The 110,941-nt window shown below is 67.1% G+C and carries 95 protein-coding genes, 2 tRNA genes and 1 other RNA gene; 49 read left to right on the forward strand and 49 right to left on the reverse strand.

Features of this window, described 5'->3' with window-relative positions:
• The 4 genes from NS1_RS30690 to NS1_RS30705 form a co-directional block, all read left to right on the forward strand.
• The coding region (locus tag NS1_RS30690) for an AMP-binding enzyme (RefSeq protein ID WP_157125484.1) at positions 1–676 on the forward strand (676 nt) is incomplete at its 5' end.
• A gap of 147 nt (positions 677–823) precedes the next feature.
• Complete coding sequence (nhaA, locus tag NS1_RS30695; protein WP_062990133.1) at positions 824–2,053, forward strand: Na+/H+ antiporter NhaA; 1,230 nt, start codon at positions 824–826, stop codon at positions 2,051–2,053.
• Positions 2,050–2,577: a phage holin family protein gene (locus NS1_RS30700; RefSeq protein WP_062990135.1), complete on the forward strand. Its 528-nt coding sequence runs from the start codon at positions 2,050–2,052 to the stop codon at positions 2,575–2,577. The genes nhaA and NS1_RS30700 overlap by 4 nt, the downstream gene beginning before the upstream one ends.
• 55 nt (positions 2,578–2,632) lie before the next feature.
• Entirely contained in the window at positions 2,633–3,619 is a 987-nt protein-coding gene (locus NS1_RS30705; protein WP_062990137.1) for an alpha/beta fold hydrolase, read from the forward strand.
• Between the two features lie 149 nt (positions 3,620–3,768).
• On the opposite strand, the gene NS1_RS30710 is transcribed toward NS1_RS30705, so the two are convergent.
• Genes NS1_RS30710 through nth form a run of 4 tightly spaced genes read right to left on the reverse strand, consistent with a single transcriptional unit; the run spans position 3,769 to position 7,133 of the window.
• The gene (locus NS1_RS30710; protein ID WP_062990138.1) at positions 3,769–4,962 is read right to left on the reverse strand and encodes a MarP family serine protease; all 1,194 of its coding nucleotides are present in this window, start codon (positions 4,960–4,962) and stop codon (positions 3,769–3,771) included.
• Positions 4,959–5,687: an NUDIX hydrolase gene (locus tag NS1_RS30715; RefSeq protein ID WP_255284760.1), complete on the reverse strand. Its 729-nt coding sequence runs from the start codon at positions 5,685–5,687 to the stop codon at positions 4,959–4,961. Before NS1_RS30715 ends, NS1_RS30710 begins: the two co-directional genes overlap by 4 nt.
• 40 nt (positions 5,688–5,727) lie before the next feature.
• Positions 5,728–6,378 carry a TlpA family protein disulfide reductase gene (locus tag NS1_RS30720; protein WP_255284761.1) on the reverse strand — a complete coding sequence of 217 codons (651 nt, stop codon included), beginning with the start codon at positions 6,376–6,378 and terminating at the stop codon, positions 5,728–5,730.
• Positions 6,375–7,133, reverse strand: a complete 759-nt coding sequence (gene nth, locus NS1_RS30725; RefSeq protein WP_056822715.1) for an endonuclease III — start codon at positions 7,131–7,133, stop codon at positions 6,375–6,377. The genes NS1_RS30720 and nth overlap by 4 nt, the downstream gene beginning before the upstream one ends.
• A 182-nt stretch (positions 7,134–7,315) precedes the next feature.
• Between nth and NS1_RS30730 the strand changes: the two genes are divergently transcribed.
• Positions 7,316–7,543, forward strand: a complete 228-nt coding sequence (locus tag NS1_RS30730) for a hypothetical protein (protein ID WP_082843785.1) — start codon at positions 7,316–7,318, stop codon at positions 7,541–7,543.
• 145 nt (positions 7,544–7,688) lie between these two features.
• On the forward strand, positions 7,689–8,363 hold the full coding sequence (locus NS1_RS30735) for a Crp/Fnr family transcriptional regulator (RefSeq protein ID WP_040703546.1): 675 nt from the start codon (positions 7,689–7,691) through the stop codon (positions 8,361–8,363).
• Positions 8,364–8,532: 169 nt separating this feature from the next.
• On the opposite strand, the gene NS1_RS30740 is transcribed toward NS1_RS30735, so the two are convergent.
• Genes NS1_RS30740 through sp36 form a run of 3 tightly spaced genes read right to left on the reverse strand, consistent with a single transcriptional unit; the run spans position 8,533 to position 9,962 of the window.
• Complete coding sequence (locus tag NS1_RS30740; protein ID WP_062990140.1) at positions 8,533–9,327, reverse strand: MBL fold metallo-hydrolase; 795 nt, start codon at positions 9,325–9,327, stop codon at positions 8,533–8,535.
• Between the two features lie 9 nt (positions 9,328–9,336).
• Complete coding sequence (locus NS1_RS30745; protein ID WP_056821924.1) at positions 9,337–9,798, reverse strand: RidA family protein; 462 nt, start codon at positions 9,796–9,798, stop codon at positions 9,337–9,339.
• A gap of 2 nt (positions 9,799–9,800) precedes the next feature.
• The gene (gene sp36, locus NS1_RS40425) at positions 9,801–9,962 is read right to left on the reverse strand and encodes a Sp36 family protein (RefSeq protein ID WP_101464811.1); all 162 of its coding nucleotides are present in this window, start codon (positions 9,960–9,962) and stop codon (positions 9,801–9,803) included.
• Positions 9,963–10,021: 59 nt separating this feature from the next.
• Here sp36 and bagA point away from each other — a divergent pair, with 59 nt between their 5' ends.
• Positions 10,022–11,059 carry an ATPase BagA gene (gene bagA / locus NS1_RS30750; protein ID WP_062990142.1) on the forward strand — a complete coding sequence of 346 codons (1,038 nt, stop codon included), beginning with the start codon at positions 10,022–10,024 and terminating at the stop codon, positions 11,057–11,059.
• The gene (bagB, locus tag NS1_RS30755) at positions 11,056–12,189 is read left to right on the forward strand and encodes an ATPase BagB (protein WP_062990143.1); all 1,134 of its coding nucleotides are present in this window, start codon (positions 11,056–11,058) and stop codon (positions 12,187–12,189) included. Before bagA ends, bagB begins: the two co-directional genes overlap by 4 nt.
• Before the next feature lie 113 nt (positions 12,190–12,302).
• Here bagB and NS1_RS30760 read toward each other — a convergent pair whose 3' ends face one another.
• Positions 12,303–12,626 carry a WhiB family transcriptional regulator gene (locus NS1_RS30760; RefSeq protein WP_056821932.1) on the reverse strand — a complete coding sequence of 108 codons (324 nt, stop codon included), beginning with the start codon at positions 12,624–12,626 and terminating at the stop codon, positions 12,303–12,305.
• A 372-nt stretch (positions 12,627–12,998) separates the two neighbouring features.
• Here NS1_RS30760 and NS1_RS30765 point away from each other — a divergent pair, with 372 nt between their 5' ends.
• Positions 12,999–15,377, forward strand: a complete 2,379-nt coding sequence (locus tag NS1_RS30765) for a penicillin-binding protein (RefSeq protein WP_084504668.1) — start codon at positions 12,999–13,001, stop codon at positions 15,375–15,377.
• A gap of 48 nt (positions 15,378–15,425) precedes the next feature.
• Here NS1_RS30765 and NS1_RS30770 read toward each other — a convergent pair whose 3' ends face one another.
• Entirely contained in the window at positions 15,426–15,890 is a 465-nt protein-coding gene (locus NS1_RS30770) for a GatB/YqeY domain-containing protein (RefSeq protein ID WP_062990145.1), read from the reverse strand.
• A 122-nt stretch (positions 15,891–16,012) separates the two neighbouring features.
• Between NS1_RS30770 and NS1_RS30775 the strand changes: the two genes are divergently transcribed.
• The 6 genes from NS1_RS30775 (at position 16,013) to atzF (ending at position 22,480) form a co-directional block, all read left to right on the forward strand.
• Positions 16,013–16,975 (forward strand): metallophosphoesterase, encoded by a 963-nt coding sequence (locus NS1_RS30775; protein ID WP_056821935.1) that lies wholly within the window; start codon positions 16,013–16,015, stop codon positions 16,973–16,975.
• Between the two features lie 10 nt (positions 16,976–16,985).
• Positions 16,986–18,539: a DUF8017 domain-containing protein gene (locus NS1_RS40430; RefSeq protein WP_157125485.1), complete on the forward strand. Its 1,554-nt coding sequence runs from the start codon at positions 16,986–16,988 to the stop codon at positions 18,537–18,539.
• A gap of 67 nt (positions 18,540–18,606) precedes the next feature.
• A tRNA-Pro gene (locus NS1_RS30785) sits at positions 18,607–18,680 on the forward strand.
• 224 nt (positions 18,681–18,904) lie between these two features.
• Positions 18,905–19,612, forward strand: coding sequence for a YrhK family protein (locus tag NS1_RS30790; RefSeq protein WP_157125486.1), 708 nt, complete (start codon positions 18,905–18,907; stop codon positions 19,610–19,612).
• Between the two features lie 439 nt (positions 19,613–20,051).
• A complete protein-coding gene (locus NS1_RS30795; RefSeq protein WP_062990149.1) occupies positions 20,052–20,756 on the forward strand; it encodes a GntR family transcriptional regulator in 705 nt (234 codons plus the stop codon).
• 26 nt (positions 20,757–20,782) lie between these two features.
• Positions 20,783–22,480, forward strand: coding sequence for an allophanate hydrolase (gene atzF, locus NS1_RS30800; protein WP_062990151.1), 1,698 nt, complete (start codon positions 20,783–20,785; stop codon positions 22,478–22,480).
• On the opposite strand, the gene NS1_RS30805 is transcribed toward atzF, so the two are convergent.
• Positions 22,437–23,105, reverse strand: coding sequence for an arsenate reductase ArsC (locus NS1_RS30805; protein ID WP_062990153.1), 669 nt, complete (start codon positions 23,103–23,105; stop codon positions 22,437–22,439). The genes atzF and NS1_RS30805 overlap by 44 nt on opposite strands.
• Positions 23,106–23,833: 728 nt before the next feature.
• Here NS1_RS30805 and NS1_RS30810 point away from each other — a divergent pair.
• Positions 23,834–25,072, forward strand: coding sequence for an APC family permease (locus NS1_RS30810; protein WP_062990259.1), 1,239 nt, complete (start codon positions 23,834–23,836; stop codon positions 25,070–25,072).
• 75 nt (positions 25,073–25,147) lie between these two features.
• Positions 25,148–26,500 (forward strand): serine hydrolase domain-containing protein, encoded by a 1,353-nt coding sequence (locus tag NS1_RS30815; RefSeq protein WP_063816321.1) that lies wholly within the window; start codon positions 25,148–25,150, stop codon positions 26,498–26,500.
• Here the strand turns inward: NS1_RS30815 and NS1_RS30820 are convergent.
• Complete coding sequence (locus tag NS1_RS30820; protein WP_062990155.1) at positions 26,490–26,900, reverse strand: nuclear transport factor 2 family protein; 411 nt, start codon at positions 26,898–26,900, stop codon at positions 26,490–26,492. The two genes, NS1_RS30815 and NS1_RS30820, sit on opposite strands and share 11 nt — an antisense overlap.
• Before the next feature lie 90 nt (positions 26,901–26,990).
• Here NS1_RS30820 and NS1_RS30825 point away from each other — a divergent pair, with 90 nt between their 5' ends.
• Positions 26,991–27,542 carry a TetR/AcrR family transcriptional regulator gene (locus tag NS1_RS30825; RefSeq protein ID WP_062990157.1) on the forward strand — a complete coding sequence of 184 codons (552 nt, stop codon included), beginning with the start codon at positions 26,991–26,993 and terminating at the stop codon, positions 27,540–27,542.
• A gap of 54 nt (positions 27,543–27,596) precedes the next feature.
• On the opposite strand, the gene NS1_RS30830 is transcribed toward NS1_RS30825, so the two are convergent.
• From NS1_RS30830 to NS1_RS30840, 3 genes are all read right to left on the reverse strand, one after another.
• Positions 27,597–28,631, reverse strand: coding sequence for an aspartate-semialdehyde dehydrogenase (locus NS1_RS30830; RefSeq protein ID WP_056821949.1), 1,035 nt, complete (start codon positions 28,629–28,631; stop codon positions 27,597–27,599).
• A gap of 3 nt (positions 28,632–28,634) precedes the next feature.
• Positions 28,635–29,900: an aspartate kinase gene (locus NS1_RS30835; RefSeq protein WP_056821952.1), complete on the reverse strand. Its 1,266-nt coding sequence runs from the start codon at positions 29,898–29,900 to the stop codon at positions 28,635–28,637.
• Between the two features lie 135 nt (positions 29,901–30,035).
• Positions 30,036–30,611, reverse strand: coding sequence for a dihydrofolate reductase family protein (locus NS1_RS30840; RefSeq protein WP_062990159.1), 576 nt, complete (start codon positions 30,609–30,611; stop codon positions 30,036–30,038).
• A 71-nt stretch (positions 30,612–30,682) separates the two neighbouring features.
• Here NS1_RS30840 and NS1_RS30845 point away from each other — a divergent pair, with 71 nt between their 5' ends.
• The 3 genes from NS1_RS30845 to NS1_RS30855 all read left to right on the forward strand — a co-directional run bounded on the left by NS1_RS30845 (position 30,683) and on the right by NS1_RS30855 (position 33,080).
• Complete coding sequence (locus tag NS1_RS30845) at positions 30,683–31,255, forward strand: TetR/AcrR family transcriptional regulator (RefSeq protein WP_255284762.1); 573 nt, start codon at positions 30,683–30,685, stop codon at positions 31,253–31,255.
• Between the two features lie 98 nt (positions 31,256–31,353).
• Positions 31,354–31,812, forward strand: coding sequence for an SRPBCC family protein (locus tag NS1_RS30850; RefSeq protein ID WP_056821960.1), 459 nt, complete (start codon positions 31,354–31,356; stop codon positions 31,810–31,812).
• A 65-nt stretch (positions 31,813–31,877) separates the two neighbouring features.
• Positions 31,878–33,080, forward strand: coding sequence for a low temperature requirement protein A (locus tag NS1_RS30855; protein ID WP_062990163.1), 1,203 nt, complete (start codon positions 31,878–31,880; stop codon positions 33,078–33,080).
• Here NS1_RS30855 and NS1_RS30860 read toward each other — a convergent pair.
• The 3 genes from NS1_RS30860 to NS1_RS30870 form a co-directional block, all read right to left on the reverse strand.
• Entirely contained in the window at positions 33,067–33,900 is an 834-nt protein-coding gene (locus NS1_RS30860; protein ID WP_062990165.1) for a hypothetical protein, read from the reverse strand. The two genes, NS1_RS30855 and NS1_RS30860, sit on opposite strands and share 14 nt — an antisense overlap.
• 117 nt (positions 33,901–34,017) lie before the next feature.
• Entirely contained in the window at positions 34,018–35,628 is a 1,611-nt protein-coding gene (locus NS1_RS30865; RefSeq protein WP_084504675.1) for a GMC oxidoreductase, read from the reverse strand.
• A gap of 118 nt (positions 35,629–35,746) precedes the next feature.
• Positions 35,747–36,514: a sulfite exporter TauE/SafE family protein gene (locus tag NS1_RS30870; RefSeq protein ID WP_062990169.1), complete on the reverse strand. Its 768-nt coding sequence runs from the start codon at positions 36,512–36,514 to the stop codon at positions 35,747–35,749.
• A 298-nt stretch (positions 36,515–36,812) separates the two neighbouring features.
• On the opposite strand from NS1_RS30870, the gene leuA reads away from it, so the two are divergent.
• Positions 36,813–38,609: a 2-isopropylmalate synthase gene (leuA, locus tag NS1_RS30875; protein WP_056821969.1), complete on the forward strand. Its 1,797-nt coding sequence runs from the start codon at positions 36,813–36,815 to the stop codon at positions 38,607–38,609.
• Positions 38,610–39,181: 572 nt separating this feature from the next.
• Positions 39,182–40,648, forward strand: coding sequence for a MinD/ParA family ATP-binding protein (locus tag NS1_RS30880; protein WP_373864377.1), 1,467 nt, complete (start codon positions 39,182–39,184; stop codon positions 40,646–40,648).
• Positions 40,649–40,678: 30 nt separating this feature from the next.
• Here the strand turns inward: NS1_RS30880 and NS1_RS30885 are convergent, their stop codons facing one another.
• On the reverse strand, positions 40,679–41,578 hold the full coding sequence (locus NS1_RS30885) for a LysR family transcriptional regulator (RefSeq protein ID WP_062990171.1): 900 nt from the start codon (positions 41,576–41,578) through the stop codon (positions 40,679–40,681).
• A gap of 71 nt (positions 41,579–41,649) precedes the next feature.
• Between NS1_RS30885 and NS1_RS30890 the strand changes: the two genes are divergently transcribed.
• From NS1_RS30890 to NS1_RS30905, 4 genes are all read left to right on the forward strand, one after another.
• Complete coding sequence (locus NS1_RS30890) at positions 41,650–42,576, forward strand: EamA family transporter (protein WP_062990173.1); 927 nt, start codon at positions 41,650–41,652, stop codon at positions 42,574–42,576.
• A gap of 186 nt (positions 42,577–42,762) precedes the next feature.
• Positions 42,763–44,517: a hydroxysqualene dehydroxylase gene (locus NS1_RS30895; RefSeq protein ID WP_062990175.1), complete on the forward strand. Its 1,755-nt coding sequence runs from the start codon at positions 42,763–42,765 to the stop codon at positions 44,515–44,517.
• Between the two features lie 63 nt (positions 44,518–44,580).
• The gene (locus tag NS1_RS30900; protein WP_062990177.1) at positions 44,581–45,816 is read left to right on the forward strand and encodes a MurT ligase domain-containing protein; all 1,236 of its coding nucleotides are present in this window, start codon (positions 44,581–44,583) and stop codon (positions 45,814–45,816) included.
• Positions 45,813–46,529, forward strand: a complete 717-nt coding sequence (locus tag NS1_RS30905) for a type 1 glutamine amidotransferase (protein ID WP_062990179.1) — start codon at positions 45,813–45,815, stop codon at positions 46,527–46,529. Before NS1_RS30900 ends, NS1_RS30905 begins: the two co-directional genes overlap by 4 nt.
• 1 nt (position 46,530) lies before the next feature.
• Here NS1_RS30905 and NS1_RS30910 read toward each other — a convergent pair whose 3' ends face one another.
• The 6 genes from NS1_RS30910 to NS1_RS41940 form a co-directional block, all read right to left on the reverse strand.
• The gene (locus tag NS1_RS30910) at positions 46,531–46,719 is read right to left on the reverse strand and encodes a type II toxin-antitoxin system VapC family toxin (RefSeq protein ID WP_218019990.1); all 189 of its coding nucleotides are present in this window, start codon (positions 46,717–46,719) and stop codon (positions 46,531–46,533) included.
• 12 nt (positions 46,720–46,731) lie between these two features.
• On the reverse strand, positions 46,732–47,613 hold the full coding sequence (locus tag NS1_RS30915; protein ID WP_062990181.1) for a bile acid:sodium symporter family protein: 882 nt from the start codon (positions 47,611–47,613) through the stop codon (positions 46,732–46,734).
• Between the two features lie 118 nt (positions 47,614–47,731).
• Positions 47,732–48,799 (reverse strand): zinc-binding metallopeptidase family protein, encoded by a 1,068-nt coding sequence (locus tag NS1_RS30920; RefSeq protein WP_062990183.1) that lies wholly within the window; start codon positions 48,797–48,799, stop codon positions 47,732–47,734.
• 3 nt (positions 48,800–48,802) lie between these two features.
• Positions 48,803–49,699, reverse strand: coding sequence for a transglutaminase family protein (locus NS1_RS30925; protein WP_062990186.1), 897 nt, complete (start codon positions 49,697–49,699; stop codon positions 48,803–48,805).
• Positions 49,696–52,821 (reverse strand): circularly permuted type 2 ATP-grasp protein, encoded by a 3,126-nt coding sequence (locus NS1_RS30930; protein WP_062990188.1) that lies wholly within the window; start codon positions 52,819–52,821, stop codon positions 49,696–49,698. The genes NS1_RS30925 and NS1_RS30930 overlap by 4 nt, the downstream gene beginning before the upstream one ends.
• Before the next feature lie 41 nt (positions 52,822–52,862).
• Positions 52,863–56,963 (reverse strand): transglutaminase family protein, encoded by a 4,101-nt coding sequence (locus NS1_RS41940; protein ID WP_062990190.1) that lies wholly within the window; start codon positions 56,961–56,963, stop codon positions 52,863–52,865.
• Positions 56,964–57,094: 131 nt separating this feature from the next.
• On the opposite strand from NS1_RS41940, the gene NS1_RS30940 reads away from it, so the two are divergent.
• Positions 57,095–57,736 (forward strand): hypothetical protein, encoded by a 642-nt coding sequence (locus tag NS1_RS30940; protein ID WP_062990192.1) that lies wholly within the window; start codon positions 57,095–57,097, stop codon positions 57,734–57,736.
• A gap of 12 nt (positions 57,737–57,748) precedes the next feature.
• Here NS1_RS30940 and recR read toward each other — a convergent pair whose 3' ends face one another.
• Positions 57,749–58,357: a recombination mediator RecR gene (gene recR / locus NS1_RS30945; RefSeq protein ID WP_056822003.1), complete on the reverse strand. Its 609-nt coding sequence runs from the start codon at positions 58,355–58,357 to the stop codon at positions 57,749–57,751.
• Entirely contained in the window at positions 58,357–58,701 is a 345-nt protein-coding gene (locus tag NS1_RS30950) for a YbaB/EbfC family nucleoid-associated protein (RefSeq protein WP_082843781.1), read from the reverse strand. The genes recR and NS1_RS30950 overlap by 1 nt, the downstream gene beginning before the upstream one ends.
• A 271-nt stretch (positions 58,702–58,972) precedes the next feature.
• Between NS1_RS30950 and NS1_RS30955 the strand changes: the two genes are divergently transcribed.
• From NS1_RS30955 to NS1_RS30965, 3 genes are read left to right on the forward strand one after another with little or no spacing between them, the layout of a single operon-like run.
• Positions 58,973–59,548: a hypothetical protein gene (locus tag NS1_RS30955; RefSeq protein ID WP_062990194.1), complete on the forward strand. Its 576-nt coding sequence runs from the start codon at positions 58,973–58,975 to the stop codon at positions 59,546–59,548.
• 44 nt (positions 59,549–59,592) lie between these two features.
• On the forward strand, positions 59,593–60,420 hold the full coding sequence (locus NS1_RS30960) for a MerR family transcriptional regulator (protein WP_062990196.1): 828 nt from the start codon (positions 59,593–59,595) through the stop codon (positions 60,418–60,420).
• On the forward strand, positions 60,420–60,770 hold the full coding sequence (locus NS1_RS30965; RefSeq protein WP_056822010.1) for a VOC family protein: 351 nt from the start codon (positions 60,420–60,422) through the stop codon (positions 60,768–60,770). Before NS1_RS30960 ends, NS1_RS30965 begins: the two co-directional genes overlap by 1 nt.
• A 14-nt stretch (positions 60,771–60,784) precedes the next feature.
• Here NS1_RS30965 and NS1_RS30970 read toward each other — a convergent pair whose 3' ends face one another.
• The gene (locus tag NS1_RS30970; RefSeq protein ID WP_056822013.1) at positions 60,785–61,219 is read right to left on the reverse strand and encodes an SRPBCC family protein; all 435 of its coding nucleotides are present in this window, start codon (positions 61,217–61,219) and stop codon (positions 60,785–60,787) included.
• Between the two features lie 179 nt (positions 61,220–61,398).
• On the opposite strand from NS1_RS30970, the gene NS1_RS30975 reads away from it, so the two are divergent.
• Together NS1_RS30975 and NS1_RS30980 are read left to right on the forward strand one after the other, a co-directional pair.
• Positions 61,399–62,841 carry an FAD-binding oxidoreductase gene (locus tag NS1_RS30975; protein ID WP_084504669.1) on the forward strand — a complete coding sequence of 481 codons (1,443 nt, stop codon included), beginning with the start codon at positions 61,399–61,401 and terminating at the stop codon, positions 62,839–62,841.
• Positions 62,838–64,154 carry a class I SAM-dependent methyltransferase gene (locus NS1_RS30980; RefSeq protein ID WP_062990200.1) on the forward strand — a complete coding sequence of 439 codons (1,317 nt, stop codon included), beginning with the start codon at positions 62,838–62,840 and terminating at the stop codon, positions 64,152–64,154. The genes NS1_RS30975 and NS1_RS30980 overlap by 4 nt, the downstream gene beginning before the upstream one ends.
• A gap of 122 nt (positions 64,155–64,276) precedes the next feature.
• Here NS1_RS30980 and NS1_RS30985 read toward each other — a convergent pair whose 3' ends face one another.
• Together NS1_RS30985 and NS1_RS30990 are read right to left on the reverse strand one after the other, a co-directional pair.
• Complete coding sequence (locus NS1_RS30985) at positions 64,277–67,813, reverse strand: serine/threonine-protein kinase (protein ID WP_062990202.1); 3,537 nt, start codon at positions 67,811–67,813, stop codon at positions 64,277–64,279.
• A gap of 149 nt (positions 67,814–67,962) precedes the next feature.
• Entirely contained in the window at positions 67,963–69,048 is a 1,086-nt protein-coding gene (locus tag NS1_RS30990) for an esterase-like activity of phytase family protein (RefSeq protein WP_062990204.1), read from the reverse strand.
• A gap of 214 nt (positions 69,049–69,262) precedes the next feature.
• On the opposite strand from NS1_RS30990, the gene NS1_RS30995 reads away from it, so the two are divergent.
• Positions 69,263–69,610: a cupin domain-containing protein gene (locus tag NS1_RS30995; RefSeq protein ID WP_255284763.1), complete on the forward strand. Its 348-nt coding sequence runs from the start codon at positions 69,263–69,265 to the stop codon at positions 69,608–69,610.
• 68 nt (positions 69,611–69,678) lie between these two features.
• Here the strand turns inward: NS1_RS30995 and NS1_RS31000 are convergent, their stop codons facing one another.
• The 3 genes from NS1_RS31000 to NS1_RS31010 form a co-directional block, all read right to left on the reverse strand.
• Positions 69,679–71,835, reverse strand: a complete 2,157-nt coding sequence (locus tag NS1_RS31000; protein ID WP_062990208.1) for a 3-hydroxyacyl-CoA dehydrogenase NAD-binding domain-containing protein — start codon at positions 71,833–71,835, stop codon at positions 69,679–69,681.
• Between the two features lie 37 nt (positions 71,836–71,872).
• Positions 71,873–73,087: an acetyl-CoA C-acetyltransferase gene (locus tag NS1_RS31005; RefSeq protein WP_056822029.1), complete on the reverse strand. Its 1,215-nt coding sequence runs from the start codon at positions 73,085–73,087 to the stop codon at positions 71,873–71,875.
• A 189-nt stretch (positions 73,088–73,276) separates the two neighbouring features.
• Positions 73,277–75,934, reverse strand: coding sequence for a DNA polymerase III subunit gamma and tau (locus NS1_RS31010; RefSeq protein WP_062990210.1), 2,658 nt, complete (start codon positions 75,932–75,934; stop codon positions 73,277–73,279).
• A gap of 445 nt (positions 75,935–76,379) precedes the next feature.
• On the opposite strand from NS1_RS31010, the gene NS1_RS31015 reads away from it, so the two are divergent.
• Positions 76,380–77,204: a hypothetical protein gene (locus NS1_RS31015; RefSeq protein ID WP_062990264.1), complete on the forward strand. Its 825-nt coding sequence runs from the start codon at positions 76,380–76,382 to the stop codon at positions 77,202–77,204.
• Positions 77,205–77,290: 86 nt separating this feature from the next.
• Complete coding sequence (locus tag NS1_RS31020) at positions 77,291–78,568, forward strand: ammonium transporter (protein WP_084504678.1); 1,278 nt, start codon at positions 77,291–77,293, stop codon at positions 78,566–78,568.
• Here NS1_RS31020 and NS1_RS41945 read toward each other — a convergent pair.
• The gene (locus tag NS1_RS41945) at positions 78,565–79,698 is read right to left on the reverse strand and encodes a neutral zinc metallopeptidase (RefSeq protein ID WP_255284764.1); all 1,134 of its coding nucleotides are present in this window, start codon (positions 79,696–79,698) and stop codon (positions 78,565–78,567) included. The genes NS1_RS31020 and NS1_RS41945 overlap by 4 nt on opposite strands.
• 3 nt (positions 79,699–79,701) lie before the next feature.
• The gene (locus NS1_RS31030; RefSeq protein WP_062990214.1) at positions 79,702–80,613 is read right to left on the reverse strand and encodes a neutral zinc metallopeptidase; all 912 of its coding nucleotides are present in this window, start codon (positions 80,611–80,613) and stop codon (positions 79,702–79,704) included.
• A 279-nt stretch (positions 80,614–80,892) separates the two neighbouring features.
• Here NS1_RS31030 and NS1_RS31035 point away from each other — a divergent pair, with 279 nt between their 5' ends.
• A complete protein-coding gene (locus tag NS1_RS31035; RefSeq protein WP_062990216.1) occupies positions 80,893–82,515 on the forward strand; it encodes a DUF2207 family protein in 1,623 nt (540 codons plus the stop codon).
• A 65-nt stretch (positions 82,516–82,580) separates the two neighbouring features.
• Here NS1_RS31035 and NS1_RS31040 read toward each other — a convergent pair whose 3' ends face one another.
• From NS1_RS31040 to NS1_RS31050, 3 genes are all read right to left on the reverse strand, one after another.
• A complete protein-coding gene (locus NS1_RS31040) occupies positions 82,581–83,861 on the reverse strand; it encodes an ROK family transcriptional regulator (RefSeq protein ID WP_062990218.1) in 1,281 nt (426 codons plus the stop codon).
• A 366-nt stretch (positions 83,862–84,227) separates the two neighbouring features.
• On the reverse strand, positions 84,228–84,938 hold the full coding sequence (locus NS1_RS31045; protein ID WP_062990221.1) for a DUF8020 domain-containing protein: 711 nt from the start codon (positions 84,936–84,938) through the stop codon (positions 84,228–84,230).
• 105 nt (positions 84,939–85,043) lie between these two features.
• Positions 85,044–85,622, reverse strand: a complete 579-nt coding sequence (locus NS1_RS31050) for an HhH-GPD-type base excision DNA repair protein (RefSeq protein ID WP_062990223.1) — start codon at positions 85,620–85,622, stop codon at positions 85,044–85,046.
• Positions 85,623–85,662: 40 nt separating this feature from the next.
• Here NS1_RS31050 and NS1_RS31055 point away from each other — a divergent pair, with 40 nt between their 5' ends.
• On the forward strand, positions 85,663–86,505 hold the full coding sequence (locus tag NS1_RS31055) for a methyltransferase domain-containing protein (protein WP_373864376.1): 843 nt from the start codon (positions 85,663–85,665) through the stop codon (positions 86,503–86,505).
• Positions 86,506–86,519: 14 nt separating this feature from the next.
• Here NS1_RS31055 and NS1_RS31060 read toward each other — a convergent pair whose 3' ends face one another.
• The 3 genes from NS1_RS31060 to NS1_RS31070 form a co-directional block, all read right to left on the reverse strand.
• Entirely contained in the window at positions 86,520–87,806 is a 1,287-nt protein-coding gene (locus NS1_RS31060; RefSeq protein ID WP_062990227.1) for an aspartate aminotransferase type Ic, read from the reverse strand.
• Positions 87,807–87,976: 170 nt separating this feature from the next.
• Positions 87,977–88,071, reverse strand: an RNA gene (ffs, locus tag NS1_RS31065) — signal recognition particle sRNA small type.
• A gap of 26 nt (positions 88,072–88,097) precedes the next feature.
• Positions 88,098–88,670: a TetR/AcrR family transcriptional regulator gene (locus NS1_RS31070; RefSeq protein WP_062990268.1), complete on the reverse strand. Its 573-nt coding sequence runs from the start codon at positions 88,668–88,670 to the stop codon at positions 88,098–88,100.
• Between the two features lie 153 nt (positions 88,671–88,823).
• On the opposite strand from NS1_RS31070, the gene NS1_RS31075 reads away from it, so the two are divergent.
• The 3 genes from NS1_RS31075 (at position 88,824) to NS1_RS31085 (ending at position 90,657) form a co-directional block, all read left to right on the forward strand.
• Positions 88,824–89,813 carry a hypothetical protein gene (locus NS1_RS31075; protein WP_062990229.1) on the forward strand — a complete coding sequence of 330 codons (990 nt, stop codon included), beginning with the start codon at positions 88,824–88,826 and terminating at the stop codon, positions 89,811–89,813.
• Positions 89,814–89,880: 67 nt separating this feature from the next.
• A tRNA-Ser gene (locus NS1_RS31080) sits at positions 89,881–89,965 on the forward strand.
• Positions 89,966–90,228: 263 nt separating this feature from the next.
• Positions 90,229–90,657, forward strand: a complete 429-nt coding sequence (locus NS1_RS31085) for a DUF5994 family protein (RefSeq protein ID WP_056822051.1) — start codon at positions 90,229–90,231, stop codon at positions 90,655–90,657.
• 21 nt (positions 90,658–90,678) lie between these two features.
• Here NS1_RS31085 and NS1_RS31090 read toward each other — a convergent pair whose 3' ends face one another.
• On the reverse strand, positions 90,679–92,130 hold the full coding sequence (locus NS1_RS31090) for a threonine/serine exporter family protein (protein ID WP_082843790.1): 1,452 nt from the start codon (positions 92,128–92,130) through the stop codon (positions 90,679–90,681).
• 348 nt (positions 92,131–92,478) lie between these two features.
• Here NS1_RS31090 and NS1_RS31095 point away from each other — a divergent pair, with 348 nt between their 5' ends.
• The gene (locus NS1_RS31095; RefSeq protein ID WP_062990231.1) at positions 92,479–93,123 is read left to right on the forward strand and encodes a helix-turn-helix domain-containing protein; all 645 of its coding nucleotides are present in this window, start codon (positions 92,479–92,481) and stop codon (positions 93,121–93,123) included.
• A 266-nt stretch (positions 93,124–93,389) separates the two neighbouring features.
• A complete protein-coding gene (locus NS1_RS41950) occupies positions 93,390–93,872 on the forward strand; it encodes a helix-turn-helix domain-containing protein (protein ID WP_084504671.1) in 483 nt (160 codons plus the stop codon).
• Positions 93,873–93,882: 10 nt separating this feature from the next.
• Here the strand turns inward: NS1_RS41950 and NS1_RS31105 are convergent, their stop codons facing one another.
• Together NS1_RS31105 and NS1_RS31110 are read right to left on the reverse strand one after the other, a co-directional pair.
• Positions 93,883–95,313, reverse strand: a complete 1,431-nt coding sequence (locus NS1_RS31105; protein ID WP_062990235.1) for a WS/DGAT/MGAT family O-acyltransferase — start codon at positions 95,311–95,313, stop codon at positions 93,883–93,885.
• 96 nt (positions 95,314–95,409) lie between these two features.
• The gene (locus tag NS1_RS31110) at positions 95,410–95,619 is read right to left on the reverse strand and encodes a DUF397 domain-containing protein (RefSeq protein ID WP_056822060.1); all 210 of its coding nucleotides are present in this window, start codon (positions 95,617–95,619) and stop codon (positions 95,410–95,412) included.
• 422 nt (positions 95,620–96,041) lie between these two features.
• On the opposite strand from NS1_RS31110, the gene NS1_RS31115 reads away from it, so the two are divergent.
• The 3 genes from NS1_RS31115 to NS1_RS31125 are packed head-to-tail and all read left to right on the forward strand — an operon-like array spanning position 96,042 to position 98,225.
• The gene (locus NS1_RS31115) at positions 96,042–96,527 is read left to right on the forward strand and encodes a DUF309 domain-containing protein (protein WP_056822063.1); all 486 of its coding nucleotides are present in this window, start codon (positions 96,042–96,044) and stop codon (positions 96,525–96,527) included.
• Between the two features lie 9 nt (positions 96,528–96,536).
• Entirely contained in the window at positions 96,537–97,457 is a 921-nt protein-coding gene (gluQRS, locus tag NS1_RS31120; protein ID WP_062990237.1) for a tRNA glutamyl-Q(34) synthetase GluQRS, read from the forward strand.
• Between the two features lie 45 nt (positions 97,458–97,502).
• Positions 97,503–98,225 (forward strand): RDD family protein, encoded by a 723-nt coding sequence (locus NS1_RS31125; RefSeq protein WP_062990239.1) that lies wholly within the window; start codon positions 97,503–97,505, stop codon positions 98,223–98,225.
• A 70-nt stretch (positions 98,226–98,295) separates the two neighbouring features.
• Here NS1_RS31125 and NS1_RS31130 read toward each other — a convergent pair whose 3' ends face one another.
• Positions 98,296–98,889: a DUF4190 domain-containing protein gene (locus NS1_RS31130; RefSeq protein ID WP_062990241.1), complete on the reverse strand. Its 594-nt coding sequence runs from the start codon at positions 98,887–98,889 to the stop codon at positions 98,296–98,298.
• A 202-nt stretch (positions 98,890–99,091) separates the two neighbouring features.
• On the opposite strand from NS1_RS31130, the gene NS1_RS31135 reads away from it, so the two are divergent.
• Positions 99,092–99,865 (forward strand): queuosine precursor transporter, encoded by a 774-nt coding sequence (locus NS1_RS31135; RefSeq protein ID WP_056822071.1) that lies wholly within the window; start codon positions 99,092–99,094, stop codon positions 99,863–99,865.
• 36 nt (positions 99,866–99,901) lie between these two features.
• Here NS1_RS31135 and tgt read toward each other — a convergent pair whose 3' ends face one another.
• The 5 genes from tgt to NS1_RS31160 form a co-directional block, all read right to left on the reverse strand.
• A complete protein-coding gene (tgt, locus tag NS1_RS31140; RefSeq protein WP_062990243.1) occupies positions 99,902–101,155 on the reverse strand; it encodes a tRNA guanosine(34) transglycosylase Tgt in 1,254 nt (417 codons plus the stop codon).
• A 32-nt stretch (positions 101,156–101,187) separates the two neighbouring features.
• Positions 101,188–103,092 carry an ABC transporter ATP-binding protein gene (locus NS1_RS31145; RefSeq protein WP_062990245.1) on the reverse strand — a complete coding sequence of 635 codons (1,905 nt, stop codon included), beginning with the start codon at positions 103,090–103,092 and terminating at the stop codon, positions 101,188–101,190.
• Complete coding sequence (locus NS1_RS31150) at positions 103,089–104,822, reverse strand: ABC transporter ATP-binding protein (protein WP_062990247.1); 1,734 nt, start codon at positions 104,820–104,822, stop codon at positions 103,089–103,091. The genes NS1_RS31145 and NS1_RS31150 overlap by 4 nt, the downstream gene beginning before the upstream one ends.
• Positions 104,823–104,905: 83 nt before the next feature.
• A complete protein-coding gene (locus NS1_RS31155) occupies positions 104,906–105,382 on the reverse strand; it encodes an RrF2 family transcriptional regulator (protein WP_056822080.1) in 477 nt (158 codons plus the stop codon).
• An 83-nt stretch (positions 105,383–105,465) separates the two neighbouring features.
• A complete protein-coding gene (locus tag NS1_RS31160) occupies positions 105,466–106,062 on the reverse strand; it encodes a TetR/AcrR family transcriptional regulator (RefSeq protein WP_056822082.1) in 597 nt (198 codons plus the stop codon).
• Between the two features lie 201 nt (positions 106,063–106,263).
• Here NS1_RS31160 and NS1_RS31165 point away from each other — a divergent pair, with 201 nt between their 5' ends.
• On the forward strand, positions 106,264–108,558 hold the full coding sequence (locus NS1_RS31165; protein WP_062990249.1) for an MMPL family transporter: 2,295 nt from the start codon (positions 106,264–106,266) through the stop codon (positions 108,556–108,558).
• Between the two features lie 177 nt (positions 108,559–108,735).
• A partial coding sequence (locus NS1_RS31170) for an MMPL family transporter (protein WP_062990251.1) occupies positions 108,736–110,941 on the forward strand: 2,206 nt, incomplete at its 3' end.

Consider the following 110,941-nt stretch of genomic DNA (forward strand, 5'->3'; position numbering starts at 1 on the left):
GGGTGTCACCGCGACCAAGCCCGGCGCGGCGATGGGTCCGTTGCCCGGGATCTCCGCGACGGTTGTCGACGAAGAGGGCAAGCCGGTGCAGCTCGGAGAAACCGAGGCCAACGGATACCTCGTGCTCGACAAGCCGTGGCCGTCGATGCTGCGTGGCATCTGGGGCGACATGGATCGCTACCGCGCCACCTACTGGGAGCGCTACGCCGAGCAGGGGTGGTACTTCGCGGGCGACGGCGCCAAGCTCGACGCCGACGGTGACCTGTGGGTGCTCGGCCGGGTCGACGACGTCATGAACGTCTCCGGGCATCGCATCTCCACCGCCGAGGTCGAGTCCGCGCTGGTGGGGCATCCGGCCGTCGCCGAGGCCGCGGTGGTCGGCGCCACGGACGCGACCACCGGGCAGGGGATCGTCGCGTTCGCCATCCTCACCGGTGAGGCGGCGGGATCGGCGGGGCCCGAGCTCGTCGCCGAGCTGAAGGCGCAGGTGTCCAAGGAGATCAGCCCCATCGCCAGGCCGCGTGAGATCCACATCGTGCCGGAGCTGCCCAAGACTCGCAGCGGCAAGATCATGCGCAGGCTCCTGCGCGATGTGGCCGAGGGACGCGAGCTCGGCGACACCTCGACGCTGGTCGATCCGGGCGTTTTCGAGGCCATTCGTACCGAGAGCAAATGACGTGCACCCGGCCGGCGACACCCGATGCCACCGGCCGGGTCCGTTAGGATCACGTCAAGGTGTGCCGGGAAGTCTGGTCGGCATGCGGTCGTGAATCGAGTTGATGAGCGCCCGCAGCTCAGTCGACCCCCGCCGGAAGGCTTGCCCTTGATCACGCGCGTTCGCTCGGAACTCACCCGCTATCTCCGCACCGAGACGGTCGGCGGTGCGCTACTTCTCGTGGCCGCCGCGGTGGCCCTGATCTGGGTGAACTCGCCGTGGGGCGCGAGCTATCAGACGATGATCGACACCCAGCTCGACATTTCCGCGCTGCACCTCGACCTCACCCTGGCCGACTGGTCCAAAGACGGGTTGCTCGCGATCTTCTTCTTCGTCGCCGGGCTCGAGCTCAAACGCGAGTTCGCCGTCGGTGAGCTGGCCGACCCGAAACGGGCCGCGCTGCCGATCATCGCCGCGGTGGGCGGTGTGATCACCCCGGCCGTGATCGCGCTGGCGGTGGGCCACGGCGTGCCCGGCATGGACAAGGGCTGGGCAATTCCCGTCGCCACCGATATCGCCTTCGCCCTCGCGATCCTCGCGATGACCGGTTCGCGGATTCCCGCCAGCGCGCGGGTGTTCCTGCTGAGCCTGGCCGTGGTCGACGACCTGCTCGCCATCGTTCTCATCGCGGTGCTGTTCACCGCCTCGCTGTCGCTGCTGTGGTTGGCCGCCGCCATCGCCTGCTGCGGCGCGTGGGCGCTGGCCCAGAAGCTGCGACTGCACACGCCGCTGTTCTATATTCCGGTCGCGCTGGTGTGCTGGTACTCGCTGCACGAGGCGGGCATCCATCCGACGCTGGCCGGTGTCGCGCTGGGGCTGCTCACCAGGGTCCGCAAGGATCCCGGCGAGAAAACCGCGCCCGCGACGCATCTCGAGCATGTGGTGCAACCGATCTCGGCCGGGTTCTGTGTACCGGTGTTCGCACTGTTCGCCTCCGGTGTGCCACTCAACAGCGCGGTGTTCGGATCGCTGTTCACCGACCGGCTCTCCCTGGCGATCATCCTCGGGCTGTTGCTCGGCAAAACGATCGGGATCTTCGGTGTGAGCTGGGTAGTTATCAAGCTCGGCTGGGCGAAACGTCCAGGCGGACTGGAGTATCGCGACATGTTCGCCCTGTCGGTACTCGGTGCGATCGGGTTCACCGTTAGCCTTCTCGTGGCGGAACTCGCGCTCGCCGACGTCGGCACCGATGCAGTCGATCTTGCCAAGGCCGCCGTTCTGGTGACCTCGATGGCAGCATCGCTGATCGGATCGGCGCTACTGTTGCGCCGAGGACGTGTGCACCAGGCGCGCCGCGATGCAGACCAGTTACCACAGGGAGAAGGGTCGACGAAGTGAGTTACACCCAAGGCGGAAATGACGGTCGGACGGTCACTTCGATCCCGTTGACCGACGCCAATCCGCCCGGATCGGCGAGCATCGGCAGCCTCGTGCGCGATGCCACCGAGCAGATGTCGACACTGGTTCGCGCCGAGGTGGCGCTGGCCAAGGCCGAGGTCACCGGTGAGATCAAGAAGGGCCTCACCGGCAGCGTCTTCTTCATCCTCGCGCTGACAGTGCTGCTGTTCAGCTCGTTCTTTTTCTTCTTCTTCCTCGCCGAGCTGCTCGACATGTGGCTGTGGCGCTGGGCCGCGTTCCTGATCGTGTTCCTGCTGATGGTGCTCACCACCGTCTTGCTGGCATTGCTGGGGTGGCTCAAGGTACGGAATGTGCGCGCACCGGAGAAGACGATCGGCTCGCTCAAGCAGGCCGCCGAGGTGCTGCCCGCGGCGTTCACCCACCGCGACGCGGCCGACGCGCATGCGGCCCTCGGATCTCGCGGTGCGGGCGCCACTTCGCTGGACAAGTCGAGCAACCGATGACGCGCCGGGCGGGCCCGGTCGCAACAGCCGGACCCGCCCACTAGGCTCGATCGGCGTGTCGGCTAACTCATTCCCGGATCCCTCCAGCGTCCGTTTCGACGGACCGTGGACCCACCGGGACGTGCACGCCAACGGAATCAGATTCCATGTCGTCGAAGCCGACGGTACGGACCGCTCCGAGGCGCCCCTGGTGCTGCTTCTGCACGGTTTCGCCGACTTCTGGTGGTCGTGGCGGCATCAGCTCACCGCACTCGCCGACCACGGGTACCGCACTGTCGCGGTGGACCTGCGCGGCTACGGCGACACCGACAAACCACCGCGCGGCTACGACGGGTGGACCCTCGCCGGTGACATCGCCGGACTGATCCGGGCACTCGGACACACCGAGGCCACGCTCGTCGGACACGCTGAAGGCGGACTGGTCTGCTGGGCCACCGCGGTGCTGCATCCGCGACTGGTCCGCTCGATCGCACTGGTCAGCTCGCCGCATCCCGCCGCGCTGAAGAGCGCTGTCCTGCGCGATCCGGCGCAACGTGCGACCTGGTTACCCGATTTCCTGCGGTATCAGCTGCCGCGCTATCCCGAGAACCTGCTCACCCGGCGTGGTGGAGCAGAGGTCGAACGGCTGCTGCACGATCGGGTCGGTGAGCCCTGGTCGCGCAGTGCGGAATTCGTCGAGACCGCGTCGCGGATGCGCCATGCCATCCGGATTCCGGGGGCAGCGCACAGTGCACTGGAATATCAGCGCTGGGCCTTTCGCAGTCAGTGGCGGCCCGACGGTAAGCGGTTCATGGCCACGATGCGCACGCCGATCGACATTCCGGTACTGATGTTGCGCGGCGAGCACGATCGGTATCTGCTCGACGCCACGTTCCAGCGCGGTGAGGTGTGGTCTCCCCATCGGACGCTGGTGTCGATTCCCGATGCCGGGCATTACGCGCATCAGGAGAATCCGGGCAGGGTCAACGAGGTGCTGACGACGCGCTGGCGGGAACAGAACGGTGTGAACGGGTCGCCCCACGACGACCTGGTCTCTCCGTAATTCGGAGCGCTGGCGCGCTCGAGCGGGGCCCTTCGGGCCCCCGATCTTCCCTCCCTACGGGTACTCCTTCGTCGCACCCTTCGGTCAGTCCAGATCGGGGCGGGCCCCTTTGGGTAGAGACATACGGGGTGAACCTGGCCCGGGGGTGATCAGGTCAGGACGCAGGCGCCGGTGTTCACCGGGGCGCTGCTCGGGGCTGCTGCTTTCAGTTCTGAGGAGACTTCGTTCAGGGTGAGCACGTAGCCCGTGTCGTCGTCGGTGACGGCCGCGCCGAAGACCACGCCGAGCAGTTGTCCCTCGGCGTCGACCAGTGGTCCGCCCGAGTTGCCGGCCCGGACCTGGCCGCGGACGGTGTACACCTCACGCTCGACGGTGCCGTCGCGGTGGATGGTCGGGCCGGTGAGGTCGAGGGTCTCGCGCACGCGAGCGGCGCTGGCCGTGTACGGCCCGCCACCGGGGTAACCGAGCACGATCGCGCTCTCGCCCGAAGTCGCCGGCTCGGGGGCCTGTTTCAGGACCGGAGCGGTGAGCCCCGGTACCGCGAGGACCGCGATGTCCTTGGACGGGTCGAACAGCACCACGGTGGCGTCGAGCGCGCCACGGGCGGTATCGACCGACACGGTGTTGGTGCCGGCGACGACGTGCGCGTTGGTCATCACACGTTCCGGCGCGACGATGAAGCCCGAACCCTCCAGCGCCCGCTGGCAACTCGGTGCCGTGCCGCGGATGCGCAGCACGCTCTGCTGCAACGAGGCCGCCACCGGGCTCGCCAGTACGGACGGATCCGGTGGTTCGACGGCGGCGATCGGCGCGCGGCCGAACGGGCCGATCACATCGGGCAGACCGGATGTGTCGAGCAGCCTGGAGAATTCGTTGGGTACCTTGCGCAGCCAGTCCGGCGCGACGGAGTTGACGTCGGCGAGCACCTTCGACCCGTTGATCGCGGCGGCGACCGCAGGTTGGGACGCGGTAGCCAGCGGCAACGCGAGCAGCCAGGCCGCGACCAGCACGGTCACCGCCTGCAACATCGCACCGACGACGCTGTCCACACTGCGCGCGACCGGCTGACGGATGCTGGTGCGCGCGGCCCGGCCGAGCACCATGCCCGCGACCTCGCCCACGATCACCAGCAGCACGATCAGCAGGATGCCGCCGAGTACCCGACTGCGGCCCTCACTGAGGTGTTTGAGGATGTGCGGTGCGATCAGAATGCCCGCGACCGCGCCCAGCGCGACGCCGAAGAACGCCAGCGCCGACGCCACCGCGCCTTGCCGCCAGCCGGTGGACGCCGCGACCAACGCGATCAATACCACCGCGATATCGAGCCATACCGAGGCGCTCACAGGGTCATTCCGACCGCAGCCAGCGAGCTCTCCAGGTCACGCACGTCGCCCCGATCCCAGCTTCTTTCCCACCCAGCGGATTTGATGATGCCGGCGAGGATACCGCCGGTGAGTCCCCACACCAGCATGCCGTCGACCTGGAACGCGGGGCTCTGGTAGCCGAGACTGCCACGCACCATGAATCTGTGTGCTGGATCGAGCAATTCGGCGAGCGGCACACGCACGACACGCTCGGTTTCGCCCTGATCGACGACGCGGACCGCGCTGGGTGCCCGCCAATAGCCGAGTACCGGAGTGACATCGAATTTCGACGGCGGCACGAACAGTTTCGGCAGCAGCGCGAACGGATCGACACCCGAGGGGTCGAGACCGGTTTCCTCGGCTGCCTCGCGCAGCGCGGTGCCGACCGGGCCTCCGTCGCCGGGATCCTCGGCGCCGCCGGGGAACGCGATCTGGCCGCGGTGCTGGCGCATCGTCGAGGCACGCTGGGTGAGCAGGACGTCGGCGTCGGCGGGCACGCCGCCGGGAGCCGACTCGTCGGCGTCGGGCGAGCCGCCGAACAGCACGAGGACGGCGGCCTGACGTGGTTTGCCGGTGATCGACATGGCCCGGCGCAGTGCACGGGAGGTAGCGAGCGTGTCGTCGGCATCGGGGCCGCCGGTTCTGATCGCGGTGCGCAACCAGGGGGGAATGCCGGAATCGTCGAGCCTCGCTACATCGTTCACGCCATCGCCTTCGATCCGCACGCCACCATTACGTCTTCTGTCATACCGTTACACCGAGCTTCGCGGCTACCGTATCCGCGATGTCGGCCACGTCGGCAAAGGTACGCACCTCCACACTCGCGATGGTGCCATCGGCCCGCACCAGTACCGAAACGGGCAGGACCGCGGGCGCACCCACCGCGCTGCGCACCGCGGCCTGCGGATCCTCGACACCGGGCAGGGTGATGCCGAGCCCGCTCAGCCGCGACAGTGCCTTCGCCTCGTCGGGATCGCTGTGCACGGTCATGACCGTGAGTTCCGAACCTGCCCGCTGCGCGAATTCCTGCAGGTGGGGCAGCTCGATGGCGCAGGGGCCACACCAGTAGGCCCACAGATTGAGCAGCGCGGGCTTTCCGGCAAGGGCAGCCGCGAGATCGACGGGGTTCCCATCGGCCAGACAGCTCAGCGTGAGACCGACCAAGGGACCCGACCCGGTCGCCGTCGCGGTCGCCGGTGCCGGGCACGGCGCCGACCCCGCCGCTGCTCGTTCCTCGGCCGACACGCCCGACGTCTGTCGCGATGTCTGCGAAACGGTGCCCGCGGTCTCGGCGCCCTCACGCGGCCACAGCGCGACCGTGGCCGCCGCGACCAAGATCACCGCGGCGAGCACCCAGCGCAACACGGGCCGCCGCAGCAGCGAGGGTTCGCTCACAGGCCGACCATATTCAGCAGGTGTTCGCGCTCGGGCCCCTTCACCAACTCCGCGGCCACCGCAGGGTCGGTCGGGCCGAGCCCGAACGAGGGGCAGTCGGCAGCGAGCACACACGCGCCACAGGCCGGTTTGCGCGCATGGCACACCCGGCGCCCCTGGAAGATCACCCGGTGCGAGAGCATCGTCCAGTCCTTGCGCTCGAACAGCGCGCCGACCGCGTGCTCGACCTTGACCGGATCTTCTTCGTCGGTCCACTTCCAGCGGCGCACCAACCGCCCGAAGTGGGTGTCGACGGTGATGCCCGGAACATCGAACGCGTTGCCGAGGATGACGTTGGCGGTCTTGCGCCCGATGCCGGGCAATTTCACCAATTCGTCCAGAGTGTGAGGCAACTCACCGTCGTATTTTTCGATCAGCGCCTGGCCGAGGCCGATCAGTGAACTGGTCTTGTTCCGGTAGAAGCCGGTGGGCCTGATGTATTCCTCCAGCTCCACCCGGTTGGCCTGCGCGTAGTCGTAAGCGCTGCGGTACTTCGCGAACAGGGCCGGAGTGGTGAGGTTGACCCGGACGTCGGTGCACTGGGCGGACAGGATCGTCGCGACGGCCAGTTCCAACGGAGTGGTGAAGTCGAGCTCGCAGTGCGCGTCGGGAAACGCCTCGGCGAGCGTGCGGTTCATCCGACGTGCGCGGCGAACGAGTCCGATCCGCGTTTCCGCAGCTATCGCACGGTTCTTACGCTTGCGGGCGGCGGTGATGCCGGTGGGCGCGGCGGCCGTTTCCACGGCCGGATCGGCATCGCCCGCGGCGGCGGGGGCAGGGGAAACAGGCACTGCTTCACCATACGGAACCACTACGACAACATTGCCCGGCCAGTTTGCCCGCTGTGTTCCATCTGAGACCTGGACCGTGTTTACTGCCAGTCATGCAAGGACTCGCTGTGGTGCTCTTCCCAGTGCTGTTGATGCTGTTCGCGCTGGGGATGGAGCGGGTCGAGAATCGGCTCCGAAAGCTTCTCGAACCCGACGAAGAGGTTCAGCAGTACCTGGACAACGCAAGCAACGCCGAAGTGAAAGAGCTGACGAAGCTCGGCCTGCCCGCCGCCGTGGCGCGCGTGCGCAAGCGCCGTTCCCGCACCTCCGAATTGGATGTGGCCCGGGCAAGCTGACCGATAGATAAACGATCGATTCTCAACGCGCAATCCACTCTTTACGTGGTGTCTGTCACTGCGGTGCCGGAATGCCGCGTAGACTGCGCGGTTGGTCGATTCGCTCGACCAGGTTCGCAAGCCATATCCCATAAGGAGCACATTCGTGGACGAGGCCCTCGCCAGAGCAGGCATCTTCCAAGGCGTCGAGCCCACCGCGGTGGCCGCGCTCGCCAAGCAGCTGCAGCCGGTAGATTTTCCGCGCGGCCACGTCATCTTCAACGAGGGCGAACCCGGCGATCGGCTGTACATCATCACGACGGGCAAGGTGAAGATCGGCCGACGGTCCCCGGACGGCAGGGAGAACCTGCTGACCATCATGGGTCCGTCCGACATGTTCGGTGAACTGTCGATCTTCGACCCGGGCCCGCGTACCTCGACCGCAACCACGGTCACCGAGGTCCGTGCCGTGACGATGGATCGCGACGCTCTCAAGTCGTGGATCGATCAGCGCCCCGAGATCGCTGAGCAGCTGCTGCGCGTGCTGGCACGACGCCTTCGCCGCACCAACAACAACCTCGCCGACCTGATCTTCACCGACGTGCCAGGTCGCGTCGCCAAGGCGCTGCTGCAGCTCGCACAGCGTTTCGGCACCCAGGAAGCGGGCGCGCTGCGCGTGACCCACGACCTGACCCAGGAGGAGATCGCCCAGCTGGTCGGTGCTTCCCGGGAAACCGTCAACAAGGCGCTCGCCGACTTCGCTCATCGCGGGTGGCTGCGGCTCGAGGGCAAGAGCGTGCTGATCTCGGATTCCGAGCGTCTGGCACGTCGCGCTCGCTGACGTTCGAACACAAGGCCGTTCCGGTACGACGGGACCGCGTCTGCGTGTGGGCTGTGAGGAGAGGGCCTCGTCCACACCAGCGCGGTTTTGTCGTGCCGGGACGTCTGCGTTGTCGCCGTGACACGACTCGATCGCCGAGCGAGCACGCGCGTCGGCGATCGAGTCGGTATCAGTTCTGTTCGGCCCGCAGATATTCCAGCTGCGCCTGCACGGAACTGCGTGCGGCGGGCCACAGCCGTTTGTCCACCTCGGCGTACACCTTGCGGACCACCGCCAGGGCGCCCGCGTCGGAACCGAGCTCCACCAGCGCGGCCCGCACCTGATCGAGCCGCTCACGCCGGTGGTCGAGGTAGTACTGCACCACCGGCACCGCATCGGGATGATCGGGCCCGTGCGCAGGCAGCAATGCCTTGCCCTCGCCCAGCTCACGGAGCTTTTCCAGCGACGCGAGGAAGTTCGCCAGCGCACCCGGCGCGGATTCGAGCACGGTGGTGCCACGGCCGAGGACCGTGTCACCGGTGAGCACCGCGTCGTCGAGCAGCAGACTCACCGAATCGGTGGTGTGTCCCGCCGTGCCGAGCACCGTGATCCCCATACCGGCGACCTCGATGACCTCGCCGTCGGCCAACGGCACGACCGCACCGCGCAGGTACGCCGGATCCACCGAACGCACCGGCGTCCCGGTGGCCTTCACCAGGTGATCGATACCGCCGGTGTGATCGTGATGGTGATGGGTGATCAGGGTCAGCGCGATCCGGCCGCCGGTGGCCTCGACGATGGCGGCGGTGTGTTTCTTGTCCTTCGGTCCCGGATCGACGACCACGTAGGAGTCGCTGTCCGGGCCGCGCAGCAGCCAGGTGTTGGTTCCGTCGAGCGTCATCTGACCTGGGTTGTCGGCCAGAAGTACCGATGCTGTCGGGGTGACCTGCCTGACCTGGCCGTACGCGGGATGTTCTGCTGCCATGACGGCTACCTATCCGACCTCGACGATCAATTCCACCTCGACGGGCGTGTTCTTGGGCAGTTCCGAGACGCCGACCGCCGAGCGCGCGTGCACGCCCGCCTCGCCGAACACCTCACCGAGGAACTCCGACGCGCCGTTGATCACGATCGGCTGATCGCCGAATCCCGGCGCCGAGGCAACGAATCCGACGACCTTCACGACCCGCACCACCTGGTCGAGTCCGACCAGATCGTGCACGGCGGCGAGCGCGTTCAACGCGCACAGCCGAGCTGCTTCCTTGGCCTGCTCCACATCCACCTCGGCCCCGACCTTGCCGACCGCCGACAATTCACCGTCGACGAAGGGCAACTGGCCGGAGGTGTACACCAGCGAACCGGTGCGCACAGCGGGGATGTAGGCCGCGACAGGAGCGGCGACTGGCGGCAGCGTGACACCGAGCCGGTCGAGCGCGTCCTTCCACGCGGTGGCCACGGCTACTTCTGCCGCTTCAGGTAGGCGACGTGCTGTTCTCCGGTCGGTCCTGGCAGCACCGAAACCAGCTCCCAGCCGTCGGACCCCCACTGGTCGAGGATCTGCTTTGTCGCGTGCGTCAACAGCGGCACGGTCGCGTACTCCCACAGGGTGACTTCACTCATGGTGTGAGTTTAGGGCTCACCCCGAACGCCTGGGAGAAACGGGTTATAGGCTCGGCGACGTGGGAGCACCAACAGTAGAGCCGGTTTCATCGGTTCCCGAACCGTCGACCGGATGGCCACAGCGCGCGGCCAAGGCCCGCTTGCACTACGTGACCGGCAAGGGAGGCACCGGCAAGTCGACCGTTTCGGCCGCACTCGCACTCGCGCTCGCCGCGGGGGGACGCAAAGTGCTGCTGGTCGAGGTCGAGAGTCGCCAGTCCATCGCGCAACTCTTCGACCGGCCACCGTTGCCGCCCACCGAGACCCTGATCGCCAGCGCCGACGGCGGTGGCGAGGTGACGGCGCTGGCCCTGGACATCGAGTACGCGTTCCTCGAATACCTCGACATGTTCTACAACCTCGGCTTCGCGGGGCGGGCGATGCGCCGGATGGGCGCCATCGAGTTCGTCACCACCATCGCGCCAGGTCTGCGCGATGTGATCCTCACCGGCAAGATCAAAGAATGCGTGGTGCGGGTCGGCAAGGACGGCAAGCCCGCCTATGACGACATCGTCGTCGACGCGCCGCCGACCGGCCGGATCGCCGGGTTCCTCGACGTCACCACGGCCATGGCCGAGATCGCCAAGGGCGGCCCGATCGCCTCGCAGGCCGAGGGCGTGTCCAAGCTGCTGCACTCCGATCAGACGATGATCCACCTGGTGACGCTGCTCGAGGCGCTGCCGGTGCAGGAGACCGCCGACGCGATCGCCGAACTCACCGCCGACGATCTGCGGATCGGCACGGTGATCGTCAACCGGGCGGCCACTGCCGAACTCACCCCGGCCCAGCGCGACGCGGTCGTGGCGGGCGAACTCGACACCACCGCCATCGCCGCCGGCCTGGCGAAGGCCGGCATCACCCTGTCCGAATCCGACTTCGACGGCCTGATCGCCGAAACAGTCGACCACGCGACGGTGCTCACGGCACAGAACGTGAGTGCCGCCGAACTGGCGCAGATCGATGTCCCCCAGCTGTCGCTGCCCGCCCTCGGCGACGGCATCGACCTGGGCGGCCTCTACGAACTGGCCGAACAGCTATCCGCGCAGGGAGTCCGATGAGCGAGCACGTTTCCACCCCGCCCTTATTGGACGTTTCGAAGATCATCGCCGATCCGAACGCCAAGGTGATCGTGTGCTGCGGGTCCGGCGGGGTCGGCAAGACCACCACCGCGGCCTCGATCGCGCTGTGCGCGGCGGAATCGGGTCGCAAGGTGGTGGTGCTGACCATCGATCCGGCGCGCAGGCTGGCGCAGTCGCTCGGCGTGGCCGAGCTGGACAACAACCCCCAGCGCGTGGAACTCGGTCCCGAGGTGCCCGGCGAGCTGCACGCGATGATGCTGAACATGCGCCGCACCTTCGACGACATGGTGCTCGAGCACACCAGCACGGACAAGGCCGAGCAGATCTTCGCCAATCCGATCTATCAGACGGTGGCGTCCTCGTTCGGCGGCACACAGGAATACATGGCGATGGAGAAGCTCGGCCAGCTGGCCGCGCGCAAGGAGTGGGACCTGATCGTTGTCGACACTCCCCCCTCGCGCAACGCGCTGGATTTCCTCGACGCGCCCAAACGGCTCGGCACCTTCCTCAACGGCAAGATGATCCGGTTGATCATGGCACCGGGGCGCGGTGTCGGCCGGATCGTCACCGGGGCGATGAGCCTGGCGATGCGTGGAGTCTCGACCATCGTCGGTGGGCAGATGCTCAAGGACGCCTCGACGTTCCTGCAGTCGCTGGAATCGCTGTTCGGTGGGTTCCAGGATCGGGCCGAGCGCACCTTCGCGATGCTGTCCAAGCCGGGCACCCATTTCCTGGTGGTCGCCGCGCCGGAGCCGGACGCGCTGCGCGAGGCGTCGTTCTTCGTCGACCGGCTGTCGACCGAGAAGATGCCGCTGGCCGGTCTGGTCCTGAACCGGACCCATCCCGCGCTGTCGGAGCTGTCCGGTGATCACGCGCTGACCGCGGCGGACCAGCTGGCCGATTCCGACCCGCTGATCGCCTCGGTGCTGCGCATCCACGCCGATCGTGTGTCGACGGCAGCACGGGAGCGGCGGCTGCTGCATCGGTTCACCGGAGCGCATCCGCACGTGGAAATCGTCTCCGTGACGGCGCTGCCCTTCGAGGTCTCGGACCTCGAAGCGTTGCGCGCGGTAGGCGATCAACTGACAGGTACTCCGGCTTCGGCCTGACTGATTCAGACAAATCCGCTATAGCTGACAATCCGGTAACACTCACGAACGGCGCCGATTCCGCAAACCATGCGGTCTCGGCGCCGTATGTGATAGCGGCCCGGTCTCGTCGGCTAGATGGCCACCTGGTGTTGCCGCTGGGCGTTGAAGAACTCCGCCCACGACGTCACGTCCGGATGCTGTTTGAGCAGCGCACGCCGCTGTCGCTCGGTCATCCCGCCCCACACTCCGAACTCGACCCGATTGTCGAGCGCATCGGCGCCGCACTGCATCAGCACCGGGCAGTGCCGGCAGATCGTTGCCGCCTTGCGCTGCGCCGCACCGCGAACGAACAGCTGATCAGGGTCCACTTCCTTGCATCGCGCCTGGGCAACCCAAGCGATCCTTGCCTCGGCCTGCTCTACATCCAGTCGAGCGATGGGGGTTGTGATGTGCATTTGATGTGCCCCTTTGCAGTCCGAACACCGTTGTGCGGCGCTCCAGAATCGCGAGCGCGGATCACAGCAACCCAACTACCGCTGCGGCCCGCACCACATTCCACTTTGAGTGTTAGCTCTATCACACTGGGTTCTCAATCTAGGTAAAGGTATGGCGGTTACGCAAGACCGCCCCCCGATTTTTTGGTACGGGCGTCCATTCAAATCGGGCCAGAACCGCGCAGTAGTGCTGATCACCGGCGTGGCCGGTCGCGACACGCCGATGTGATCATTTTGTTGACACGCCCGAGCAACCCCCCTGGCACCGCCCGGACATTCCCCGTCGAGCAGCACAGCCGTGAACCTCACCACCCCACCCTCTAGTCTGGGATCGTGCCGATCACTCAAACGCTCGCGAGGCTGGCCGGCAGCTGCGCGCTGGCCGCCGTGCTTGTCGCTGGGCTGTTGTTCCCCATGGCCGGTGGGTTCGGATTCATCTCCAACCGCGCCGCCGATGCCGTCGACAATGTCTCAGCCGAACTGGTGGAGGGCACCGTCCCCGCCGTTTCGACCATGGTCGACGCGAACGGGTCGCCCCTGGCGTGGCTCTACGAGCAACGCCGCTTCGAGGTGCCGAGCGATCGCATCTCCAACAACATGAAGCTGGCGATCGTGTCCATCGAGGACAAGCGCTTCGCCGACCACAAGGGCGTGGACTGGCAGGGCACGCTGCGCGCGTTCCTCACCAACACCTCCTCGGGTGCGGTGCAGCAGGGCGCGTCGACCCTGGACCAGCAGTACGTGAAGAACTTCAACCTGCTCGTGGTCGCCAAGACCGATGCCGAGCGCCGCGCCGCGATCGAGACGACACCGGCGCGCAAGCTGCGCGAGATCCGGATGGCGCTCACGCTGGACCGCGAGCTGTCCAAGGACGAGATCCTCACCCGATATCTGAACCTGGTGCCCTTCGGCAACGGCTCCTACGGCATCCAGGACGCCGCCCAGACCTACTTCGGCGTCGACGCGTCCGAGCTCACCATCACCCAGTCGGCGATGCTGGCGGGCATGGTGCAGTCCAGCTCCAAGCTGAACCCCTACACCAACGTCGCCGGCGTCACCGACCGCCGCAACACCGTGCTCGACACGCTGATTCAGAACATCCCGCACCGCGCCGAGGAGTTCCGCAAGGCCAAGGCCGAACCGCTCGGCGTGCTGTCCGAGCCCAAGGGTCTGCCGCGCGGCTGCATCTCCGCCAACGACAAGGGCTTCTTCTGCGACTACGCGCTGCAGTACCTGGCCGAGGCCGGGATCAGCCGCGAGCAGATCGACAAGGGCGGCTACCTGATCAAGACCACGCTCGATCCGGTGCTGCAGGAATCGGTGAAGCGTTCGGTGAACGAGCAGGCCAAACCCGACCTCGACAACATCGCCGAGGTCATGTCGGTGGTCGCGCCCGGTCAGGATTCGCACCCCGTTCTCGCGATGGCCTCCAGCCGCACGTACGGCCTCAACCGCGACGCCAACGAGACGCTGCTCGGCCAGCCGTACTCGATGGCCGGTGACGGCGCGGGCTCGATCTTCAAGCTGTTCACCACCGCCGCCGCGATGGAGAAGGGCCTCGGTATCGCCGCCCAGGTGGATGTTCCGGGCACCTACGCGGCCAGGGGCATGGGCTACTCGAACTCGCCGGGTTGCCCGGCCGACTCGTGGTGTGTCAAGAACGCGGGCAACTACCCGGGGTCGATGTCGGTGACCGACGCGCTCGCGACCTCGCCCAACACCGCCTTCGTGAAGATGATCCAGGACGTCGGCGTCGCCTCGGCGGTGGACATGGCCGTGCGCCTGGGCATGCGGTCCTACACCGATCCCGGCACCTCGGGGCACGGCAACGCGAGCCTGGCCGACCACATCAAGAACAACAACATGGGCTCGTTCACCCTCGGCCCGTTCGCGATCAACCCGCTAGAACTGTCGAATGTGGCCGCCACGCTCGGCTCCGGCGGCAAGTGGTGCCCGCCCTCGCCGATCAAGGAAGTCGTCGACCGCAGCGGCAAGGCCGTTCCGCTCACCCAGCAGGCCTGCGAGCAGGTGGTGGACCCGGGTCTGGCCAATACCCTCGCCAACGCGATGAGCAAGGACGACGTCAGCGGTACCGCCGCGGGCGCGGCACGTGCCGCCGGGTGGGCAGCGCCGATGTCGGGCAAGACGGGTACCACCGAGAGCCACCGTTCCTCGGCGTTCCTCGGGTTCACCAACGCGCTGGCATCGTCGGTCTACGTCTACGGCGACAGCCCGACCCCCGGCGAGATCTGCTCGTTCCCGCTGCGCAACTGTGGCGCCAGTGACGCCTCCGGCCTGTTCGGCGGTAACGAACCGGCCCGCACCTGGTTCAACGCCATCAAACCGTTGATGGACCGATTCCCGCCGCCGGGGCTGCCGCCGGTGGACGACAAGTACGTCCGTGGCGCGAACAACTCCCAGGTCCCCGATGTCGCGGGCAAGTCGCAGGGCGAGGCCACCTCGATCCTGTCCGGTGCCGGCTTCCAGGTCTCCGCGGTGACGGGAGCAGGCTCGCAGCCCAAGGGCACGGTGATGGGCAGTTCGCCGAACGGCTCGGCCATTCCGGGCTCGGTGGTCACGATCTACATCAGTGACGGGACCGTGCGGGTGCCCGCGCCGACGACTCCCCCGCCCGCCGCGCCCGCACCGGCGATTCCGGGGCTGCCGCAGATTCCGCGACTGCCACCGATCCCCATCCCGGTGCCGCGCTAGTCACACGACAAAGGCCGCCGTCCGATTCGGACGGCGGCCTTCACGTTTTCAGAGCCTGGCTTTGACCGCGGCGGACAGTCGCGAACCGTCGGCCTTGCCGTCGGCGAGCGCGGTGGCGGCCTTCATGACCTGGCCCATCTGCTTCATCCTCGGGCGCTCACCGATTTGCTCGGCGACCTCGGCGATCGCGGTATCGGCGATCTGCGCCACCTCGGCGTCGTCGAGCTGAGTCGGCAGGTACTCCTCGATGATCTGTTCCTCGGCGCGCTCGTTCGCGGCCAGTTCACCGCGACCGTTCTGCTCGTAGATCACGGCCGCTTCGTTGCGCTTCTTCGCTTCCTTCTGCAACAGCGATACGACATCGGCATCGGAGAGTTCGTGCGCCTCCGTACCGGAGACCTCGGAAGTCTGGATAGCGGCGAGCAGCATCCGCAGGGTCGCGAGACGCAGTTTGTCCTTGGCTTTCATCGCGGTGGTCATATCCGCGCGCAGCTTGGCTTTCAGTTCCGACATGCGGTTTACCGTAGTCGTTCGCTGTGTGGAGTCCCATCACATTTTCGTCGCGACGGAAATTCCAGACCGTTTGTGCGGAAACACACGCGCCGATCCGGGAGGGGGTCGCCTATGCTGGGCAAATGCCCGTTATCTCGACGTCCGCTGTCCGCCGAACCGCGTTGGGAGCCGCAGGGGCCGCCGTCGCAGGCATCGGCTACGCCACGCTGATCGAACGGAACGCGTTCGTCCTGCGCGAAGCCACGATGCCGGTGCTCGCGCCCGGTTCGCCGACGTTGCGCATTCTGCACGTCAGCGACTTGCACATGATGCCGGGCCAGCAGCTCAAACAACAGTGGCTGCGCGAACTCGACCGCCTCGAACCCGACCTGGTCGTGAATACCGGCGACAATCTTTCCCATCCCAAGGCCGTGCCCGCCGTGGTGCAATCCCTCGGTGCGCTGCTGGCTCGACCGGGCTTGTTCGTGTTCGGTTCGAATGACTATTTCGCGCCGGTGCCGAAGAATCCGCTGAAGTATTTCAAGAAAGATCACCGTCGCGTCTACGGCGATCCGCTGCCGTGGAAGGACCTGCGCGCGGCGTTCACCGAACGCGGCTGGCTCGATCTGACCCACACCCGGCGCGACCTCGAGGTGGCGGGCATCCGCATCGCCAGCGCCGGTGTCGACGACCCGCACCTGCAGCGCGACCGCTACGACACCGTCGCGGGCGCACCGAACCAGTTGGCCCAGCTCAGCATCGGTGTCACGCACTCTCCCGAGCCGCGTGTGCTCGATCGCTTCGCCGAAGACGGCTACGACCTGGTGCTGGCCGGTCACACCCACGGTGGGCAGCTCGTCGTTCCCGGTTACGGCGCGCTGGTCACCAACTGCGGCATCGACAAGTCGCGCGTGAAGGGCGCCTCCCAGTGGGGCGCGCACACCCAGCTGCACGTCTCGGCGGGCATCGGAACCTCCCCGTGGGCGCCCTACCGTTTCTGCTGCCGCCCCGAAGCCACGCTGCTGACATTGGTCGGCTCCCAGCCCAAGCGGCCCTCCGCCGATACCGGCTTCGGCATTTCCACCTCGGAGGCCGTAGCCCGCTAGGGTCGCGACCGTGAGCAGTGGATCCGACGACAGGCGCGACGACCCGACCGTATTCGGCGGCCCCGGCGCACCGAACCAGCCCGATCAGCAGTGGCAGCGGCCCGGTTCGCCGGATCCGGCTGCGGAACAGCCGAATCCGGGTACGCCTGACCCCACCGCGGTCTGGACGCCGGGCAGCACCGGCCTTCCCCCGACCCTGCGGTGGGACGGTTCCGGCCCGCCACCCGGGCTCCCCGAACCGACGCAATGGGCACCGGCGGGTCCACAGGATTGGCAGGATTCCGGTAGCCCTGCCGCGGGACAGCAGGTTCCGCAGCCAGGACAGGCCGATCCCACCCAGCTGCGTCAGCCGGCACCCTGGCCAGGCGCGAATCCGCCTGTGGGTCAGCCGGGTTCGAGTCAGCCGTGGCAGCCCGGTATGAATCCGGCTGCCGGACAGCCTGGCCAGCAGTGGCATCCCGGGGGCCCGCAGCTGAGCGGCCCGGTCGGTGCCAATTTTCCAGGCGGACAACCTGGTTCGAATCAGCAGTGGCAGCCGGGCATGAATCCGCCTGCCGGACAACAACCTCCGGGCCAGTGGGGCGCGCCCGTACCTCCTACTCAGCAGTGGGGCGCGCCCGCCGGTGGTGGACAGCAACAATGGGGTGCAGGCGGTCCGGTGAATCCGCCCGGTCAGCAGCAGTGGGGCGCACCGAGTTGGCAGCAGCAGGCGCCGCAGCACCAATACGGTGAAATCCCCCCGCTCGATCACCGTGGCGTCCAGTCCTACGGCCAGCCCTTCCCGCCCGAGCAGAAATCCGGCAAGAAGGCGGTGATCTGGGCCGCGGCAGGCGTGGCGGCGCTGCTCCTGGTCGGCGGCACGATCACCGCGGTCGTACTGACCCGAGGCGACGACGCACCGAACACCACCGCGGGCGCCACCCCGTCGATGGTCAGCGCTCTGTCCACCACCCCGGGACCGTCCTCCTCGAGCAAGCCCAAACCCAGCACGACCACCCCCGCCCCCTCGGGCGCCGCGTCGAACCGTAAACCTCTCATCGACGGCTACCAGGTCGTCGCCTCCCCCGACCGTGGCGCCGCCTACGACGTCCCGGCGGGCTGGAAGGTCGCCACCGAAACCACCATCGGCGGCGTCGGCGAGCCCCCCGGCGATTCGGTGGTCGGCAAGGGCTACGCCTCCGACGGCCGCGACTACTGCCCCAACTCCACCCGCACCATGTCGCTGCTCACCGGCTCCAAGAACGCCGACAACGCCGCAGCGGGCGCCGAACTCGGCACCAAGGCCGCCCCCCTCGCGTACCAGGGCTCCAAAGGAACTCCCGGCCCCGCCCAGCCCTTGAAGTCGATCGACGGCCGAACCGAGGGCATGTTCACCGAGACCACCGGCACCGTCCCCGCCCCCAAACCCGGCTGCGCCGCCACCTACTCCGTCTACACCTACGCCTTCAAAGGCGCCAAGGACGGCAGCTTCGTCATGGTCATGATCGCCGACACCGGCGTCCCCGGCGCCATCGACGCCGCAGAAGCCAAGCGCATCTTCAGCACCATCAGATCCCTCGACTAGTCCCCACCTGACCAGCCAATTTAACGTTTCCCGACCCCGCGTTGTAAGCTACTTCAGGTTCGCCTCACGGGGTGTGGCGCAGCTTGGTAGCGCGCTTCGTTCGGGACGAAGAGGTCGCAGGTTCAAATCCTGTCACCCCGACGTGTTGGTTGAGACACAAAAGAACCCCTGACCTGGGATTCCTGGGTCAGGGGTTCTTTGCTATCCGCCCTCGGCTGCCGGGTGGGTCGCAGTCAGTACGCAGCGCGTTTCCGAGGGGTCTGTGTACGTATCGGGAGTGAGCGCCGCCGACCATTCCAGAAGTCGCGCCCTGCGTCATGCCGCGCATATGACGTTCACGCCGCCGCCGGTCGTACGCTCGGATCATGACGCCAGAGCGCCGGGTGCGCCTACGCCGTGAAGCGTGGGGATTCGCGATCGGATCTGTGTTCTTCGCCGTCGGAGCGGTGCCGTTCTACGCCGACGCCGTGGGCGCCGTCGTCACCAATACGACGTTCTTCGTCGGGGCGATCTTCTTCACGCTGGCGGCGTTCATCCAGCTGGCGCTCAGCGGTCGGCGCCCAGCTCGCCGAGGCTCCGATCGCGCGGTTCGGTCTGATTGGTGGGCAGCCGTGGTGCAGTTCGTCGGGACGCTGTTCTTCAACCTCAGCACGAGTGCGGCGCTCATCAGCGTGGTGAACGAGAACGCGCGCGTCGGATCGGGCTGGCGCCCGGACGCCCGGGGATCGGTCTGCTTCCTGGTGGCCAGTGCGCTCGCGGTCGTCGCGACGACCGAGCGGGACCGCCTGTGGGATCCGAGAGCGCGGACGTGGCGCTGTACCTGGCTGAACATGGTGGGATCGGTGTTCTTCGGGGTGTCCGCGATCGGGGCGTACGTTGTCCCGAACACTTCCGATTTCGTCAGCCAGCTGTGGGCGAACCTCGGAACCTTCCTCGGCGCACTGTGCTTCTTAGCGGCGGCGCTGCTGAGCCGGCGCGACATCCCCGCGGGCTACGGGTCGGCCCCCAGCGTCTGGACCTGGACGAATTCCAGACTTTTCGCCCATGTGCGACGGCGAGGTCCTCGTCGGTGAAGATCCGCGAGGGAGCGCCCGCGTTGGTCGCAGGTTCAGATCCTGTCATCCCGACGTGCCGGCCGAGACGCAGAAGAGCCCCTGACCAGTTCACCGGCCAGGGGCTCTTCGCTCGTCTGTGGGGGCTTGCGGTCGAGGGGGTTCGGCCAGCAGATGGTGAGGGCCGTGAGGGAGAGCAAGCCGAGGATGAGGGCCAGAATGGTGGGGCACATGGGGGTCGCCCTTCCGGGATGAGCGGAGGTGGGAGCACGGCGGTGGGCTCGTGGTTCGAGTGTGGCCGCATCCATGGCAAGTGGGGTTGCCTGCGTGTTCGGGGTTGGTTGAGAAGTTCTCCCCACGCCAGGCTCTGCGTGGTGAGGTCGCTGGTGTGAGCAAGGGATAACCTGGCGCTTACTTTCTGTCACTTGATAGAAATTAGCGGTCGATAGCGTATACACCCATGTCGACAAGGGTGGATGCACCGCGCGATGGCTCGGGAAGGCCGTTACGCGACGTCGTTTACACGACGTTGCGGGGGGAGTTGATGAACGGCGACATCCGGTTCGGGGAGCGACTCACCGAGCCGAAGCTGTCGACCAGATTCGGGATCTCGCGCACCCCGGTTCGGGAGGCGCTCACGATGCTCTGCTCGGACGGGCTGTTGCAGCGGGAGGAGTTCGGGTTCAGTCCGGTGCGGCCGAGTGTGTCGCGGATTCGCGACCTCTACGAACTGCGGCTGACCCTGGAACTGGGCGGGATGACGCGGGTGCGAGCGGATCCGCGGATTACCCACGACACCGCGCTGCTGCGTGCCGAGCGGCAGAAATGGCTGACGCTGCAGGCCGACCCGCCCGCCCAGGAGCCTGGTTTCGTCGTGGTCGACGAGGAGTTCCATGTCGCGCTGCTGACCGCCGCGGGCAATGCCGAGATGGTGCGCGCCCTGGTGGCGGTGAACTCCCGGATCCGGCATGTGCGCATGTACGACTTCATGATCAACAACCGCATCGAGACCACGATCAGCGAGCATCTCGGCATCCTCGACGCCGTTCTAGCCGGTGACCTCACGCTGGCTCAGCAGCTCTTGCACACCCACATCGGCGATTCGCTGGATGTGGTGCTCGAGCGGATCTCGCGTGCCGTCGCCGCCATGTCTCTCAGCGAGTAGAGCCCGTAGGAATCAGAGGAGCGTCAATGTCTGTAACCCCGACCGCGCGGGTCGCCGCCGCCTACGCACGGATCGCCGAGGTGGATCGGCCGGAGGTCTGGATCACGCTGCGTTCGCAGGAGGTGCTGACGACCGAAGCCGTCGAGCTGGAACGCCGGGTCGCGGCGGGCGAGAAGCTCCCGCTGGCAGGTCTGCTCCTCGCGGTGAAGGACAACGTCGATGTGGCGGGTTTACCCACCACCGCCGCCTGCCCCGAATTCGGCTATGAGGCCACCGAAACCGCCGCCGCTGTGCAGCGGCTGGTCGCGGCGGGAGCACTGGTCCTCGGCAAGACCAACCTCGACCAGTTCGCCACCGGTCTCGTCGGCACTCGTAGCCCCTACGGCGCCGTCCGCAACGCACTGCACCCCGAATTGATCTCGGGCGGTTCGAGCTCCGGCTCGGCGGCGGCTGTCGCGCTCGGCATCGCCGACCTCGCCATCGGCACCGATACGGCGGGCTCGGGCCGCGTGCCCGCCGCGCTGCACGGAATCGTCGGCATCAAGGCCACCCTCGGCGTGATCCCCACCCATGGCGTCGTCGCCGCCTGCGCCGACTACGACGCGGTCACCATCTTCGCCGCCGAATTGGACCTGGCGGTCACCGCCACAAAGGCGATGGCGGGCAAGGATTCTCGAGACCCGCGCAGCCGCGAATGGCCCGCCGACATCCGGCTCTCGGCATCCGCCGAACCCGAGATCGCCATCCCCCGACCCGAAGACCTCGAACCGCTGAGCCCGGCCTACCGCACCGCCTTCACCGAAACCGTCGCCGCCCTGTGTGATCAGGGCCTGCGCGTCACCGAGATCGACATCTCGCCACTTCTGGACGCGGCCCGCCTGCTCTACGACGGCGCGATTGTCGCCGAGCGATATGCGGCGGTCGGCGAGTTCGTCGACAAGGGCGCTCCGGGTCTCGACGACACCGTCGCCGGAATAATCAGCGCCGCAAAGGAACTCGACGCACACTCCTTCGCCGACGACCTGGACACCCTGGCCCGCGCACGCACCACCGCGACAACACTGCTCGCCGGCTTCGACGGTCTGCTGCTCCCCACCACCACCGAACACCCCTCGATCGCCGAAGTCGAAGCCGACCCTCTCGCGATCAACCGCCGCCTCGGCACCTACACGAACTTCTGCAACCTGCTCGACTTCGCCGCCGTCGCGGTCCCCGGCAAACCCACCGCCGACGGTCTCCCGTTCGGCGTGACGGTCGTGGTCCCCGCCTTCGCCGACCAACTCGCCGTCGACCTCGCCGCCCGCATCACCGGCACCCCGGCGCCGCTTCTCGTGGAAACCGGTGTGCCCCTTGCTGTCTTCGGGGCCCACCTGCGCGGCCAACCCCTGCACTGGCAACTCGAACAGCTGGGCGCGCGCTTCGCGGACGAGATCACGACCACCGACGCCTACCGCCTCACCGCCCTCGACACCACGCCGTCCAAACCTGGTCTGGTCCGCCACGGTGACGGACAGGGCGCACCGATCCTCGGCGAACTGTTCCTGGTCTCCCCCGCGGGCCTCGGCCGATTCCTCGCCGAACTACCGCCACCGATGGCACTGACCAGCATCGAACTGTCGGATGGCCGCGCGGTGGTCGGTTTCGCCTGCAGCTACGACGCCGCCGTCGCAGCCACCGACATCACCCGGTTCGGGAGTTGGGTGGCGTATCTACGGGATCGGTGACGTCGATGCCGAGCTCGGCGAGCAGGCCCGTCACGCGATGACCGATGTCGTCGCGGATGGGCCGCACCAGCTCGGCATCGAGCCCGGCCGGATCCTCGATGATCCACTCCTCGTAGCGCACCCCCGGCACCAGCGGACAGGTATCCCCGCAGCCCATCGTGACGATCACGTCGGCGGCGCGGATGATCTCGTCGGTCCACGGCTTCGGATACTCGCGCGAGATATCGACGCCCACCTCCGCCATCACCGCCACCGCGGCCGGATTGAGCTGCCCGCCCGGCACCGACCCGCCCGACCAGGCCACCGCCCGCCCCAGCGCCAAATCTTCGAAGAAGCCGAGGGCCATCTGCGACCGGCCCGCGTTGTGGGTACACAGGAACAGCACCGTGGGGCGCGGCCGGGCCACCTTGCCTTCGATCTTGGCCAGCGCCTGCAACCGTTGCCGCCCGAATCGCTCGGCCAGCAGCGGCAAGTACATAGTCACCGTCGCGCGAGCGGCGAAGTTCTCATAGGAGGTATGCAGGAAACGATGGATCGTCTCCAGCTCGAACATCGTCGCGAATTCTTCGCGTAGCCGCGCCTCGGCACGGTCGAGCGCGTCGGAGTGCTCGGCAATATCGACCACTCCCCAACACTTACCCGAATTCGAGCCATACGCAAACGCCCGGGCCGATCAACCCCTCGACCGACCGGCCCGGCACGCGTACTCGCCGACACAACGTGGAACATCCTCGGCCCAGCCCGTCGGTGTGGTTACCGTCGGCAGTGCGTCTTCAGCGTCTGGAAGAGCCACCTTCTGGTCTGCACCGCCGGGTCCGACCGATCACCCCTCGAGACCGATCGGACCCGGTTGTTCCGGTGTCTGAAGCAACAATGCGGTGTCGGTCTCTAGAGCTTCTTAAGAACAACTTGTCGGCGAAGGCGGGTTGTCGGCGATGATGGATGTACCGACGCAAGGAGATCGACTATGGAAACCGCGATCGTCTGGTTGCTGGCATGCCTGCTGTACTGGTTCAGCAACTTCTGACCCCTGTCATCGACCACTGGAGAGCCCGGAACCAAGCCCGCGCCCGCCTATGAGATGAGGCGTAGCGCGGGTCACATCGAGCCGCCGGAATAGTTCACCGGCAGCCGCGGTTGGACACACTGTCGACGTCCGAACAGCCCCGGGCCTCACCCCTTTGTCGCTACGAGCGACCACCCGCCGAGAGGCGCTTGTGGGGCGTCGACACCCTGACGGGCCGTCCTCGAGGTGGCCCATCGACTCGAACGCCGCCAGGTCACCCTCATCGACCTGGCGGCGTTTGTCGTCTCCGGGTCGCGGGTCCCGCACCCATGCTCGAGGATGGGTCTATGACTTCGGATGGGCAGTTGCGGCGGGGGCTGGGCTTGGGGGATTCGGTGGTCGTGGGGTTGGGGGCGATGGTGGGGGCCGGGGTTTTCGCGGCGTTGGGGCCCGCGGCGGGGGTGGGCGGGTCTTGGTTGTTGGTGGCCTTGGGGGTGGCCGCGGTGATCGCCTATTGCAATGCGATGTCTTCGGCGCGGCTGGCTGCGTTGTATCCGGTGTCCGGGGGGACGTATGTGTACGGGCGGGAGCGGCTCGGGGCGTTCTGGGGGTATGTGGCGGGGTGGGGGTTCGTGGTGGGGAAGACGGCGTCGTGTGCGGCGATGGCATTGACGGTGGGGAGCTACGCGTGGCCGGGGCAGGCGCACGCGGTGGCGGTGGGGGCCGTGATGGTGGTGACGGGGATCAACTATGTGGGGGTGCAGAAGTCGGCATCGGCTTCGCGGGTAATCGTGGCGGTGGTGTTGACCGTGCTGCTGGCGGTCGTCGTGGTGGGCGTGGGCGGGAATCATTCGGGGGCAGCGGTGCTCGACAAGGAGATCGGGCCGTACGGGGTGTTGCAGGCGGCGGGGCTGTTGTTCTTCGCCTTCGCGGGGTATGCGCGGATCGCCACGCTCGGCGAAGAGGTGCGTGAGCCGAAGCGGACGATTCCGCGGGCGATCATGCTCGCGCTGGCGGTGGCCTTGGCGGTGTACGCGCTCGTGGCGGTGGCCGCGTTGCTGACGTTGGGGTCGGGTGGCCTTGCGGCGGCGCGTGATCCGCTCGCGCAGGTCGTCGAGGCGGCGGGGGCGGGTTGGCTGACGCCAGTGGTGCGGATCGGTGCGGTGCTGGCGGCGGCGGGTTCGCTGATGGCGTTGATCCTCGGGGTCTCGCGGACCTCGCTGGCGATGGCGCGTGACGGCCATCTGCCCCAGAGCCTGGCCCGGATCCATCCGAAGTACGCCGTCCCGCATCGAGCCGAACTGGCGGTGGGTGTGGTGGTCGCGGTGCTCGCGGCGACGATGGATCTGCGGGCGGCGATCGGGTTCTCGTCGTTCGCGGTGCTCGCGTACTACCTCATCGCCAATCTGTCGGCGGCCACCCTGACCGCCGCGGAGGGAAGGCCGCAGCGTTGGGTACCGGTGCTCGGCGCGGTGGGATGTGTGGTGGTCGGGTTCGCCTTGCCGATCGGGTCGGTGCTGTCTGGGCTCGGGGTGCTCGCGATCGGTGCGGGGGTGTACGGGATTCGCCGAGTTACGAGGAGGTGAATATGCCTGTGATCAGTGGGTTCTACGGCCACGCTATACGGGTTACGGTGCGTGACAAGGGCTACCCTCGGCCGCATGCGGCCCATCACGAGCGTTTTCGCAGGAACGATCGCTACGGTGCTGGCCTCGGCGAGCCTATTCGCCGTCCCGGCCCACGCCGCGCCGAGCACGACCTGTGAGGTGACGTCGGCTCGCGAGCTGGAACGCGCCCAACCCGAACAGGTCGGGCTCGATTCGGCGAAACTCGAAGCGGCACTGCAGTTCGCCGCCACTCGCAACCGGCTCAACGTCCAGATTTTCCGGCACAACTGTCTCGTCGGTGAAGGGCTGCGCAACGACGAGACCGGCAATACGCCGTGGAACATCTGGAGCGTCACCAAATCGGTGGTGTCGATGCTGGCCGGAATCGCTTCCGACGAAGGCAAAATCGATATCGCCGCCCCTATCGATCGCTATCTGCCGCCCGGCCTCGGCGATGCGGTACACCGGTCGATCACCGTCGAGAACCTGCTCACCGAATCCTCGGGCATGCAGGTCGGAGTGCTGTCGGAGGGCGTCACCGCGGTGATCCCGATCGACCCGCACTCGGCGGTGCAGGCGCTGTCGGTGCAGTTGACCAACCCGCCCGGCACCACGTTCAGCTACAGCCAGCGCAATGTGGACCTGCTGTCCTACGTGATCGAACTGGCCGTCGGCGAACCGCTGCAGCAGTTCGCGCAGCGCGAATTGTTCGACCCGCTCGGCATTCCGCGCAGCGACTACTACTGGGCCAGTGACCGATCCGGCCACACCTACGGCTACGCCCACCTCATGCTGCCGCCCAACGACCTGTCCAAGATCGGACTGCTCGTCGCGAACGACGGCCGCTGGGGCGCCGACCGCGTGGTCTCCTCGGACTATCTGCGCAAAGCCCGCACACCGTCGAAGGCGAACAGCTGCTACGGCTATCTGTTCTGGCTCGGCGCCGATTGCAGCGAATCCCCCGACTTCATGCCCCCGGACAGCTATTTCATGTCCGGGCTCGGCCTGCAGAACGTCTTCTTCCTGCCGAGCCTCGACCTGACGGTGATGTGGACCGGCCCCTTCGGCAACCAGACCGCCTACGGCCCGAGCGGCATCCTCGCCCACGCCGAAGAACTGCCCCACGAGTTCTTCCGCCGCCTGTTCGCCGCCTTCACCGACACCCAGGCGCCGGTCGCCGAACCCTATGTGGAGCCCCCGCTCGAGTTCGACGCGGCCAAACTCATCGACGCCAACATCCTGCTGGCCGTCTTCGGTATCGGCCCCGGCGCCTACCCCGGCTGCACCGTCTTCAACTGCCTCAACCAACCGCTGGCCGCCCCCTTCGCCAGCATCCCACCGGGCTGCGCCATCCTGGCGTGCGTCGGCAACGACCCGCGCACCCCGGGGATCCGAACTATCCGTTGAGCGCGGCCGCCTGGAAACGGGCCGAATCCATGTAGTCGCGGAACAGCACCACCTCGCCGTCGCGCACCTGGATCACGTTGACCGACGACCGGACCCTGGTGCGCTCCGCGCCCGGCCGAGTTACCTCAACCTCGTTTTCGACAACAACGATCTCAGGATCGTCGGTGGCGTAGATCCGCGGGTGGATGGCGTGCAACCGGACGGCCGACGTCGCGGTCCAGCGCTGTTCGAGGGCTGCGTGAATCGCCGCCCTGCCCTCGATGCGGGTCGGTACGCCGGGCGGGGCGAACGGCATCTCGAAGGCGGCGTCGGTGGCGAATCCGGCGGTGAAAGCCGCCGCATCGCGGCTGGGCAGCACGGCCAGTAGCCGTTCGACGAGTTGGACCGGGCTCTCGGGCATCAGGCACCTCACCAATAAGCGGAACGATGACCCCGCTTACTATCCGGAACGTTCGCCCCGTTTGTCAAGACCTCGCCTAGACTGAGACCCGTGTCCGACGACCCACGCCCACTGCGCGCCGACGCCCGCCGCAATCGGGAGCTCGTGCTGAGCGCGGCGCAGGAAGCCTTTGCCAGCGAGGGCATTTCGGTTCCCCTCGACGAGATCGCCCGGCGGGCCGGTGTCGGCGCCGGTACGGTCTATCGGCATTTCCCGAGCAAAGAAGCGCTCTTCACAGCCGCGATCATCGATCGCGTCGAACGCGCGGTGGCGTACGCCCGCGAACTCACCATCGCCGACGACGCAGGCGTCGCCTTCTTCGAATTCCTCGCCTTCATGGCGCGCGAGAACGGCGTGAAACGCGACCTCGCCGATGCCGTCGGATCGGATCGGCTCGCCGCCCTCGGCGCGTCGGCGGATCTGTCCGGGGCGATCGGCACATTGCTCGCGCGGGCACAGCGCACCGGCGCGATCCGTCCCGACATCGACGTCGACGACCTGATGCTCATCCTGAAAGCAGGGTTCAACGCCACCCGCGATGCGGACGAACGCAGACGCCGACTCGCCTTCTCGGTGATACTCGACGGCCTGCGCCGGACGTGAAACGCAGCAGACCGGGCCACCTGCAGTGGTGACCCGGTCCGATCGCGTGCTCGGTCAGCGGTTCTCGAGCAGAACTTCCGCGATCTGAATCGTGTTGAGGGCAGCGCCCTTTCGCAGGTTGTCGCCCGAGATGAACAGTGCGAGACCGCGACCGCTGGGCACACCCGGATCCTGGCGGATGCGGCCGACGAGCGAGTCGTCCTGGCCCGCGGCGGCCAGCGGGGTGGGCACGTCGACCAGACGCACGCCCGCCGCCTTGGCCAGCAGTTCCTGAGCCTGCTGCACCGAAATCGGTTCGGCGAATTCGGCATTGATCGACAGCGAGTGCCCGGTGAAGACCGGAACGCGCACGCAGGTGCCGCTCACCAGCAGGTCGGGCAGGCCGAGGATCTTGCGGCTCTCGTTGCGCAGCTTCTGGTCTTCGTCGGTCTCGAAGGAGCCGTCGTCGACCAGGGCGCCGGCCAGCGGGATCACGTTGAAACCGATCGGCGCGACGTACTTGTTCGGCGCGGGGAACTCCACGGCCGAACCGTCGTGCACCAGCTTCTCCGCATCGGCGGCCACCGCGCGGATCTGCGAGGCGAGCTCCTCCACACCGGCCAGCCCGCTACCCGAAACTGCCTGGTAGCTCGACACGATCAGGCGCTGCAAACCGGCCACATCGTGCAGCGGCTTGAGCACCGGCATCGCGGCCATGGTGGTGCAGTTCGGGTTGGCGATGATGCCCTTGGGCAGGTTGCGAGTGGCCTCGGGGTTGACCTCCGACACCACCAGCGGCACATCGGGGTCCTTGCGCCAGGCCGAGGAATTGTCGATCACGGTGACGCCTGCCGCGGCGAAGCGCGGGGCCTGCACACGCGACATGGTGGCGCCTGCCGAGAACAGCGCGATGTCCAGACCCGAGGGATCAGCGGTCTCGGTGTCCTCGACGACGATCTCGCCGCCGCGCCACGGCAGCGTCTTGCCCGCGGACCGAGCCGAGGCGAAGAACCGAACCTCGTCGGCCGGGAAGTTGCGCTCTTCGAGCAGCTTGCGCATGACCGTGCCGACCTGACCGGTCGCACCGACGACACCTACACGTACACCCATTACCTAACGCCCCGTTCCGCCGTGGACGACAGCTGCCTCTTCGCCGCCGAGATCGAATGCCTTGTGCAACACCTGCACCGCTTCATCCAGTTCGGTGTCGCGCACCAGCACCGAGATCCGGATCTCCGAGGTGGAGATCAGGTCGATGTTGACGCCCGCGTTGGCCAGCGCCTCACAGAAGGTGGCGGTGACGCCCGGGTGCGACTTCATCCCGGCGCCGACCAGGGAAACCTTGCCGATGTGATCGTCGGAGAGGATCTCGGCGAAGCCGATCTCGGCCTGACGCTCGGTGAGCTTCTGCACCGCGCGGACCAGGTCGGTCTTGGGGCAGGTGAAGGTGATGTCGGTCTTGCCCGTGTCGACCTTGGAGATGTTCTGCAGCACCATGTCGATGTTGATCTCGGCGTCGGCCACCGCGCGGAACACCTTGGCCGCGTAGCCCGGCTCGTCCGGTAGGGCGACGACGGTCACCTTGGCTTCGCTGCGGTCGTGCGCGACGCCGGTCAGGATTGCCTGCTCCACGGGAATGTCCTCCATCGATCCGAAAACAGTGGTGCCGATCTTGTCGGTGTAGGACGACCGAACATGAACGGGAACGTTGTAGCGGCGCGCGTACTCTACGCAGCGCAGCATGAGCACCTTCGAGCCGCAGGCCGCCATCTCGAGCATCTCCTCGTAGGAGATGTTGTCGAGCTTCTGGGCGTCGGGCACGATGCGCGGGTCGGCGGAGAAGATGCCGTCGACGTCGGTGTAGATCTCGCAGACATCGGCTTTCAACGCCGCGGCCAGCGCGACGGCGGTGGTGTCGGAACCGCCGCGGCCCAGCGTGGTGACGTCCTTGCTGTCCTGGCTCACGCCCTGGAAGCCGGCCACCAGCACGATCTGGCCCTCGGCGAGCGCCTCCTGCAGACGGCCGGGGGTCACGTCGATGATCTTGGCGTTGCCGTGCGCGCCGGTGGTGATCACGCCCGCCTGCGAACCGGTGAACGAGCGAGCCTCGGCACCGAGAGTATGAATAGCCATGGCCACCAAGGCATTCGAGATGCGCTCGCCCGAGGTGAGTAGCATGTCCATCTCGCGAGCAGGCGGCGACGGGGCCACCTGCTCCGCGAGATCGAGCAACTCATCGGTCGTGTCGCCCATGGCAGAGCACACGACAACCACGTCGTGCCCCTGCTTCTTGGTCTCCACGATCCGTTCAGCGACGCGCCGGATCCGCTCGGCGGTAGCCACCGAGGATCCTCCGTACTTCTGAACTACGAGAGCCACAGCAGGTCCTTCACGATCGAGTGTCAGATTGGTATCAGCGACCAAGAGTACCGGGCCCCGGCCACCGGTTTTGCTGCTACCTGCCCTGCCTGTGGAAAACGACACAGGCTTGTCACCTGTGGATAACCGCCGGATTCAGCTCCGATCGAACCAGGTGACCTGCGCGCCGCTGTCGAATTCCTTGCGTCGGGTCGGAGCGAAAAGTGTCGGTTTGAAGACGCCGGTGAAGGCGGGAATGCCCTCGCCAGCGATGACCGGGTAGGTCTTGACTATCAGCTGATCGATCTCGTCGAGGAGCTGCCCCGCGAGCTTCCCGCCGCCGCACAGCCAGATGTCGAGACCTTCCTGCTGCTTGAGCTCGCGCACCAGCTCGACCGGATCGCCGTCGACGATCTCGATGTTGGGGGCGTCGACCGGGCCGAGCGAGGAGGAGAAGACGTACTGCTTCATGTGGACGAAAGGGCTGAGGATGCCTGCGTCGTAGGCGGCCGCGTAAGTGCCGCGACCCATGAGCATGGTGTCCCAGTTCTTGTTCGGCGTATCGACGTCGATGCCGAAATGCGGGCGGAGGTGGACCGGGATCGCCTCGGGAAATTCGCCGTTGAGCCAGCCCGAGTATTCCGGCGGGGTCGGGTAGAACTCGAATTCACCGCCGGGACCTGCGATGTAGCCGTCGAGGGAGACGCCGATGTAGTAGACAAGCTTTCGCATGGTTACCGCCTCAGTTGTTGTACTATGCTTGAAGTGGTTTCAAGGTAGTACTACAGATGGAGTGGTGTCAAGTGCGTACCAACCCCGAACGACGACAAGCTCTCCTCGACGCGGCCATCGAGGTCCTCGCCGACGAAGGCGCCCGCGGCCTCACTTTCCGCGCGGTGGACAAACAGGCGGCGGTCCCCGCGGGCACGGCGTCGAACTACTTCGCCAATCGCGACGAGCTCCTGACGCAGGCGGGTGTGCGCTTCTACGAGGTGGTGCAGCCGAGCGAGGAGACGATGGCACTGGTCAGTGATGGGCCGAAGGACATCGACAACATCACCACGCTGATGAAAGAGGTGGTCGGACGCATCGAATCGCATCGCAAGGCCTATCTCGCGCTGCTGGAACTCCGCCTCGAGGCCACCCGGCGTCCCGAGCTCCGCACGGTGCTCACCGAACGCGTCCGCGCCGACATCGATTTCAACGTACGCAATCATCTGGCATCCGGCATGCCAGGCGACGCGGAGTCGGTACTACTGCTCTACCTGGCGCTCAACTGGCTCATCGTCGAACACCTCACGCTGCCCGGAATCTTCACCGAGCAACAGAGCATGGCGCTGATCGAAACGGCCGTCGAGCGTGTGATACGCACCTGACCCGGTCATTTGTCCAGACCATAGACGTGTTGACGATCACTAGTACGACTGTGCACAATCGGGCGCGAAAGCAGCGGGGGTTCGGAGGATAGACACAGATGCGCTCGAAGATCGACATCCGATTCACCGTTGACGCCGAGATCGACCAAGTGATGGACGCACTACTGGCCGTTGACCTGATGTCGGAGTGGTCGACCTCGCTCAGTGATGTCCGGGTGGGCCCGCGCGATGCCGACGGCAGGCCGCGCCGGGTCTTCGCCACCGCCCACTTCATGGGAAACTCCGACGCCCAGGTGCTCGAGTACACCTGGGAGCAGTACCGGTCGTCGTGGCAGGTGGTCGACAGCAGTCGCGGTTCCAAGGGCGGGGGCTGGATCGAGCTGCTCGAGACTCCCGAGGGTACCGAGGTCGACTACCACGTGGAGCTCTCACTTCCGCTGCCCATTCCGGGCATCCTGTTCAACCGCACACTGCGCAAGCTGCACGACGAGACGGTCGCGAACTTCATCGACTTCGCCGAGCGATATCCCGAGATCGGGGGCTACGTGGCCGGCTGATTGCGCCGTCTGCGAAACCATCGTCGCCGCGCGCGGATCGGGACCTCGGGTGCGAACATTGACGCATGATCGGAAATCGACGGGTCCGGTTCCGTCCGGTCACCGCGGACAGCTCGGTGACCCAGCTCGAATTGTTCTTCGACCTGGTGATCGTCTTCGCCTTCACCATGGTCACCGACCTGGCGGCAGAAGAGACAACGGCGGCGAACATGCTGCGGGCCACGCTGGTCCTCGCCCTGATGTGGTGGCTGTGGATCGCCTACTCGTGGCTGGGCAATGTGGTGCGCGCCGACGAGGGCATCGCGCGGGTGGGCATCTTCGTCGCGATGGGCGGTGCGTTCATCGCCGCGCTCACCATTCCCGAGGCGTTCACCGATCTGCCCGGCGGCTGGTTCGGTCCGCTGGTCTTCGCCATCGCCTACCTGGTGGTGCGGCTGGTGCACGTCGCCATCTTCTGGGCGGTCAGCGCCGAGGACTCCCAGCTACGCGGGCAATTGCTGCGCTGGGCGCTCGGTTCGATCACCGTCGGCACCACGCTGCTGGTGATCGCCGCGATGACCTCGGGCCTCACCCAGATCCTGCTGTGGATCGCCGCGATCGTCGGCGACATGGTGTGGACCTTCGTCGCGGGCACCGACTGGCGGCTCAATTCGGCCAAGCACTTCGCCGAACGCTACGGGCTGATCGTCATCGTGGCGCTGGGCGAATCGATCGTCTCGATCGGGATCGGGGTGGCCGGACTGCCGATCTCGTGGCCGATCGCGCTCGGCTCGATGCTCGGGCTCGCGGTCTCGGGTCTGCTGTGGTGGCTCTACTTCGACGTCGCCGCGCTCTCGATCGAACACAGTTTGGCCCATGCCAAGGGTGCCGAGCAGATCAAGATCGCGCAGAACAGCTACACCTACTGGCATTTTCCGATGATCGTCGGCGTGATCGCGCTCTCGCTCGGGTTGAAGAAGGTGCTGTACTACGTGGGCGACTCCTCGCACCACAAGCTCACCGACCCGCTCTACGGCATCCCGCTCGGTGCGCTCTACACGGGACCGGCGCTGTTCATCCTCGGCGTCGTCGTGGCGAAATACTATGCCTCGAAATCGGTGTCGATCGCGCGCGTGGTCACCGTGGTCCTACTGCTCGCGCTGATCCCGGCCGCCGCGCACCTGCCCGCGCTCGCCTCGCTCGCCGTGCTGTGCACCGTGCTGGCCGCGCTGGTGATCTTCGAGACCCTGCGCTTCGCGCAGCCGCGTGACCAGATCAGGCACGCTTGATCTGACCGATGTGGTGGCGCACGCTGTGCTCGGCGGGCGTCGCCCCACGGTGTGAGGGCGGCACCGTCACCCCGGCTCGCACGGCGTCGTTGATCTGGTCGAGGTTCTCGCGCAGCATGTCGGCGACGAGTTCGTCGGTGCGCGGGTCGTCGAGCAGCTGACGCAGCATGCGGTACACCGTGTCGGCGACGAGCCGGATGATGTCGTCGTGGAACGGGACGTAGCGCAGCTTGCCGGTCTGCGGGTCGTTCTTGATCAGGTCCATGATCAGCTGATCGACCTCGGCGTGGTTCTCCTCGAGCGCGGCGGCGATGTTCTGGGTGTAGTGGCCCGCGCGCAGGACCTTGGAGACCTCGTCGAGGATCGCGATCGTCATCGGACGCTTGATGACGTCGACGATCGTCCCGACGAACCGGTTGACGATCGTCGCGGTGACCCGCTCCCCCAGCGCCCGGTCGGCGACCCGGCCCAGCCGGATCAAGATCACCACGATTCGCAACAGCCGGAACCCGCGGAACAGCGGGGTGGTCACCGGGATCATGCCGAGGACCTCGTACCAGTAGATGAACGGGAACGACCACGGCCAGCCCGCCCGGCGCCAGCGCCACAGGAACTCGACCAGGAAGATCGCGCAGATCGACGTGTCTACGACGACGATCGCGTGGTAGGTCGGCCCGCTGACCTGGAAGAAGGTGATCCACACGACCAGCACCACCGAGATGATGGCGAGGATCAGCATGGAGATGTCGGTGCGCAGGCTGGGCGTCTTCGAGCGCACGTCCGGCAGGGCCTCGACCCGTTCGATCCCCGGTGAAGCCACTGTTGCTCCTGAATATCTGGCGGTCGGCGCCGCGTAGGTCGGCCTTGACATCACTGCCCACGCTAATTGGTGGACCGGCGCCGCGAGGGGAGTTGCGGACGCCGGTCGGTGGCGTGTTCAGCCGCGCAGGACGGCCTCGATATTGCGTTCTGCCAGTGCGGTGATGGTCAAAGACGGGTTGACGGTCGCGGTGCTGCCGGGGATCGCGGCACCGTCCATCACGTAGAGGCCGGGGTGCCCGTGAACGCGACCGAAGGCGTCGGTGGCCTTGCCGAGGACCGCGCCGCCGAGCGGGTGCGCGGTGAACTGGGCGTTGGCGTCGTAACCGAGCGCGCCGTATTCGGCGACCGCGCCCGCGCGGTCGGCGATCCGGTGATCGACGACGCGCGCCGCCGCGGCGACCGCGTGCTGCGTGGCCGTCGGCCAGTTCAGGCCGACGCCGCCCGTCGCGGCGTGATAGCCGAAGCGAGCGCGGGTCGGATCGAGGACCATGCCGAGCGAGGCCAGCGCGCCGGTCTCGAACGGGATGCCGGGGATGTACCAGTTCTCCAGAGTGACCGGCACGTTGGAGTAGTCGTGGATCCGGCTGGCGCTCGGCACACCTTGGCCCTGGCCCGCGATGGCGCTCGCGCCGCGGGCCAGCACCACGTCACCGTTGGTGCCGAAGCCGTCGCCGATGTGTTCGTTGAGGTTGGGCAGCGTGCCGGTGGCTTGGGCGCGGACCAGCAGCTCCGAGGTGCCGATCGAACCGGCGCCGAGGAACAGCTTGTCGCAGGTCAGGTTGCGGGTGCTCAGCACCTGGCCGCTCGGCGCGAGCTTCGACACGGCCACGACGAACCTGCCGCTCGCCTCCTGGGCGATGGCGTCGACGCGGTGGCCGGGGAACACCTGGGACCTGCCGGTCTCGCGGGCGTAGCGCAGGTAATTCTGGTTGAGGTCGAACTTGGCGCCGTTGGAGTTGCCGAGGTTGGAGCGGGCCGAGGTGGCCGAGGCACGCGAGCTTCCCGCGAGTTCGCTGCGCAGCACGTCCCAGGTGAAAATCGAATCATTGGGCAGCGGCTGGTAACCGGCGGCACGCACCTGCTCGTCCCAGGCGCGCGAGTGCGCGAACGGCGAGGAGTGGTAGATGTCGGCGGGCATCTGGTCGAGCCGCAGCATCTGGCGCACCCGCGGGTAGTAGACGCTTTCGAGCTCGCCGTAATCGACCACACCACCGAAGACCTGGTCGAAGAGCCTGCGCTCCGGCGCCACCATCGCCCCGGTGAAGATCACCGATCCGCCGCCGACAGCGGCGGCTCGCCACACGTCGATACCGGAATACTCGGTCACATCCAGCACCCCGCCGAACGCGCTGAAACTCATCGGCACCTTGGTGACGCCGGTGAAGCTGGTGCGATGCCAGAACCCGCGGCCGTCGGGCAGATCGTCGCCGGTGAAGATCTCGCGCCACGGATCGTTGGGCCAGTGCGAACCGCGCTCCAGCACCGTATTGGTGATCCCGGCCTCGGCCAGGCGCAGCGCCGTGACGGCGGCGCCGAAGCCGGATCCGATGACGATCGCCTGTGTATGCGCCGGCGCGTCCGGGATCGGGGCGAAGATCTCCGGTACCCAGGACTGGAACATCGTCTCGCGCGGATCCGCCGAAGCGGGCACGCTCGCCAGCGTCGTTCCCACGGCACCGGCAACAGCCGCCAGTCCCGCCGCCTTGAAAAAGGCACGTCTGTGCACCAGGCCACCTCCCTCATCACGCATGGCCGACGCGAAGAATACCCCGCAACATGAAGGATCGCCCGGTGGCGACCACATTTGTCACAAGTCACGACGAGCGCGTGAGGCTACCGGGACCTCAGCTGGTGAGCAGGCGGATCACCGCGATGGTGCCGACCACCACGATCACCCCTCTGAGCACATTCGGCGACAACTTCCGCCCGACCTTCGCGCCGAGCTGCCCGCCGATGATGGAGCCGATCGCGATCAACGCGACCACCTGCCAGTCCACCTCGGCGATCGCGATGAAGATCACCGCCGACACCCCGTTGACGATCAGGGCGAGCACGTTCTTCACGCCGTTGAGCCGCTGGATGTCCTCGTGCACGAACACCCCGAGCAGACCGATCAGCAGTACGCCCTGGGCGGCCCCGAAGTAGCCGCCGTAGATGCCGGTGGCGAAGACCGCGACCAGCAGAATGGGCCCACCGTGTTCCGGCGTCGCCGACGCGCCGTCCGCCCGCCGCTTCTTCACCCATGCGGCCAGTCGCGGCTGCACGACGACGAGGATCAGCGCCACGATGATGAGGACGGGGACGATCGCCTTGAACGCCGCCGCGGGCATGGTCAGCAGCAGGATCGCGCCGGTGATGCCACCGAGAAGAGACGCGGTGCCCAGCTGTAGCAGTCGGGCCCGCTGTCCTTCCAGTTCCCGCCGATAGCCGATGACCCCGCTCACCGAGCCGGGGACGAGACCGATCGTGTTCGACACATTCGCTGTCACCGGCGGCAACCCGAACGCGAGCAGCGTGGGAAAGGTGATCAGCGTGCCCGATCCGACGATCGTATTGATGCCACCCGCCGCGATACCCGCGGCGAAGATGGCCACCTGTTGTAACCAAGTCATTCGAATTCCTTCGGTACGTCTCGTCGGACGCGCAGGTCCGTACAAGCGTGCGTTATGGGGAAAACCGTACTGGTCAACCGGTGAGCGAATGGCAGCGGACTTGATCCACGGAATTGTTCCGGGCCGCTTACAACCAGGGGTGGGCACGCGGTAAGCTCGGAGGATCATGCTGCAGCGGGCTCTTCTTCTCGGCCGCCGCGACGGGTCCTGATACGGACCGGCTCCCGTCGCGGGGTTCCAACGCGCCGGTCGACCCGCTCCCATTCAGGGAATCCATCACACCCACGGAGAAACTTGCATGTCCTCGGCTGACGCATTCGTATCCGCTTCGCGCACCATTTCGGCCCCCGGCAAACCCGCACCGGCCGACCAGCCCGCCTGGAACACCCAGAAGAACTCCTCGATGCCGGCGTTCCGGTATCGCCCCTTCGCCGAAGAGGTCGAGCCGATCACGGTGCCCGACCGTACCTGGCCGGACAAGATCATCGATCGCGCGCCCGCGTGGTGCGCCGTCGACCTGCGCGACGGCAACCAGGCCCTCATCGACCCGATGAGCCCGGCCCGTAAGCGCCGCATGTTCGACCTGCTGGTGCGGATGGGCTACAAGGAGATCGAGGTCGGTTTCCCGGCCGCGAGCCAGACCGACTTCGATTTCGTCCGCGAGATCATCGAAGACGGCGCTGTCCCCGCCGACGTCACCATCCAGGTCCTCACCCAGTGCCGCCCCGAGCTGATCGAGCGCACCTTCGAGGCCTGCGCGGGCGCACCGAACGTAATCGTGCACTTCTACAACTCCACCTCGATCCTGCAGCGCCGGGTGGTCTTCCGCGCCGACCGCGACGCGGTGAAGAAGATCGCCACCGACGCGGCGGCGCTGTGCCTGGAGATCGAGAAGCGCTACCCCGACACCGAGTGGCGCTACGAGTACAGCCCGGAGTCCTACACCGGCACCGAGCTGGACTACGCCCGTGAGGTGTGCGACGCGGTCTCCGAGATCATCGCGCCGACCCCGGCCAAGCCGCTGATCATCAACCTGCCCGCGACCGTCGAGATGGCCACCCCGAACGTGTACGCCGACTCGATCGAGTGGATGCACCGCAACCTGGCCCGACGCGACTCGATCGTGCTGTCGCTGCACCCGCACAACGACCGTGGCACCGCCGTCGCGGCCGCCGAGTTGGGCTACCAGGCCGGCGCCGACCGCATCGAAGGCTGCCTGTTCGGCAACGGTGAGCGCACCGGCAATGTCTGCCTGGTGACGCTGGGCATGAACCTGTTCTCGCGCGGCATCGACCCGCAGATCAACTTCTCCGATATCGACGAGGTCCGTCGCACGGTCGAGTACTGCAACCAGCTGGCCGTCGCCGAGCGTCACCCCTACGGCGGTGACCTGGTCTACACCGCGTTCTCGGGCAGCCACCAGGACGCCATCAACAAGGGCCTGGACGCGATGAAGGCCACCGCCGACGCGCGCGACGCCGACGTGTCCGACATCGTCTGGGAGGTTCCGTACCTGCCGATCGATCCCAAGGATGTCGGCCGCACCTACGAGGCCGTGATCCGGGTGAACTCGCAGTCCGGCAAGGGCGGCGTGGCCTACATCATGAAGACCGATCACGGGCTGGTGCTGCCGCGTCGCCTGCAGATCGAGTTCTCGCAGGCGATCCAGGCGATCACCGACGGCGAGGGCGGCGAGGTGACGCCCAAGGAGATGTGGGACGTCTTCGCCACCGAGTACCTGAACCCGATCCTGCCGCTCGAGCGGATCAAGCAGAAGGTCACCGCGGCCGAGACCGACGGTGGCGTGGACTCGATCGTGGTGACCGTCAAGGTCGAGGGCGTCGAGCAGGAGATCAGCGGTTCGGGCAACGGCCCGCTGGCCGCGTTCGTCGACGCGATCGCGACCGTCGGCTTCGACGTGCGCGTGCTCGACTACAGCGAACACGCGATGTCCGCCGGTGACGACGCGCAGGCCGCCGCCTACGTCGAGGTCGCGATCGGCGACAAGGTCGTGTGGGGCGTCGGCATCGCCACCTCGATCACCACCGCCTCGCTGCGCGCGGTCGTCTCGGCCGTGAACCGCGCCGCGCAATAGGTTGCTCCATGGTGGCCGGGACCGGAGTCTCGGCCACCATGCTGACCTGTGGATAGTTTTACGATCCTGTGGATAACCGCGGTCCGGCTGGTCGGCTTCGCGCCGGATATACCGGTTGAGCTGGGCGCTTTCGATTCCCATCCGCCCGTGCATGGCAGCTGCCACCGGCGCGCGAAATTTGGCTCCGTGTTAGCGTTTTAGGGCATATTCAGCGCCGAGCTTTCCTGCTCGTTCAGCGAGCAAGTGGGGGAACTGTGACCAACAACGACCATAATCCGACCTCGCCGCCGTGGCTGCAGAGTCCGTCGGCTGACGCGTCCGAAGCTGCGTCCGGTCCCTCCGGTGTGCAGACCGCGACCGAGGACGACATCGAGCCCGCCGAAACCGCCGCCGACTCAGTCGGTGAAGTCAGTGATCCGTCGACCGGTGATCAGCCCGTCGCCGAGCCCGGCCACGCCGGCCTCGCCGACCAAACCGTGTATCAGCCCGCGGGTTTCGCGCCGCCGGGTCAGTTCGCGCAGGGTGCTCCGTACTCGGTGCCCGATCCGTATCAGAACAGCGGCGCGCCGCCGATGAACGGCCCCGAGCAGCAGCCGTGGCCGAGCCAGCCGGGCGAGCAGCCGTGGCTGCCGGGTCAGCCGGGCGCCGAACAGCCCTACCCCGGCCCGCACGCGACCGGCGAGCAGCCGCAACCGGGCCTGCCGCCGCAGTACCCCGGCGCCGAACAGCAGCCGCAGTACCCGGGCGCCGAGGGCCAGCCCTACCCCGGACCCGAACAGCAGCAACAGTTCCCCGCGCCGGAGCAGGGGCCGCAGTCCGAGCCCATCTACAGCTGGGCGCCTCCGCCGCCGCCGATGTACCAGCAGCCGATGCAGGGTGGGATGCCCCTTGGCCAGCCCGAGCAGCAGGGACAGTTCCCCGGTCACCCGGGGCAGTTCCCGGGTCAGCTCGGCCAGCCGGGTCCGGCGGGTCCGCCGCCTGGACAGTGGCAGGGCGGTCCGCCCCCGCAGCAGCAACCGTTCCAGCCGCAGCACATGCAGGCACCGAACCAGCCCGGTCATTCGGTCAACGATCTGAACCTGCTCAAGCGGGCGCGCAAGTCACCGCGTAGCGGGTGGCGCAAGGCCGTGCACAAGGTGTCCGGCGGTGTGATCAATCCCGGTGAGTCGGCGGCCGATGTCGTCTACCGCGATCTCGGCGAGCGGGTCAACCAGCCCGTGCGCGGCGATTACCGGATCGCGATCCTCTCGCTCAAGGGCGGCGTCGGCAAGACCACCACCACGGTCGGTCTCGGCTCCACCTTCGCCTCCCAGCGCGGTGACCGCGTCATCGCCATCGACGCCAACCCCGACCTGGGCACCCTCGCCCACCGGGTGCCGCGCCAGACCCGCTCGACGGTGCGCAACCTGCTCGAAGACCAGCAGATCACCCGTTACTCCGATGTTCGCGCGCACACCTCGCAGGCCCCGAGCCGCCTGGAAGTGCTTGCCTCCGAACAGGATCCGGCCGTGTCGGAGGCCTTCAGCGAGGCCGACTACCGCAAGGCCATCGGCATCCTGCAGTCGTTCTACAACATCATCCTCACCGACTGCGGCACCGGTCTGATGCACTCGGCGATGTCGGGCGTGCTGGATATGGCGAGCTCGCTGGTGCTGGTCACCTCCCCCGCCATCGACGGTGCGCGCAGCGCCTCGGCGACGCTGGACTGGCTCGACCACCACGGCTACAGCAAGCTGGTCGAGCGCACCGTCGTCGTCGTGAACGCCTCGCGCCGTGGCGCGTCCACGGTCGACCTCGACCAGCTACGCAAGCTGTTCCTCGACCGCACCCGCGCCGTGCAGATCGTTCCGTTCGACGATCACCTGGCCGAGGGCGCCGAGATCGACCTCGAGCTGGTCAGCAAGCCGACGAGGCGGGCCCTGCTCGAACTGGCCGCGATGGTCGCCGACGACTTCAGCTACCACGGTCAGCCCCAGCAACAGCAGTATCAGCCCGGCCAGCCCTACCCGGGTCAGCAGTACCAGCCAGGCCAGTTCTGACGGAGCACGAATTCTCGGCGCGCGGGTCCGTCACCGCGCGATGACTTCGCGCGCCGCGGCCTCGAACGCGTCGAGCACCGTGGCGATGGCCGGGCTGCGGTGCGCCTGCGGGCGGGTGATGATCTCGTAGACCCTGGCCGCGCGGACCCCGGCAAGCGGTAGTACCGACAGGTCGGGGTGGGCTACGGCGTAGCGCGGCATCAGCGCGACACCGTAGCCGGAGGCCACGAGCGTCTCGATCACCCGGAACTCGTTGAGCCGCTGCGCGATCCGTGGCCGCACCCCGGTAACGGTGGCAATGGATTCGAGCACATCGTCGACCGGGAACCCACCGCGCACGCTCACCCACGTCTCATCGGCGAGTTCTTCCGGACGCACCGAAGACCGCCCGGCCAGCGGATGATCCGGCGCGACAACGACATCGATCGGCTCGCGCATCAGCACCCGCGCCGCCAGCCGCGGCGCGGACAGCGACGGCGCGCGTTCGTCGCGATGGGTGAGCACGATGTCGTAGTCGGCCAGCAGTTTCGACGCCTCACTCGGCGGCAGGTCCTCGTCACCCGCCACCAGCTCGACCCCGCTGGCGGCCAGCGTCGCCAGCACGGGCGGCAGCAGCAGCGCGGCCCCGGACGGGAACGACGCCACCCGCACCTGCCCGCGTGGTGAGCCCCGATAGTGGGCCATCTCCGCGGTGGCCCGCTCCATCGCGGCGAGCACGTCGTCGGCCCGCAACACCAGTGCCTGGCCCGCGTCGGTGAGCCGCACCCGGCGCCCGTCCGGTTCGAGCAGCGCGACCCCCGCCTCCCTGGCCAGCACCTTCAACTGCTGCGAGACCGCCGATGGCGTCATCGACAGCACTTCGGCGACAGCGGCGACGGTTCCACGGTCGGCCAACTCGCGCAGGATCCGCAATCGCTCGATCGAGAACATAAAGTAAAACTACGTTATTCGTCCACATTTATTCGATTGTGCTGATCTTTAGCGGCCCGCACGATAAGGGCGTGACCTCCCGTGACCGCCTGCTCGGACTGACCGTCGTCGTGCTCTGGGGCCTGAACTTCCTGGCCATCCGCATCGGCCTCGACCACTTCCCGCCCTTCTTCTTCGTCGCACTGCGCTTCGCCGTGATCGCGATCCCCGTGCTGATCTTCATCCCGCGCCCCGCCGTGCGCACCCGCTGGCTGCTGCTCTACGGCACCGGCTTCGGCATCCTGCAGTTCGCGTTCCTGTTCACGGCGATGCGCACCGGGATGCCGACCGGTCTCGCCTCACTGGTGCTGCAGTCGTCGGCGCCGTTCACGGTGGTGCTCGGCGCGGTACTGCTGCGCGAGCGGTTACGGCCCGTGCAGATGGCGGGCCTCGCCGTCGCCGTGCTCGGCATGGTGGTGATCGGCGCCGATCGGATGGCCGATTCCACCCTGCTACCCGTCCTGCTGACCCTGGCAGGCGGCCTCGGCTGGGCGTTCGGCAATATCGGCGCCCGCCAGGCCGGCGCCGATTCCCCCGGCTACAACCCGATGCACCTGACGCTGTGGATGTCGGTGGTCCCCGTGCTGCCGATGCTGGCCCTGTCGATGATTGTCGAGGGCCCTGGAACCGGTTTCCGCGCGATCGGTGCCGCGTTCTCCGCCGACGGCCTGCCCGCACTGGCCGCGCTCGCCTACATCGCCGTCCTCGCCACCGTCTGCGGATCCGGCCTGTGGACCTACCTGATGAGCCGCTACCCCGCGGGGACGGTCGCGCCGTTGTCGCTGCTCGTGCCGGTCGTCGGCATCGCGGCCGCCTGGGCGGTTTTCGACGAGCAGCCGTCGGTGGCCGCGCTGGTCGGCGGGGCGATCGTCATCGCGGGGGCCTTCGCGGCCACCACCGGCCGTGGGCTCACGAAGGCAGCGTCGCCCGCCCCCACTCCCGAATTGGCCCGAGCCTGAACCCGATTTCGACCCACGATCTCTCGAGCTCTGGCTAGCATGTGACCGGTCGCCGATGCGGTTGTTGTGCGACCGGTCGGTTTCGAGCTCGCGAACGACGCACAGGTCGATACAGCCAGGTCTTCGCCGCGCTCTAGAGTGATAGCAAATCCCAGGCAATATTCGAGCAAGGCAGCTGAACAGCATATGGCGGAACAGCGGTGGCCCATTTCGCGAAGGAACCTACTTCGCGGCACGGTCGCAGCGGGGGTGATATCGGCGGGGGCCGTAGCGGGAGCGCCGGGATTCGCCGCGCCACCCGGCCGACGGATCGCCGTCCTCGGCGGCGGTGTCGCCGGACTGACCGCCGCCCACGAATTGGCCGAGCGCGGGTTCGAAGTCACCGTGTACGAAGCGCGGGCGCTGGGCGGCAAGGCGCGCAGCATGGGCGTGCCGGGCACCGGCCGCGACGGCAGACCCGATCTGCCCGGCGAGCACGGGTTCCGCTTCTTCCCCGGCTTCTATCAGAACCTGCCCGACACGATGCGCCGAATTCCGTTCGCCGGCAACGCCGACGGCGTGTGGAACAACCTCGTGTCGGTGCCGGAGGCCAGGTTCTCGCGCCGCGACGGCGACGACATCCTGCTCGCCCTGCCCGACGGCATCACCGCCACACAGGCCACCCCGGATTCGATCAGGGAAACCCTGGCCGCCACCATCGCCACGACCGCCAGGATGTCGGCGGCGGAGGGCATGTTCTTCGCCAACCGGCTGATGGTGTTCAACACCAGCTGCGATGCCCGCCGATTCGGGCAGTGGGAGCACACCTCCTGGTACGACTTCGTGCGCGGGCACGAGCGTTCGCACGAGTTCCGCGCGGTCGTGTCCAGGTCGCTCACCTCCATCATGGTCGCCGCCAAGGAGAACCTGGCCAGTACCCGCACCATCGGCAGCATGGGCGAACAGTTCCTCGGCAATCCGCTCGGCCTCGGCAACGACGGCGGCCTGGACCGCGTGCTCAACAACGCGACCAACACCGCCTGGATCGACCCGTGGGTACGCCACCTGCGTGGCCTCGGCGTTCGTTTCGAACTCGGCGCACGGGTGAGCGAACTCGAGGTACGCGACCGGCGGATCCGCGCCGCGCGGATCACCGATGCCACGGGGGCGCGCACCGTCGAGGCCGACTATTTCGTGGTGGCGCTGCCCGTGGAACAGGCCAGAAAATTGTGGTCGTCGCAAGTGCTCGCCGTGGCGCCGGAACTCGCCGTGACGGAACGGCTCTTCGTCGATTGGATGAACGGAATGCAGATCTATTTCCGTGCGCCACTGCGTATTTCGCGCGGACACACAGCCTATGTGGATTCGCCGTGGTCACTCACCTCGATCAGCCAGAATCAGCTGTGGACCGACAAACTTCCCTCCTTCGGCGACGGGTCGGTGGCCGATTGTCTTTCGGTCGATATCTCCGATTGGAATTCGCCCGGAATGCTCTACGGCAAACCCGCCGTCGAATGCACCCACGAGGAGATCTTCCGCGAAGTCTGGGAGCAGCTGAGCAGCCATCTCAACGATCGCGAACAACTACTTCGCCCCGCCGACGTGCATTCCTGGTTTCTCGATCCGGGAATCACCTGGCAGGGCAGTCGCAACGCGAATGCCGACCCGTTGCTCATCAATACCGCGGGCTCGTGGGATGCCCGGCCGGAGCCGCACGGATCGATCGAGAACCTGTTCCTCGCCGGTGATTACGTGCGCACCGATATCGACCTGGCGACCATGGAGGGCGCCAACGAGTCGGCCCGCGCCGCGGTGAACGCGCTGCTCGACGTGGCGGGCTCATCGGCGCAGCGCTGCCGCGGTTTCCGCCTGCGCCGCACCCCCGAACTCGAGCCGCTGCGGCTCCTCGACATCGACCGCTACGCCAAGGGTCTGCCCAACCTTTTCGACGACCCGGCCTGACCCGGACGCAGCTCACACCGCTCCCGCACGCGCGCCCGGACGGTACGCACATAGACTCGCGGCGTGGCAGACATCTCGGTGCGTGGGCGATTGGCCTTGCGAGCAGCGGCGGCAGCGTCGTGGGCGTCGCAGAAGGCGGGTCGCGGCAAGGGTTCGATGATCGGCGGCTTGATCGCGTTGAAGATCGATCCGTCGATCATGACGCAGCTCGGACGCGGTCGGCGAACAGTGCTGATCACCGGCACGAACGGTAAGTCGACCACCACCAGGATGACGACCGCGGCGCTGGGCACGCTCGGCGATGTCGCCACTCAGGCCGACGGCGCCAACATGGACGCGGGCATCGTGGCCGCGCTCAGACTGCACCCCGGTGTGGCGCTTGCCGCGATCGAGGTCGACGAGCTGCATCTGCCGCACGTGAGCGATGCGCTCGACCCCGCCGCCGTGGTGCTGCTCAATCTCAGCCGCGACCAGCTCGACCGGGTCGGCGAGATCAACATGATCGAACGCAAGCTGCGCGCCGGGCTCTTGCGTCATCCGAACGCGGTCGTCATCGCCAACTGTGACGACGTGCTGGTGGCCTCCATCGCCTACGACCACCCGAATGTGGTGTGGGTGTCGGCGGGCAGCGGCTGGGCCGTCGACGCCACGAGTTGTCCGCGCAGCGGCGAGCCGATCGTCTGGGAGGGCGAGAACTGGCGCTCGACCGGCGCCGATTTCCACCGCCCGCAACCGGCGTGGTGGCTCGACGGCGAAGACCTGTGCGGCCCCGACGGTTTCCGCGCTCCGCTGCATCTGGCCCTGCCAGGTCGCGCGAATCGCGGCAATGCGGCCCAGGCCGTGGCCGCCGCGGTCGCGATGGGCGCCGAGCCGGCGAAGGCGACCGATGCCACCGGCACCGTGCGCGAGATCGCGGGCCGCTACCGCACCGTCACCGTCGGTGAACACGATGCCCGTCTGCTGCTGGCCAAGAACCCCGCGGGCTGGCAGGAAGCGCTGTCGATGATCGAGCCGACCTCGGCCGGTCTGGTGATCGCGGTGAACGGTCAGGTGCCCGATGGCGAGGACCTGTCGTGGCTGTGGGACGTGCGGTTCGAGCACTTCGAAGGCGTGCAGGTGGTCGCCTCGGGCGAGCGCGCCACCGACCTCGCGGTGCGCCTGACCTACGCCGGTGTCGAACACACGCTCATCCCGGATCCGGTGCGCGCCATCGCGTCCTGTCCCGCCGGGCACGTCGAGGTGCTGGCAAACTACACCGCGTTCCGCGATCTCAACCGTGACCTGGAGGCCCGCAAGTGAGCGAGTCAACCATTCGTATCGGCCTCGTCCTGCCCGACGTGATGGGCACCTACGGCGACGGCGGCAACGCTCTGGTCCTGCGCCAACGCCTGCGCATGCGCGGCTACGACGCGGAGATCATCGACATCACCCTCGCCGATCCCGTCCCCGACTCCTTCGACATCTACACCCTCGGCGGCGCCGAGGACTCCGCCCAGCGGCTGGCCACCCGTCATCTCCAGAAGTACCCCGGCCTCCAGCAGGCCGCCGCCAAGGGCGCTCCGGTCCTCGCCATCTGCGCCGCCATCCAGGTGCTCGGCAACTGGTACGAGACCTCGGCGGGCGAAAAGGTCGACGGCGTCAGCCTTTTCGACGTCACCACCTCCCCCCAGAAGATTCGCGCCATCGGCGAAGTGACAACCACTCCCCTCGTTGCCGGGCTCAAAGCACCCCTCACCGGGTTCGAAAACCACCGGGGCGGAACGACTCTCGGCGCCGACGCCACCCCGCTCGCCCGCGTCACCCGTGGTGTCGGCAACGGTGTCGGTGACGGCACCGAGGGCGTAGTCCAGGGTTCGGTCTTCGGCACCTATCTGCACGGCCCCGCGCTGGCCCGCAACCCCGAGCTGGCCGACCTCCTCATCTCCATGGCCCTCGGCATCCCGGCCGCCGAGCTGGCCCCCCTCGACCTCCCCGAGGTGGACCGACTCCGCAAGGAGCGCCTGCGCGCCTGAGTCAGCAGCGCAGCGAATCGACCTCGTACTGCAGGCAATACGGGTCGCGGGTGACCAGCGTCAGCTCCTCACAACGAGCCTGGGCGACCAGAATTCGGTCGAAGGGGTCACGATGGATCATCGGCAGACGTGCCGCCTCGATCGCATGGCGCGCATCGACCGCCGCAAGACGGTTCTGCTCGTCACCCACGGCACGCGTGACTCACTCGGCGGCGACCGCTGATCGCACCTGTCCACGGGTGATGAGCCAGCCGACGAGCCCCGCGAGCGGGAACATCAGCACGCCGTACACCGCGGCGGGAACGGCCATTTCGGTGCTGTCGAGCACGCTGATCGCGATGGTGATGGCGATCGTGCTGTTGTGGATGCCGACCTCGAACGAGCAGGCGATGGCCTGGCGGTCGGCGACGCCGAGCAGGCGCGGCAGGTAGTAGCCGACCGTCAGGCTGATCAGGCAGAACACGACGGTGATGGCTCCGACGTCGGCGAGCGAGCCGGCCAGCGTCTCGTGCTCGCCGGCGATGGTGCCGACGATCACCAGCAGCAGCGTGATCGCCGACCCGATGCGCACCGGCTTGTCCATCCGATCCGCGAACTCCGTCGACCAGCGGCGCACCAGCATGCCGAGGCCGACCGGAACCAGCACGATGGCGAACACCTGGATGACCTTGCTCAGCTGCAGACCGACCGAACTGTCCTCGCCGCTCGGCTCGAAGTAGCCGATGGCGAAGTTCGTCACCACCGGCACCGTGACGACCGCGATGATCGAATTGACCGCGGTCAGCGACACATTCAGCGCCACGTCGCCGCGGAACAGGTGGCTGAACAGGTTCGCAGTCGTCCCGCCGGGCGAGGCGGCGAGCAGCATCATGCCGACCGCCAGAATCGGCGTCAGGTCGAACAGCAGCACCAGACCGAACGCGACCACCGGTAGCACCAGCAATTGACACACCAGCGCGATGGCGACGATGCGCGGCGTCTTCGCGATCCGGGCGAAGTCGGCGCCGGTGAGCGAGAGCCCGAGGCCGAACATGATCACCGCCAGCGCCAACGGCAGACCGACTGATACCAGTGGAGAGTTCATAGCCACACACTTCTGGTCGAGCAGTCCGAGTCGAGGTACCGACCGGATTGAGACGCATCGGTCTCAATCACGCAGCGTAGCCACCTGTGACGCTCGTCGCAGTGAAATCGACAAGGTCTCACCCCGTCGAGACGACAGCCTCCGGGGCCGCGGCATGACTGCCGGTGCACAGATCGTGGACGAAGCGCATCTTCTCCAGCACCCGTTCGGGCAGGACGAAGGGGTACAGGTCGTCGCGGCCCATCGAGCGGTTGACCATGTTCAGCGACCAGGTCAGCGGCAGCCAGAGCTCGATGATCTTGTCGAACCCCGCGCGGCCGATCTGCGGGCGGTCGAGGGTAGCGCCCGCGGGTGCGAGGCCGAAGGCCGCCGCCGTATCGAGGGTGTCGCGGATGTGCAGATAGTGGGCGAAGGTCTCGGCCCAGTCCTCGGCGGCGTGCATGGTGGCGTAGGAGGAGACGTAGTCGCGTTTCCAGCCGCTGGGCGCGCCCTGGGAGTAGTGGCGGTCCAGGGCCGCCTGGTAGTCGGCGAAGGGATCGCCGAACAGGTCGCGAAAACGTTGCAGGGCGGCGTCATCGGCGACCAACACGGAGAAGTAGTAGTGCCCGGTCTCGTGCCGGAAGTGGCCGAGCAGAGTGCGGTACGGCTCGGCCATCTCGACGCGCAACTGCTCGCGGTGCGGGTCGTCGGCCTCGGCCAAGTCGAGGGTGACCACGCCGTTCATATGGCCGGTGAGCACGTCGTCGGTCCGGCTGGACAGCAGATCGAAGGCCAGCCCGCGCTCGGGATCCTCGTCGCGGCCGACGATCGGCAGCCCGAGCTCGACCAGTTCGAAGATCAATCGCCGTTTGGCCGTCTCGGCCTCGGCGAAGGCGGCGAGGCCGTCGGTATCGGTGTCGTTGGGCCTGGTCCTGGTGAGCTTGCACGACACACACAGACCGGGGCCGGACGCGTCACCGTCGACCAGCCAATTGCACTGCGCCACATGCAGGTTGTCGCACAGGCGGAAGCGGTCGCTGTCGACGACGCCCGCCACGTGGTCGATCGCCTCGTCACTCGGCGGGTCGCCGATCACCACCAGCGCACGCTCGCCGAGGCTGAAACCCAATGCGCTGCGGCACGATAGGCAGACCGAGTTCTCGAAAGCCAGCTGCTGACCACAATTCGGACAAACGAAGTCACGCACGGACTACACCTCCACCGGAGCTACATCGACCGACACCTTGATTGTGGACTGCTTGGCATCGGTGTAGATGATGCCACGCAGCGGCGGAACGTCCTGGTAATCGCGGCCCCACGCCACCGTCACGTACCGCTCGTCGGCGAACTGGTCGTTGGTGGGGTCGAAGGCGATCCAGCGGCCGGTGCGATCGGTGTCGTCGGTACCGGGCAACCACACCGCCGCCCAGGCGTGCGTGGCATCCACGCCGACCATGCGCTCCTTACCCGGAGGCGGGTCGGTGGCGAGGTAGCCGGAGACGTAGCGGGCGGCCAGGCCCTGCGAGCGCAGGCAGGCCGCGCCGATCCGGGCGAAGTCCTGGCAGACACCTTCGCGGGCGGCGAACACGTCGGCCACGCTGGTGCTCACCGTGGTGGAGCCCGAGCGGTACTGGAAGTCGTTGTGGATGCGCGTGTTCAGCTCGGTAACGGCTTCGAGCAGCGACCTGCCCGGCGGGAAACTCTCCGCCGCGTAGACGATCACGTCGGGGGTGATCTCGGGTGGGAGCAGGTCGAGGGTGAACTCGACGGCGAGCGGTCCGGTGTCGGTGCTCGGACGTGCCGCCTCCCACGGCATATCGACGCCCGGCATGCTCCCCGGGTGTTCGCCGTCGACATCGACCAGGGACTCACCGGTGACTTCGAGATTGCGATGCTCGGAGGTCACGTGGAAATACGTCGTGGTGTTGCCGTAGACGTCGGTGCCCACCGAGCGGTCCGAGGGGACGGGGTCGATGTAGATCTCGTGCTCGAGCAAGCGCTGGCCCGGGTACTCGCGCGGGGTGAGGTACGCGCGACCGTAGGAGCTGGTCACCTCGTCGGAGTAGCTGTAGGTGGTGCGGTGCACCACCATGTATCGCCGGGTCATCCGACCATCCTGGTGTTACCCCAGAGGGGCTGGATGCCCGCCGGGACAGCGAGTTTGGTGGTTTCGAACGATTCGGCCAGCTTGCGCAGTCGCAAGTGCACCCCCTCCAGCAGTTCCACCAGCTCGGTCCGTACGCCGTCGTCATCGGTGTTCTCCAGGTCGGCCGGGTCGACCCGGCGCAGCATGCGCTGAGCATCGGCGAGCAGCCGCTGCGGGCGCGAGACGCCGGAACCGCCCGGCAGTGCCTGGAAATCGGCCTCGAGACGGTCGAGCTGATAGATCAGCGAACGCGGATTGCCCGCATCGAACAGCAACAATCCCGCCAGCGCTGCAACGCGCGGCGCACCACGATGGCGGCGACGGTAACTCACCGCCGACTCGGTCGCGGTGAGCACGGCCTCGGCGACCACTCCTTGCGCCTCGGCCGAACTCCGCTGCCCCAGAGCGGCATTGATCAGCGACGTCACGGCGAGCCCACGCTCGATCCGTTTGCCGATGTCCATGACGTACCAGCCGGTGTCGCGCACCATCGACTCGGCCCCGATCCCCGACAGCGACAGCAACGCCGCCAGCGTCAGCGAATGCACCGCCGACAGCGCCGTCTCCTGGTCGGTACTGGCACTGCGGAATTCGGCCAGCGCGCGATCGACAGCACCGACGATCATCCAGGTGTCACCGGAGAGCTGATCGCGCACCGCCCGCGCGGCGGACCCGTAGTGATCCACCGCGTACGACAACGACCCGGCCAGCTCACGATCCCCGGTCACCGAAGCCAGATACTGGAAGCCCTCGGCCGAAGCCCCCGCCACCGCACGTCGCGCGGCGACACCCTCTTGACCACTGGAATCCATCGGGCGATGGGTGAACTGGCCCTGCGCCTGCCGCGACCGAGCGAGAACCGGCTCGGGCTCGGGCTCGGGAACCGGCTCCGGACCACGTTCGGGCGTGACGCCGGTGGTGCGCAACGCGCGCGCCAGCGCACTGGTTCCTGCCCGCTCCCAAGGCGCCTCCGCCTCATCGACCCCGGAATCGGGTTCCGGCTCGCCAGCTGTGGATTGATCCTGTCCGGCGCTCTGGCTCTGCACCGCCGACTGTGCTGCCTTCGGCTCGGACGGAGCGTCGTGACGCACCGCGCCCGTTGCTTCTTCGTCGCTCGATGACGGGGTGTCGCGAGCGGGTTCTTCGACACCTGCCGAATCATCCTGCTCAGCAGCGGAATTCGAAACCTTCGCGGCAGCGTCATCTTGGGACCGCACCGCTGTCAGCTGACCGATTCCGTCGGGCAGCACCGACTGCGGAGCGACGGTGCCCGTGGTGATCGACAGGGCGCGCATGAGGATCGGCAAGGCTTCGGCGCCGTCCAGCCAGGGGCGGTAGCGGTAGTCCCGATAGACGTCATGGGTGGCGGCGAGCAAGCGCACCACCGACTCGGCGCGTTCGCTGTAGCGGCCCATCCAGAACAGGTCGTTGAGCACACGCGGTGAACTGATCGCCTCGACGACCGGCACCGCCCTGCGCGACCGCTCCTCTGGCGGCGCTTCCGAACCCACCGCGGGCACGGTGGCCGGGGCCGCGCGCACCCACACGTCCTTGGCGGCGACCTTGATCACGCTGCGGGTCGGTTCGAGCCGCATGCGCTGCTGGCCGAGTCCACCCGACATCGCCGTATAGCCGCCCCGCCTGGCCAGCGAGAACAACCGCATGCCCACCGGCGCGGGCGCCAACCCCGCCGGGCCGTCGACCGCGGGCGCGACCGAGAACTCGGCGGGTTCCTGCCCCACCCACTTCCACCGTTCGACCTCGATCCGGGCGGCGAGGTCGGCGCGTTCGGCCGCCGACAGGCTCGGTCCGAAGATCGTGGAGCCGTCGACGGCGGAGCGCAGCACCAGATCACCGACGTGCGACACCAGGTGCGCGCGTTCGGTGTCGTCGCCACCCCAGTACGTGGGGGTCGCGTCGAGCAACAGATCCTCGCCGAGCACCGAGCGGGCGATGCGCGGCAGGAACGGGCTCAGCGCGGGCGATTCCAGCAGCCCGCTGCCGAGGGTGTTCACCACCGTCACCGCTCCGCGGCGCAGCACCTCGACCAGACCCACCACACCCAGCCGCGAATCGGGTCGCAGATCCAGCGGGTCGGAGAACTCGGCGTCGACGCGCCGCAGCACCACATCGACCCGTTCCAAGCTGCCGAGCGAGCGCATCCACAACGCGCCGTCGCGCACCACCAGGTCGGAGCTCTCGACCAGTGGAAAACCGAGCATCTGCGCGAGATATGCCTGGTCGAAAGCGGTTTCGGAATGCGAACCCGGGCTGAGCACGACGACGACCGGCTCTTCCTCGTCGGCCAGCTCGGGCGCCGCCTCCTCGAGCATCAACCGCATGGCCCTGGCGAACGGGCTGAGCGGACGCGGCCCCGCGTGCTCGAAAGCCTCGGGGATCGCCGAGGCCACCACGCGCCGGTCGGCCAAGGCGTAGCCGGCGCCCGAAGGAGCCTGCGCCCAGTCGGCCAGCACCCGGAACTGCCCGTCACTCCAACGGCTGATGTCACAGGCATGCAGGAACAGTTGGTGGGTGCCGGGGATCGTGATGCCGTGCGCGGCCCGCACATACCCGGTATTGCCGAACACCACCTCCGGCGGCAGCAGACCCGAGCTCAGCAGTCGGCGCGGGCCGTACACATCGGTGAGCACCTCGTCGAGCACCAGCGAGCGCTGCACCAGCCCGGTTTCCAGGCGGGTCCAGTCCTCGGCGGAGACCAGCAGCGGAATCGGATCGAGGCGCCACGGTTGCGGTATCGCGGTGTCGTCCTCGCCGCCGAGACCGACCTCGGTGTAGGTGACGCCGTCGTCCTCGATCTGTCTGCGTACCCGGTGATCGATCCGATCGATCCCGCCGATCCCCTGATCGATGAAGTCGGCGGACAGCTCCGACCACATCGACCGCACCCGCCCGCGCCCGTCGACCAACTCGTCGTAATAGCCCGTGGTCGGCCTGCCGCACTCGTCGAAGCGCGAACCCGCCGAGCTTTCAACCCGATACCGCGCGAACTGCTCGGCAACCTGAGCGCGTACGCCCGATCCCTGCCGATTCCCGCCCCGTTGCGCTTCGTCGCGCTGAGCCACCGAGCCTCCTGTGTTGATTGCGGCTGGCGCCAAATGACCGACTATGTACCCCACACGGTTCGTGCGCGGCGTAGGTCAAGGATGCCTGGTGCTCCGACATCGGTCGACTGTGCCGAGATCTTCGCACGGAGTTCGGCGGGATCCATCGGGTTCACCGTATGGCCGGCGGCCTCGAAACGGCGATTTCGGCGTGACTGGGCCGCGACCGCGTTGACCGGTGCGTCGTCGTAGGCCCGGCCGCCGGGGTGCACGACGTGGTAGGTGCAGCCGCCGCGGGAGATACCCGTCGCGACGTCGACCAGGTCGAACACCAGGGGCGCGTCGACGGTGATCGAGGGGTGCAGGGAGTTCGGCGGCTGCCAGGCGCGGTAGCGCACGCCCGCTACCTGCACGTCGGATTTGTCGGTGGCCAGCAGTGGTACCGGCATGCCGTTGCAGGTCAGGACGTAGCGGCCGCGGTCGGCGCCGACCAACCGCACCTGCAACCGTTCCACCGAGGAGTCGACGTAGCGAGCGGTGCCCTGGCCGGTGGTCTGTTCGCCGAGGGTGAGCCACGGTTCGATCGCGCCGCGCAGTTCCAGCTCCGCCTCACCGATCATGGCGGTGCCGATGCGGGGGAAGCGGAACTCGGTGAACGGGTCGAGCCAGGCGGTGTCGAAGTCGACGCCCGCCGCGCGCAGGTCGGCGGCCACCTCGGCGATGTCGTTCATCAGGAAGTGCGGCAGCAGATAGCGACCGTGCAGGTTGGACCCGTGGCGGATCAGCGGCGCGCGCAGCGGCTTGTCCCAGAACATCGCGACCAGGCCGCGCACCAGCAGCGACTGCACCATCGCCATCTGGAAATGCGGCGGCATCTCGAAGCCGCGCAGCTCCAGCAGTCCGAGTCGACCGCGGGCCGAGTCGGGGCTGTACAGCTTGTCGATGCAGAACTCGGCGCGGTGGGTGTTGCCGGTGAGATCGGTGAGCAGATGCCGCAGCGCGCGGTCGATATGCCAAGGGGCCGACTGGATTTCGTAGGGCGTCGGACCGGGGGCTTGCTCGGCGGTGAGCCGGGCGACCTCGGCGAAGGCGATCTCGAGTTCGTAGAGCGCGCCTTCACGACCCTCGTCCGCGCGGGGCGCCTGCGAGGTCGGGCCGACGAACCGACCCGCGAACAGGTACGACAGCGCGGGATGACGCTGCCAGTAGGTGAGCATGGAGACCAGCAGGTCGGGGCGGCGCAGCATCGGCGAACGCGCCGGGGTGACCCCACCGAGGGTGATGTGGTTGCCGCCGCCGGTACCGCCGTGCGTGCCGTCCACGTCGAAGGATTCCGTGCTCAGCCGGGCGAGCCTGGCCTGCTCGTACAGGGTGTTGAGCACCTCGGCCTGCTCGGCGAACGAGCTGGTCGGCATGATGTTCACCTCGATCACGCCGGGGTCGGGCGTCACCGAGAACGTCTGCAGCCGAGCGTCACTCGGCGGCGCGTAGCCCTCGAGCACCACCGGCTGCCCGATCGCCACCGCCGCCGCCTCGACCTTGGCGATCAGATCGAGGAAGTCGTCGAGCTCGGTGACCGGCGGCAGGAACACATGCAGCCGCCCCTGCCTGACCTCGGCGACAAGTGCGGTCGTCGGCGTGAAATCGGCGGACTCCACCGCGGCGGGCGGCTCGACCCGTTCCGCGCGCAGCGGTTGCTGGTAGAGCGGGTCGCTGTCGGGCAGGATCGGCGGTGCGTGCCAGGACACCGACCCGATCGGAAGACGCAGTCCGGCAGGCGAATCGCCATCGGCCAACACGATCCGACCGCGACCGCCCTCGGCCCGTCCACGACGCAGCTGCCAGTCGGCACTGGCCCAGCCCGCCCCGTCGGCCCGCCGGTGAATCGGCAGCACATACGCCGACGGCTGATCGACCGACTCCTCCAAACTCTCGAGCAATACCCGCCGCACCTCGGGCGAGTCCTCGGTCGGGTCGATATCGGCGGGCGGCGGATCGCCGTACGGCGCGCTCACTGTCGCCGCCAAGCGCGCCAACGGATCCTCGAACGCGGGCCGCACCTGCGCATCGGGCAAGCCGAGGGTGCCCGCGATCTCGGCGATCAAGGCCTTGGCCGCACCGATCTCGGCGGCGGGCACCCGGTCGTGGATCACCCCGGCGGCCGAGTTGCTCGGCTGGGAGCGGGTCAGCTGGATGTGCGGGTGGGCCGTCTGCGGCGCACTCCCGGATCTCCTGTCCTTCTTGCCGCGAACTTTCTTTATCCCCAGGATCCTTCGCAGTTCGTCCGCGGCCTTCTCGGCGGCCTCGGCCGACGCCTTCGCTTCCCGCTTCGACACCTCGGCCTTCGTCACCGGGCGATCACTGCCACCGGCGTCGGCGCAGGCCTGCTGGCTCTCCGCGGTGCGGCGATGCTCGGCGGCGACCAACTCGACGGGCTCGTCGATCAGCACCGGTCCGTCGCCGGACTCCACCTCTTCGAGACCCTCGACCTCGACGGCAGGTTCTGCGTCCTGCGCGAGATCGCCCGCATCGGCATCGTCGACCAGATCGGCACCGCTCATCTCGCCGTCGCGTCGGAAGTCGTCATCGTCGGCGAGGCCGAGCGCGACGACCGCGGCAGCGACTTCGTCACCACCGACCCGACGACGCGGGTCGAGGACCGGGACCATGTCGACAGGGACGACCGTGGGCGGGCGCTCATCGAGCACCGATACCGCGTCGACCGACGCGGGCACGTCATCGGCCGCGATCGGGCCGGACTCGTCCGCCAGGCCGAGCGCGACCACGGCGGTCGCGACCTCGGCACCGGCCGGTGCGTATCCATTCGAGGGGGTGGCCCCCGCCGTTTCGGTGGCACCCCGCGGGGCCGGTGTCTGCCGCGAAACCGGCGTCCACGGATCGGTGAGCAGGTCCTGCCGCTGCCAGATCGGCACGCCATCGGCCCGCCAGGCGATCGCGATCTCCCAGCGGGGCAACGGTTCTCCGGGATACCACTTGCCCTGCCGGTACTGCACGATGCCGGTCGGCGCGTAGATCGAGCGGAGGCGGTCGGCGAGGTCGACGGCGCGCTCACGTTTGTGCCTACCGTCGGCGTCGGTGGTCCACTGAGCGCTGACCTGGTCATCGATGGAGACGAAGGTCGGCTCACCGCCCATCGTGAGGCCCACGTCGGCCCCCGCCATCCGGGCGTCGATCGCGGCGCCGGAGGCGACGATGCGTTCCCACTGAGAATCGGTGTAGGGCAGCGTGACTCGCGGGTCCTCGTGGATCCGGCGAACCACATTGCTGAAGTCGAGGGTGGCCTCGGTGATCCCGGTCGCGCCGGTGATCGGGGCGGCGGCCCCGGGATGCGGGGTGGCGGCGAGCGGAATGTGGCCTTCACCCGCGAACAGGCCGGAGGTGGGATCCATCCCGACCCAGCCAGCGCCGGGCAGATACACCTCGGTCCAGGCGTGCAGGTCGGTGAAGTCCGCGGTCGGGCCGGACGGACCGTCCAGCGACGGCACGTCGGAGGTGAGCTGGACCAGGTAGCCGGACACGAAACGGGCGGCCAATCCCAGCTCACGCAGCACACCGACCAGCAACCAGGCCGAGTCACGGCAGGATCCGAGCGCGGTGCGCAGCGTGTGGTCGGGCGTCTGCACACCCGCCTCCATGCGCACCGTGTAGTCGACGGCGTTGCGCAGCGCGTAGTTGAGTTCGACGAGGTAGTCGATGGCACGAGTCGGGCCCTGCGGGCGGTGCGCCTGCGCCCAGTCGCGCAGCAACTTCCCCGGCCCGCTGCCCGGCTCCGCCTCGTCGACGCGCCGCAGATAGGGCCCGAGATCCTCGGCGAGTGCGGTGTCGTACTCGAACGGGAAGAACTCGGCGTAGTCCTCGATGAAGAAGTCGAACGGGTTGACCACCTCGAGGTCGGCGATCAATCCGACGGTGATCGACAACTCCTTCGTCGGATTCGGAAACACCAGGCGCGCAACGAAATTGCCGAACGCGTCCTGCTGCCAGTTGACGAAGTGCTCGGCCGGTGACACCTCGAGCGAATACGCCTCGATCGGTGTGCGCGAATGCGGTGCGGGGCGCAACCGCACTTCATGCGGATGCACCTCGACGAGACGATCGAAGGAATATGCCGTGCGGTGCTCGAGTGACACCTTGATGCCCATTCACCAAGTTGACCACATACCCCCGGCACCGCGCGGGCCGACGAAACCGGAGTTTCCCGACCGGCCCCCCTTTCGAAACACCGCGGTAATAGCCGACCGAGACCCGCGGTGCCAGCCGCTAGAGTGACAGCGTGAGCTACGACCACATCCTGCTGCCGTCCGGCGTCGCCAGCTCTGTCGACGAAATCGACGCCTACCTGGCCGCCCAGGAAGGCTTGACCGAGTCCGAACCGATCGCCGAGATCGCGGCCGAGTTGAACGCGCGCAACGCCGAACTGCCGGTGGACGACTCGTTCCTCAGCGTCGAATCCGTCGGCGGCCCCAGCGGCGACACGCTCTACATCCCCTCGCCGTACGACGCCATCGGCTTCGTCCGCAACCTGCTCTTCGACCTCGCCACCCCGCGCGGCTACGCCGTCTACGATCCGCAGCTGACCTGGATCATCGACCCGGCCGACCACATCGCGATCAATGTCACGCACGGCGGCGCGGGCGAATTCCCCTATATCACCGAGGAATTGGCGCATCAGTGGGTCGCCGGGCTCGCCGCCCCCAACCCGTACCTCATCGTCGAGCAGGGCGAACAGCGCTACATCCAGACCTACCGCGACGCGAGCGGCCCCTACACCCTCGAATACCGCGACGGCGCCCCCGACCGACATTTCGGCACGACCCTCGACGACCCGGCGGAGGTCGCCCGCATCATCTGGGAGTGGGCCAACGGTAAGCCCGCCACCAGCGAGGGCGTCACCTGGACCCGCGTCGAGCTCTGATCCTCGTCGGTCCTACAACGTCCGCCTGCCGGAAAGCGCCCGGCCGAGGGTCAATTCGTCGGCGAATTCCAAATCGCCGCCCATCGGCAGCCCGGAGGCCAACCGGGTGACGGTGAGTCCGGGGAAATCGCGCAGCATCCGCACGAGATAGGTGGCCGTCGCCTCGCCCTCGGTATTCGGGTCGGTCGCGATGATCACCTCGCTCACATCGATGCCGTCTTCCTGATTGCCGATGCGGGTCAGCAACTCCCTGATCCGCAACTGATCGGGCCCCACGCCGCTGAGCGGATCGAGCGCACCGCCGAGCACGTGGTAGCGACCACGGAACTCGCGGGTGCGCTCGATGGCCTGCACATCCTTGGGTTCCTCGACCACACAGATCATGGTGCGGTCGCGGCGTGGGTCGGCACAGATCCGGCACAGCTCACCATCGGCGACGGTGCCGCACGAGACGCAGAACTGGACGCCGTCGCGCACCTTCTGCAGGGCGGCCTGCAGACGGTCGATATCCGGCGGCTCCACTTGCAGTAGATGAAAAGCGATGCGCTGTGCGCTCTTCGGACCGACGCCGGGCAGTTTGCCCAGCTCGTCGATCAGATCCTGAACCGGCCCCTCATACATCAGAAGTCGGGCAGACCGGGCATCGAACCGCCGCCGAGGCCCTGTGACAGCGGGCCGAGGCGCTCGGCCGCGAGCTGCTGCGCATTGGCCATCGCGTCGTTGATCGCGCCGATCACCAGGTCCTGCAGTCCGTCGACATCGTCCGGATCGACCACCTTCGGGTCGATCGTCAGTGCGATCACCTCGCCGCTGACCTTGATCGTGGCCTGCACCAGACCGCCACCGGCCTGACCGGCCACCTCGGTCTCGGCGAGCTCGGCCTGCGCCTGCATCACTGCCTGCTGCATCTGCTGAGCCTGGGCGAGCAGTGCCTGCATATCGAACTGACCATCACCGGGTTGCACAACGCTCCTGTATTTTCGGCGGCTGGCGCCGCGGGGTTTTCGGCCCTGGGGGCCTCGCACCCGAGGGACGATACTGCGCCTTCGGCGTTCCGTCTCGCCCCTCGGGTGCGAGGCGGCCGAAAACCGTGGGGTACGTCGGGTGCGGGGCATGGCCGCGTGCGGTTGCCAGTTTAGTCGTGGGAAACGGTCACTGAAACGATGGCTCCGCCGGGGAATCGCGCATACGATCATGCAAGCTCGGGCAATGATTCAGCAATCTCTAGGAGATCAGATGAATGCATCCTGTGCGCGCCTGGCATCGATATCAGCCGTGTTCGCATCTGTCGCTAGCCTGCTTCTTCTTGCACCCACGGCCGCATCGGCCGATTCCGGAACCGACATCAAGAACTACGGCAACGGCTGCGTTCTCGACCCTGGCAATCGGGCGGCGACCGTTGATTCGCTGCGCTTTCGCTGCAGTGTCACCCAGCAGGACCAGATCTACCGGGACGCACAGGCGGGCGCGGTGGCCAACGGCGTCACCAACGGCTGGGTGACCCGCCCGCCGCAACTCGGAGCGGCCGCACCGGCGCTGTGGATCGGCAAAGTGTTCCGCACCGGGCCCGACGGCGGCACACTGACCAACCGGGTCACCGGCGCCGGGATCGAGGCGTTCCCGGCCGATGTCTATCGAGCACCGTCGATCCTCGACGGCGCCCCCACCTGGGCGCTGAACTACGCGCCCTCACCCACCCCGCAGGTCTACGACGAGATCCGTGAGGTCACCCCGGGCGTCTGGTTCGGCTATTCGTGGTGGCGTGAGGGTGAGTGGCCGTTGCTCGCCGCTTTCGTCCTGACGCCCGCCTGATCGTTGTTGACCCTCCACCCGCTGGAGGGTGTTGTCTGGACGTCATGACAGCAACCGTGGCGATCGGAGAGTTCGCCCGCCTCACCCACCTGAGCGTCAAGACGCTGCGGTATTACCACGAGATCGAGCTACTCGAGCCGGTCGAGGTAGACGCGGGTACCGGCTATCGCCGATATTCCACCGACCAGGTGGAGCAGGCCCATCTGATCCGCCGCCTGCGCGACCTGGACATGCCGCTCCCGGAGATCCGCACCGTGCTCGCCACCGCGGATCTCGGCGAGCGGGACACCGCGCTGCGGGCGCACCTGATCAGGATGGAGGCCGCGCTCGAACGCACCCGCGAGGTGGTGGTCTCGCTGCGTGCCCTGCTCACCGCACCCTCATCACCGATCGAGGTCGACTACCGGATCGAGCCCGCGTTCACGGCGCTCACGGTCACCGACCGGATCGAGCGCATCGCCATCGCCGACTGGTGCGGCACCGCGTTCGAGCAGTTGTACACGACCCTGCTCGCCTCGGGCGTCGACCCGGGAGGGGTTGCGGGAGCGACATATTCGAACGAATTCTTCACCGACGACAACGGTGCGGTCACCGCGTTCGTGCCGTTACCGCCCGGCGCGGAGTTGGTCCCCACCGGCGCCTTCGCAGTAGTCGAATTCCCGGCCCGCCACTTCGCCGTGGCCGTCCACGACGGCCCGTTCGAAGACTTCGACCGCACCTATGGCGCGCTCGGCAGCCACGTCGCCGAGCACGGCGCCGCGCTGCCGGACGAACCGGTCCGCGAGCGCTACCTCGTCGGACCGGACACCACCGATAACCAGGCCGACTACCGCACCGAGGTGTGCTGGCCGATCACCGAAGGAGAAATCTGATGCCCATCGCTCTGGCGAACATCACCATGGACTGCCACAACGCCACCGCCCAGGCCGAGTTCTACGCACAACTGCTCGACGTGCCCGTCGACCCGGAGGCATCGCCGTTCTTCGCCACCGTCGGCAAATCCGCCGGCCTCGCCCCGATCCTGATGTTCATCCAGGTCCCCGACAAGACCCCTGGCAAAAATGTGGTCCACCTGGATTTCCACACGGCGGAGTGGGCCGACTACATCGAACGCGCAGTCAGCCTGGGCGGCAAGCACATCGGCGATTTCGACGAGTACGGCATCCAGTGGACCACCCTCGCCGACCCCGAAGGAAACCTCTTCGACATCGGCAAGGACTGACCCGTGAACTGAGCTCAGGCCAGTTCGCGCGAGAGGTTGCCCAGTACCTCGGCCTGGATCTTCTTCAGGCCGAGCGGGGCGAAGATGCCCTCGAAAATGCCCGAAATGCCGCCCGCACCCTTCCAGGTGGTCTCGACGGTGACCTTCGAGCCGGTGCCGTCGGGGGTGACGGTCCAGGTGTTGACCATGGTGGAGTTGGCGTCGCGTTCGGTGAGCACCGAATCCGCCACTGTCACGGTCGCGCGCACGTTGCGTGAGCGCTTCTCGGTGGCCTGCAGCGTCCACTCCACCACGGTGCCGGCACCGTTGCCGCCTTCGACAACCTTGTAGTCGCGGTAGTGCGAGGAAAGAATGCGCGGCCGGATCGTCTCGTAATCGCCGATCGCTGCGAGCGTGCGCTGCGGATCCGCGGCGACGACGATCGAACTGCTGGCGCTGACCTGTCCCACTGTTGACTCCTTGCTGGGGGGTGTGGCGATATCTCGACCGTGTTACATCCTGCCCTGTCCCCGACCGGTTCACCCGACCAGGTCGGGGCGGTGCGGGAACATATACGTGACATTTTGTCGCGGCACGCAAGTATCCGGTGGCCCGGCGGACACGGTCGTACTAGCGTCAAAGGGTGGCAGTGAGTCTTTTGGGTAGGGCTGGTCACGAACCGGCCACACGCGAGTCCGGATATGCCGCGCATCGGGCGGGTGTGGAGCGACTGCTGGAAAGCTATCGCGCCATTCCATCCGGCGCCGTGGTCAGACTGGCGAAGAAGACATCGAACTTGTTCCGGGCCAGGGCGGCACCCACCGCGCCCGGTCTCGACGTGTCCGGCCTCGGGCAGGTGATCGCGGTGGACCCGCAGGCCCGCACGGCCGACGTCGCGGGCATGACCACCTACGAGGACCTGGTGGCGGCCACCCTCCCCTACGGGCTGGCACCGCTGGTGGTGCCCCAACTCAAGACCATCACCCTGGGCGGCGCGGTGACCGGCCTCGGCATCGAATCGACCTCGTTCCGCAACGGTCTGCCCCACGAATCCGTCCTGGAAATGGACATTTTGACCGGATCCGGCGAGATCGTCACCGCGACGCCCACCGGCGAGCACGCCGACCTGTTCCACGGCTTCCCCAACTCCTACGGCACTCTCGGCTACTCCGTCCGGCTCGAGATCGAGCTCGAACCCGTCCTGCCGTTCGTGGAACTGCGGCACGTGCGCTTTCACGACCTGCGCGAACTGGAAGCCGAACTCGACCGGATCGTCATCGAACGCCGCTTCGAGGGTGAAGAAGTCGACTACATCGACGGCGTGGTGTTCAGCGCGGGCGAGAGTTATCTCACTCTGGGTCGCCAGACCGACGAGCCGGGCCCGGTCAGCGACTACACCGGTATGGACATCTTCTACCGCTCCCTGCAGCACCCCGACGGCGTGACGCGCGATCGGCTCACCATCCACGACTACCTGTGGCGCTGGGACACCGACTGGTTCTGGTGCTCACGCGCGTTCGGCGCCCAGAATCCGAAGATTCGCAGACTCTGGCCGAAGTCGAAGCGCCGCAGCAGTTTCTACTGGAAACTGGTCGCGCTCGATCGCAAGTACCACATCGATGATCGCAGGCAGGCCCGCAAGGGCAATCCCCCGCAGGAACGCGTCGTGCAGGACATCGAGGTACCGGTGCAGCACACCGCCGACTTCGTCGAATGGTTCCTGCGGGAAATACCGATCGAGCCGATCTGGTTGTGCCCATTGCGCTTGCGTGCGCTCGACGACGCGCCGGCCACGGACGGCGCGCGTCCGTGGCCGCTGTATCCGCTCGAGCCACAGCGCACCTACGTCAATGTCGGATTCTGGTCGGCGGTGCCGACCGAGCGAGGTCAACCGGAAGGGGCGGCCAACCGCGCCATCGAGAAGATCGTGTCCGCGTTCGACGGACACAAATCGCTCTACTCGGACTCCTACTACGACGAGGCAGAGTTCGCCGAGCTCTACGGCGGCGACACCTATACCGAACTGAAGACCCGTTACGACCCGGACCAACGACTGCTGAATCTGTATTCGAAGGCGGTGCAACGCAAGTGACGACATTCAAGGACCGATCCGAGGTATTGGCAGAGCTGGGGACCCGGCTCAACATCGCCGAGGTCGTCGAAAGCCTGGTAGACGGCGAGATCCCCGTGCGCGTGACCGCCTACGACGGCAGCGCGACCGGCCCGGAGAACGCGCCGTACACCCTCGAGATCAAGACCCCACGCGGCATCAACTACCTGGCGGGCGCCCCCGGCGACCTCGGGATGGCGCGGGCCTACATCGCCGGGGACATGATCGCCGAGGGGGTGCATCCCGGTGACCCGTACGACATCTTGAAAGCCATGCAGGACATGAAGTTCCATCGTCCTTCGGCATTGTCGCTGGTCACCATCGCCCGATCGCTGGGCTGGGAGCGGCTCAAGCCGATCGCGCCTCCGCCGCAGGAGACGCTGCCGCGCTGGCGCCGGATCGCACTGGAAGGCTTGCGCCACTCCAAGACTCGCGATGCCGAGGCGATCCACCACCATTACGACGTCTCCAACAAGTTCTATGAGTACGTCCTCGGCTCGTCGATGACCTACACCTGCGCGGTGTACGGCGACGAGAACTGGACGCTCGAGCAGGCACAGGAGAACAAGTACCGCCTGATCTTCGAGAAGCTGCGGTTGAAGGAAGGCGACCGGCTGCTCGACATCGGCTGCGGCTGGGGCGGCATGGTCCGCTACGCGGCACGCCGCGGCGTGCAGGTGATCGGGGCGACCTTGTCGGCCGAACAGGCCGCCTGGGCGCAGCAGAAGATCGCCGAGGAAGGTCTGAGCGAGCTTGCCGAGGTCAGGCACAGCGACTACCGCGACATCCCCGAGGGCGAATTCGACGCCGTCTCCTCGATCGGCCTCACCGAACACATCGGCGTGCACAACTACCCGTTCTACTTCGGCTACATCAAGGACAAGCTGCGGGTGGGCGGGCTGTTCCTCAATCACTGCATCACCCGCCACGACAACACCCGCACCACCAAGGCGGGCGATTTCATCGACCGCTACGTCTTCCCCGACGGGGAGCTGATCGGTTCGGGCCGCATCATCTCCGATATCCAGAACGTCGGCCTCGAAGTGCTGCACGAGGAGAACCTGCGCGAGCACTACGCGCTGACGCTGCACGAATGGTGCAAGAACCTGGTCACCAATTGGGACGCGGCCGTCGCCGAGGTCGGCGAGGGCACCGCGAAGGTGTGGGGGCTGTACATGGCGGGCTGTCGACTCGGCTTCCAGCGCAATGTGATCCAGCTGCACCATGTGCTCGGTGTGAAGCTCGATTCGAACGGCGCCTGGGATGTCCCGTTGCGTCCGTGGTGGCAGCCGTAGCGTTTGCCGTGTTCTCGGCGCGCCTTCGCCGATGGACTGACCGAAGGGTGCGACGAAGGAGTACCCGTAGGGAGGGAAGAGGTGAAGTTCAGCGCCGAGAACCGCGGCGCCAGCCGCCAAAATTACAGAAGTTCGTCGAGGAAGTGACCGGGCAGGTTCTGCAGGATCGGATGGTCCTGCCCGTCATGGGATTGCGTGCGCAACACGTGCAGCAGGCCGACCACCCCCGGGCCCGCGTCCAGCAATGGTCTGCTCCAGCCCAGTTCGGCGCAGGTGCGCAGGACCGGCAGCACCAGCCCGGTCGCTTCCCCGACCCATCCCGCCGACGCGAGGCATTCGGCGAGTAGCAAGGTCGCGTCCAATTCCGCGCGGGGACGGCCTTGTTCGAGCGTCTTCGCGTAGATCACCCTGGCATGGCGTGCGGCGCGATCATCGGCGCGCAGCCGTTGTTCGGCCAGCAGGATCCGGATATCGGCGATGGCGCGCGCCTCGGTGATCAGCGCGGCGGCGCCCTTCTTGCGCCGCGCGCCGTTGCCGGAGGTGTCGGGAACGAAGCCGTCGTCGCCGGCGGGGAATCCGAGCCTGGACCGTTCGGCCCGCACCTGGGCGTCCAGGCGGGCCAACCCGTTCTCCGTGGCCACTCGCGCGCCTTCGTCGAGGCGCGCCGAGGCCGTGTACTGGTCGCCGAGCGCGGCCTTCACCCTGGCCCCGGTCACGAAGGTCGCGATCAGGAAGTCGACGGGACCGACCCGGGTGACCAGCTCGTGGCTCTCGTCGAGGAGCCGATCAGCCAGTGTCAGATCGCCTCGGCGATAGGCCAGATCGCCGAGCAGCGCGGCCGCGATGCGTGCGGCGTCCGAGCGCGGACCCGCCCTGGTTCGGGCAGCCTCGTAGGCCTGCTCGAAAGCGGTGGTAGCGGCGGCGATGTCGAGTTGCTCGTAGGCGGCGTCGCCCAACGCGCAGAGACCGAAGACCGGACCGAGCGGGTCCTTCGACTGGGAGTGATAGTCGGCTGCCCAATTCTGTAGGTCGGTCACCGCGTCGAAGTCGAACTCGCACAGCCGAACGAACGACATCAGATTGGCGGCGGTCGACACCGTCCAGGCGGGCAGGTCGCCGGGCTCTTTCAGAATGCCGGCCAGGCTGTCGGCCACCTCGGCGATGTCATCGTGTGCCACCCGATCGGCGGCGTCTAGCACCGTTGCCACACACCGCTGTTCGGTCAGTTCCGGCGCACCGGGCGCGCTGCGGGCCAGCAGGTTCGAGAGCCTGCCGAGCGCGCTGCGGGCGGTCCCGGTCTGCTGCATGTTCATATTCGCCCTCGCCACCGCCATCAACAGCTTCGACCGCGACGTCACCTGCTGCACAGGCAGTTTCGAGACAGTGCCGAGCAGGGTGCCCAGCCGGGACCCGTCGATCAGGTCCATGCCGCCGCTCTCGAGCAGGTCGGCGGCGAGTTTGAGATCGGTCGCCGCCAGTGCGTGATCCACCGACTTGCGCAGCAGCTGATGCTCGGCGTACCAGCGAGCAGCCTTGCGGTGCAGTGTTTTCGAACGCCCGGGATGTTCGCGATCGAGCCGGGCACGTAGATGCTCGGCGAACAGCGGTTGCATGCGATACCACTCAGGATCGTGCTGGATCCGATGCAGGAAGAGTTCACGCTGCTCGGCCTGGGCCAGCATCGCGGCGCCGTCGGCGACGTCAGCGAGCACCCCGGCCAGGGAGCCGTTCACCCGCTCGACCACCGAGATCGCCATCAGGAACTCCAGTTGCTCCGGCGCCAGCGCGTCGAGCACGTTCTCGGCCAGGTACTCCCGCATCCCGTGCCCGCCCTCGGCGAGCGAGGCGAGCAGCTGCGTCGGGTCGGCCTTACCGCGCAGCGTCAGGCTCACCAACTGGATCGCGGCGGGCCAGCCGTCGGTCGCGAGGTGGATCTGCTCGACCTGCTCGTCGGTGAGCGCGAAACCGTTGCGTTCCACCAGGATCTGACGAGTCTCCGATTCGGTGAGCCGCAAGGCGGCGGCGTCCAGCTCCACCAGTTCGTCGCGCACCCGCAACCTGCTGATCGGCAGGCCGGACTGATCGCGACTGGTGATGACGAACCGCACGTGGTGGCAGCCGTTGTCGAGCAACGTCGCCATCGCTCGTTGCACGCCGGGGTCGCGCACCCGGTGCCAGTCGTCGACCACCACGACCACCGGTTGCCCGCTGGCGTGGATCTCATCGATCAGCGTGGCGATCACGTAGGCGACGGCGTCGGCGGGACGCTCCTCCAGCACCTGTTCCAGGCCCGCGCCGACATCGGGGCGCACGCGGCGGATGGCATGGATGAGATGGGCCAGGAACCAGATCTCGCTGTCGTCGTCCTGGTCGACGCCGAGCCACGCCACCGGGATATCGCGGGTGGCCAGGTCCGCGCGCCACTGCGTGGCGATGGTGCTCTTGCCGAAACCGGCGGGCGCGTGGATCAGGGCGAGTCGGCGCGCGCCGCCCTCACGCAGCACGTCGAGCAGGCGCTGGCGGGGGAAGGGCTCGCGCGCGGGCGTGGGCGGGCGGAATTTGGTGGCGGCGGTCGGCGGAAAGGTGCCGGTCGTCGAGCTCGGCATGGGTACCGAGGCGCCCGCGGGCTGCAGGGTCAGCGGCCAGCTGCGGCGGCCGGTGACCGACTTCAGAACCTCCGGGGCGTCGTCGGTGGTCTCCTCGGAGTCGAGCAACGCCATTTCGTCCGGCATCTGGCCGTGTGCGCGCTGGACTTCGCGCAGCATCTCGCCGAACTCGTAGGCCGAGGCCGGACGGTCGGCGGGCTCGGGGGACATGGCGCGTTCGATCACTTCCGCCACGTCACCGGGGATGTCCTGGGCACGCAGGTCGGGAACGTCCTGGGTGGTGATGCGCAGGAACTGGGCGACCACCTTCTCCCCCGCGTGGCGTTCGAACGCGGCGTGGCCGGTGAGCAGGGCGAACAGGGTCGCGCCGAGACCGTAGATATCCGACCGAACGGTCGGTTCATTGCCTTTGAGTACCTCCGGCGCGGTGAACGCGGGCGAGCCGGTGATCAGGCTGCTCGACGTCTGGAAGCCGCCGGGGATGCGGGCGATGCCGAAGTCGGTGAGTTGCGGTTCGCCGTAGCCGCTGATCAGCACGTTCGCCGGTTTCACATCCCGGTGCAGGATGCCCGCCCGATGCGCCGACTCGATCGCCGCCGCCAGCTTCACCCCGGCCCGCAGGGTATCCGACCAGGTCAGCGGGCCGCGATCGTGGATGAGCCGTTCGAGTGAGCCACGCGAGCAGTACGGCATCACGATCAGCGGCAGCCCGGTCTCGGTCACGTCCACCTGCAGGATGTCGACGATATTCGGGTGACCGGACAGCCTGCCCATCGCCTGTTCCTCGCGCAGGAACCGCTCCCGGCTCTCCACGTCGATCTCCGAGGACAGCACCTTCACCGCGACCACACGATCCAGCGCCGGCTGCAATGCCCGGTACACCACACCGAACCCGCCGCGCCCGATCTCCTTGGCGCCCGTGAGCCCCATGGCATCGAGTTCCGCGATCACGGCTTCGTCGGGCACCCCCGGCGCCATCGTCCGCTGCGTATTCAGCCCCACCGGCGCCGCCTCGGCAGGCCCGCGCTGCATACGCGTCTGCTCCGGATCCATGTGACCACCTCTCACCATCGGCGTCACCGGCGTTTCGGTCGGTATGCGGGCCGTCACCGGCATCACCGCACATATCCAAGCTAGCGCGATCCGGCATCTATCGGGTGGAGATTCGACGCTGTGGCGGCAACGGTTGTCCGAACCGGAATTCAGCGCACAGCGAGCGCGATCAACTGGGTGCGCTGTTCCGACGCGAAGTTGTTGTCCGCGACCAGCACCAACGTGCGTTCACCCGAAGGCAGGCGCGGGCCCCACGTCATCGCCTCGATGTTGTCGACCGCCTCGATCCCGAGGTCGGCGAGATCGGCGACCAGCCGTTTCGTGACCGGACGAGCACCCGAGATCGGCGCGTCGAGCACAGTGCTCGCGGACGCGGTGTCGATCTCGAAGATCCGCACCCGATTTCCCACACCCTTGGCGAAAGCCCGTTCGACCACCAGGAATCGAGTCGGATCGAGCGTGTCGTCGGCGAGGATCGCGGTCACGCCGTTGCTCGCCTGGCCGGCCTCCGGCCGGGACTCGGCGAATACCGGCTCCAGCGGATAGGCGTACTGGGCCAGCACCGGCCCGAACCTGGCCTGGACGGTGATGCGCGTCGTCGCCCCCGCCGTCGTGGTCGCGCCCGGCCCGTCCTGGAGCAGCGGCCCTTCCATCGCGGTCACGAACAACGCGCCGCCTGCCGCGAACGTCGCCCCTTCGAGCGCTTGATTCTGCCGCGGCCCCGAATCCGCGCGCATCCGTTCGTTTTCCGGAATCGGCAACTCCGCGACGAACCCACCGTCCGCCCGGGCTACCCGCACCGACGGATCGGCGAGCACCCCACCGGCGCGCTCTCCCTCCTGCGTCCAGAAGTAGTCCCCCGTCCACGGATCGACCCGAATATCCTCCGGATCCACCGATTTCGGCGGATACACACTCCCGTCAGGCCGCAGCAGCGGCTTCGTGCCGACGAAGCGCACGGGACCGATACCGTCCTCCCCCAACGGAATCCGAGCCGTGTATACCCGCGCAGGTCCCTTCTCCGACCGGTCATCGCTGACCAATACGAATTCCCCACTGCCGGACAGGTAATCGATGCCAGACAGCCCACCGACCACCGTCGCCTCGAATTCGAGATCGTGCTCGACTACCTGCTCACCCAATACCCGCACCCCACCGGCCTCAGCCCCCGCATCCGGCACCACGCCCCCCGCGACGACGATTCCCAGCACCACTGCGGCCACCCGATGTCCCATGGACGACAAGCTATCCACCCCAGCACACCCCCAGGTGAACGCCATCCGAACTGTCGGACCTCCGCCGGCGTCCCTTGCTACCTTCCGCGAATCGGCGAAGAATTGGACCCGCGGTGGGCTCGGCCGTGGGCCGCACTGGGCTCCACGCGGTGGACCACGACATGACCGCTCATCATCCGAGCAGAAGTGAGATGTCATGTCCACGCTGGTACGCATGAGTTTCGACGCGCCCGAGGAAACCCGGCCGTTCGAGCAGGGCAAGGGTCGACTCGACCTGGTCAATGTCGAAGGCGGCCCGGTCGGCCGTGCGATCTTCGAACCCGGTTGGCGATGGAGCGAGCACGTGAAACCGATCGCGGGCACCGACAGCTGTCAGGCCGCGCACATCGGGTACTGCCTGTCCGGGCGGATCGTGGTGGAGATGGACGACGGCGAGCAGCTGGAATTCGGCCCCGGCGACGTCATGATCGCCTCCCCCGGACACGATGCCTGGGTCGTCGGCGCCGAGCCGTGCGTGGTGCTCGACTGGCAGGGCTACGCCGACTACGCCAAGCCGCGATAAACGGCGAACGCCCGCCACCTCAGCGAGGTGACGGGCGTCCGGACCCGGCCGAAACCGGAACTACCGACTTACTTGCGCAGCGAGGCCGGAACCTCGAAACGCGGGCCGAACTTCGCGGCCAGCTCGTCGGCGCGGGCCACGAAGGCCTCCTGGCCACCGGGGTAGCCGACGATGAACTGGTGCGAGCCACCCGACCAGGCCGGGAAGCCGATGCCGAAGATCGAGCCGATGTTCGCGTCGGCGGTGCTGGTGAGCACGCCTTCGTCGAAGCACTTCTGGGTCTCGATGGACTCGGCGAACATCATCCGGTCCTTGAGGTCCTGGAAGGTGACACCCTCCGGGAGCTCACGGCTCGAGCTGAAGATCTCGCGCAGCTCGTCCCACAGGCCGGTGGCCTTGCCGTCGACGTACTCGTAGAAGCCCGCGCCGCCCAGCTTGCCCTTGCGGTCGTACTTGTCGATCAGGGTGTTGAGGACCTCGGCGGTCTTCGCGGACGCGGCGTTGAGCTCGCCACCAGCAGCGAGGATGGCCTCGGAGGTCTCCTTGTAGATCTTCTGCATCGTGGTGAAGTTCAGCTCGTCGCTGAGCTTCAGCGGCGCGGCCGGGTAGCCCGCCTGCAGCCCGGCCTGCTCGACAGTGGCCGGGTCGATACCCTCGGCGACCATCGAGATGGCCTCGTTGATGAAGGTACCGATCACGCGCGAGGTGAAGAAGCCACGGCTGTCGTTGACGACGATCGGGGTCTTCTTGATGGCGAGGGTGTAGTCGTACACCCGAGCCAGCGCCTCGTCGGAGGTGTTCTTGCCCTTGATGATCTCCACCAGCGGCATCTTGTCCACGGGGGAGAAGAAGTGGATACCGATGAAGTCCTCGGACCGCTTCACGCCCTCGGAGAGCAGGGTGATCGGCAGGGTGGAGGTGTTCGAGCCGAGCAGGGCATCGGCGTCGACGATGTCCTCGATCTCCTGGAAGACCTTGTTCTTGAGGTCCGGGTTCTCGAACACGGCCTCGATGACGAAGTCGACACCCTTGAAGTCGGCCGCGTCGGCGGACGGGGTGATGCGAGCCAGCAGCGCGTCGGACTTCTCCTGCGTGGTCTTGCCACGCGAGAGTGCCTTGGCCTCGATGGCCTCGGCGTAGCCCTTGCCCTTGACGGCGTTGGCGAGCTCGACGTCCTTGAGCACGACCTCGTAGCCGGCCTTGGCCGAGACGTAGGCGATGCCCGCGCCCATCATGCCGGCGCCGATGACGCCGATCTTCTTGATCTCACGCTTGGGCACATCCGCGACGGACGGACGCGAGCCGCCACCGTTGATGTGGTTGAGGTCGAAGAAGAACGCCTGGATCATGTTCTTCGCGACCGGACCGGTCAGCAGGCTCGTGAAGTAACGGCCCTCGATGGTCAGCGCGTTGTCGATGTCGACCTGCGCACCCTCGACCGCCGCGGCCATGATGGCGCGCGGGGCGGGCATGTTGGTGCCCTTGATCTGCTTGCGCAGGTTGGCCGGGAACGCGGGCAGGTTCGCCGCGAAGGCCGGGGTGGACGGAGTGCCGCCGGGGATCCGGTAGCCCTTCTTGTCCCACGGCTGCGCCGCTTCGGGGTTGGCCGCGATCCACACCTTGGCGGCGGGGATCAGTTCCTCGACCGTGGCGACGACCTCGTCGATCAGGCCGATTTCCTTGGCCTTGGTGACGCGGTGACGCTGGCCCTGCAGCAGCACCTGCATCAGCGCGTTCTGCAGGCCGAGCATGCGCACGGTGCGGGTCACGCCGCCGCCACCGGGCAACAGGCCGAGGGAGACCTCGGGCAGGCCGATGGCCGAACCCTTGACGTCGGCCGCGATGCGGTAGTGGGTGGCCAGCGCGATCTCGAGGCCGCCACCGAGGGCAGCGCCGTTGATGGCGGCGACGACCGGCTTGCCGAGCTGCTCGAGGCGACGCAGCGGGGCCTTGACGTCGGTGACCATCTTGACGACCTCGGCCGCGTTGTCCGGGCCGACCTTCATCATGTTCTTCAGGTCGCCGCCGGCGAAGAAGGTCTTCTTGCCCGAGGTGATGACGACACCGGTGATGTCGTCCTTCTCTGCCTCGAGGCGGTCGACGGTGGCGTTCATCGACGCGAGGTACGCGTCGTTCATGGTGTTGGCGCCCTGGCTGGGGTCGTCGATGGTGAGGACGACCACGCCGTCGGCGTCCTTCTCCCAGCCGATGATGTTGTCAGTCATAGTTTTTCGTTCTCCTGTGAGAAGTTTCGGCCGGGAATCAGACGCGCTCGATGATGGTGGCAACACCCATGCCGCCACCGATGCACAGCGTGATCAGGCCGTAGCGCGCGTTGCGACGCTCCAGCTCGTCGAGCACCGTGCCGGTGATCATCGCGCCGGTGGCACCCAGCGGGTGGCCCATCGCGATCGCGCCGCCGTTGACGTTCAGCTTCTCGTCCGGGACGTTCAGGTCCTTCTGGAACTTCAGCACCACGGAGGCGAAGGCCTCGTTGATCTCGACGAGGTCCATGTCCTCGATCGTCAGACCGGCCTTGGCCAGCGCCTTCTTGGCGGCCGGGGTGGGACCGGTCAGCATGATGGTGGAGTCCGCACCGGAGGTGGCGGTCGCGACGACGCGGGCACGCGGGGTCAGACCCGAGTTCTTGCCGGCCTCTTCGGAACCGACCAGCACCAGGGCGGCGCCGTCGACGATGCCCGAGCTGTTGCCACCGTGGTGGACGTGGTTGATCTTCTCGATGTAGGTGTACTTCTGCAGCGCGACGGCGTCGAAGCCACCCATCTCACCGACACCGGCGAAGGACGGGTTCAGCTTGCCCAGGTCGGCGGCGGTGGTGCCGGGACGCATGTGCTCGTCGCTGTCGAGCACGACCAGGCCGTTGATGTCCTTGACCGGAACGATCGACTTGGCGAAGTAGCCACCGGTGGTCGCCGCGGCGGCCAGCTCCTGCGAGCGCACGGCGTAGGCGTCGACATCATCGCGAGTGAAGCCCTCGATGGTGGCGATCAGGTCGGCCGAGACACCCTGCGGCACGAAGTAGCCGTCGTAGTTGGTGGCCGGGTCGAGCGCCCAGGCGCCGCCGTCGGAGCCCATCGGCACGCGCGACATCGACTCGACGCCACCGGCGATGACGAGATCGTCGAAGCCGGAGCGAACCTTCTGCGCAGCCAGGTTCACGGCCTCGAGGCCGGAAGCACAGAAGCGGTTGAGCTGGAAGCCACCGACGGTGTCGGGCAGACCCGCGATGGTGACCGCGACGCGGGCGATGTCCATGCCCTGGTCACCGACGGGGGTGACCACGCCGAGGATGAGGTCCGAGATCTGGTCCTCGTCGAGGTTCGGGAAGCGGCCACGCAGCTCCTGGATCAGACCAACAGTCAGATCGATCGGCTTGACCGAGTGCAGCGAGCCGTTCTTCTTGCCGCGGCCGCGCGGAGTGCGGATGGCCTCGTAGATGTAGGCCTCTGTGGTCATATCGGAGTGTTTCCTTCCTTGGGGTGCGGTGGCCGCACGAACGCCACGACCAATTGTCTCGACGCCGTACAAATCCCGGCAAGCACCAGCGGAGCATAGAACCATGCCCATCCGGCGATCCCGGCCACCCGTTCATACTACCGTGGTGTGCGAACTCCGGTTAACTTAACGCGGTCAGGACGGTGGCTGTCAACTATCCAGACTCTTTGCTCCGAACTGTTCACGTAGCAACGCCAGAGCGACCTCGTCCGGGTCCTGGCGGTCACCGGGGGCCACCGGCACCGCGGCGGCGGCCAGCATCTCCCGTTCTTCTTCGGGGGTCGGCGGGGCGAGAACGGCGGCGCTGCGCGCGGAATCCGAGCCGGATCGGGACTCCGGCCCGTCGTCCGGGCCGGGATCGTCGGGCAAGTCGGGGAAATCGGGCGGCGGAATGTCATCGTCGGGCGGTCGGTTCGCCCGGTTCGACGACTGGTTGCCCCCGGCCTGGCTCGGCCTGGAGAACTTCGGCCGACCCGCCGGCTTGCTCTCGGGAGTTCCCGTCGCCCGTGCCGCCCCGGCCTTGGCGGCGGGCGAGGGTCGCGGCGCGGGAGCTCCGGTCTCCCAGCGCACATCCAGTTCACGCCCGAGCACGGCCCGTACCGCCGAACGCACGGCGTCGATATTGCGCGGATCGGACAGTCGCTGCGCCAACGGCGGGCTCTGATGCGCGAACACGATCACGTCACCGTCGACCCGCGATACCGCCGCGCCCGACAAAAGCGCCTGCAAGGTAGCCCCGAACTCCCGCACTCGACCCTTGATCTCCGGCCACGCGGCATCGACGATGGCGACCAGCTCCTCGGCCACAGCTGGCGGCTTGGCCGCGCTGACCTGCGGCTCCGCCTGTGCCGGGGCGTCCTCGACCGGTGTCGGCGCCTGAGCGGGTTCGGGCTGCACCGGCGAATCCGCCTGCGGTGCTACCGCTTCCGGAACGGGCCTCGATTCGGCGGCGCGGCGCGGCGCGGCGGCTTCGGCCGGCGGCGCGGGGAGGCGCTCGGCGCCAGAGCTTTCCGGTCGTGCGCTGAGGTCGGACCGCGCGGCGTTCTCATCTCCGGTCGGCGAGACTTCTGTCGTAAGCGGTTCGGGCGCAGCCTCTTTTGAGGACGTGCTGGCAACACCTCGGCCGGAATCGACTGGCGGCACAGCATCCGCAGATTGCACAGCGGGCGGTGCGGACTGCGTGGGCGACTCGGACTCCGCCGATTGCACCGGCGGTGCAGATTGCCCGCGTGGGGCGGGCGCTGCGGCCGCCGGGGTCGAGTCGGAGGTCACGGCCGTCGGGAGCACAGTCGAATCCGAGGTCACGGCCGCCGATGTCACAGTCGAGTCCGGAGTCACGGCCGCCGAGGGCGTAGTCGAGTCCGGAATCACGGCCGCCGAGGGCGTAGCCGACGCGGCGGTTGCGGGAGCCGACGGCATTGTCGGGACAGAAGCCGCGGGGGCCGGAGGGGCGGTCTTCTGTTCCGCGACAACAGTGCTCGGAGCGCCGGGTGCCGACGAACCACCGGTCGTCGCCTCTTTCTCGGCGCGGGCGGCGGCGAGAAGTTCGGCGCCACGACGGCGGCTCTCCCCGCTCGACGTAGGCGCGGAAGGACGTTCCGCAGGCGCCTCACCTGCGGCAGGGCCCGGACGGGCCGGAGCGGGGACCGCTCCACCGGCGAACCCGCGTTCCAGGCGTTCCAGCCGTTGCAGCGTCGCCGACTCGGTGTCGGACACCGACGGCAGGAGCATGCGGGCGCAGATCACCTCGAGCAGGAGGCGCGGGGCGGTGGCGCCGCGCATTTCGCCCAGACCCTCGTGCAGGAGTTCGGCGTAGCGGGTGAGCGTGGCGGGGCCGAGGCGTTCGGCCTGGTCGCGCATCCGTTCCATGACATCGCCGGGACCGGAGACCAGACCGCGGTCGGCGGCGTCGGGGACCGCGCGCAGCAGGATCAGATCGCGCAGCCGCTCGAGCAGGTCGACGGCGAAACGGCGCGGGTCGTGACCCGCCTCCATCACCTGATCAACGGTATTGAACAGGGCGGCACCGTCATCGGCGGCCAACGCGTAGATCGCGTCGTCGATCAGCGCCACATCGGTGACGCCGAGCAGCGAGACCGCGCGCGGGTAGGTGACACCGTCTGGTCCGGCACCCGCAAGCAGCTGGTCGAGCACGCTGAGGCTGTCGCGCGGCGAACCACCACCGGCGCGGATGACCAGCGGATACACCGCCTCCTCCACCGGCACGTTCTCCTGCTCGCAGATCTTGCCGAGCAGTCCGCGCATGGTGGCGGGCGGCAGCAGACGGAACGGATAGTGGTGCGTGCGTGAGCGAATCGTCGGCAGCACCTTGTCGGGCTCGGTGGTGGCGAAGATGAAGATCAGGTGGGCAGGCGGCTCCTCGACGATCTTGAGCAGCGCGTTGAAACCGGCCGTGGTGACCATGTGCGCCTCGTCGACGATGAACACGCGATACCGCGACTCCGCGGGCGCGTAGAAGGCGCGATCGCGCAGTTCACGGGTGTCGTCGACGCCACCGTGGCTGGCCGCGTCGAGCTCGATGACGTCGAGATTGCCCGACCCACCGGGCCCGAGCGCCACACACGACGAGCACGTACCGCACGGCGTCGAGGTAGGTCCGTCCACACAGTTCAACGAGCGCGCGAGGATACGAGCCGACGACGTCTTACCGCAGCCACGCGGCCCGGAGAATAGATACGCGTGACTGATCCGGCCGGTATCCAGCGCCGTACTCAGCGGGTCGGTGACGTGCTCCTGACCCACTACTTCCGCGAATGTCGCCGGTCGATACTTCCGGTACAGAGCCACGACCCACAGGCTACCGAGCGTGTCCGACAGGCTTTATCGGCGGCTGGCACTGTGCGGTCGCGCGGTAACGAAGCGATGACCATGTTGTGATGCAAATCACATTGAAATGCGCGGTCTGAAGCGTAGAAGAAAAGCGGTCCGCTATGCGCAACGGTCGAGCTATCGACTGCCACCCGCGCGGCGAATCAGCTATCGACCAATCTGTCGATCCTGGTTACCGCAGAAATACATACCCATTCCCCGATTGACGGCTCCTTACTGGATGTAACGAAACAATGAATGGTCGTGACAGCAGCGCAAGTGCCTGGCTACCGTGGGTCTCGGCAACTTCGGTGGCCAAACCTTCATCAGGTTGGTGACCCCGGCCGGTCCCTCATCCCGACCGGGGCACAACCTTCGCGCACCGATCGCTCCCCCACCGCACCGACCGGAGGAACGTTTCACCGTGCTGTCGTGTGATGACATCGCAACCGCCTGGCTCGCCCACACCGACTTCGCCGGCGACAACGCCGCGGTCGGGCTACTGAGTCGGGCGATCAGCCCACAAGACTTCGACATCAAACGCGACTCGTTACCCGTCGCGGCCGCGGCCGACCCGGCAACCGCCGACGCCATCCTGCAACTGCTCGAACGCGGGCAGGTACCCACGATGGCGGCCATTCGCACGCTCACCGCGCAGAACGAGATGCGCCGCGAGGCCGAGCGGATCGAGCGGCTCGGCCGCCGCGCCCAGCGCAGCATCGACGAGTTCGGTCGCATCCTCGCCCGCCTCGCCGCCGCGCACTGGACCGACCACAACATCGGTCCGACCAGGCGCGACATCCTCGCCGATACCGAGGTCTGCGAACTCATCGCCGAACGGGTGGGTGAGATCGCGCCGTCGGCGGTCAAGCATCTGTGGCTGATCGAGCGGGCGCAGCGCGCCGGCTGGATCGCCTCGAACGCGAGCCCGGGGTCGCTGTGCCCGGCGCGGCGCTGGCACACCACGAAATATGGCAATCGAGTCTCGCAGAAGCCGGTCAACATGGTCGGCAAGCTGGTCGCGGGCTTCGTCGTGGAACACACCGCCGAACGGGGCAAGCCGCCGAGCTGGGCCGTGCTCGCCCGCGACGCGCGTGACGATCGCGGCCGCCGCCTGTTCTTCGACGTGGCCGACGCGCATGCTCAGCGGCGCTGGCTCACCACCGCCGAATGGCTCACCGACACCGATGACCTGCCCGTTCCCGGCAAGCGCGGCGTGCGGGCGCTGGCCAAGGAGAACCGGGCCTAGCGCCCGCTCAGATCGGACTGACGGGCTTTATCCCGTGCGCGTTCGGTAACTTCCTTGCAACGCATTCACGCGTGAAAGGAGTCCCCGTGCCCGCAACGATCGACCCGGCGGCCACCGCCTGGCTACTCGCGGCCACCGCCATGGTGCTGTTGATGACGCCGGCGCTGGCCGTGTTCTACGGCGGGATGGTGCGCTCGACCGGCGTGCTGAACATGCTGATGATGAGCTTCATCGCGATCCCGCTGGTCACCGTGGTCTGGCTGGTCGCCGGCTACAGCCTCGCGTTCGGCGACGACGCGGGCGGTGGCCTGATCGGCAATCTCGAGCACTTCGGGCTGGCCGGGATCACCCCCGACTCCGTCCGGGGCACCATTCCGGAGCTGCTGTTCGTCACCTTCCAGCTGACGTTCGCCATCCTGACCGCCGCCCTGGTTTCCGGCGCCATCGCCGACCGCGCCAAGTTCTCGGGCTGGATGGCTTTCGTTCCGCTGTGGACGCTGGCGGTGTACGCGCCGATCGCGCACTGGGTGTGGGGACCCGACGGCTGGCTGCTGAATTTCGGCGCGCTCGACTACGCGGGCGGCCTGGTGGTCGAGATCGCCTCCGGCGCTTCGGCCTTGGCGTTGGCGCTGGTCCTCGGGCCGCGGATCGGATTCAATATCGATGCGATGCGTCCGCACAACCTGCCGTTCGTGCTGCTCGGCGCCGGCCTGCTGTGGTTCGGCTGGTTCGGATTCAACGCGGGCTCCGCGCTGGGCGCCACCGGGACCGCGGCGGCGGTCTTCCTGAATACCCTGGTCGCGGGCAGCCTCGGCATGCTCGGCTGGCTCATCGTCGAACAGGTCCGCGACGGTCGGCCCACCACCTTCGGCGCGGCCTCGGGTGCGGTGGCCGGTCTGGTCGCGATCACCCCGTCCTGCGGCGTGGTGAACACCCTCGGCGCGGTCATCGTCGGTCTGGCCGCCGGTGTGGTGTGCTCGTTCGCGGTCGGCTGGAAACACAAAGCGGGCTATGACGATTCGCTCGACGTGGTGGGCGTGCACTTCGTCGGCGGCATCGTCGGCACCGTCCTGATCGGCCTGCTGGCCACCCAGGTGATGACCGGCGGCGTGAACGGCCTGCTCTACGGCGGCGGCTTCGCCCAGCTCGGCAAGCAGCTGGTCGCGGTATTCGTGGTCGCGGCCTACGCCTTCACGGTCTCGTGGGTGCTGGGCAAGGGGGTCGACAAGATCATCGGCTTCCGCGTGAGCAAGGAAGACGAAACCGCGGGCATCGACTTCGCCCTCCACGCCGAAACCGCCTATGCCGAAGGCGTGCACGGGTCCTCCCCCCGCCGCTTCGGCGAGGGCCACTACGGGACCTAGCTCACTTCGTCGGACGGTGCCAGCCAGGTGTTGCATTCGAAGTTGCGGTTCTTCGAGTAGCCCTGGTTGTACCAATTGCCGTTGTGGTCCGGGGTTCCGTGATCGCGGTGGCGGCCGTTGCCGTCACCGCGGTTGTAGTTGTGTTTCACCGCGGCGTAGCCCTCCTGCGAGGTCCACGAACCGCCCGCTTCCGACGAACCGATGTACATGCCGCCGAAGCAGCTGGCCTGCAACTCCATTCGGCGTGAGGTCTCCAGTCCACCCGCCGACATCGTGCCCTGCTCACGACGTTGATTCGACGATGCCTGCAGCAGGCCGGTGAGCCCCTGGATGTGATGGCCGTACTCGTGTGCGTAGACCGACAGCGCTTCCATCGGCGGATACGGGGTGTTGTGCAGGACCAGACCCGCCGTCGACATGTAGATGGTGCTCGAGGCACTGCAGTAGAACGCGTCGCTGGTGGCGCCGCCACACGGTGACGACAGCTGCGAAGGCTGTTCGGCGACAACCAGACCCGGGCTCGTGAACGGCAGATTCGCGGCAGCCAGATTCGACCGCCACATCTGATCGAGGCAGACCTGCGCCGCCGCGAAGTAGGCCTTGGCCACCACCGCGTCGGTCGACCAGCGCGGCAGATCGCAGTCCATGTTCGTCAGGCCCGCGTCGTCGTTCTTGAACAGCGGATGCTGGCCGAGAGCGATAACGGGTTGCGGGCCTGCGGGCTTGGTCGTCGTCGGAGCGGTGGTACGCGCGGTGGTGGTGGCTCGCGCCGACGTCGGATTCGTGGTCGGCACCGGCGAATTCGAGCTGTAGGTGAAACTCGGCGGTGTCGTCTTGGCGACGGAACCGGGCGAGCTCTGATCCGACACGGTCACCGCGACCAACAGCAGCCCGATGACACCGAACACGGTCAACACCGTCAGCACCGCACCGACCGCGCCGGATCCGCCACGACGCGGTGGTGGCGGATACCCCTGCGGCGCATAGCCGTACGGCGGCGGCAGGGGCCTACCGTAAGGCGGCGGCATCGGTCGCTGGTACTGCGGGGCCGGATACCCGTAGGGCTGCTGCGGCGGATATCCCGGCGGGCCGTAAGGCCCATAGGGCCCGTAGCCGGGCGGTTGTGACATCAGTTAGTTCACTTCGCTCGCAGACACCGTGAAGGTGTTGCACTGAGCTGTGAGGTTGCGATCCAAGCCGGTTTCGAACCACTGGCCGCCGTGCTCCGCAGTGCCGTGGTCGCGCATGTCGCCGGGGCCGTCACCGCGGCCGTAGGAATCCTTGGTCGCGACGGTGACCTGCGAGGAGGTCAGCGAGCCGCCGCCCTTCGAGGAGGCGATGAACATGCCGTCGAAGCAGTTGGCCTGCAACTCGACTCGACGCGAGAGCTCCAGCCCCTTGGCCGAGCGGGCGCCCGCGTCGACGCGCTCGCTGTTGGCCTTGCGCAGGATGCCCGACTGGGCCTGCACGTGGTGGCCGTACTCGTGCGCGAACACCGACAGGTACACGACCCAGTTGTCGCGGAACTGCTCGGTCTGCAGCTGGCTGATCGGCATGTAGATGGTCTTGTTCGCCGGGCAGTAGAACGCGGCGAAGTTGCTTGTCGATCCGGTGCACGGGGTGGTGATGCCGTCGGTGGTCGCGGTGACGCTGAGCGTCGGCGACTCGAAGGGCAGATTGTTCTCCGCCAGCAGTGGTTTCCACGCCGACTCGAGGCACTTCGCGGCCGATTCGAAGAAGGCGCGTGCCTTGTCCACCTGGGTGCCCCACGGCGCGTAGTTGCACGAGGCCGGTACCAGGGTGCCGTCGGAGTCGGTGAGCAGCGGGTTGTCCCCGGTCGCGGCGGGCGCGGTACCGGGCTGGGGGGTGTAGGTGGTGGTCGGTTTCGGGCCGATCGCGCCGATGCCGAGGTCGACGCCGGTGTTGACGGCGTACTTCACCAGGCCACCGACCAGCAGGAAGATGACCACAAGGATTGCCGAGGTGAAGCCACCACCGCGTTTACGTGGCGGCGGAGTCGGCCTGCCCGGCGGTCCGTAAGGCATGGGCGGTGGGCGGTATCCCGGCGGCGGACCGTACGCCGGACGCTGCCCGTAACCCTGTGGATAACCTTGAGGCTGTGGATAACCTGGCTGCCCATATCCCGGTTGTGGCCGGTAGCCCGGGGGCAGACCATAGCCAGGGGGTGGTGGAACCGGTCGTCCACCTGGGCCGTTCGGCCCATAACCGTACGGTGGTTGAGTCACTCCCCCGTACCCCCCTCGTCATCATGAGTCGTCGACAGCCGCTGACGCAGAATAGCAAGCTGTCTAGAGTAAGCACCCATGCTGACTTTTCGGGGGGGCGCCGCGGGCGCGCTGCTGCTCGCTGCGGCGGGGTTGCTCATGGCCGCGCCGGTAGCCAACACGCAGCCCGCGACCACCGGTGTTTCGATCACCGCCGACCTCACGCTCACCGAAACCGGTGTGCTCGAGGTCATCGAAACTGTCGCGGTGCCCGCCGAGGGAAATTTCACGATGTCGCTGCCCTTGCGCCTCAAGGTCGGTGACGATGTCGAGCGGGTCTTCAAGGTCACCGATGTGACCGCGAGCGGTTCGGGCACCGCCACCACCGTCAACGACCAGTTCGTCGTCGAAGCCAAGCCTGGCGAATCGAAGTTCACGTATACGGTGCACAACACCGTCTCCGACATGCCGGGCACCCAGGTGTTCCACTGGCTGGGCGTGCTCAACGCCGATATCGCCGTGCTCGACGTCTCGGTGATCAGCCCGAGCTTCCAAATGGGCATCGTGGACTGCAAACTCGGCTCCGCGGGCAATGCCAAGCCGTGCGCCGATGTCCACACCGAGCCCGACGGCGTGCTGTACCTGCACCAGACCGACCTGCGCAAGGGCGATGCCATCGACCTCACCTTGCAGATGCCCCCCGGCACCGTGCCCGCGAATGCCGATGTGCGCGGCGGCGGTACGGGCCCCTTCGCCTTCACCACGCCCGTGCTCGCCGCGTTCGGCGCCCTGCTGCTGGCATTGGCGGGCATGATCGCCTACGTGCTGCTGGCGCGGAAGCGGGCCGCTGCCGCGGTCAGGGGCAGCGACGACTTCGATCCGCTGATCCAGCAGGGCGGCCGGGTCGAGTTCGTCTCCCCCGACGGTGTGCTCCCCGGCGAGGCGGGCCTGATCATCGATGAGCACGCCGACCCGGTCGACATCGCCGCCACCGTCGTCGATCTCGCCGTCCGGCGCTACCTGTGGATCACCCCGGTGAACGCGCGCGGGGAAGACGATTGGCGCATCAGCCGCGTCAACGCCCCCGACGACCAGTTGCGCGACTACGAACGCACCGTCTACGACATGCTGCTCCCCGAGGGCACCGACACCGTCGCTGTCCGCGAACTGCGCACCCCGGGCCGCCTGCAGCTGGACCCGATCCGCGCCGCCATGCGCAACGACGCGGTCGCCACCGGCGCCTTCGCCGACCCGAAGCAGCGGGCGCTGCCCCGTTGGATCGGCGCCGCCCTGATCGCCCTCGGCGTGGTCATCACGGTCACGCTCGCCCTGACCTCCGGCCACGCCCTGGTGGGCGTAGCCATCGCCCTCGCAGGTGGCGCGGCGCTGCTGCTCCCCAACTACCTCCCCACCCGAACCCCACTGGGCGACACCGTCGCAGGCCGAATCCGCGCCATGCACCGTGGCCTCGACACCGTCACCCGCGACCGGATTCCCCCCATCGACCAGGAGACGATCTTCTCCCGCGCGCTCCCCTACACGGTGATCAGCGGCAGAGCCGACAACTGGATCCGCACCTTCCGCGACATGAACCCCGCCGCCGACTCACAACCGGGTCTCTACTGGTTCGCCGGCTACGACCGAGACCCCAACCTGCACCGCTTCGCCGCGCAATTCCCGTTCTTCATCACGGCATTGGAAGGCGCGTTCAACCCGCGTTGATCCGTCTACGCGAAACGCCCCGCGACTCTTGACGAGTCGCGGGGCGCTTTCTTTGTCCCGGTTTCCTATACCCGACGAATAGCCGCCAGCGGGTCGGCGTACAGCGCGCTCAGCGACGTGACCACCGCGGCGAATTCCTGTACCTTGCCGCCGAATCCACTGATACGAATATCCGTGGCCGCCAACTGCGTACTCTGCGAGAACGCCCTGGCCACATGCCCCAGCGCGGGTCGGTAACCCGTAAATGCCTGTCCGCCCAGGACAACTCGGTCCGGGTTGAGCATGTCCCGAACCAGCGCGACGGTCTGCCCGAGCATCGTCGCCCGCTCGGCGAGCAATTCCCGCGCCGATTCGGACCCGGACTCAGCGGCCCGATACAGATCGTTGATCGTCGTGCCTGCAGTCCCGTTGTGCGCCGGGATGATTCCGCGACCGACAGCCCGAGCCTGCAGCGCCCGGTCACCGACGGTCACTTCCAAGCACCCACGCCGTCCGCACGTGCACTGCACATCGGACCCGGTCGGGAGGTGCGCGATCGACCCGGGCCCGTTGCTCGGCGTATGGACCCGTCCGTCGAGAGTCACGGCGATGCCCGCGGTCTCACGAACATAGAAGTAGAGGCTGCTGCCGTGCTGAACAGCGGGAAGTTCGGTATCGGGCTCGGGCCGACGAGCATCGAAGGTCGGCAGCAGCAGCTCCGAAGCCGCCATCGCCTCGACGTGCGGTGCGACGGAAACCGGCAGCTCGAGTACGTCACCGAGCACCTGCCCGATCGGCGCGCCCTTCCATTCCAGCTTCGGATGGTCGACCACACCGCTCTGCGGATCCACCCGGCCACCGATGGCCACGCCCGCCCACAGCGGGGTCCGGCGATGCCAGCGCTGCAGGAATGCCTTGGCGCTGCGAGCGACGGTGGTGACCGCGAACTCCTGCCCGGTCTGCGGTGTGGCGATGGCGAGTCCACCGAGAATGCGCCCACGCAGATCAGCGGCGACGATCTTCGTCGCCTCGGCACCGATATGGATGCCGAGCGTCAGATAGGCGTCGTGATCGATCTCGAACGGCACCCGCGGCCTACCGACGGCACCCGCGGCGGTCAGATCGGGCCGCTCACGCAGCAGTCCCGCCGAAAGCAGCGACGCCACTTGCCGATTCACGGTGGCGATACTCAAGCCCGTCGCCCGCGCGGCGTTGTCACGCGAGACGGGACCGGAAGCTGCGGTTCGCAGCACCGCGGCGGCGGGGTTGTCGCTACGACGCAGCTCCGGCGGCACAACAGGGCGGGAAACACGAGGGCGAGCGGCGCCCGTCCGGGAGGCGGGGCGATCGATGATGGGAGCAGACATATGAAGTTCCTTGCCAAAAAATCCCGTTATCTCAACGGGATTGCCTACACGAGGGGCGTGGCAGCTCGCGAACCTGAGGGGATCAGCTGCAGAAGCAGGAACGACACAGTTCGCGCGTCAACGGCAACCGCAAGCCCAGAGCGGCGGTCACGTAGGTGACCCGCTGGGCGGACAGATGGTTGCTGGACATAACAATCAAGTTAACACCGAATCCTGACCCACCCAACCCAAACCGGCGAATTGTGCGGTGCGGCACACCATATTCCCAGTTCAGCGCGGCGCCCTGGGCGCGCAATACAGTGCGCATCATCCCGAAAACGGCAAAACCCCTCCGGGAACCGAAGTTCCGGGAGGGGTTGCGCGTGGCTACTTGGCCGGGGCTGTGAAGGGTGCGTTGACAGTGGTGAAGTACTGGATAGCGGCACCGATCGCGACCGGAGCCGTGATGAAGATCTGACCGACCAGCGTGCCGAGGGCGCCGACCGCCAGAATGCCGCCGATGCAGCCGATAGCCGCCGCCGGCAGGAACGGGCCGAAGAGACCGACGATGGTCGCCGCGGCGACGGTCGCGCCGGCAATGCCGCCGAGGACGCAACCGACGGCACCGCCGGTGAGGCCACCGAGCAGGGTGCCGACCGCAGCACCGAGGGAGATCGTGCTGGTCAACCGGTTCCAGGCCGCGACCTCACGGTCGTATTCGGTCTTGAACGGCGCCTTGTCCTCGAATGGAAGGGCAACCGGCTTGTACACGGCCTTGGACACGTCGAGCTGGGGCGTCAGGGTCGCGGTGTTGCCCGAGATCTCCGCGGCGATGGGCAGCTCGAAATCGTCGAGCCGGAACGTCAGCGGCGTGGCCGCGATCGTCGAGCCGTTCGCAGCCTTCACCTTGAAGGCGCCGTCCTCCGCGACCAGCGAGCCGGCATCGGTGGTGATCACCGACGTGCCGTTGACCTCCTGGGCCGTGAAGTTCACGGGGGTATCGGCCTGCGCGGTCGGCGCGGCGTTGACGGTTCCTGCGGTGATGCCGGTAGCCACAGTCAACAGCGCCGCGACAACGGCGAACTTCCTCATCTTCATAGAACTGCCAATCCCTCATCTGTTGTGGAGCTGTTCGAGAAACAAGCTTCGAGCAGATCCACCCCGGTGACGAGGGATAAAAGCAACCGGATCGTAACTAGGAATTCACCCTGCGGTTTTTGCCGCGGCTTTGGCCTGCTTCTTGAATTCCCTTACTTCCGATAACGTTTCGGCATCGACGACATCGGCGACCGAACGTCGCGATCCGTCGTCACCGTACGATCCGGCCGCTTTTCGCCAGCCGTCCGGTTGCACTCCACGTTGTTTGCCGAGCAGCGCGAGAAAAATCTTCGCCTTCTGCGCTCCGAACCCCGGCAGGTCCTGCAATCGGCGCAGCACCTCTTTGCCGTCGGGGTCGCCCGCGGTCCAGATCTGCGCAGGTACACCGTCGTAATGCTCGATCACATACTGGGCGAGCGCCTGCGCCCGCCGCGCCATCGACCGCCCATAGCGGTGAATCGCGGGCGGGGTGGCCGCGAGTTCCTCGAATTCGGCCGGATCCGCTTCGGCGATCCGGTGCAGATCGAATCCGCCCATCCGCTCGGCGAGTTTGCGCGGCCCACGAAACGCATGCTCCATCGGGTACTGCTGGTCGAGCAACATCCCCACCAGCAGCGCGAAATCGTCGGTGCTGAGCAGTTCGTCGGCCTCGGATTCCTGCGCGAGGCACAGCGTGCGAGTCATACATTCATCGTGACACATTTCACCAGTAGCCTCTGAGTCCATGCTCACGAGGACTGCTCCCACACTGGCGGTGCGTATGACCGACTACACCCCACGCCCGGCCCGCTTCGACCAAGCAGGCCAGGATCAGCTGATCGACGCCCATGATCTGGAAGTCACCCGACCCGGAATGCGCGCGCTGGGCGCCTGGAGTCACAGCGCGCTGGCGCTGCGGCCCGGCGAGAGCGCTCTCGATGTCGGGTCGGGCACCGGATCGGAGGTATTCACCTTCGCCGAGGAACTCGGGCCCAGAGGCACCGCGGTCGGCGTCGAGCCGGACCCGCATCTGCTGGCCTCGGCGCAGCGCCGCGCGGTCGAGTCCGGGTCGAGGGCGGCGTTCGTCTCCGGTGACGCCTACGGCCTGCCGTTCGGCGGCGACACCTTCGACGCGGTGCTGTGCGAGCGGGTGTTCCAACATCTCACCGCACCCGCGCGAGCGGCGGCCGAGATCGCCAGGGTGCTGCGACCCGGTGGACGCGCGGTGGTGGTCGACTGCGATTGGGCGACCGCGATCGTTCATCCCGGCAACCCGCGGGTGGTGAGCGCGGTGATCGACACCTTGATCTCCTCGACCACCAATCCGCTGTCGGGTCGCCGGCTCGCCGGGCTGCTCAGCGGGACCGGACTGGTGGTCGACGAGATCGGCTCGCACGCGCTGGTACAGGACCGCACGGTCGGCGCGGGCGCGCTGGTGCGCCGGATCGCAGACCTCGCGGTCCTGCGCGGCGTGATCACCGCGACCGAACGCGACCAGCTCCTCGCCGACCTACGAACCGGCGCGGACCGCGGCGACATCCACATCTCCGTCACCCTGTTCGGCGCCCTGGTCCACAAACCGACCTGAGTCCAGCCGCCAACTCAGCTCTCGAGCAGCTTTTCCGTGGCTGCCAGCAGCACGCAGGTCGCCAATCCGTCCATCGCCTTCTCCAGCTCCGGCAGCCGCGGGAAGCTGGGGGCGATGCGGATGTTCTTGTCCTCGGGATCCTTGCTGTACGGGAAGGCCGAGCCTGCGGCGGTGAGCGCGATGCCGGCCTCCTTGGCCAGGGCGATCACCCGAGCCGCGGTGCCGTCGAGCACATCGAGGCTGATGAAGTAGCCGCCCTTGGGTTCGGTCCACGACGCCACCTTCGAGGCGCCGAGGCGGTCTTCCAGGATGCGGCGCACGAGCGCGAACTTGGGCTCGAGCAGCGCGCGATGCTTCTGCATGTGCTCGCGCACACCTTCGGCATCGGTGAAGAAGCGCAGGTGCCGCAACTGGTTGAGCTTGTCGGGGCCGATGCTCTTCTTCGACGCGTGCGACAGGTACCAGTCGATATTGGCCTGCGACGCTCCGAAGAAGCTCACGCCCGCACCGGCGAAGGTGATCTTGGAGGTCGACGCGAACACCAGCGGACGGTTCGGGTTGCCCGCCGCCTCGGCCAGGCCGAGGACGTCGATGACCGGGGCCGCGGTATCGGTGAGCGGGTGTACCGCGTAGGCGTTGTCCCAGAACAGGCGGAAGTCGGGCGCCGCGGCGGGCATCGAAACCAGTTCGCGGACAACCTCTTCGGAGTAGACGACACCGGTGGGGTTGGAGTAGTTCGGCACCGCCCACAGGCCCTTGATCTGCGGATCGTTCGCCAGCAGCGTCGCGATGGCGTGGGTGTCGGGGCCGTCGTGGCGCATCGGGATGGTGATCATCTCGATGCCGAGCGCCTCGGTGATGGCGAAGTGACGGTCGTAGCCAGGGGCCGGACACAGCCACTTGATCGGCTCGTCGGCCCAGCGGCGCGGGGAGTCGGGGGTGCCGTAGAGCATCGAGAACACGATGAGGTCGTGCATGATCTCGAGGCTGGCGTTGTTGCCCGCCAGCAGCCGCTCGACCGGGATGCCGAGCAGTTCGCCGAAGATCGCGCGCAGTTCCGGCAGGCCGGTGAGGCCGCCGTAGTTGCGGCAGTCGGTGCCCGAACTGTCGCGGAAGTCACCGTCGCCCGGCAGGGAAAGCAGCGACACGGACAGGTCGAGTTGCTCCGGCGACGGCTTACCTCGGGTGAGGTCCAGGGTGAGCTTCTCGGTTCGGAGCGTCGCGTAATTCGCGGTCTGGGACTCGTGCTCGGACACGAGTTCCTCGTGGCTCATCAAACCGATCTGCGTTTGCCGGGGCATCCTGGGCAGCCTTTCGAAGCAGCAAGGTGGGGGTGTGCACGCTGCGCGTGCTGACTTCCGCAACGTTACCCGGCGGCTGGTCGGAATCGGTGGGGTATCCGTACCCGGATCAGGCTCGCACGCTGCGAAGGTGCGTAGGCCGATCAGTCGGAGAAGGGGCCCCCGGAAATTAAAGGGGACCCCGCGCACCCGGCAGAGCCCGTTGACCCTTGCTGCCTTCCGGCCCTGGGGGAGTTCACAGGATGCTCGCCGCGCGGGATCCGTCGGCCAGTGTAGCGGTAGTTCTGCCTACTAGCGATTCCGGTCTTCGAACAGCAGGTCGGCGGCCCGGGTGAGTACTTCGACGCGAGTGCGGCCCTCGTGATTGGCGGCGAGGAAGTGGCTGCCGATGGTGGCGCAGAAGGCGAGCAGGCTCCTGGCTTCCACCTCGTCGGGATCTTCGCAGAACACGCCGATTGTCTCGCGCAGCAACGCCATTCGCTTGTTGTCGACGCGGCGCAGGCGTTCGGCGACGTCGTCGTCGCGGCGAGCCCAGTCGCGGATCGCGAGGTCGATCGGGAGCAGACGATGGCTGGAAAACGTGAGCAGCCCGGCCACGCGCGCCTTGGTCTTCGGGTCGAGTCCCGCGTGCTCGACGTGGTCGAGCACCTGGTCGGTCGCCTCGCTCTCCCACGCGTCGAGCATCGCGGTGAGCAGTGCGTCGCGGTCGGCGAAGTAACCGTAGAACCCGCCCTTGGTCACGCCGATGCGTTTGGCCAGCGCCTCGATCCGGACCGCGTCGACGCCCGAGGACGCCAGCACGGCCAGACCTTCCTCGACCCATCTGATCCGGGGAGTTCGCGCGGTACCCACGACGTGTTCCACCTCATATCCATCGACGACGACCACACCCGACCAGTCGATACTCGAGTGTACGCAGCCGTATAACCGCCGCCCCGCCGGTGACGCTGGCTACGATCTATCCGATATCGGCAGCGGGGGGTTCCGGTTCCCCATGACTGGAGAGGGGGCCCGCTCGTGACCGGCCCGAATCAACAACCACCCGGCGAAGGTGTGCCGCCGTCCGATCCCACTGTCGCGTGGTGGGAACGACCAGGCGAAGGCGCAGGTCAGAACCCCGCACAAGCCGACCCGACCGTGCTGCGCGGCAATATCGGCGCGCCCGGCCCGTACACCGCACCGCCCACGCCGTATCAAAGCGGCGCGAACCCCCAGCCCTACACCGCCCCACCCGGGCCCTACCAGAGCGGCGTGAACCCACAGCCGTACCCGCAGCCGCAGCAGTACGCGCATCCGCAAGCGGGCGCCTATCAGGCGCCGCAGCCGCAGTGGGGCGCACCACCGCCGCGGCCGCCCTCGTCGGGCAGCAAGGCGGTGTGGTGGATCGTCGGCGGCGCCATCGTCGCGGTCGGCGCGCTCGTGATCGGGTTGATCGCGTTCACGGCCAACAAGGTCGACGACAACCCCTTCGGACCCGATCCGGACAAGTGGGCGGGCAGCTACGTCTACAAGGACGGCAAGAACGCCTGCGACCTGGTCGATCTCACGGTGCTGAACCAGTGGTCGTCCACCCGCGAGACGACCACCCACACCGAGCGCGGACCGTCGGAGTACATCGGTGGCGGCTCCTACGACTGCGACGCCAAGAACAAGGAGACGGGCCGCAACGCCAACGACGCGAGCTTGGGACTCGAGGTCGAGTTCAAGACCGAGAGCGAGACCGAGTCCGACTACGCGCGCTGGAAGGGCTACGACACCAAGACAACCGGCAAGGACTACGACCACGGCCCGGTGAGCGGTCTCGGCACCGAGGCGTACTACGCCAGCGAGCAGCACACCTACGGTTCCATCCCGAGCGATTACTCCGTCGTCGTGGCCGCGCAGGACAGCAATATCTCGGTGAAGGTGGAGATCGAGGTGTCGACGATGCGCACCGTCGACAAGGCGGCCATGCGCACCGCCGCCGAGACGCAGGTTCGCAAGGTGCTGGCAGCTTTGAAGAAGTAGCAGGTCAGAACCCGTCGCAGGGGGCCGGTTTGGCATCGACCCCCTGCAACCCGCTATGCTGCTCCACGGAGGATTCGCCTAGTGGCCTATGGCGCTCGCCTGGAACGCGGGTTGGGTTAACGCCCTCAGGGGTTCAAATCCCCTATCCTCCGCAACAGCAGGGCCCTGATCGGTTCGCCGGTCGGGGCCCTGTTCGTTTAATCGGTGGATCTGTCAGTGGGCTTCCGTAGAGTGAGCCCCGATGGTGCGGGAGACCCCCACCACACCCATATACCGTCGTCGCCGCCCCAAAACTAACGTGCGTGCCGACACAGTCCAGTGGGTACCCAACCTTCGCGCCGGTCCGAGTTGGGACCGCGCCGATCGATGCCGTGAGCGGCGTCGATCGCACAGAAATCAGAAAGTAAACGACGAAGTGAAGACATCACCTGAAACGAGCATCGGGCGCGACGCGTCCGGGCAGATCCGGCTGATGCTGCGTGACCGCACAGCCACCACCGGGCCGATCGACGGCGCCTGGTGGCCGCGAACCGACCAGCCGATGACCGAGTTGCACCAGCTGGTGGCCGCGGTCGGACCGCGGATCGGCAAGCTGGCCCGGCTCGGATTCGACTGGACCGCCGGTGAATCCGGCGACAGCACAGCCCGCACCGACCAGGCCGCGCGCATCATGCACGTGGTCGGCAGCAACGGCGCCGCGCTCGCGCTGCTGGTCATCCCCGCGGCCACCGAGGCGCCCGCGGCCCGCAGCCAGATGCGCTGGGCGGCAGGCAAGCCGCGCATCCAGGACCCGGCGCCCGCCGACACGGCGGCCGACGGGCCTCGCACCCTCGTGCAGATCTAGCCCACCCGCGTACCGGTCTGTTCACCGGTCGCTGGTGTAGGTCGGATCGAAGTCGCGCGGCGCGCCGCGGCGGCTCAGCAAGCGGTCGAACCATTCACCGAGAATGACGCCCGCGGCCAGCGCGCAGCCGACACCGAACGCACCGAGGATCTGCCCGAAACCGAGCAGCGTTTCGTCCTCGAGCAAGGCGTACAGCCCGCGATACACCTTCAGACCCGGCAGCAGCGGTGTGATTCCGGCCGCCGCGACGACCAAGGGCGGGGTGAGCGCGCGACGCGCCATCAGACCACCGGCGAGACCGATCAGCGTCGCGGCCAGGCCCGCAGCCACCACCGGCCCGAAGCCGATGTCCTGCGCGCCGAGGAAGGCCAAGATGCCGCCCGCGCCGCTGAGCCCGGCCGCGACCAGCGCCCGCCGCTCGGCGTAGCAGGCCAGCGCGAACGCGATCGCCGCGACGGCACCCGCGATCAGTTTGATCGGCAGATATTCGATGTCGCGACCGGCGCTCGCCGCGATCTCCGGCACCGCGATCCCCATCATCGTCGAAATACGCAGCGCCAAACCGATACCCGCGACGATGCCCGCGGTCATCATCACCACTTCGAGCATGCGGGCCGCGGCGGTGATCGGCGCGCCGGTGATCGCGTCCTGTACCGAACCGACCAACTGCAGACCCGACAGCAGCACCGTGATTCCCGCGGCCACGATCAGCGCGGCATCGGCCCGCCAGTGCTCACTGAACGCGGCGAGCGCGATGGCAGGGGCGGCGGCGATGACACCGCCGATCATGTGCTGGAAGAACAACGGCAGGCCGAGCTGATGCAGCACCCGGTTCACCACATCGATCACCGCGGTGGTCGCGAAACTGATGGCGGCGAGCATGAACCCACCACCGAGCAGCACCGCGATCGCCGCCGCGAGCAACGACCAGCCCGCCGTCGACACCCAGCGCGGATAGGGGTGCCGTGACGAGATGAGCTCGTCGAGGGCGGCGTGCGCCTGGTCGACGGGGACGATCTGGCTGCGGATGCGTCGGGTGAGCCGGTCGACCGCGGCCAGTCGGGTGAAGTCGAGCGAGCGATACTTCACCACCCGCATATCGCTGGCCGGCGGCAGTCGCGGGCCTCGGTCGGCCCAGATACGGATCGCGTCGAAGGTGACGTCGATATCGCAGCTGTTCAAACCGTAGGTGGAAGCGATGAAACGGACCTGCGCGGTGGTGTCGCCGACACCGGTGCCCGCCGCGAGTACGACCTCACCCACCCGCACCGCCAGGTCGAGTACCTGCGACACCTCGGCGTCGTCGGCCAGATCGATCGGTTGCAGCGGGGTGGGTGCGGCGACGATATTGTCGGCGGTGGCGCGCTGCGACGGCAGCACGAACGGTCGGCGCAACCGCCACCACCGGCGGCGCAGACCTGGGCGTTCGATAATCGTGGCGCCGTCGCCTTCCGCCAGGGGGTCCGCACTCATACCTCGACGGTAACGGCGATCGCAGCACCTTCGCCGTCTCGCAACCAGTTCGTCAACGTGTCGGGCCTGCTGACCTGGAGTTCACCCTCAGATGTCGTCGATCAGTCCGGTGCTGTAGGCCGTCGCGGCCAGGTGCTGGAGGCAGCGAGGGCCACAGCCATTGTGCTGAGTCAGCACGAAACGGGCCTGCTGGAGCGAAGAAATGGAAGAATCGGCCACACAGTCGGCATGTACGGCGCGCCAGTGGTCTTCGTGACGGAGGACGGCGGCCCGCGATGTCGGCGGGTCTGGTGCGGATGTGTCCGGCAGGGTGTGACGGGAGGGGCAGGCAATGGAGGCGATGACTGTATGAACACCGGGACGGGGAAGGTGATCCAGGAGCGGCGCAGGCTGCTCGGGCTCTCGCAGCCCGCGCTGGCCACCGCGATCGGGGTGAGCTCGCGCCAGATCACCAGGTACGAGCCCGAAGAGCAATCGCCGACGCTGCCGGTCGCGGTCCGCTTGGCCGACGCGCTGCAGGTCTCGCTGGCGGAGCTGGCCGGCATCGTGGACAACCGCGTAGACCTGGCGGGTAACTGGTGGGCAGCCTGGCAGAAACCGGCGAACCACCCGGACGAGGTCGAGGTAGCGGCGGTGACCATCCGGCACGAGGGCGACCATCTGATGCTCGACTCGACCCCCGAATCGCCTGCGCCTGAATCGGATCCGATCACCCAGGTGCGTGGCGAGATGCGAGTCTGGGAGGGCGAGGCGCTCACCGGCTGGGTCCGCGGCATGGATATCGCGTTCCCGGTAGGCACCATCTACTACTCGCTCCATCCCCAGGGTGCTCATGCCGTCGGCTCGTGGACGACGAAATCGGGCCCCGACGGCCTTGTGCGCGGCTGGAGCGTCTTGGCGCGGGAGAAGTCCGACGCCGAAAAGCTTCTGGCGGAAATGTTGCGCACCGACGGCAGTGTCGAATCGTGGCCCGGCCCCTCTCGCTCGGCCTGAAGCCGCCGCCGGATCTCGGCGACGCTCGGACGCCCGTCGTCCTCGGGCGGCAGAAGTAGTAGGTAGCGGCTCAGCGCCCCGAATACGAACAGCCCCAGAGCAATCCACAGAAAGATCTCCATCGGTTCCCCTCCGAACGAGTCAGTGCTTGCACGAGTGGCGCGGTATTGTGGCTTCTGAGCCGCCACGAAAAGTATGGTCTCCGTCAAGACCTTTTGGACAGCAAAAAGCGTCTACAAACGTCTACAGTTCTCTACGATGAGTCCATGTCCAGTCGGGGCGAGCAGGGGAACGGCATCGTCGGAGCTCGGTTGCGGCGACTGCGGGAAGAGGCGGGGTTGTCACTGGCCGCGTTGGCCACTCGCGTTCCGTACAGCAGAGCGGCGCTCGGTCACTACGAAACCGGTGCGCGAGCAGCATCTTTCGAGGTGATCGCCTGGTACGAGCGGGTACACGCGCAATCGAGGCCCGCGCTACCCGGCACTCGCCGACGTGATCCGCGAGCCGCCGACGCCGCACTCGCGGCGGCGATCGCCGCCGCACACCGGACAGGTCCGCTCATCGAGATCGGGCGACCACACCAGGGAGACAGCGGAACCGGGTACTTCTGCCCGTTCCGCATCGACGGTGTGCTCGAGGGCGAAGCCGCTGGAACCGATGCGGCGACGGCTGTGCGCTCGGCGCTGCTCGCGGTGGGCGCCGAGCTGAACCGGGCGGGAAACAGCACCGGCCCCGGACGAATTCGGTGAAACCGGGCGCTCAGCGGTGCGCGGCGACGACCCTGTCGAGCGACTCGGCGAGCAGTTGCAGGTAGCGGTCGGGATCGGGCATCACCCGCGGATCGGAATGCACGGACAGCGTGATGGTTTCACCGATTCCGTGGACCCCGTGGGTGAGGTGCATAACGCTGCCGAGGGCAGGGAAACCACCGGTGAACAGGACCGAGCCACCGGCGAAGGCGAGGTCTCCCTGGCCGCGGTAGACGCTGGAGACGACGGTGTTGCCGTCGAGCATCGCGGGAACGCCGTCCAGGTCGGCGCGTTCGACATCACGCACCGCCAGGACAGCGGGGACCACCTCGCCGACTCGATCCTGTGCGGAGAGCAGCGGATTGAGCGCCCGTTCACGACGGGTGGCGAGGTCATCGGCGATGAGATTCGCGCGCAGACGCAGGTCGGGTTCGTCGATATGCAGGTCGATGGACAGTCCGCGGTAGTTGTTGCGCGCCGTGCTCGGCGCCGGAAGAGCCATCGGTAGCGCCGTCCCCAACCGTTCCGGTCGCTCACCACGCTCGGTGAGGTAGTCGACCAGCGCGGACGAAATCGCCGTCAGCGCAACGACAGTAACGGTTTTGCCCGGAATGCGGAGGTCGTCCACATCGACGACCAGCATTCGCACCGTGTGGTCGGCAACCGGGGAGGCCGGGTTCAGCGCACTCGGCGCGAATCCGGGTGCGGCCGCCGGGACTTCACCCGCGGCCGTCCGGTCAGCCAATTCCCGCTGGGCCAAGTACGCGGCCCGCCCGCGCCACACTGTCGCGGCCAGCTGTCCGGGAAGGCGCAGCACTCCAATCACTCTCGGATCTACCCGTCGCGCGATCCATCCACAGGGTTGTCCACAGGTATCCACCGGCGGTGTGGAAGTTTGGGCAGGTCCGACCGGGTGGTTTGCCGAGTTATCCACAGGCGCACCGGGTGTGCTGTGGACAACAGCTTCATCCACAGCCGTCCCGAAGAGTGCTCGCGCGATGGCGGCGGCTCGAGTGCCGTCGGCGAGTGCGTGCGAAAGTTGCAGCACCACCACCACAACGGGCCCCGTCGATCGCGGGGCACCGTGGACAGCCCGGAAAACATGGATGCGCCATGGGTATTCGGTCGCGACGACACGGGTACCCAAGAGTTCGCCCAGATCCGCGAGCAACGCCTGCCACGACAGGCCGTCGGGGCGGTGGTGAGTGAATTGCTGGGACGTGAATTCGACCGGAACCCAGCGCGGATAGCCGAGATCGCCCGGTATCTCCTGTAACCGGATCCGCAGATCCGGAATGCGTGCGGCACGCGCGGCGACGAAATCATGGAGTTCGTCAGTGGCGGTATCGGTTTCGGCGAAAGAGTAGAGCAGGAACACGTCGTTGGCGGTGCGGCGTGACAGCCAGTACATCGTCGCGTCACGCGCGGCCATCGTGGTCATCCGGCCACGATAGGCCAAACCTCCGAGGTCACTGAGAAGGCCCCGAGTCCGCTCGACTCGGGGCCGGTATTGCCCATTCGAGATGCATCTCGCGGCTCAGCCGCGCGCGAACTCTCCCGCGGTGACATCGGAGAGAAAGGCTCGCCACTGCCCTGGACCGAAGGCCAGCACGGGTCCGCGGCCGCGATCCTTGGTGTCACGAACGGCGATATCGCCGCCGGCGAGAAAGGCTACTTCGACGCAGTTCCCATCGGGTCCGCTGTAGGTGCTCTTCCGCCACACAGCATCGGTCACATCAACTTCCACGGCACTTGCTCCTTTGGTCCATCGAGAAGAGGGGGATAACTCCTGGAATCGTTGCAACATTCCGAAATCCGGCGCGACCGATGAGTTACTTCGTGGCACACAAGGCACTGCCACACGGCGCGCGCAACTGACCGGCACGAACCAGCGCATCGAGGCGTTTCCGCCTCCGGGGGCTGCCCCCGCGGAAGAAACACTAGCAGGTCTTCCGCAATGTTGCGGAAGAGAATTTGCTTTCCCATATCGTTTTGCCAAGCTTGCGAAGCTTCACGTTTGCGGGGGCATTGCCAGCCCCTCTTACCCATTCCCGATCCGGTTGACACATCCCGATTTACTTCCATGTGATTAGTCCGTGATACGTCAATTTCTCGAGTGTCCCAACAGCCACATGAGCACCATCGAGGACAGACGTGGATCATGGGGGGATGATCTCCCGTGACCGTGATGCCGCAGGTCGTGCCCATAATGACCGCCCCCGCGACCGACTCGGCCGACCGCTGCCTCCCGGCAGTGCCGGAGTCGCCCGAATTCCCGACGATCTCGAGCTCGGGCCCCAGCAAACTCTGGCCTTCGCTCAGCAACTGCTGGACGACGGATTGGCATTCAATGCCCACGAGGTATTGGAGGCAGCGTGGAAGAACGGGCCGGTTGCCGAACGGATGCTCTGGCAGGGACTGGCCCAATACGCCGTGGGGCTCACCCACATCCAGCGGGGCAACGCCAAAGGCGCGGGTACTCTGCTGCGCCGCGCGAGTGAGCGGCTCGAGTCCTATCCGGCGAATGCCCAGCAGCACGATGTCGACCGCGCCGGGCTCGTCGCGCACGCGCAGGAGCTGCTCGTCGCGCTCGATACCGGTGACGCCATCACCGAGGAACGGCTACGGACGCGGCTGTGCCGAGAGCCCACCTAGGATCGAGGGGTGCCAACCAGTCGAGGCGCGGGCCGCTACGCGCCGAGCCCATCGGGCGAGCTGCACGTGGGAAACCTGCGTACCGCGGTGCTCGCCTGGCTTTTCGCGCGAACCTCGGGGCGCGAGTTCCTGATTCGTGTCGACGATCTGGACCGCGTTCGTCCCGGCGCCGCGCAGCGCCAGCTCGACGACCTCGCCGCGATCGGTATCGATTGGGACGGCCCGGTGGTCTACCAGTCCGACCGGCTGCCGGTCTACGCGGCCGCTGTCGCCGAACTCACCGCGGCCGGACGCACGTATGAATGCTTCTGTACCCGACGCGAAATCCAGCAGGCAGCCACCGCACCGCACGGACCGATGGGCGCCTACCCCGGCACCTGCCGTCAGCTGAGCGAGGCCGAGCGCGCGGCCAAGCGGGCCGAAGGGCGCACCGGCGCAGTGCGATTGCGGGCCGAGGTCACCGAGTACGAGATCACCGATCTGCTGCACGGCCGATATCGAGGCGCTGTCGACGATTTGGTGTTGCGTCGCGGCGACGGTATCCCCGCCTATAACCTCACCGTCGTCGTCGACGACGCCGCCCAAGGTGTTGACCAGGTGGTTCGCGGTGACGACCTCCTGCCGTCCACCCCGCGCCAGGCCTATCTCGCGGAACTGCTCGGACTCACCGCTCCGACCTACGCCCATGTACCGCTGGTGCTCAACGAAGAAGGCAAGCGGCTCGCGAAACGTGACGGGGCCGTGAGCCTTTCGGATCAACGCGCCCTCGGTCACACTCCCGAGGACGTAGTGGCGGCGATCACGGAGTCCCTCGGATATACCGTCCGGACCACTGCCGAACTACGCGAAGTTTTCGACCCCGCACGCATCCCTGAGAAACCGTGGATACTCGAGCCTATCGGGTTGTTCCGACCAGAGGGATGTCCGTAACGTACGCATTGACCGATCTAGAAGATCAATACGAGGACTGAGATTATGACCAGCGGTGGTTACGACCCCAACCAGTACCCGCAGGGCGGTCAGCCCGGCGGCTACGGCCAGGACCCCTACGGCCAGCAGCAGCCGCAGCCCGGCTACGGCCAGCAGCAGCCGTACGGCCAGCCCGGACACGGCGGCGCACCCCAGCCCGGTTACGGCCAGCCGGACCCGTACGGTCAGCAGCAGCCGGCCTACGGGCAGGACCCGTACGGTCAGCAGCAGGGCTACCCGCAGCAGGGCCAATACGGTCAGCAGCAGGGCCAGTACGGTCAGCAGCAGGGCTTCGGCGGCGTGCAGTCCGCGGATCTGGGAATCCGGATCGGCGCGCGCCTGATCGATTACCTGATCGTCGGCATCCCCGTCGCGATCCTGCTCGGACTCATCGTCGGCAGTGGCACCGGCGGCCAGATCGTCACCACTTTGATCTTGTCGCTGGCCATCTACGGTTACTTCGTGGCCATGGAGGTCACGCAGAACGGTCAGACACTGGGCAAGAAGATCCTCGGCCTGCGCGTGCTCGCACCCGGCGGTGCGTCGAGCCTGACGCCCGAGCAGTCTCTCAAGCGCAACCTCTTCACGATCGTCGGCCTGATCCCCTGCGTCGGCGGCCTCGTCAGCCTCGGCCTTGCCATCTACATCATGGTCACGATCAGCAACGACCCGAACAATCAGGGCTGGCACGACAAGTTCGCCGGCGGCACGCAGGTCGTCAAGGGCTGATTTCCCTTTACCTGACGAAAACGGCAGGGGCGCTTCCGGATTCCGGAAGCGCCCCTGCTGCGTTTCGACGTCAGTATGTGGTGGACGAATCCAGGCCACCAGCGATGCCGAGCACCACGAAGAACAGGATGTAGAGGATCCAGCCCACGATCGCGGCGACACCGATCCAGATGCCTGCCTGCGCCATGCCCTTACCTTCGCCGCCGCGCTCCTTGATCTGGTTGAGCGCCATCACGCCGAGGATGATGCCGACGATCGCGCCGAGGCCACAGCTGCACAGGCCGATCAGCGAGGAGACCAGCGCGCCGATCGCCAGCCCGTTGGTGCCCTGCGGCTGCGGGTACTGCCCGTACGGCTGATAGGCACCCGCGGCCGGATAACCGCCGTAGGCAGGAGGCTGCCCGTAAGCGGGCGGCTGCTGCGGATATTGCGGCTGGCTGGGCTGCTGGTACTGCGGCTGCGACGGCGGCTGCTGCGGGTACTGCGGCTGCGAGGGTGGCGGCGCCGGCTGCTGGGGATACTGCGGCGACGACGGGTAATTGGAAGGCTGCGACGGCTGGGCGGTCGGATGCTGCGGCACCGAACCCGGCGCGCCGGACTCCGGAGACACGCCGGAGCCGCCGTACTGCTTCCACCACTCGTCGGAATCGCCGGGATTCGTCATTGCTACAGGGTATTCCATCTGTGTCTTTTGAGCGCTGGCGCGCTCGGGTCGGGGCCCTTCGGGCCCCCGATCTTCCCTCCCTCCGGGTACTCCTTCGTCGCACCCTCCACTCAGTCCAGATCGGGGCGGGCCCCTCGGGTAGGACATATCGGGTTTACCGGGTCCGGGTAGTGCACCGGGTCAGGGTTGGGAGAATGGGGGCGTGACTGATACAAACTCGCTCGACAAACCAGCTGAATCTGGGCACCCCGCGCCGGAACATGCGGCATTCGCCCAGGTTGCGCGGGGGTTCTATCCGGTAATCGTCGCCCTGTTCACCGCGACGCTGATCATCTCCAACATCTGTGCCACCAAGGGCGTGGAGTTCTTCACCGACAGTTCGGTGATGCTCGGCCCGATCCAGATCCTGCCGATCGCGACCGACGGCGCCTTCTTCCTGTTCCCGCTGGCCTACATCCTCGGCGACGTGCTCAGCGAGGTCTACGGTTTCCGCGCCACCCGCCACGCCATCTACACCGGTTTCGGCGCGCTGCTGCTCACCGTCGGCTGCTTCTATATCGCCATCCAGCTGCCCCCCGCCGGCTTCTACGAGAACCAGGAAGCCTTCCGCACGGTCCTCGGCACCACCCCCCAGCTGGTGCTCGCCGGTCTCGCCGGCTACTTCGTCGGCCAGTTGCTCAACTCGGCCACCCTGGTGCTGATCAAAGAGCGCACCAAGGAAAAGCACCTGTGGGCCCGCCTGATCGGTTCCACCGTCGTGGGCGAGTTCGCCGACACCCTGATCTTCTGCTCGATCGCCGCCACCGCCATCGGCATCAACACCTGGCAGTCGTTCATCAACTACGTCATCGTCGGCTTCCTGTGGAAAACCCTGTGCGAGGTACTCGTCATGCCGATCACCTACCGTGTCATCGCGATCCTCAAGAAGACCGAACCGACCTACGCCCCGGCGAAGGTCGACGCCCTGCACGACTAGTTCGCGGTGCCGGCGGCGGATCGGAAGGTCCGCCGCCTACTCCCCCGGCACCTTGATCCGCCCTCGCCACTGCCCCATGAACTCCTTCTTGAACTCATCGAAGTACCCGCCCTCGATGCTGGCCCTGATCCGATCGACGAGCCGAATCGTGAAGCGCTCGTTGTGAATCGTGCACAGCGTCGCCGAGAGCATCTCCTTGGCCTTGAACAGGTGATGCAGGTAGGCGCGGGTGTAGTGCGCGCAGGTGTAGCAGTCGCAGTTCTCGTCGATCGGCGTGAAGTCCCGACGGAACCGCGCGGTGTTGATGTTGAAACGACCCTCGTCGACGTAGATCGCGGCATTGCGCGCCACCCGTGACGGATTGACGCAGTCGAAGGTGTCCGCCCCGTTCTCGATCGCGGTGAACATGTCCTCGGGCTCACTGATTCCCAGCATGTGGCGCGGTTTCGACTCGGGCAGCTCATCACAGCACCACCCGACGGTCGTGCCGAGATTGTGCTTCTCCAGGGCGCCGCCGATGCCGTAACCGTCGAATTCCGTTCCGCCGCTACCCCGGATCGTCTCCAGCTCACGACAAGCCTTGCGCCGCAGGTCTTCGTACTGCGCGCCCTGGATCACCGCGAACAGCGCCTGGTACGGCCGATGACCGCGCGCGGCGGTGAGCCGTTCGTGTTCATCGATACAACGCTGTGCCCATTCGTGCGTGCGCTGCAACGACTTCTCCTGATAGCCGCGGGTATTCATCAACGTGGTCAGCTCGTCGAAGGCGAACATGATGTCGGCCCCCAGCTGGTGCTGGATCCCCATCGACACCTCCGGCGTGAATCGATGCTTCGAGCCGTCCAGATGCGAACGGAAGGTGACCCCGTCGTCGTCGACGGTGGCCAGCCGCTCCTTGCCCGCCGCGATCACCTGGTCGGACCGGATGTCCACGGCCTCCATGGCAAGGACCTTCTTGAACCCGACCCCCAGCGACATCACCTGGAACCCACCGCTGTCGGTGAAGGTGGGTCCCGGCCAGTTCATGAACTTGCTGAGCCCACCCGCGTCGTCGACCACATCGGCGCCGGGCTGCAGGTACAGGTGATAGGCATTGGCCAGCAGCGCCTGTGCCCCGATCTCCTTCATCGTCTCCGGCAGGACAGCCTTCACCGAAGCCTTCGTCCCCACCGGGATGAAAGCGGGCGTGGCGATCTCGCCGTGTGGGGTGCCGATCACCCCGGTCCGACCATGCCTGCCCCCGTCGAGACGGGTGCCTACTTCGAAGGAGAACTCACTGCTGTCGGCCACGGCCCCATCGTGCCAGGGCGGAGACGGCGGTATTACTGAGCCGCCGCGAACTGGGCGTTGTACAGGTTGTAGTACGGTCCGCGCTCGGCGAGCAGCCGGTCGTGGGTGCCGTGTTCGACGATGCGCCCCTTGTCCATCACGACGATCAGATCCGCGTCTCGAATCGTCGACAGACGATGCGCGATCACGAAACTGGTGCGATCGCGACGCAGGGCCGCGGTGGCATGCTGGACCAGCGACTCGGTGCGGGTGTCGACCGAGCTGGTCGCCTCGTCCAGGATGAGGATCGACGGCTTGGCCAAGAACGCGCGGGCGATCGTGATCAGCTGCTTCTCGCCCGCGCTCACCCCGCCGCCCTCTTCGTCGATGACTGTGTCGTACCCGTTGGGCAGCGAGTGCACGAACCGGTCCACGTAGGCGGCGCGGGCCGCGGCCTGGATGTCGGCTTCGGAGGCCGTCGGGTTGCCGTAGGCGATGTTCTCGCGGATGGTGCCCTTGAACAGCCAGGTGTCCTGCAACACCATGCCGATGCGCGAGCGCAGGTGGTCGCGGGTGATGGTGGTGATGTCGACGTCGTCGATCGCGATGGTGCCCGCGTCGAGTTCGTAGAAGCGCATCAGCAGGTTCACCAGGGTGGTCTTGCCCGCGCCGGTGGGGCCGACGATGGCGACCACATGACCGGGATCGGCAACCAGCGAAAGCCGTTCGATGACAGGCGTTTCCGGGCTGTAACCGAAGGACACCGCTTCGAACTCCACCCGACCGCGATCCACCGGGCGCGAGTTCTCCACCAGCGGATCGGGACTCTGTTCCTCGGCATCGAGGATCTCGAAGATCCGCTCCGCCGAGGCGACGCCGGACTGCAGCAGGTTCGCCATCGCACCGATCTGGGTGAGCGGCTGACTGAACTGGCGCGAGTACTGGATGAACGCCTGGACGTCGCCGAGCGACAGGTTGCCCGTGGCCACCCGCAGCCCGCCGATCAGCGCGATGAACACGAAGTTCACGTTTCCGAGGAACATGATGGCGGGCATGATCAGGCCGGAGATGAACTGCGCTTTGAAGCTCGCGTCGTAGAGCTTCTGATTGCGGTGGTCGAATTCCTCGCCGACCTCACGAGCACGACCGAAGGCGGTGATGATCTCGTGGCCGGTGTAGGCCTCTTCCACCGAGGAGTTCACCTCTCCGGTGAACTTCCACTGGTTGACGAAGTGCGGCTTGGATCGCTTGGCGATCTGCGCGGTGACCACGATCGCGGCGGGCACGGTGAGCAGCGCGATCAGCGCCAGCAGCGGCGAGATCCAGAACATCATGATCAGGATGCCGATCACCGAGAACAACGAGACCAGCAGCTGACTCATCGTCTGCTGCAAGCTCTGCGAGACGTTGTCGACGTCGTTGGTGACACGGCTGAGCACGTCACCACGTGGTGCGGTGTCGAAATAGCGCAGCGGCAGCCGGTGCAGCTTCTGCTCCACGTCGTCGCGCAGCCGCTTCACGGTCCGGTTGATGGCGATATTGAGCAGGTAGCCCTGCAGCCACCCGAACACCGCGGCGGCCACGTACAGAGCGAGCACGAGCATCAGCACGCGCCCGACAGCGTCGAAATCCACGCCGGTACCGGGGATCACGTTCATCGCCGAGAGCATGTCGGCGCGGGTGGTCTGGCCCTGCTCGCGCAGCAGCTCGATGGTCTGGTCCTTGGTGAGCCCGGGTTCGAGCTGCTTGCCGACGAAGCCGTCGAACACCAGGTTCGTCGCCTTGCCGAGCAGATACGGGCCGAGCGTATTGAGCACCACCGAGGTGATCACCAGCGCGACGATCAGGCCGACGGTGAACTTTTCGGGCGCCAGCCTGCGCAGTAGTCGCTTCAGCGACGGTGTGAACGACTTGGCCTTCGTTCCCGGCGCTCCGGGAACGGGTCCACCTGGCCTCATCGGGCTTCCTCCACGCTCAGCTGGGACTCGACGATCTCGCGGTACTCCGAGCAGCGCTGCATCAATTGGTCATGGGTACCGATGCCCGCCATCGCGCCGTCTTCGAGCACGACGATCTGGTCGGCATCGCGAATCGTCTGAATCCGCTGGGCCACGATGATCACCGACGCGTCGGCGGTCTCGGGCTTCAGCGCGGCACGCAGCCGGGCGTCGGTGGCGACATCGAGCGCGGAGAAGGAATCGTCGAACAGGTAGATGCGCGGCCGGCGCACCAGCGCGCGGGCGATACACAACCGCTGGCGCTGACCGCCCGAGACCGTGGTGCCGCCCTGGGCCACCGGAGTGTCGAGACCCTGCGGCATCTCACTCACGAAATCGGCCGCCTGGGCGACCTCGAGCGCGTGCCAGAGTTCTTCGTCGGTGGCGTCGGGCTTGCCGTAGCGCAGGTTGGTCGCGATGGTGCCGGAGAACAAGTAGGCCTTCTGCGGCACCAATCCGATCTCACCCCGCAGGAGTTCGAGGTCGAGGTGGCGCACGTCGGTGTCGCCGACGTAGACCGCGCCGTCGGTGACGTCGATCAGGCGCGGGATCAGGTTGATCAGTGTGGTCTTGCCCGCGCCGGTCGAACCGACGACGGCAGTGGTGGTACCGGGCGTGACCTGGAATCGGATACCGCGCAGCACCGGCTTCTCCGCGCCGGGGTAGGCGAATTCGGCGAACTGCATGTCGACCGTTGCCGGGTCGCCCTTGAACACCTGCGGCAGTCGCGGCGGGCGAACCGAGGACTCGGTCTCGAGCACCGCGCCGATCCGATCGGCGGAGACGGCCGCACGCGGGGCCATCATCGCCAGGAACGAGGCCATCATGACGGCCATCAGGATCTGCATGACGTAGGACAGCATCGCGGTGAGCGAGCCGATCTGCATCGTGCCGTTGTCCACATGGTGACCGCCGAACCAGATCACCCCGACGGCGGTCAGATTACTGATCAACATCACGGTGGGAAACATCAGCGCCATCAGCTTGCCGACGCGCAGCGAAGCATCGGTGAGTGCGGTATTGGCCATTCCGAAGCGCCAGACCTCCTGCCGCTCACGCACGAACGCCCGCACCACCCTGATGCCGGTGATCTGCTCCCGCAGCACCCGGTTGACGCTGTCGATCCGGGCCTGCATCTCCCGGAACCCGGGCACCATCTTGGTCACGATCGTGCCCATGGACAGCGCGAGAAGTGGCACCGCGATCAACAGCAACCACGACAGCTCGAGATCCTCACGCAACGCCATGATGACGCCGCCGACGCACATGATCGGCGCCATCACCAGGATCGTCACCGACATCACGATGAGCAGTTGGACCTGCTGGATATCGTTGGTCGAGCGGGTGATCAGCGACGGCGCGCCGAACATCCCGACCTCCCTGGCCGAGAACGTCTCCACCCGGTGCAGCACGCCACCGCGCATATCCCGACCGGCGCCCATCGCCGCCTGCGCGCCGAAATACACCGACGCCGACGAGGCCACGATCTGCACGCAGCTCACCGCGAGCATCCACAATCCGGTGGTCCAGATGTAACCGATATCACCCTTGGTCACCCCGTTGTCGATGAGGTCGGCATTGAGACTGGGCAGGTAGAGCATCGCGATAACCGAGATCAGCTGGAGTACGAGGACAGCCACCAGCTGGGCGCGGTACGGGGCCAGATAGGTCCGCAGCAGGGTGATCAACATGATGGACGAAGGCTACAGCGCGGCGATGACCCGCGCCTCGTACTTTTACCAGCCCTGTGGATAACTCTCAGCCTGTGGATAACTCAGGCGCCTGCCGGTGTGCGTGGTTCACGACGCGCCCACGCGCCGGGGTCGGCGACCAGCTCACCGATGAAATCGGGCAGTCGGTCGGCGGCGATATCGGCGATGGAGACGTTCTCCAGCACGGCCCGGATATTGACCCGCAGCGCGATCCACACCTGCTGCAACGGTTCCGCCGCACCGGGATATCGGACGTCTTCGGGCCGCTGCCCGCGCACCGACGCCAGCGGCGACTCCACCGCGCGGATCACATCGGCGACCGAGATCTCGGTCGCCGGCCTGCCGAGGCGATACCCGCCGTCGGGCCCTCGCCTGCTCAGCACGAGCTCGGCGCGACGCAGTTCGGCCAGCACCGTCTCCAGCACCTTCGGTGGGATCTGCGCGGCGGCGGCGATGGCCTCGGACTTGACGACTCCATCGGCCGCAGCGAGCTCGAGCAGCGTTCGCACCGCGTAATCGACCCTGGCGGTGATATGCACGGTGTCGAACTTACGCGGTGCTCCTGGCGGGAGCGGTCAGCGGCCGGAGGCGGTAGCGAAGCGTCACCACGCAGGCCGCCCGCTCACGCCGAATTGATACAGCCGGTCAGTACGCAGGTTGCCGCGTCGAGCAGAGTCCTCTCGACCATCTCGTCGGTGGCGCCCGGCGCCAGCTCCGAGGACAGCAGCGCCACCCCGAGCACCTCGATGGCGGCGGCGGCGCGCAGCATCGAGTCCTGGGTCGGGTCGGGTCCGGCCAGCCACAGCCGCAGCTCACGGGTGGGTTCCATCAGGTCGGGGTAGCGGTCGGCGATGGCGTTGACGATGGCCGCCGTATCGCGCACGCAGAGCGCGCCCGCGGCGCGGTGGCGGATCATGCCGCGCAGATAGGTGCGCAGGACCGCGCGGATACCCTCGTCGTCATAGGGCACGGCGTCGATGTCTTCGACGATGTCGCGCATGTGATCGATGATCGGATCGATGATCGCGAGGAGCAGATCGAGCTTCGAAGCGTAGTGGTAATAGAGCGAAGCCTTCGTGATTCCCACCACATCCGCGACCTCGCGCAAGCTCGTCTGCTCGAAACCCTTGGCGGCGAACAGCGCAACCGCGGCATCACGGATCGCCTGTTTGGTGCCCCCACCTGCGGTGACGGGTTCGGCGATGTCTCGGGCGGGCATGGCGGCAATCCTCCCATGATTCGGTGTGACGGACCCGGAGCTCCCGATATCGAGGTTGCTCCTCCACTTATTCCCTAGGTAGTCTACCTACCGCACGGTAGGCAGAAAACGATGTTGTGGAGGCGGGTCCCGCAGGGGTGGCCCGCGAGTGCTGTCTACGAGCCATGCCACCCACCCGTTCTTCGCGCTAGGAGCACCCGCGTGTCCGTATACCTGTACAGATGGGGAAAGTTCGCTTTCCGCCGTAAATGGATTGTCTTGCCGGCCTGGCTACTGCTGTTCGTGCTGCTCGGCGGCCTCGGCGCCACGCTGAGCAAGCCGATGTCCAACGATTTCAGCATGCCCGAGCTCCCGTCGGCTCGCGCCAACGAGATCCTCGACAAGCACTTCGAAGGCATGTCGAAGCAGTTCTCGATGGATGCCGTCACCGGTACCTACGTGATCGGCGCGCCGGAGGGGCAGAAGCTCACCGACCCGGCCAACCGGGCCGCGATCGAGGCGTTCATCGCCAAGCTCAACGACCTGTCGATCGTCGATCACGAGAAGAAGCTGACCAGCCCGGTCGCAGCCACCGAGGAGATGGGCTGCCTCGCCGCCCCTGACCCGTCGAAGTGCTCGTCCGCCCCGCTCAACGTGCTGAGCGAGACCGCACCCGACACCGTCGGCGTGCTCAGCGTTCCGTTCACCATCAAGGCGGTCACCGATGTGACCGACACCGAGCGCGACGCCGCCTTCGACGTCGGTACCGAAGCCCGCAATGCCGGACTCACCGTCGAGCTCAGTGGCTCGATCGCGATGAAGCAGGAACAGCCGAGCGGCAAGTCCGAACTGATCGGCATGGGTGTGGCGCTGATCGTGATGGTGGTGGCCTTCGGCGCCATCGTCGCCGCGGTCGTGCCCATCATCACCGCCATCGTCGGCCTCGGCGCGGCGACCTCGCTGATCATGCTCGGTACCTCGGTGATGGAGGTGCCCGGGTTCACCACCTTCCTGGCCTCGATGATCGGTATCGCGCTCTCGATCGACTACGCGCTGTTCATCGTCTCCCGGTACAAGCACGAACTGGCCGTGCGTGATTCGGCCGAAGAAGCCGCGGGCACCGCGCTCGGTACCGCCGGTTCGGCCGTGGTGTTCGCCGGTCTCACCGTCATCATCGCCCTCGGCGCGCTCGGCATCGTCGGCGTGGAGTTCCTGACCTTCATGGGTCTCGGTGGCGCCATCGCCGCCGCGTTCGCGGTGCTCACCGCCGTCACCCTGATGCCCGCGCTGATGGGTGCCTTCGGCAAGTCGCTGTTCAAGCCGAAGCTGCCGATCGTGGCACAGCACGATCCCGACGACGAGAACTCGATCACCAACGGTCAGCGTTTCGCCAAGCTGATCGCCAAGGCGCCGTGGGTCGCGCTGATCCTGTCGGTGCTCGTACTCGGTGCGCTCGCCGCACCCGCCGCCGGTCTGAACCTGGGCCTGCCCGGTGACGACAGCATGCCGAAGACCTCCACCATCCGTAAGGCCTACGACCTGCGGACCGAAGGCTTCGGCGAAGGCAGCAACGGCGTTCTCATGGTCGCCGCCGACCTGAGTGCGACGCCCGAGGCCGACCGTAAGGCCGCGGTCGGTGCGCTGCGTGCCAAGCTCGAGTCCTACGAGGGCATGGATTACGTCACCGAGCCGGTGTGGAGCAAGGACAACCAGGGCGCCATGCTCAACGGTGTCCCGAAGTCCGGTCCGAACAACCAGGACACCAAGGATCTGGTCGCCGAAGCACGTGGCGCGGAAGCGGATCTGAACGCGCAGTACGGCATGGCCTACGGCATCACCGGCACCACCGCCATCTACGCCGATGTCGATCACGTGCTGCTCAGCAAGATCCTGCCGTACCTGGCGATCGTGGCCGGTGCCGCGTTCATCCTGCTGATCCTGGTGTTCCGCTCGATCCTGGTCCCGCTCACCGCGGCGCTCGGCTTCCTGTTGTCGATGGGCGCCACCTTCGGCGCGACCGTGCTGATCTTCCAGCAGGGCAAGTTCGGCCTGATCGAGGATCCGCAGCCGCTGGTCAGCTTCCTGCCGATCATGTTGATCGGCTTGGTGTTCGGCTTGGCGATGGACTACCAGGTGTTCCTGGTGACCCGCATGCGCGAGGAATTCGTGCACGGCAAATCGCCCAAGGACGCGATGGTCTCCGGCTACCACCACGGTGCTCGCGTGGTGACCTCGGCCGCGATCATCATGATCTCGGTGTTCGGCTCCTTCATCCTGGAAACCGACGTCACCGCCAAGTCGTTCGGTTTCGCGCTGGCCGCCGGTGTGGCGATCGACGCGTTCATCGTCCGCATGATCGTCGTCCCCGCGCTGCTGGTGATCATGGGCAAGTGGGCCTGGTGGATGCCGAAGTGGCTCGACCGCGTCGTGCCCGATATCGACGTCGAAGGCGCGAAGCTCGAGCAGCTGCGCAACGAGACCGTCGAAACGGTGAAATACCCGGTTTCGGTCGGCTGATCCGTCACTGAACCGAACGGCCCCGCAATCCGCTACTGGATTGCGGGGCCGTTCATTTTCGGCATCCGCGCTGCACCGGTGCTTGATATCGCCGTTGCTGGGCACCAGACTCAGGGCTAGTTCGACCCGGCTATACCTCCGATCCGCGCTCTGCACCGATCCACGAGGAGAAGAACCGTGTCTGTCTATCTCTACCGGTGGGGCAAGCTGGCCTTCCGCCGCAAATGGATTGTGCTGCCCGTCTGGTTGCTGCTCTTCATGGTGCTCGCGGGGCTGGGATCCTCGTTGCAGAAGCCGATGACCGATGACTTCAGCATGCCGAACCTGCCCTCGGAACGGGCCACCGAAATCCTCGATAAGCACTTCCCCGGTATGTCAGAGGCTTTCGCGTTCGACGCCGTGACCGGCACCTACGTCGTGGGCGCGCCCGCGGGCCAGAAACTCACCGACCCGGCCAACCGGGCCGCGATCGACGAGCTGATCGGCAATCTCGAGCAACTCGACATCGTCGACCACGCCGAGCCGATCGTGAATCCGATCACCGCTACCGAGGAAATGGGTTGCCTCACAGGGCAACCCGATCCGTCGACATGCAGTGGCGCACCCCTGAATGTGCTGAACGAGACCGCACCCGAGACCGTCGCGTACTTCAGCGTCCCGTTCGCGATCACCGACTTCGCCGACATCACCGCCGAGGAACGCGAGGCCGCCTACAACGCGGGCGACACCGCCCGCGCGGCCGGGCTGACGGTCGAGATCAGCGGCACCATCGCGATGGAACAGGAGATGCCGAGCGGCAAGTCCGAGATGATCGGTATGGCTGTGGCATTGGTGGTGATGATCGTGGCGTTCGGCGCGATCGTCGCCGCCTTCGTGCCGATCATCACCGCGATCGTCGGACTCGGCGCGGCGACTTCGCTGATCTTCCTGTCGACGTCGGTGGTGTCGGTGCCGAGCTTCACCACATTCCTCGCCTCGATGATCGGCATCGCGCTCTCGATCGACTACGCGCTGTTCATCGTCTCGCGCTACAAACATGAACTGGCGGTGCAGGATTCCGCCGAGGAAGCGGCGGGCTCGGCCTTGGGAACGGCGGGTTCGGCGGTGGTGTTCGCCGGGCTCACCGTCATCATCGCGCTGGTCGGGCTGAGCATCGTCGGGGTCAGATTCCTGACGTTCATGGGCCTGGGTGGCGCCATCGCCGCCGCGTTCGCCGTGCTCACTGCCATCACGCTGATGCCGGCACTGCTCGGCGCGTTCGGCAGGGCGCTGTTCAAGCCGAAGCTGCCGGTGATCGCCCAGCACGATCCCGAGGACGACAGCGTCGTCACCAACGGCACCCGCGTGGCCAGAGTGATCGCCAAATTCCCCGCGGTCACGATGATCCTGGCCATTGTGGTGCTCGGCCTGCTCGCCGCACCGGCGCTGAACCTGAACCTCGGCCTGCCCGGCGAGGACAGCCTGCCCAAGTCGACCACCGTCCGTAAGGCCTACGACCTGCGCACCGAAGGCTTCGGCGAGGGCAGCAACGGTGTGCTCCAGGTGGCCGTCGACCTCAGCGAAACCCCCGTCGACCAGCGTCCGGCGGCGCTGAATGCCTTGCGCGTCAAGCTGCAGTCCTACCCCGACATGGATCTGGTCACCGAGCCGCAGATGAGCAAGGACGGTGCGGGTGCGCTGATCAACGGCATCCCCGAGACCGGACCCAATGCCCAGTCGACGAAGGATCTGGTGCAGTCGGCGCGCGCTGCGGAATCCGATCTGAACGAGCAGTACAACATGTCGTACGGCATCACCGGGACCACCGCCATCTACGCCGATATCGACCATGTACTGCTGAGCAAGATCGTTCCGTACATGGCGATCGTGGCAGGCGCGGCGTTCATCCTGCTGATCCTGGTGTTCCGCTCGATCCTGGTCCCGCTCACCGCCGCGCTCGGCTTCCTGTTGTCCATGGCGGCCACCTTCGGCGCGACGGTGCTGATCTTCCAGGAGGGCGAGCTCGGGCTGATCAAGGATCCACATCCGCTGGTCAGCTTCCTACCGATCATGTTGATCGGCTTGGTATTCGGGTTGGCGATGGACTACCAGGTGTTCCTGGTGACCCGCATGCGCGAGGAATACGTCCACGGCTCCGATCCCACCGATGCCGTGATCAAGGGCTATCACCACGGTGCGCGAGTGGTGACCTCGGCGGCGATCATCATGATCTCGGTGTTCGGTTCGTTCCTGCTGGAATCCGACGTCACCGCCAAGTCGATGGGCTTCGCGCTGGCGGCGGGCGTGGCCTTGGACGCGTTCGTCGTCCGGATGGTGCTCATTCCCGCTTTGCTTGTGCTGCTGGGCAAGTGGGCGTGGTGGATGCCGAAGTGGCTGGACCGGA

The organism is Nocardia salmonicida NBRC 13393 (assembly GCF_001613085.1).
Classification (GTDB): Bacteria; Actinomycetota; Actinomycetes; order Mycobacteriales; family Mycobacteriaceae; genus Nocardia; species Nocardia salmonicida.

Bases quoted from the DNA above. Each gene is read 5' to 3' on its own strand.
- NS1_RS30740 (WP_062990140.1), bottom strand. From the start codon at position 9,327: ATGGCAGCAGAACATCCCGCGTACGGCCAGGTCAGGCAGGTCACCCCG.
- sp36 (WP_101464811.1), bottom strand. From the start codon at position 9,962: ATGAGTGAAGTCACCCTGTGGGAGTACGCGACCGTGCCGCTGTTGACG.
- bagB (WP_062990143.1), top strand. From the start codon at position 11,056: ATGAGCGAGCACGTTTCCACCCCGCCCTTATTGGACGTTTCGAAGATC.
- NS1_RS30760 (WP_056821932.1), bottom strand. From the start codon at position 12,626: ATGCACATCACAACCCCCATCGCTCGACTGGATGTAGAGCAGGCCGAG.
- NS1_RS30770 (WP_062990145.1), bottom strand. From the start codon at position 15,890: ATGTCGGAACTGAAAGCCAAGCTGCGCGCGGATATGACCACCGCGATG.
- NS1_RS30775 (WP_056821935.1), top strand. From the start codon at position 16,013: ATGCCCGTTATCTCGACGTCCGCTGTCCGCCGAACCGCGTTGGGAGCC.
- NS1_RS30790 (WP_157125486.1), top strand. From the start codon at position 18,905: ATGACGCCAGAGCGCCGGGTGCGCCTACGCCGTGAAGCGTGGGGATTC.
- NS1_RS30795 (WP_062990149.1), top strand. From the start codon at position 20,052: ATGTCGACAAGGGTGGATGCACCGCGCGATGGCTCGGGAAGGCCGTTA.
- atzF (WP_062990151.1), top strand. From the start codon at position 20,783: ATGTCTGTAACCCCGACCGCGCGGGTCGCCGCCGCCTACGCACGGATC.
- NS1_RS30810 (WP_062990259.1), top strand. From the start codon at position 23,834: ATGACTTCGGATGGGCAGTTGCGGCGGGGGCTGGGCTTGGGGGATTCG.
- NS1_RS30815 (WP_063816321.1), top strand. From the start codon at position 25,148: ATGCGGCCCATCACGAGCGTTTTCGCAGGAACGATCGCTACGGTGCTG.
- NS1_RS30820 (WP_062990155.1), bottom strand. From the start codon at position 26,900: ATGCCCGAGAGCCCGGTCCAACTCGTCGAACGGCTACTGGCCGTGCTG.
- NS1_RS30830 (WP_056821949.1), bottom strand. From the start codon at position 28,631: ATGGGTGTACGTGTAGGTGTCGTCGGTGCGACCGGTCAGGTCGGCACG.
- NS1_RS30840 (WP_062990159.1), bottom strand. From the start codon at position 30,611: ATGCGAAAGCTTGTCTACTACATCGGCGTCTCCCTCGACGGCTACATC.
- NS1_RS30850 (WP_056821960.1), top strand. From the start codon at position 31,354: ATGCGCTCGAAGATCGACATCCGATTCACCGTTGACGCCGAGATCGAC.
- NS1_RS30855 (WP_062990163.1), top strand. From the start codon at position 31,878: ATGATCGGAAATCGACGGGTCCGGTTCCGTCCGGTCACCGCGGACAGC.
- NS1_RS30870 (WP_062990169.1), bottom strand. From the start codon at position 36,514: ATGACTTGGTTACAACAGGTGGCCATCTTCGCCGCGGGTATCGCGGCG.
- leuA (WP_056821969.1), top strand. From the start codon at position 36,813: ATGTCCTCGGCTGACGCATTCGTATCCGCTTCGCGCACCATTTCGGCC.
- NS1_RS30880 (WP_373864377.1), top strand. From the start codon at position 39,182: ATGAACGGCCCCGAGCAGCAGCCGTGGCCGAGCCAGCCGGGCGAGCAG.
- NS1_RS30885 (WP_062990171.1), bottom strand. From the start codon at position 41,578: ATGTTCTCGATCGAGCGATTGCGGATCCTGCGCGAGTTGGCCGACCGT.
- NS1_RS30895 (WP_062990175.1), top strand. From the start codon at position 42,763: ATGGCGGAACAGCGGTGGCCCATTTCGCGAAGGAACCTACTTCGCGGC.
- NS1_RS30915 (WP_062990181.1), bottom strand. From the start codon at position 47,613: ATGAACTCTCCACTGGTATCAGTCGGTCTGCCGTTGGCGCTGGCGGTG.
- NS1_RS30925 (WP_062990186.1), bottom strand. From the start codon at position 49,699: ATGACCCGGCGATACATGGTGGTGCACCGCACCACCTACAGCTACTCC.
- NS1_RS41940 (WP_062990190.1), bottom strand. From the start codon at position 56,963: ATGGGCATCAAGGTGTCACTCGAGCACCGCACGGCATATTCCTTCGAT.
- recR (WP_056822003.1), bottom strand. From the start codon at position 58,357: ATGTATGAGGGGCCGGTTCAGGATCTGATCGACGAGCTGGGCAAACTG.
- NS1_RS30955 (WP_062990194.1), top strand. From the start codon at position 58,973: ATGAATGCATCCTGTGCGCGCCTGGCATCGATATCAGCCGTGTTCGCA.
- NS1_RS30960 (WP_062990196.1), top strand. From the start codon at position 59,593: ATGACAGCAACCGTGGCGATCGGAGAGTTCGCCCGCCTCACCCACCTG.
- NS1_RS30965 (WP_056822010.1), top strand. From the start codon at position 60,420: ATGCCCATCGCTCTGGCGAACATCACCATGGACTGCCACAACGCCACC.
- NS1_RS30985 (WP_062990202.1), bottom strand. From the start codon at position 67,813: ATGGATCCGGAGCAGACGCGTATGCAGCGCGGGCCTGCCGAGGCGGCG.
- NS1_RS30990 (WP_062990204.1), bottom strand. From the start codon at position 69,048: ATGGGACATCGGGTGGCCGCAGTGGTGCTGGGAATCGTCGTCGCGGGG.
- NS1_RS30995 (WP_255284763.1), top strand. From the start codon at position 69,263: ATGAGTTTCGACGCGCCCGAGGAAACCCGGCCGTTCGAGCAGGGCAAG.
- NS1_RS31000 (WP_062990208.1), bottom strand. From the start codon at position 71,835: ATGACTGACAACATCATCGGCTGGGAGAAGGACGCCGACGGCGTGGTC.
- NS1_RS31005 (WP_056822029.1), bottom strand. From the start codon at position 73,087: ATGACCACAGAGGCCTACATCTACGAGGCCATCCGCACTCCGCGCGGC.
- NS1_RS41945 (WP_255284764.1), bottom strand. From the start codon at position 79,698: ATGTCACAACCGCCCGGCTACGGGCCCTATGGGCCTTACGGCCCGCCG.
- NS1_RS31030 (WP_062990214.1), bottom strand. From the start codon at position 80,613: ATGCCTTACGGACCGCCGGGCAGGCCGACTCCGCCGCCACGTAAACGC.
- NS1_RS31035 (WP_062990216.1), top strand. From the start codon at position 80,893: ATGCTGACTTTTCGGGGGGGCGCCGCGGGCGCGCTGCTGCTCGCTGCG.
- NS1_RS31040 (WP_062990218.1), bottom strand. From the start codon at position 83,861: ATGTCTGCTCCCATCATCGATCGCCCCGCCTCCCGGACGGGCGCCGCT.
- NS1_RS31045 (WP_062990221.1), bottom strand. From the start codon at position 84,938: ATGAAGATGAGGAAGTTCGCCGTTGTCGCGGCGCTGTTGACTGTGGCT.
- NS1_RS31050 (WP_062990223.1), bottom strand. From the start codon at position 85,622: ATGACTCGCACGCTGTGCCTCGCGCAGGAATCCGAGGCCGACGAACTG.
- NS1_RS31055 (WP_373864376.1), top strand. From the start codon at position 85,663: ATGCTCACGAGGACTGCTCCCACACTGGCGGTGCGTATGACCGACTAC.
- NS1_RS31060 (WP_062990227.1), bottom strand. From the start codon at position 87,806: ATGCCCCGGCAAACGCAGATCGGTTTGATGAGCCACGAGGAACTCGTG.
- NS1_RS31090 (WP_082843790.1), bottom strand. From the start codon at position 92,130: ATGAGTGCGGACCCCCTGGCGGAAGGCGACGGCGCCACGATTATCGAA.
- NS1_RS31095 (WP_062990231.1), top strand. From the start codon at position 92,479: ATGAACACCGGGACGGGGAAGGTGATCCAGGAGCGGCGCAGGCTGCTC.
- NS1_RS41950 (WP_084504671.1), top strand. From the start codon at position 93,390: ATGTCCAGTCGGGGCGAGCAGGGGAACGGCATCGTCGGAGCTCGGTTG.
- NS1_RS31105 (WP_062990235.1), bottom strand. From the start codon at position 95,313: ATGACCACGATGGCCGCGCGTGACGCGACGATGTACTGGCTGTCACGC.
- NS1_RS31115 (WP_056822063.1), top strand. From the start codon at position 96,042: ATGATCTCCCGTGACCGTGATGCCGCAGGTCGTGCCCATAATGACCGC.
- NS1_RS31125 (WP_062990239.1), top strand. From the start codon at position 97,503: ATGACCAGCGGTGGTTACGACCCCAACCAGTACCCGCAGGGCGGTCAG.
- NS1_RS31130 (WP_062990241.1), bottom strand. From the start codon at position 98,889: ATGACGAATCCCGGCGATTCCGACGAGTGGTGGAAGCAGTACGGCGGC.
- NS1_RS31145 (WP_062990245.1), bottom strand. From the start codon at position 103,092: ATGAGGCCAGGTGGACCCGTTCCCGGAGCGCCGGGAACGAAGGCCAAG.
- NS1_RS31150 (WP_062990247.1), bottom strand. From the start codon at position 104,822: ATGTTGATCACCCTGCTGCGGACCTATCTGGCCCCGTACCGCGCCCAG.
- NS1_RS31160 (WP_056822082.1), bottom strand. From the start codon at position 106,062: ATGCCCGCCCGAGACATCGCCGAACCCGTCACCGCAGGTGGGGGCACC.